The sequence below is a fragment of the Nitrosomonas sp. Nm166 genome (genome assembly GCF_900112825.1).
Lineage (GTDB): Bacteria > Pseudomonadota > Gammaproteobacteria > Burkholderiales > Nitrosomonadaceae > Nitrosomonas.
Window position 1 is genome coordinate 1 of the sequence record NZ_FONE01000002.1, and the last position, 115,343, is coordinate 115,343.

Below are 115,343 nucleotides of genomic sequence, written 5' to 3' on the forward strand. Positions count from 1 at the left end.
TTGTAACTCACCAACCCTGGAAAATAAGGTCGCTCATGCCTCAATACCTGATTCAGGTAATAGTACTTAAACGTCCGGTAGCCCGACAGATGAAACCCTACCACGATCGTCATGATTTCACCAAGACACAGCTCCCCTCGCCGCCGACGCAGCTTCAGCGAGGATTCCAGCAAGTGCTGCTCCCCACATGACTCAAATCCTTTACAAAAGTCGTCAATTGCACAAAAAATCGCTATAGTATCCATCGGAATCTGACTCCTCCAGTGATGAAGCTCTTTCTCATAATCGTTTCATCATAAGGAATCCGGATTCCTTTTACAGCTTTTCTTATGTCGAACTCACGTTACAATAATGAAAGAACTCATCAGGGCAAAATCTGAAAAGGGAAAACTCTGATGGAAACTTTGCTCAGTGAGAAAAAGATTTGGAAGAGCAAAAACTTGAACCAAATCTAGTCTGACAGATACCCAGTCAATTCGTAACTGTACAATCTGATCTGAGCTAGTACTGTTCAATCCATCGTTATATGGCCTTGGATTATAAATTTACTTAAGAAATAGAAATGGAATAACTCCAGCCGTGGCATCATAGAACTATGATCCGCTATTAACTACCCTTTCGACGATGTAAATTATCAATAATAATATGATCAATAAGAAAAACATTAATTCCCCTAACGAGGAATTAATGTTATTGCAAGAAGAAAGAGTTTTTCTATTAATGGATAATTGTTAAAGCGAGACTTTTATTTTTTGTCATCAGTATCTTTTTCGGTTGCGCCGGCTCCTTCTTTTGCTTCACTTTTATCAAAAGTAGGCTCGGAATCTCTCGGTGCATAAGCTGATGGAGGTGGTTTATCCATCGGGTAACCATCTAAGCTTTTCTTTCCTTCACAACCGATTAATAATAATACTGCAAATGCAGTAGCTAGAACTGAAAATTTAATCATTTAATCTCCTATAGTATTCTTCTGTTCATTGAGCTTAACAGCACAATATCGAAGTAATTCGATTATACAAATTTAAGTTAGATAGTCAAATAGCTGGCTATCATGCCAAATTTCTGATCGGCGGCGGGATTTTTAATTTAGAAGCAACCGTCCCATAAAAGAAGAGACGGTTGGTAGTTTTTAACGATAAGAATAAGCCGATACCTCATTGCTTAGGTGATTCATTTTCACGCTCATCATAAAAACTTGGAGGATATTGACCTGGTTTTGGTTCACTACATCCAACTAAAAAAGATGTCAAAAGAGCAGCGATCAATAGAGCGTATTTCATTTCTTTATCTCCTATATTCAAAAAAACTTTTTGACGAAAAATAAATCATGTAAAAACAACTCATCAGCCCCTCCATAGCCAAGAAAGACTATATCTTTAATACCAGAATATCAGAATGCTGTCTAGATAAATTCGATTAAATTTATAAAATATTCAGGTAGTCTACTCTTTACTTTGAATATAACCATTAACATACCATTGATAAAGAATTTTTTCAGTTTCTTTATCAATGTAAGAATGGGATAAAAATTCATAATTGTCAGCAAGCTTAATAAGTATTTTGTAAGTATGTGGACTTACTTTATAAACCTCACCATTGACAAAAAACTTGTTATTGCCACTTAATATTTTACTTTTTAAGCTAAGCTGCACACCAGTTTTCTTAATCTGCTGCAAAAATAAACGGAGGGTCAAAGGTTTGAGAGGCTGCTCAAAGAAAATATGTGATTTAGGTTCTGAGAGATAAACTCCAAGAAAATTTTCAATATCCTCACGATTCCATTTGATTTTTTTTAGTATCGAACTCACCTGGGATTGCATTGATGCTCCAATCTTTGATGGATGAGGTTGCAATTGCAGGTCAGGATCAGAATACCTTTCTTTATCAGTAAGAGAAAGGGATTCTTCCATTTCTATTTTATCTTGCAGATAAACGAGGAACTGCGTTATCAATTCGTGATGACTGGGTGCACGGAAACCTATGGAATAGGTCATGCAATTATCTTCGGCAATACCGTTATGCGCATAGTTAGGCGGCAAATAAAGCATGTCGCCCGCTTGGAGTACCCATTCTTGTTCTGGTTGAAAATTTTTCAGAATTCTGAGTGGAGCATCAGCGATAAGCTGATTATCCAACTGCGCAGATATTTGCCATCGCCGGGATCCTGTTCCTTGTAATAAGAAAACATCGTAGGAATCAAAATGAGGTCCAATACCACCCCCTTTGGGGGCATAGCTCACCATTAAGTCATCTAGGCGAGGATGTGGTATAAAGCGAAATTTTGATAACAAATCACGAGCCGATGGAAGAAAATGATTCACATCCTGTACCAGCAAAGTCCATTGTTTTTTAGGAAGCTTTGCCAAATCATGGCTGCTGAAAGGACCATGCTTAAGGCGCCATTTACCATCACTCTGGATGACCAGACGGGCTTGAGCATCTTCATAACACGATAGCTTCATCAGTTCATTACATGTTAACAAGCCACTAAAACCAGGCAGGGCATTTCTTACTAATAAAGGCTGTTTTTGCCAGTAATCGCGTAAAAATTCTTTGGGTGTCATTCCTCCTAAAGAGATAGCTTTATTAATGTTGAATCCCCCACAGCTCTTCTAGACGTTTGTCACGTCCGCAATTTTTTCGATAATACGCATACCGCAATGGATTTTTGAGGTAATAATCCTGATGATATTCTTCCGCACGATAAAATTCCGTGGCTGGCAAAATTTCTGTCATAATGGGTTGAGTAAATCGCCCGGAAGCTTCTAACGTTTTTTTAGAAATCTCTGCCAGATTTCTTTGATCAGAATTATGGTAAAAAATCACACTGCGGTATTGGGAACCAATGTCACAAAACTGTTGGTTGGCAGTCAATGGATCAATCGTTAACCAGTAAGTAGTCAATAATTTTGAAAAATCAGTTTTCGTATTATCAAAATGAATTCTTACTGCTTCAACATGCCCTGTTTTACCGGTAGATACCTGATGATAAGTTGGATTCGCAACTGTGCCGCCGATATACCCTGATGTGGTTGAAACCACGCCCGGGATTTTGTCAAAATCTGATTCGGTGCACCAGAAGCAACCACCAGCAAAGGTTGCTGTTTCTAGATTTTTGTTCGGTATTTGCGCAGCTGTTGATTCTACTGTAGGCGCACTAACTTGCTGGCAAGCGCTTAATATCAATATGGGCAGCCACACAAGCATAAGATGTCTATTTGAAGTCAATGTTTGCATATAGTCTATCCTCTGAGCGATGGTAGCCGGTCAGTTTTCGGTATAAACTTTAGCGCGAGTCCGTTGTTACACCAGCGCTCACCTCTTGGCGGCGGACCATCTTTAAAAACATGTCCCTGATGTCCGCTACATCGTGCACAATGGTATTCAGTTCGCGGAAAAATCAGCTTAAAGTCACGCCGAGTACCAACATGTCCTGCGATGGGCTGCGTGAAGCTCGGCCATCCCGTTCCGCTCTCATACTTATATTGACTTTCAAATAATGGCAAATAACATGCAGCACAGATAAAAATTCCTTCTCGGTGCTCATGATTGAGTTCACTGCTGTGTGGTTCCTCGGTATGTTCCTCAAACAAAACCCGATAGGCCTCTGGCGATACTAATTCGCGCCAAGCTTCGGGCGGTTTGTTGAGCGGCGCGATCGTAGTCTGGTGGCTATTATTTGCAACTGCCGGTATCGATAATGAAAAGACAGGCAATGCAGTAATTACACTGATTCTTTGGAGAAAGGTGCGTCGTTTCATAAGAAATTCCTCGCTGAATGGATAAAGCCTGAAGTTGCATTCCACTCAAAATTAAGATTAACTAATTAATAAGTTTTACCTAAACTTAGGACATTACTGAATGAATATTGATTTGATTCACTCTGCCATGCAGATTTGTTTATAAATCCTGTATCATCGCAATTTTAAGATTATATCTTGCCTACATGAAGATTACTTTTCTGGAATTTGAGCAAAATATTGCAGAATTTGAATCAAAAATAGAAGAATTACGCTTTGCACAGGACGATTCTGCGTTAGATATTTCATCTGAAATTTCTCGTCTGCAGGCAAAAAGCCAATCACTTACCAAGAATGTTTATGCAAAACTGACCCCCTGGCAGATCTCACAAGTTGCAAGGCATCCACAACGTCCTTATGCACTTGATTATATTGAGCACTTGTTTACAGATTTTGAAGAATTGCATGGTGACCGAAATTTCGCTGATGATCATGCAATTGTAGGTGGTTTAGCACGATTTAACGGTCAAACCATTATGGTGATTGGTCACCAGAAAGGCCGCGACACTCGGGAAAAGATTCACCGCAATTTTGGTATGCCCAAACCGGAAGGCTATCGCAAAGCGTTGCGCTTAATGCGCTTAGCCGAGAAATTCTCTATTCCACTCATTACTTTTATTGATACACCGGGTGCCTATCCGGGCATTGATGCAGAAGAACGGGGGCAATCTGAAGCGATTGGCAAGAATCTTTATGTTCTCGCGGAATTAAGAGTTCCTATCGTATGTGTAATTATTGGTGAAGGCGGTTCTGGTGGCGCCTTGGCAGTGGCTGTCGGTGATATGGTACATATGCTGCAATATGCCACCTATTCTGTAATATCGCCGGAAGGTTGCGCATCTATTTTGTGGAAAAGTGCAGACAAAGCACCAGAAGCTGCGGAAATTATGGGTATTACCGCCGAGCGACTGAAAGCGATTAATTTGATCGATAGTATTATTACTGAGCCGATTGGAGGGGCCCACCGTGATTATCCAGCAATCATGCAATCAGTAAAAATTGTTTTACAGGAGTCACTGCGCAAACTTCAAGAGCATTCAATCGAAATCCTTCTGGAAAAGCGTCTTGAACGGCTCATGACATATGGCTCATTCAAGGAAGTCAAAGAATAGCCTTTTGGGTGATACTAAAAAAGTATTACTTGCACATATTGAGCCGGGAAGCCATCTAACCATTGCTTTGAGTGGCGGTATAGATTCGGTTGTGTTGCTGCATATGCTGGCTATGCTGTCTAAGCAAATACATTTTACGCTTTCTGCCGTGCATGTTAATCACGGCATCAGCCGTAACGCAACACTCTGGAGCAGGTTTTGCTGTAATCTCTGCCATGCTTATGGCATTTCTATCTACGTTGCGTATTTACAGATTAAAAAAGAATTCGGTGTAAGTCTTGAGGCTAGCGCCCGGGAAGAGCGTTATCGCATATTCAACCGGATACAGGCTGACTATGTGGTATTGGCGCAGCACCTGGATGATCAGGCCGAGACATTATTATTACAATTATTGCGTGGTGCAGGAATTAAAGGATTAAGTGCAATGCCTATAGTAAGAAAGCAAGTTTCTGATACTGCACCGCAAATATTACGGCCACTGCTAGAAGTTTCTCGCAGCAGGATCGAAACTTATGCGCGACAAAATAAATTAAATTGGATTAATGATGAGAGTAATGACGACACTACTTTCAATAGAAATTTCCTGCGTCATGAAATTCTACCTTTATTAAAAAAACGCTACCCTAGTTATCCTATAACGCTGTTACGTACCAGCCGTCACTTATCCGAAGCATCATTAATGCTGGATGAGTTGGCGGTAACAGATAGTGAAAGCTGCTTGGTTTCCGGTAAGCTTCAAGTTGATAATCTTCGTAAACTCAGCTTCCCGCGCGCCAAGAATCTTTTACGCTATATGTTATTACAGGAAGGTGCAAACCTTCCTAGCGCAGTAAAATTAGAAGAAATCCTAAATCAGCTTTTATCGGTGTCCTCGGATAATCAATTCCATATCAGCTTTGCGAATACTGAAGTTCGCTGTTATAAAGGCGCTGTCTACATACTCCACAAAAAAATACTTCCGCAAGAATCTGAGCAATATTCATATGTATGGCGTGGCGAAGCCTATTTAATACTTCCATATTTAAATGGTACCCTTTATTTTACTCAAGCAGAAAATCAAGGGATCAATCAGCAGAAAATATTAAATGAACCGATTACCGTGCGTTCGCGCAAGGGAGGTGAGCGTTTCAAGCCAGCTTGTAACCGTCCGCGGAAAAGTTTAAAAAACTTGCTGCAGGAGGCATCTATTCCGCCGTGGGAACGCAGTACGCTACCATTGTTATTTTGTAGTGAGAAGCTCATATGGGTACCGGGAATCGGCATCGATTGTGAATTTCAAGTAAAATCCGGTGAGTTGGGTATTCTACCCATCTGGTGTCCCAAATAAAAAAAGAGATGCTTTTTAAAGCGACTGAAATTCCAAAGATTGTTAATCAATTTATTCTTTAAGAGGAAACTTGATGATTCTGGTCACGGGTGGCGCGGGATTTATTGGAAGTAATTTTGTTTTAGATTGGCTAGCGCAATCTGATGAAAAAATTTTAAATCTTGACAAGTTGACGTATGCCGGAAATTTAAAAAATCTATCCTCCTTAGAGAAAGATTCAAGGCATGTTTTTGTACTGGGAGATATTGGGGATATCAAGTTGGTTTCACGATTGCTGGTGCAGTATCAACCCCGGGCAATTATCAATTTCGCTGCCGAAAGTCATGTGGATCGCTCAATTCACGGTCCAGAAGATTTCATTCAAACCAATATTCTCGGCACATTTCGCTTATTGGAAGCTGCACGCGCTTATTGGAACAAGTTAGAAGTTCATGAAAAACAAAATTTTCGCTTTCTTCATATTTCAACCGATGAGGTTTACGGTTCATTAACTCAAATTGAACCTGCGTTTACCGAAGAACATCGTTATGAGCCTAATAGCCCTTATTCAGCCAGCAAAGCTTCCAGTGATCATTTGGTTCGCGCTTATCATCACACTTACGGCTTACCGGTATTGACTACAAACTGTTCCAATAATTATGGCCCTTTTCAATTCCCCGAGAAACTGATTCCTTTAATGATTGTTAATGCTCTGGCAGGAAAACCTCTACCGGTTTATGGCGATGGCTTGCAAATTCGCGACTGGCTATATGTGGTTGATCATTGCAGCGCAATCCGCCGTGTTTTAGAAGCGGGTAAGCCGGGAGAAACTTATAACGTTGGTGGATGGAATGAAAAGCCCAATATTGAAATTGTTCAAACAATTTGTAATTTATTGGAAGAATTATATCCAGGTTCGACCTTTCATCACCTGATTACCTATGTCAAAGATCGCCCTGGACACGATCGCCGCTATGCAATAAACGCTATGAAAATTGAACGTGAATTAAACTGGAAACCAGCGGAAACATTTGAAACAGGCATCCGTAAAACGATTCAATGGTATTTAAATAACCAGCAATGGATAGCTGATGTTCAAACCGGCACTTACCGGGAATGGATAGAAAAAAATTATGCCGGGTTACAGTAAGTAATGAAAATTTTGCTATTAGGTAGAAATGGCCAGGTAGGGTGGGAGTTGCAGCGGAGCTTGGCTCCATTGGGCGAATTAATTGCATTGAGTTCGACAAGTAAGGCGCTATGTGGCGACTTAACCAATCTTACTGGTATCAAACACACAATCAGAAAAATTGCACCCGATATTATTGTCAATGCAGCAGCATACACTGCCGTCGATAAAGCAGAGAGCGAGACAGAATCGGCTCACCTCTTGAATGCCGAGGCCCCTGGTATTCTTGCACAAGAAGCCAAGCAACTGAATGCTCGGTTGGTTCATTATTCAACAGATTATGTTTTTAACGGGAATGGTGATCAGCCACATTTTGAAACTGATGCCACCGATCCGCTCAATGTCTATGGAAGAACTAAGCTGGAGGGTGAAAAGAATATTATTGCATCAGGATGCTCGCATTTAATATTTCGTACCAGTTGGGTCTATGCAGCTCATGGAAATAATTTTATTAAAACGATACTTCGTTTAGCACAGCAGAGAGATAAGTTAACCATTGTCAATGATCAGATTGGTTCGCCTACCGGGGCAGAGTTAATAGCTGATATTACTGCTTATGCATTACTTGCACTCAAGCATCAGCCTGAGGTTTCAGGTTTATATCATTTGGTAGCTAAGGGGTATACCTCGTGGTATGAATTTGCCAGATTCATCTTGAAGCATGCAAGTCATGCAAATTTTCCATTAAAAATACAACTAGATGCTTTGTTACCGATAGCAAGTAGGGATTTCCCCCTACCTGCTGAACGTCCACTTAATTCACGCTTAAATACTGGTAAGTTAGAAAAGCAATTTGATCTAAATTTACCTGCTTGGCAAGCAGGTGTATCCCGTACTTTGACTGAGATATTGAGTAAAGAATTTTAGAGAATTAGGTTTCTTACCACTTCCCAGTGAGCGTGCTAACTACTTGGGGAATCTCTGGTAATTTTACTTTCTAAGACTCTATATTTTAATTGATTAAGCATGTCAATCATGATTTCCGAGACTTGTTTTTTTATATTGAGACTACGTTTTCTGTATTCTATATTCCGGAAGCAAAAAAACGGCTGGCTATATAAATCCAAAAACTAGCTTGAATGATTAGTTGAGTTCAGTATATACTTCCTTTCTTAATTAGTAATAAGAACTTTTATAGGAAATAATACAATGAAATATACTCTTCTGGCTGCGTCTTTACTTTTACTGGCTCTAACATTATCTGCATGTGGTCGTCCTAGCCAAGCTTTACCTGAAACTGAAAAAGAAAATTATGAAAAGATGATGCGTGGTGAACAAATAGAATGTCCACACGGAATTGATGCCAACGGTAATTGCCTGAAAGAAGGTGCTGATCCTCGTCCATATGGTGGAACAAGCAAACCTGGACACTAATCAGCAGGTAAAAAACAAACTCCTCTTGCTGAGGAACAGAAACCAAAAGCCGCTTTATCAGGCGGCTTTTGGTTTTTCATAATCAGAATTTCTAAAAATAAAGCTGGCTTACCTTTATTTAAGTTGTTCGTGTAGCAGGTTAAGAATACGACTTGCAGTGGTGGAGTTGACAGTTGTTCCGTCATCATGAAGGAGGCTGATTTTGCTGGTATTAGTTCCAGTATTATCAACCTGAATGCGATATTTCGCAGCTTTTGCATCTGCTTTATCATTATTACGCCAAAACATAATCCCTGACAGGATGCCATCATCATCACCCGCTTTCTTACTGTCTTTCTCGGGATTAAGGTAACGGACAAAGTAAATCCCTTCCGCTCGATTGCGATCTTCAACGGTAAAACCGATACGGTCAAGGGCCAAACCGACGCGTCGCCATGCTCTGTCAAACGCTTCATTAACCACGAGAGTACTTCCTGTTTCCCGATCAATATAGGCGCGCTCCTGGGCGATACTTCTACTGGTGGTGAGCTCCTGCCTGGCTTTTTCTTCTGCTACGCCAAAGCGCATCATCAAGCGAGACAGCATCTCAGCTTCCAGGTCAGGGTCTGCTGGTCGAGGTTGCCAAATGGTACGATTGAGATTACCCCCTTCCAGCACCTCAGTCATGCCGCGATGACTGATATACACTTCGGTACTACCTGACTCATTCCGTTCCAGACGAGTACGGAATTTATCACGCTCAGCAGTTGAATAGATACTGTCCAGGAAAGTAGAGAGAAGAGTGCGTACGACATCTTGTGGGATCTTAGCTCGGTTTTCAGCCCAGTCAGTTTCCATGATGCCCGCTTCCGGAACTTCTACTTTGATCAGGAAACCCAATTCTTGCCAGAATTCCTTTACGATAGGCCAGATAGCCTCAGGTGATTGAGGTATTACTAACCAGCGCTGTGTTCCAGCACGCTCAATATGGATGTTTTGAATAGATGATGCTACAAAGGGAGATGTACCAGCCTTGGGTTGTCCGTTGCGTTCACTATAATAAGAAGAAAACGTTGTACTGCCGGATGAGCCTATCTCAGGTATTGAATAACGTTCATCAACAGCAGGTTTGATGAGATCGGGCGGTATATCTAAAGGGGGTAGCTTTCCTGCTGATTTATAGTCAATAGTTTTGGTTTCAGGAAACAGTTCGAGCATTTTGCAACTCGTATTTGTCAATGAAAGCGCCAGTACCAGATACGGCATGGTTACTTTTCGCCATTTCATTTTTGAAATTACTCCTTCAAATTATCGATATTTGCAAACTGCATTGCTTCTCGAATGAGCTGATGATATTTATCGGATAGTGGTGTAAGCGGTAAGCGAATTCCTGAATCTATTAAACCCATTTGGGCAATAGCCCATTTCACAGGAATTGGATTAGCTTCTACAAACAGATTCACATGCAAGTGCAGGAGTTTGTTATTCAAAGTACGCGCAGTATCTAAATCACCAGCGAATGCAGCGATGCACATTTCATGCATCATTTTAGGGGCGACATTTGCCGTGACTGAAATGACACCGCGCCCCCCCAGCAGCAGAAATGCTAATGCACTAACATCATCTCCGCTATATACGGAAAAATCAGATGGTGCACGAAGCAATAAATCAGAACCCCGTCCAATATCACCTGTTGCGTCTTTAATACCAGCAATATTAGGAATCTCTGCTAGACGCAGTGCTGTATCGTTATGGATATCCACACCTGTTCTACCTGGGACGTTATATAGAATATGTGGAATCTCAACGGCTTCTGCAATCGCTTTGAAATGCTGGTATAGCCCTTCCTGTGTAGGTTTATTGTAATAAGGGGCGACTGAAAGGCAGGCATCTACGCCTGCATTTTTTGCATAAATTGATAAGTCGATGGCTTCACGTGTGGAATTGGCGCCAGTACCTGCAATTACCGGTATTCGTCCAGCGACATGATCAACGGCAGTACGCATCAGTAAATGATGCTCATCAAAATCTACCGTTGGGGATTCGCCCGTAGTGCCCACTACCACAACGCCATCGGTACCCTGCGCGATATGGAAGTCAAGAAGAGAACGGAATCGTTCTAAGTCTAATCCGCCGTCTTCATGCATGGGAGTGACGATGGCAACTAAGCTCCCTTTATACATGGCAATCTATCCAGTAAAAAAATATATTTTACCCGAATCTCATCATGTTTAAGTATATTCACCCATGAATTCCGGCATATTTTATTTTACCAGTTCAGACACGTTCTGATGAATTAGTATCAGAACCACTTATTCAATTTTAGAAAAACTGATTCTATCATCGTTATAGTCCACTTTAATCGTATCTTTTGCAATAAATTTTCCTTCCAGAATTTCTTTGGCTAACGGATTCTCAATTTGAGCCTGAATAGCACGTTTCAACGGACGTGCACCGAATACTGGATCAAAGCCAACTTGAGAAATTGCTGTTAGCGCCGCTTCGCTGACCTCAAGCTGTATTCCCAACTTGGCCAGTCGTGTTTCCAGATAGTGCAACTGTATCTTAGCAATCGATTTGATATGTTTCTCATCCAATGAGTGAAACACCACAACTTCATCAATACGATTAATAAATTCAGGACGAAAATAGGTTTTTACTTCACCCATCACTGCCTGCTTGATCACCTGATATTCACTGCCAGCCATTTCCTGAATCATTTGCGATCCTAGGTTGGATGTCATAACGATAACGGTATTCTTAAAGTCAACCGTGCGTCCTTGACCATCAGTCATACGTCCATCATCTAAAACTTGTAGCAATACATTGAATACATCCGGATGCGCTTTTTCCACTTCATCCAGCAAAATGACCGCATAGGGTTTTCTGCGAACAGTTTCGGTGAGATAGCCGCCTTCTTCATAACCTACATAGCCCGGTGGAGCGCCAATCAAGCGAGCTACTGAATGTTTTTCCATAAATTCGGACATATCGATACGTATTAAATGCTCTTCTGAATCAAACAGAAAACCTGCCAAAGCTTTACATAGCTCAGTTTTTCCTACGCCGGTAGGCCCAAGAAACAAGAAGGATCCATAAGGTCGGTTAGGATCGGCCAATCCAGCACGGGAACGCCGAATAGCATCGGATACCAACCGTACCGCTTCATCCTGACCTATTACTCGCTCATGTAATCTTTGTTCCATCAGTAGCAATTTTTCGCGCTCACCTTGCATCATTTTAGATACAGGAATACCGGTAGCACGCGATACCACTTCGGCAATTTCTTCTGCACCAACTTGGGTGCGTAACAGCTTGGGTATGGCAGTTTCTGGTTGAGTACTGCCAGTACCGCCGGCTTGCTGCTTTTGGTCGCCAAGCTGGGACTGCAGTTGCGCTTCCAGTTGTGGCAGACGGCCATATTGCAATTCCGAAACTTTTTGCCAATCTCCTTTACGGGTAGCCGCTTCTATTTCCAGCTTGATTTTCTCCATTTCCTCTTTGATTTGCTGGGAACCTTGTACCTGGAATTTTTCAGTTTTCCAGATTTCAGCCAAGTCAGCATATTCACGCTCTTTTTGTTTTATTTCATCCTCAAGCAATTGAAGACGTTTTTGCGAAGCTTCATCTTTTTCCTTTTTGATGGCTTCACGTTCAATCTTGAGTTGTATCAGGCGCCGATCCAGTTTATCCAGTACTTCCGGCTTGGAGTCAATTTCCATACGAATGCGCGCAGCCGCTTCATCAATCAAATCAATTGCTTTGTCGGGGAGAAAACGATCAGTAATATAGCGATGCGATAACTCTGCGGCAGCGACAATAGCGGGGTCAGTGATGTCAACGCCATGATGCACTTCATATTTTTCCTGCAGGCCGCGCAGTATAGCAATGGTGGCTTCTACGCTAGGTTCCTCCACTAATACTTTCTGAAAACGCCGTTCTAGCGCAGCATCTTTTTCAACATATTTACGGTATTCATCCAGTGTGGTTGCACCGATACAGTGCAATTCCCCACGCGCCAGCGCAGGTTTTAGCATATTACCTGCATCCATTGCACCTTCAGCCTTACCTGCCCCAACCATGGTATGTAGCTCATCAATGAATACGATGGTTTTTCCTTCTTCCTGTGCGAGTTCTTTCAGCACTGATTTGAGACGCTCTTCAAATTCGCCCCGGTATTTGGCACCTGCTAGCAGTGCGGCCATATCCAAAACAAGAACACGTTTATCTTTCAGGCTTTCGGGTACTTCACCATTGATAATGCGCTGTGCCAAGCCTTCAACAATTGCAGTTTTACCAACACCTGGTTCACCAATCAGCACGGGGTTGTTTTTAGTGCGCCGTTGCAGAACTTGTATTGCACGGCGAATTTCGTCGTCACGCCCGATGACTGGATCCAGTTTACCCTGGCGTGCACGTTCAGTTAGATCCAACGTATATTTTTTTAAGGCTTCACGGCCACTTTCAGCTTCAGCACTGCTGACCTGTTCGCCACCGCGTATATCGTTAATGGCGCGTTCCAGTGCGGCTTGATTAGCACCGTGTTGCTTAAGCAATGTACCGATCTCGCCTTTATCCTGCAAGGCTGCCAGCAGAAGCATTTCCGAAGCAATGAACTGGTCGTTGCGTTTTTGCGCTTCTTTATCTGCCACATTAAGCAGGTTATTCAGATTACGGGAAATATTGATTTCTCCACTTGAACTATCCGTTTTAGGTAAACGCTGAATATTTTGCTTGAGGCTTGCCAGCAAGGGAGCGGTGTTTACTCCAGAACGTTGCAGTAAGGAAAGGGTGCTGCCATCTTCCTGCTGCAGTAGTGCCAATAACAGATGTTGTGGCTCAATGGTTGGATTATCTTGTCCAATAGCGATACTCTGAGCATCGGCAAAAGCTTGTTGGAATTTAGTAGTGAGTTTATCAAAGCGCATGAAATTCTCCCTTTATAGGTTATTGATTGCTACGTGGGGGATGAATGTCGAAATTTCAAGAGCGATTATTTTGCTAAGCGAATTGTGCGTATTTTGGCTACAGGTGGTATGGTTTTTTTTAAGATATTTTCAATTTCAGAAACGGGTACTGGTTTGCTGAAATAATAGCCTTGATAGTGATTGCATTTTTGCGCTATCAATAGACGCAGCTGCTCTTCTGTTTCAATTCCTTCTGCGATAACATCTATCTCTAAACTGTGCGCCATCGCAATAATCGCTGCAACGATGGTATGGTCATTCTTGTCGGTTACAATGTCGCGCACAAATGAGCGATCTATTTTAAGCGTATTGATTGGGAAGCGTTTCAGATAACTGAGACTGGAATAGCCAGTGCCAAAGTCATCAATTGAAATATGAATGCCCATTTCATTTAAACACCTTAATGTTTCCACGACTTTCTCGATGTTATCGATCAACATGCTTTCAGTGATTTCCAAGGTGATATATTTCGCTGCAACCTTAGTTTCACTCAATATGCAGGAGATATTTTTTATGAGTTCCTTATCTCGAAATTGTCTACCAGATAGATTAATAGCTACTTTTGGAACATCATAACCCTGATCTTGCCAAATTCTGATTTGCCTGCAGACTGTTCTTAGAACCCACTCGCCAATTGGAATAATCAGCCCAGTTTCTTCCGCCAAGCTGATAAATTTATCTGGCGCAATCAATTTATGTTCAGGATGCCGCCAGCGCAGCAGTGCTTCCACACTATAAAGTTGATTATCGGGCATATCCATGACTGGCTGATAATATAAAACCAATTCATTACGCTCTAACGCATAACGTAAATCGAGGCCTAAGGTATGCCGTTCGTGCGCTGACTTATTGAGCTCTTTGGTAAAGAACTGGTAATTATTGCGTCCATTTTCTTTCGCATAGTACATGGCTACATCACTGTTCTTTAATAACGCTTCTGCATTGGTTCCGTCCTTTGGGAACACTGCAATTCCAATGCTGCCCCCGATATGTAGCTCATTTTTATGGATATGATAGGGCTGAGCCAACGAATCCAGAATTTTTTGCGCTACTTTTGCGGCATCCAGCGATTCCGCAATAGAATTTAAAACGACAATAAATTCATCACCGCCTTGGCGTGCAACCGTATCTTCGTTGCGAACACAGGTTAATAATCGCTCAGCTACTGCTTTTAGCAAGAAGTCACCGATATCATGACCTAAGGAATCATTGATCGTTTTGAAATGGTCCAGATCGATAAATAGCACCGCCATTCGCTTTTGATGACGAGCATCCTGTACCAGTGCTTGTTCAATACGGTCTTGGAGCAAAAGCCGATTGGGCAAGCCTGTTAACGCATCATGCGTGGCCATTTGGACGATGCGTTGTTTAGCTTCTTTGCGTTCATACCATCGGCCCAGGTCACGCGCAATAGTATCAATAAGATTTTGTTCGTAAGGTAATATAAATGGAAGGTCCTGTAGGTAAGAGACTTGTAACCGCCCACATAATTCTCCATTAGATATAATTTTTGCGCTGATTTTGTTGTGAAGCTTTTCTTTATACTCCGCGGTGGCAAATTGTTTGTTTCCAAGCTCTATCATGGCGATAGCCATTTCAGGATATTGTAAAGCCGAAACGAGAGATTTTAATATGCTCTGGCATATTTGCTCGGTGCTCAGATCCTGGTCCATATAATCCCATATTATATCTAAGCAATTGTTTTCTTTAATTCTTTCTTTAAGATTGAGGTCTTTTTGTTTATGTGCAGTAATGTCGACACTGACAGAAAGGTAACGATCTATTTTTCCAGGCGTGCTTGCAATCGGTATAACTGCTGAATCTATCCAATAGAGCGCTCCTAATTTATTACGGCTACAGATTTCCTGGTGCCAGATATCTCCCTGGGAAAGAGTTGTCCACATATCCATAGCAAATAATTCGGAATGAACATATGAGATTAATAAGTGACAGTCTTGCCCTACCAGTTCTTCTTCAGTGTAGCCACTGATTTCACACCACCTCTCATTGACTTGTAAAATTTTTCCTTCATGATCGGTAAAGAAAATCAAAGCAATTTTGCCGATAGCGTTGATATAGGCGGTTAGCTCAAAATAGATTTTCTCGGCATGGTTTCTAGATTGTAGTAACTTTTCATGCGTTTCTATTAATTCATTCCGGGACTTAATTGATTTTTGAATGAGCGGTAAAGTTTGCCAATGTAAAACTGCTATACCAAATGATACCAACATACCCAAATATAATAATATTGTTGGGGTGTTATCCATCAGCTGACTGTATAATTCTTCTTTATCAATTTTAAGTACAGCACCTAATCCATAAGCGATAGGGGAATGTGCTGCAACAACATCAACTTGCCGATAATCATTGATGAATTTGATACCACTTTGCTTTGCCAATGCATAATGTATCGGCAATGATTGATTATTGATGATACGTTTTATGCGGATAAACTGATTACCTGCGGAACCGCGCATGAAGCAGTCCGTTTCAAGATTACTTTCTTTCACGGGAGCACAAAGCAAGAATTCGCCTGTTGTGCCCATCAGGGTAATTTCTGTAAAAATTCTGGTGAGCGCAGGCGCAGGTTCTTCCGTTACAATCTGGCCAATGAGTTTATTTTCATTGTTTAGAAGAGGAATGGAGGTACGAAGGATAAATTGTTCATTCCACAATAAATCGCTGTGAATGTCTGAATCGGTATCTAATTTAATAATAAAATCTGGGGAACTAGAGTTAAAACCTGAACTGAGTATCAAGTTATCCCTCTCATCATAGATGCTGATACCTGAAAAGTTTTTGTTCAGCATTTTTTCTGAAGATTGAATTAAACCGGCAATACCTTCATCTCTGAGTTCATACGAATTGGCTTTTTCTAAGTCTTGAACCAGTAGAGAACGTGTAGACGCTGCTTTTGTGCTCGATATGGAATAGGTAATATTATTTTCGATCACCTTAACCATGTTGTCTAATGCTACTTGAAGACCTGAAGTAGCTATAGCTTCAGTTTGTGGTTGCATAATCCTATAAACAGAAAAACCCGCTAGCAAGATGAGAATTACCAGTGTTAATCCACTGATTGTGATAATTCTGCGATCTTCTTGATTAATAAAAAAAAGGGGCATTTCTGTTATGTTAGAAGCTGAAATTTACAAAGACTCGCTGATTGGGATAGTTATTCAGGAACGGCACTAACTATTATCGGTAAGCTGCTTCTCTACTTAAGCTATAATTAGGGGTATTTTTGCCCCTTATTCTGAATATGCTAACAATAGCTTGTCATAAATTTATGAGTCTGGCAAAGATCACATACTATTTGCTCAACGAGTAAGTGAGTATTTTGAATTGCATCGGCAATCCATCGAAATACTGTCGGATCAATCCATAATTTGCTCATCATTGAGAATTCGAGTAAGAAATTGAAAAATTTATACGAAGAAATTCACGACAATGTGAAGCGTGCCTTGGCCGAAGATATTGACACGGGCGACCTGACAGCATTATTGATTCCAGAGGATAAAGCGTTAAGCGCATCAGTAATCAGTAGAGAAGGCGCAGTTTTGTGCGGAGTACGATGGTTTGAAGCTTGTTTTCTGGCGCTCGCACCAGAAATGAAGTTTGACTGGTTTGCCAAGGATGGGGATTTGGTGCAAGCAGGGCAAAGGCTTTGTGAAATCGAAGGGCATGCGCGAGCTTTATTATCCGCCGAACGCACCGCACTGAATTTTCTGCAAATGCTTTCTGCCGTAGCGACGCAAACCAGGCGTTTTGTGGATGCCATGGCAGGCACAAAAGCCGTTATCGTGGATACTCGCAAAACATTGCCAGGCTTGCGGCTGGCGCAAAAATATGCAGTGAAATGCGGCGGCGGCATTAATCATCGTTTTGGCCTGCATGACGGGATTTTGATCAAGGAAAATCATATTATCGCTGCAGGCGGCATTAAACGGGCATTGAAAAAAGCACAGGAAATCGCTCCACCCGGCGTTTTTATCCAAATTGAAGTGGAATCGTTGCAGGAATTACAGGAAGCGCTGACTGCCGGTGCTCAGATGGTGCTGCTGGATAATTTCACGTTAAGCGAGTTATCCGATGCTGTGGCACTAACCCGCCAGCACGCCGGTGAACGGGTTGTGCTGGAAGCATCCGGCAACATCACACTGGATAACGTGCGTAAGGTGGCTGAAACGGGTGTTGATCGAATTTCGATCGGTAGTTTAACCAAAAATATTCAAGCGATTGATTTGTCGATGCGATTTGCGTAAGCAAGTATGAGGTAGTACACGCTAATTACTTTTTTCCATCGTATTAATAAACGCATTCGCTTCATCGATCGAATGTTCCATCGAAGCAATCAGCGCCGATACATCCGATTTGATCGTGCCCAGCTCGTCTTTGAGTGAAGCGATAGCGCGTGCATTGAGATTATGTTTCAGAAACATGACCTGATCCCGGAAAACTCTGAGAATGGGTGCAATTTTGGTTTCCGCTTGCTTCATGGAGGCAATCAACTGACGGTAATGCGCCTGCGTGGTATCAAGCTTCCGTTGGCTGCTTTGTCTGAGCGAAGCATTGCTGTATTGCGTGATTTCCTGTTTCCATTCGGTAAATAAAGCTTCAGACACGCTTTCGATGTCCTCGATCCGGCTTCTGACTTCTTCGGCTTTGTTGACACTGGCTTCATAAGTTTCGTGCAGCCGTTTATAGGTGGCTTCAAGATCACCACCGCTGAAATGGGTGGCGGCGGTAAATTGCTCCAGCGCGGATTTGAATTGTTCTTTGGTTTCTTCCTGCGTGTCGCGCGCTTTCTCAACCCGGGATACCATCACATCGCGCTTCGGAATACCAATCTTCTCCAGCCCTTCAAGATACATCGTGGACATCGTGGCGCAAGCCGATAACATCAGAAGTATGGGAAGCGCGAGTAAGCGAGTTAGATGTTTCATGCGTGTATCTCCAATGATTGTTTTATTGCTAATCCAGTGTTATGACATTTGCTAGCGTAGCATACCGCGCTGTAATAACTGCCTGGCTACTTTTAAACCCCACAGGATCGGGTAGCGGCGCAACCTTGGTGTGATTTCTACGCTTACACCGGTATGCCGTTCTATTTTCCAGGCAGCGTATTCAACGCTGTTATTGAAGGTAAGGGTCGCTTTGGTTAATCGCAGGATCGACAGGATTTTTCCCTGCCAGCGGCGCAAACGCCAGCGCCAGAGTACTTGCTGTTGAGTCTCTGGGTTAATGAGGCAGCGATATTTTCCATTTTCTTGTTTTTCCAATAATCCTTCTAGCATCGGACAGGCTACTTCTGTCAAACGGATGAGCGCGCTGAGGTTGGCTTGTGCCAGATGGCGTGCGCGTGTATTTCGCTCGGCACGTAATTCAGCCGCATAAGTAAGCGTCAGGCAGCGTGTCCAGATTTCTTCAACATCGAATATACCGGCCTCGAGCGCTGCAACGCCTGATCTCAGAAAAGTGACGATAGAGTGTGCCAGTGCCGCATAAATACGTTCCCGCACGGCATCATCTCGGGCATAAAGCAGCCGTGAGGGTTGTGCAAAGCGCGCCCAGATATACGGATGAAACCAGTATTGCGCACCTCGCTCAAAATCCCGGGCAGAAATGACGGCGTATTTGGCACGTAGCGTTCTGTTCTGATGCGGTACTTCCAGATAGAAGACATTGGGTGACAACCAAGTGTTTAAATTGGCCAAATAGCGTTCGGAATAAGCTTTGTAGTAGCTATCAACAATCACGTACAGGTCGACAACGCCTTCATCCAGGCTGACATTCGAATGCAGGCAGGAGCCGTAAAGAATGACAGCATCCAGTGAGTCGCCGAAGCGCATCATAAGTGAATCTACCAAGGGAGCGAGATCAGGCGATACCGCCTTTTTGCTTTCCCAAGCAACTTCGTTAAGCAAGCGAATGGGTAACTGTTGTTTGGGGAATATGGGCTTGGGGTTATACATAATAAAAAAACAAGGTCCTATAATACTAAGAATGTGACGGGATCCGTTGCGGTAATCCGCAACGGATCCTGTGGGCGGGTCGATCGATACAATTCACCGTCGACAATATATTCATCATCCATCTGTAAAGTTAAAGAATGCGTGTTATGGCTATAGTAGCCGTCTTTTTCCTGCAATATCTGGCCGCCGCCAGATAGTAACGGCCACAGTGAGCGCCATAAGCGCTGATGGTGTTGATCGACCGCAGTGACATGTAACGGTGCGGGTTCCTTTCCCCAGTACGGGCGGATGTTGAGCAGCAGACAATCCAATGCACTGACCAGCGCAAACAAATAGGTGCCTTGATGAATCCGGCCATTGGCTTCCGTCATCGTCATTGTGACCGGCGCCCATTCACTTTGGCGGCGGCCAAAAACCATGCCGATGAGCGATCTCAGCATGATCAAAGCAGTAAAAATGCCGCCGGTGATGCCAATTTGCTTGACCGGGCTGCGCGAAAATTTTACGCCGCGCGCAACCAGTCCGACGGCAAAAAACATGCCGTAAATCGGTTTCATGCCATTTTGTTCGATACAAAGCACCGGGCGTTGCACCAGCTTAGGTGTTGATGGTTGTAACAGATAAGCACGTAAACGCCGCAAGGTTTGCTCAGGCTTGTCATGTACACCGAGATCCAGCGGCGTCATGTTGGTGGTGCCGCCCGGGATGGTCATCAGTACCGGCCATCCATCGAGCGCTAATGAAGTGAACAAATGGCCGAGTATCGCGTGCGTTGTGCCGTCACCCGCGACAATGACCAGTAAGTCAATGTCTGCTTGTATCAACCGGTCAATTGCAGTTTTGAAAGTAATGGCATCAGTGGCTTCACAGACAAGAATACCGGGTATTTCATCCAGTGCCTGCCAGATAGCTTGCTTGCGTTTACGCACCTGACCGCCCATGGGGTTGAGCAGACAGCCGACTCTGGCTGCCCCGGTTGTCAGGCGTTCAATTCGTGTTTGCAGCGTCATGAGTGGTGCGGTTTCAACGAGATAATAGGGGATAGGGTTTTCTGAGATTGATTGGGGGACGCGTAAATATTTTGACTGCCCATATCTTCCGGTCGCGCGCTGGATCAATATCCTGTAACCAGGATTTCAGTGATCCCTCTTTTTGCTTGGTTCTCCAGCCGATTATCAGGCGCCATATTAATATGGCCGTCGAGATCAAGTGCCAGAGAACGACTAGCAGCAGTCCGAAATCAGGCTGATCGGTTAACCATCCATAGCTAAGTAAAATAAGATTCGGATTGCGACGAGCGGTAATCAATCGGTTAAACGAGTCCAGCTTGTGCCAAATGAACATATCAAAGGGCGCCAGCCAAAGCTGGAATGCGCCTTCACACAGGCGCCCGCCGATATAGCCTAGTAACATCAGCCACATCAGCATATCCAGACTGGCAAGAGGGATTGATGTGCCTGCCAATCCAACTCCCCAAGCCAGATACCATAGGGGAGGATGGATAATATCCAGGCCGTGATCCAGTACATCTCCCAGTCGGCTTGAAGTCACCGTGACACGCGCCAGTTTTCCATCCACTGTGTCGAGAAAAGTCATTAACCAGCCCATTAACAGGCCGATGCCAAAAAGTCCAAACCAGAATGCGACCCCCGCCAGCACGGCAAAAACGACGCTGAGATAAGTGACGTGATTGGGCTGCCAGCCTCGGCGCACGCAATAATGGGTAGCCCAGAATGCTGGCACTGGCCAGAGCCATTTAGTGACTAGGTCGGTTACTCCTTTGTATGAGCCGGAAAACAATTCTTTTTCCAGCAGCCGACGATTAGCTTCGCTGATCGGCAGAAGGTAAGGCGGATCTTTCTTTTTCAGATTCTGCTGAACATCTATTTTCAGGTCTTTCAGGCCGATACGCGGAGTGGTCAATAATACGAATTTATAATTCTGGCTTTTATTATTATTAAGATTGCGAAGCAATCGCGATGCCTGATTACCATCAGTGCGTATGGCAGCGGGGCAATTTTCATTACTGTACAAAGCTATTTTTTTATCGATAGCAAGTAAGGCGCTGAGTACCCGTGCATCGAATAAAAAGTTAGCATTTAGAAATAACACAGCAGCACTGATAGGGATTTTTTCAACATCCTCGGTGAGCGTAATTTGCTTTTTAGCTTTGAGCATGCGCTGTAAGCGTTCGCGCCCTGTTAATCCCCAGATTCTGGTTTCACTTTCACCGAAAATATAAATATAGGTTGAAGTTGACATGTAGCAGTTATAATAGTTATTTGATTTTATGTCTGTAAATATTTTTCAGTTGAATGCAGTAGATCATAAATCACACTTAATCAGGAAAATTAGCCTACCTGTATGTCCGCATTGGCATATTTAATATGCTTTTTCTTTGGAGTAGCTAGAAAATAAGCAAAAGTTAGTGGTCCTACACGGCCAACGATCATCATAAATATAATGACAATCTCGCCTCCTACGCTCAATTGACCAGTCAATCCTCTGGACAAGCCAACAGTGCTGAGTGCTGATACTACTTCGAAAGCGATATCAATAAATGGTGCTTTCTCAATTATAGTCAGAATAAATATTCCAAGAAATATCATGATAATAGATACAGTAGTTAATGCCAACGCTTTCATGACTTGTGATTGCGGTATAGTGCGCTGCAGCACAACTACGTCATCTCTGCGACGAAGAAAGGCATAGGTAGTCATGATGAGAACCACAAAAGTACCTATTTTGAGACCACTGGCCGTACTTAACGAGCCTCCGCCGATGAACATCAACAAGATCATCAATGTTGTTGTGGCATTAGTCAACTCTTCTATGGCCAAAGTGTTAAAACCCGCTGTCCGAGGCGTTATCGCTTGGAACCATGCTGCTATTGCCTGATCAGCATGGGATAACAAGCCTAATGTTGCCGGATTTTGAGCCTCGAGAATCCATATCAAAACAAATGCGCAAAAATTTATGATCAGCGTGCTGATTAATACGAGCTTGGTATTAACGCTCAGCTTATGCCATCTTTTTTGTTTTCTTAGATCAATCAATACCAGAAAACCAATACCACCAATAATAATGAATGTTGTGATTATTAAATTAAGTGACAAATTGCCAGAATAGGGCATCAGGCTATTGCTATTTAACGCAAAGCCGGCATTATTAAATGCGGAGATTGTATAGAAAAAGGCATGGTAAGTAGCTTCACCAAAACTTAAGTCATCTAGCCAGGTTAAGGTAAGTAATACAAATCCAGCTAATTCGATCAACAGAGAATAAATCAGTACGTATTTTGCTGTATGCGTGACCTTTTCCAAACTGGTCTGATTAAATGCTTCTTGCGCAATTACTTGCTGGCCAATTCCCAATCTTGTACCCAGGCTTAATGCCGCAACAATCGCAAAAGTCATAAAACTCAATCCGCCTGTTTGAATGAGTAGCGCAATGACGATCTGGCCAAACAGGGTAAAGTGAGTGCCGGTGTCGAGAACGACCAAACCCGTAACCGTTACCGCTGAAGTTGCGGTAAATATGGACTGTAGCCAGCTGGTTTCCGCATGCGTAGCAAATGGCAGCTTTAATAACAGAGAGCCAATTGCAATAAGCAAAATAAATCCCAGGAATAATACCGCTGGCGGGCTGATATTAAATGTATTCTTTTTTGCTGTCCTTACTACTTTATAAGGTAAAACGTGGGGATCCCATAGCTTCATGATTACACTAGCCTGGGTGCAATTGTTTTAAGCGCGCTTAATGACCCTGCTAATACCAGAGAGTCACCTGCTTCCAAAACAAAGTTCAGCTTGATCAGCTTAAAAATGTCTTTTTTTCGTCTTACCAATAAAGGATCTATAGAATCTTTGGCTTCTCTTAACAATTCTTCAATTGAAATACTCTGACATTTCTCAGTTATTTTAATTTCAACTATATATAAACTTTGACCAATCGACATATATTGATTGACCATAGGGTAATTAAGCGATTGTGCTACCCTCATACCCATTTCTTCTTCAGGATGAATAATTCTGGAAACTCCAATCCTGGAGAGAATGGTGTGATGTGGTTTTGAAGTAGCCTTGGCCCAGATCTCTTTGACATTCATGTTCTTGAGCAGCAGTACACACAATATGCTGGCTTCCAGGCTTTCACCAATCGCTACTAAAGCGGCGTCGCAGGTTGTTATATTCAAATCCTTAAGCGCGTGCTCATCCGTTGCATCCGCTATTGCGGCAAGGGTCAGTTGATCCGCCATTTGGTTCACAATTTTTGCATTAATATCCACGCCAATTACAGAATGACCGAGACGCATCAATTCCAGCGATGCTGCTGAACCAAACCGACCTAAGCCTATTACTGCAAATTGTCCCATTTTTTCCTCGTATTGACTCAGCTTCAAGATTGCGTCTTCGTATATTGCCTTTAATGGAAGTCTGGATTAAACAGTTCTGCGTAACCATAAATTTGCCAGCAGGATCATGAGTAAACCTGGTACCAGGGCAATGAGTGCGGGGTTAAAGCGTAATATCAAGCCGGCATTTGCAATGATCTGATCCAGTAAGTAAACAGCGATACCGATCAGCGTGGCAAATACCAGCTTACTGCTTAAGCCGGTGCGAATCGATCCAAACACAAAGGGAATGGATAACAGCAGCATAGCAATTGTCATCAATGCACTGCCAATCTTTCTCCATAGCGCGAGTGCATACGAGTCTGCATCCTGACCAGTGCTGCGCAGGAATTCTACATGTCTTACCAATTCAAGCGGTGAAAGGCTTTCAGGTGGTTTGGTGAGGGTTAAAATATCTTCCGGATTAAGAAATGAAGACCAGTTCAACGAATTTACATGGGTTGCTGAAATCTGATCATCTTTAAATGTTCTGATGATGACATTGCTTAATGCCCAGATGTCGTCATCGATAATATCCGCAAATTGCGCCAGGATATGGGTGAGTAGGTAGCCTTCTTCATCTAATTGCAGGATTTCGATATCGGCTGCTTTTTTAGGATGTAGCATATGGCCAATACGCAGAATATTTTGTTCGTTACGGGTCCAGATTCCAAGATTCTTGCCTAATTCGGCACTTTGCTCCAGTGCGACGGCCCGGTGAGTAATGGCTTTTTGTTGCAGCTGGGGAGCTACAGATTGCTCTAAAACTGCAATGCTGAGCAGCAGTAAAATACCAACACTTAGAGGCGCTAAACTGATGCGCAAGGGAGAGATCCCGGCAACTCGCAAGGCGATTAATTCTGAATTGACTGCCAATTTTCCAAGTGCAATAACAGTGCCGAGCAGGGCAACAAAGGGTGCGATCTGAATAAATCTGCGCGGCAATAACATTGCTGTGTACAGGAAAGCATCTTTGACTCGATAGGTGCCTCTGCCGACATCGTCCAATTGATCCAATAAATCAAAAAAGCTGAATAAAGGAAGCAGAACCGCAGTGGCAATTATGAAGCCGATGAAAACTTGATAAGCGATATAGCGATAAATGATCATCATGAGATTCGCTTTCGCCCGGATAACAGAGCATAGAAAACAAGGGCTAGCATCATAAATAGATCCAGCCACCAGACGCCCGGTATGCTACCTACGACACCTTGCTCGACCCAGGTTTTAGCCAGTCCAGCCAAATTATAATAAGCAGCAAAGACTAAAGCTGCGATAAGATACATACGCTCTGTCTTGTCTTGGCGCGGCGTGATGCGAATAAATGTCACAGCGATTAAAGCCAGCAGGATGGTAGCGAGCGGACGCGAAATTCGCCATTGCAATTCTGCAATATCCCGCGGCTGATCAGATTCCCAAAGCGTTCTTGTGGCAGCTGCCTTGCGCCGGTAGTTAAGTACAAAATCATTATCAATAAAATAAGTCATATTCTTGAATGCGATGACATCATCGATACTGGCTGTACTACTGAGTCGATATATTACGCCGTCGGATAACTGAATGCTCGGTCTTGGTTCTGTTGTTGTTGGCTGAATCTGGCGAGCTTGTTTGGCGATGACAATTTCGCTGCCTTCCGGTTTCCGGATATAGTGAAAAATATTCTGCATTTGCTTGTCAACATCATTTTTGCTGCGCATATAGACAATCCTGCCGCTCTTTTCGCTACCGTAAAAACGCCCGGCCTGAAAGCGGTTGGTATTTAGTTCAGCTTCCGCCTGCGCATCCAGAATATAACTTTCCGCGTAGGCCCAGGGGCGTACATAGGATGACAGCATGCCGCTGACGATACCCACGGGTACTGCCACGGTCAGTACCGTGAACACAATGCGCGAGCTGCTCACGCCGCTAGCGCGAAGCACATTCAGTTCCTGATCTTTGTTGAGTCTGCCGAGGCCCATGATGACTGAAATATACAGCGCGATAGGGATTAATACTTCTAGTGCAATCAGGGTCTTCAGAAGCACGAGTTTGAGCAGACCGGCAACTCCCAATGATTCAGTGACAGCCCCGGCCAAAAGACGGGCGCTGCTGAAGCTGGCAAACAGACCAACCAGAATAAGGATTACTACCGTGAAAGGCAGTAATATTTCGCGTGCGATATACCGTTCAACTAATTTCATATGACTACTCGATCAGCATGAGGCTGAGAAGAGCGAATATCAGTGATAAGAGCAGGCGAGAATCATAATCGCTATAAATAGTTAGCTACTTTCTATTGAGTATCGATTCAGCAAGCACTAAATCCTCAATTTTATCGACATCTAAACCAGCGCATGGATCATCAAGCATAATCACCTGTATGTTTATCCCTGATTTTTCCGATATAGATGCCAGAGCTCTTTGTAGCGTTAAAAACCCGCATAAATACGAAAATACTGCTCTGAATCCAAGCACTTGTGCAACTAGTCTCCAAGGTCGTTTGCGCAAATCCTCGGCTTGCCGCCAGAATCTAACCAATGCCCGCCCTTGAGGATTAAAAGTGAACAAATTACAACCGCGAAATCCGCCATCGCGCAAATGGATGATAGTGCGCCTGGCACCAGGGAATGTAGCAGCGATAGCTTGCTCCCTGACCGCACCGACAGTGGCATCACACTGAGCTGCCAAGGAATCACGCAAAAAACTTTGCACCATAGCGGGTGTCAGCAACGCATGATCGGCAGTGGTTAATAGCACCGGCATATCATCAGGTATGTGATTAAGGGCGCTTTCAGCACTACGGCTGGGAGAGTCCAGATTCGGCAACCAACTGACCTCTCCTGAGGCAATGCGCTGCTTTAATTCCGGGCAATGAGTGAGCAGAGCTTCGGGCGGCCCGCAAAGTATAATGGTGGTAATCAGATCACAGTCGGCTAGCGTATCCAGAACCCGAATCACCATCGGAATGCCGCCAACAGGCGCAAAGGCTTTGCAAGCAGCGCCAGTATGCTGTGTGATAGGATCTTTGCTAGTACGGTCAGCAGCGAGAACTAGTGCTGCAAATCGTTTTGGTGTTGGATCGTTCACAATGTTTTTCCATAAATACGATAGCGCTTGTACTGTTCACTACCTATGCTGTCGAGAATGCTGCGCATGGCAACGTTATCTTCCAGTATCCATGACATCTCGACTTCCTGTATGCCGTGAGCGATTCCCGTTTGCCGTGGTGCATTGATGACTAGGCACGCCAATGCCAAACCCAATGGTGTATTATGAAATTGTTTGCGTACACCCATCAAGGGTATGCGTGCTGTCCGTATTTGATGATTTCTGATTCTTCTAGTCAGTTTGAGCCAACCAAACGGAAACAAGCTGCCATTTAATTCAGTTAACACTTCGTTGAGATTAGGCAGTCCCACCATAAATGCCGCGGGCTTACCATCGACTTCGGCAATTTGAATGAATTCATCAGGTAGCAACAGGCGTAGGCTAGCGCCCAATTCGGCAAATTCTTCTCGCGTAAACGGAATGAATCCCCAGTTTTTAGACCAGGCATCGTTAAAAATATCCCGCAGAGTTTCCATCTCTTCATCGAATTGATGACGTCGCAGGGTGCGTAATTTTATTTTGGAAGAAAACCGATTGATCAGCATTTGCATGACACGGGGTATTTCAAAATCGACCTTGATCTTATAAGCTAGTAAATCCTTGATGGGATGATATCCTTGTTCTTCTAACAAGCGGCCATACCAGCGTGGCGAATGTGGCATCATAATGGCTGGCGGTGTGTCAAAGCCGTCGACCAGGATACCGCATTCCTGATTGATAGAAAGATTAAACGGACCGCTGACATGACGAATCTGCCGGGAGGCGAGCCATGCTTCCGCATGCAACATTAGCGCAGCGCATACTTCCGCATCATCAATACATTCGAACAGACCAAAATGGCCACGCTCTATACCGTAGCGTTCCTGATGCAGCGAATCGATCTGCGCACTGATTCGTCCGACCGCTTGACCGTTTTGGTAAGCTACCCAGGCTTGCCATTCACCATGCTTAAAAAAAGGATTAAAGCGGGAGAAATGGAAACGCCGTTCCAGACGCAAAGGCGGTACCCACATCGGATCATTGGCATACACATGCCAAGGCACATCGATAAATTTTCCCATATCGCGATAAGACATCACCGGGCGTACAACTACGGCTTTGGAACCGGTCAGCTTATCTTGTTTGTTCATGGCAGGTGATAAGTGGATTGGCAGTGCATGATAACGATTATAGAATATCTCTTAACTCTGCTTAAGAGAAATGGAATCGAAGTATATTATGTCAGAAATGTTGATCCAATTAGTTAAGAAAGACCCGCTACAGGTTATATCTAGTGGGCCTTGATATGCTAGCAGTCAAACAAAACTTATAGGCGAGTATGTTTTAATAGATTATCTACAAGTGTATGGAAAACTTCTTTGGGATCTGGTTCTTTATGGAAGGACCCATCGGATGCTGACGACTGTTCTGCAACTGCACATTTTTCATCCGTGATTGTACGGCAGAAATCACAAAAATTATTCCAGTCGGTGTTGTAGCTGAGCAGACGATCTTGCGGAATAAAGACACGTAAGACTTCAAAATTATGCTGCATTTCGGGTAAGCGAGAGCAGAGGTACGAGTTGATATTTCTGGGCCAGCCTTTATGTTTCGGGTATAAAGCAGCCAGTTCTGTTTCAATCGTATAGCGAAAGTTATCAATCGCATTGGCGCGGCGTTTGCGATTAAGAATTTCAACAAATACAGCTATCAGACCTAGCAGACCAAACAAAACAAATGGCCATAAAGGCACGGTTTCGAAATATCTAGCGATTTGATCAATATTTTCGTTCAAGGTCGCCTCAATTTAAGTGCAATAGTAAATAAGAATAAATCCTTGGATCAGAAATGCCAGAAGCCTTACCTGAGTAAGACTTACTCTGAAGCAAAGAAATAGGCATTTTCTTCAGATCTCTTTTTGCTAATTGAAAAACTTAGTTAGTAATACAACATCAGCAAAAGCGCATATCTTGCCATAGTAAAACCTGGGTATCAATATTACCGAGCTTGTCGATTCAAGCATGCCAAGGACTCAGCGTGTAGGAAGAGATTAAAAATCTGGATTCCCAATTTGGGTTATTTTATTTATTGATTTTTGTGCTGATTGGGCTGGAATAGTTTTGAAAATCGCTTATTAGGCAATTTTAACGAAACAAGCGTTTATTTTTTTATACGCCGATAAGAGAATTGATCATGGATAAGAGAAACCTCTGCATGTCGAAGTGTTCTTGTCTGGTCTCAGCGGTGGCGGCGCGCAGCTTCGTGGAATGCGGTTATGCAGTCGATATCGTTGCTGTGCGTGGTCAGGGTTCGTTTCGTTCGGCGGTTCCATCTGGTGCAAGATTGTTCACGTTCGAGCCCTTTTTGGCTCGCCAAAACAGGCAAATCTGGTAACTGGATAATTAAGATCTCAGTTTAATTGTTACTTGCGAATCAATCAGGATATTTATACAATTTCAATTAGCCATCAGAGGCATTACTTTCTCCATAGTAAATTTTCCTATGGGCATAATGCAGTATGTGATACCGGTTATCTCACGCTAATTACCTGACCGGTTAGGCAAACTATTTAGTGCCAAGGGGAATCTGAACCCCGATATTTACACCATGAATACCATTGTTAACATTTACTCCGCCGCTGAATTTGAATTTCGTTCTATTATTTATGTGTGTGTAGTTTATTGTTCCGCCGCTTCCTGTTGTATTAACTATTGCACTGACACCATGTCCACTTGTACCTGAAAAACCACCACCGATCGAGTTCATCTGAGGTACTGTTCGGTCACTCGAAATATTGGTATCAAATGTTATAGTTCCATTCGAAATTTTGTGTGTGTAATTTATTATTCCATCACCTTTTATTAGGTTAATTGCTGCATTTGCACGATGTCCACTTACACTTGAAAAACCACTACCGATCGAGTTCATCTGAGTTGCTGTTCCGACACTCAAAATATTGGTATCAAATGTTATAGTTCCATTCGAATTCTTGTGTGTGTAATTTATTGTTCCATCAGATTTTATTAGGTTAATTGCTGCATTTGCACGATGTCCACTTACACTTGAAAAACTACTACCGATCGAGTTCATCTGAGAACCTGTTCCATCATTCGAAATATTGGTATCAACTGTTACAGTTCCACCTGGCCCAGATTCAATTGGAATGCGTATAATTTCGGCTTTTAAAGTATTAAAAATCAACAACAAACTTAAACCCAAAATTTTCATAGAGGTATTCATTTTTTAAACTTCCACCTAAAAACCAGACTTTAGATTTTCGACTCCATATAAAAAAATTACCTCAAAACAATAAACCAAGGCAATAAAAAGTTACAAGAAAACTTGACAGGATAGTAAATTGTTGCAACTTTACTAAATGCCTTTGTTCTTAAAAAATATTTATAAATTCTTACGAAGGTGATCTTTAGAAAGAGATTTTTATTTCACTTCTGGAGGACGTAACGAACACAAAAGAATATGCTAGTATTTCCAAGCAAATTATTAAGATAACATTTTTAGCTAAAGCGCAACCTCTAAAATAAATTGGCACATTTATTAAGTGACTGTTATCCACCGCATGAACAGATCGTTCATTATGGCTATCCAGCAACTAACCAAGATTTGAGATAAAAAAATGGATACTAGGTGGAAGCAGAAATCGAAGTCTCTCTAACCCGTTATCCTTTACAGGGATTCTTTCACCGAAGAACAAATGTCGTATTGAAAGTAGGGAAAGTACACACCCTAATAAAGTAATAATATAGGTCAGATTCTCATTCATATTGAATTACCAATAGCCTTACCATTCCCATTAAAATACCTCCGTTTTTACACGGGGGCTACAAATACATGCCATTGAAAACTAAAGGACAACTATAAAGGTTCTTTGCTTTTTCAACAATCAGCTAAATCCAATAAGCCACTTCCTTTATGAGCGCTACCGACGCAAGAACGGTATAGAGATGTGAGGCGTACTAGATGCCGCCAGATCAATCGCTACTTACATGGAAGATTATCGATGTATTGTGGATAAATCCACTGTTCCGGTTGGAACTGCTGACAAAGTAACCATGGTGTACGTGAAGGATTGACAAACCGGAATGTTCAGCATGAATTTGCTGTGGTATCTAATCCTGAGTTTCTGAAGGAGGGAGCTGCTGTCCATGACTGCGAGCGACCTGATCGCATTATCATCGGTACCCGGCAACGCCGGGCAGAGCAGCTGTTAAGAGAAGTATTTGCGCCCTTTAATCGTAATCGCGATAAGATTATGGTGATGGATGTGCGCAGTGCAGAATTGACGAAATATGTCGCTAACTGCTGGCACCAAAATCAGTTACATGAATGAGATGGCGAATCTGGCTGAGGAGCTAGGGGGATATCGAAGAGGTACGCAAGGGGGGCTACAGTGATCCTCGAATTGGTTATCATTACATTTATCCAGGCGCTGATTATGACGGAAACTGTTTCTCAAAAGATGTACAAGCTTTAATACATATTGCTGAAAACATCGGTTTTTATCCGAAGATTCTCAAAGCGGTGAAAGCACGCAATGACGAGCAAAAGAACGTGTTGTATCATAAGCTTTACCAATTTCTCGATGGAGATCTCAAAGGAGAACATTACCTTACGGGGATTAGCATTTAAACATAATACGGATGACGTGCGCGAAGCGCCGAGTTGTGTGCTGATGGAAGCTTTGTGAGCGGCTGGTGCAAAGGTGCAGGCATTTAACCTGAAGGCGATGTGCAAGGCTGAGTCTCTGTATGGTCAACGCAAAGATTTGCAATTAACTAAAACCCAGGAATCTGCGCTGATAAGTGTGGATGTACTCATGATCATTACTGAATGGCAAGAATTTCGCGTTCCTAATTTTGACAAGATTGCAGATATATTGAAATATCCTGTAATTTTTGATGGCAGGAATCTGTATAACCCTAACACTGTTGCAGCACATGGAATCGACTATTTTCCTATTGGAAGAGAATTGCCCAAATTCCACAATTGATTTTGCCCCATTACGGAGGAAACTCCGCCATTCTCTTTTCTTGAAAGCGAAGCGTGGCATAGATGACTATTTTTAAAGAATTCTTCATTACTGTTAGCAGTAATTTGTGAAGTTTTTAAGATATTCGCCACTCAGTTTCGGAAAGTGATAGCAACAGCTATTACTAAATTTGAATTGACCAGATACTGCTTATTGCGTTATTTTTATCTATTTTTTTGAATAGAATCACTTATATTTATATTGGTTACCAGTTTTATGACAAAATCATCTAAACACGCTGCTTTGCCTCAACCGGAAAGTTTTGAAGCGGCATCGGCTGAACTGGAAAAAATAGTGGCAGCGATGGAATCGGGTCAAATGTCATTGGAGGCTTCTCTCGCAGCGTATCAGCGCGGGGCCGAGTTATTGCAATATTGTCAAAATAAACTGCAAGGCGCACAACAACAGGTAAAAATACTTGAAGCAGATATGTTAAAAAATTTCACAAGACCTGATATTGATGAGTGTTGATTTCCAGAGCTGGGCCAGTAACTGTCAAGCGCGTATCGAAGCATTCCTTGATTCTCGACTACCGGCTAATGATTGTGTTCCCATGCGACTGCATAAAGCCATGCGCTATTCGGTGCTGGGCGGAGGAAAGCGGGTGCGCCCGCTGCTGTCTTTTGCCGCTGGAGAGCTTGCGTTTGTCGACATTGAGCGCGTGACGGTTGTAGCTGCGGCGGTGGAACTCATTCATGCCTATTCTTTGGTGCACGATGATTTACCATGTATGGATGATGATATCCTGCGACGCGGCAAGCCTACTTGTCATATAGAATTTGATGAAGCCACTGCATTGTTGACTGGGGATAGTTTGCAGACGTTAGCTTTTGAATTGTTGGCAGAAAAGCGTTTGGCTGACACACCAGAGACACAATTAGAGATGATCGCGCAACTGGCGCAGGCTTCCGGTTCGCGTGGTATGGCAGGGGGACAGGCATTTGATCTGGATAGTGTGGGCAAGACCTTAAGCCTGCCGGAGTTGGAGTTTATGCATGTTCATAAAACCGGTGCATTGATTCGTGCTGCGACCATGCTGGGAGCTCGCTGCAGTAGCCGCTTGGATGTTGATCAACTGGATAAATTAGATCATTTTGCTAAATGTGTCGGTTTGGCATTCCAGGTGGTCGATGATCTACTGGATATCGAAGCAACCACGGCCACGCTGGGAAAAACGGCTGGTAAAGATGCTGAAAACAATAAACCTACTTATGTCAGTATCCTAGGAATTAGTCAGGCACGCGAGTTGGCGGAGAAATTGCAACATGATGCCTATCAGGCCTTGGATGGTTTTGGTGATGACGCATTAAGATTACGCCAAGTAACTGATTTCATAATTAAACGTAAATTCTAAGTTTTTTCTCTATTATTTTTATTTCAGGCTCTGAATGTATCCACTGTTAGATACCATTAATTTACCCTCTCAGCTACGTAAACTGGATCAAAAGAAATTACCTCAGTTTGCCAGGGAATTACGTAATTTTCTTATTGAGTCGGTAGCAAAAACCGGTGGGCATTTGTCTTCCAATTTAGGTACGGTCGAATTAACTATCGCCCTGCATTATGTTTTTAATACACCGTATGATCAACTTGTTTGGGACGTGGGTCATCAAACTTATGCGCATAAAATTCTGACAGGGCGGCGAAATGGCATGAGTAAGCTACGCATGCAGGGTGGCATCGCCGGGTTTCCCCGTCGTGATGAAAGTGAATATGATGCATTTGGCACTGCACATTCGAGCACTTCAATCAGTGCTGCGTTGGGAATGGCAGTCGCTGCGCGATTAAACGGGAGTGACCGGCGTGCCATTGCTGTTATTGGTGATGGCGCCATGAGTGCGGGTATGGCGTTTGAGGCACTGAACAATGCAGGCGTAATGGACGCTAATTTGCTGGTTATTCTGAATGACAACGACATGTCGATATCACGCCCGGTTGGAGCGCTGAACAATTATTTAGCCAAGCTGATGTCGGGACGGTTTTATGCCACAGCACGACGTGCTGGCGAGAAAGTGCTGGGTGTGGTGCCACCCATGCTGGAACTCGCCAAACGGGCGGAAGAGCATGTGAAGGGGATGGTAACGCCAGGTACTTTGTTTGAAGAATTTGGATTTAACTATATTGGCCCAATTGATGGTCATGATCTGGATGTTCTCATTACAACGCTGAACAATATTAAATTCCTGGATGGTCCGCAGTTTCTGCATATAGTTACCCGTAAAGGGGCCGGTTACAAGGTAGCTGAGGAGGATCCCATTCTATATCATGGCGTTGGGAAGTTTGATCCACAAAAAGGTATTGTTGCTAATCTAAACACAAAACCTGCCTATACACAGGTATTCGGTGAATGGTTGTGTGATATGGCTGCGCAAGATTCTCGTTTAGTAGGCATCACCCCGGCAATGCGCGAAGGATCAGGATTGGTGCGATTTTCACAGGAATACCCTGAACGTTATTTTGATGTAGGTATTGCTGAGCAACATGCGGTTACATTTGCAGCAGGTGCGGCATGTGATGGATTAAAGCCGGTAGTGGCCATTTATTCAACCTTTTTGCAGCGTGCTTATGATCAATTGATTCATGATGTTGCTATTCAGAATCTGCCGGTTGTATTTGCCATTGATCGGGCTGGTTTGGTGGGAGCGGATGGACCAACGCATGCAGGGAGCTTTGATCTGTCTTATTTGCGCTGTATTCCCAATATGACCGTCATGGCACCGGCCGATGAAAATGAGTGTCGGCAGATGTTATATACCGCCTTTCAATTGGATACGCCATCAGCAGTGCGTTATCCAAGAGGAACCGGGCCGGGCGTGCAGGTACAAAAAGAGATGCAAGCGCTGCCCATCGGTCGAGGTGAAATCCGGCGCCAGGGGGAAAAGATTGCTTTACTGGCTTTTGGCAGTATGTTGGCGCCGTGCCTGGAAGCAGCAGAAGCGCTGAATGCAACAGTGGTGAATATGCGCTTTATTAAACCGCTAGATGATGATCTGGTGGCATCTCTGGCTGGCAGCCATGATTTGTTGGTGACTGTGGAAGAAAATACCGTGATCGGTGGGGCGGGCAGTGCTGTAATGGAATCACTCAACAGCCAGAGAATTGACGTCAGAGTGTTACAACTAGGGTTGCCTGACGTTTTTATAGATCAAGGTGATCATGCGCAAATGATTGCAGATTGCGGATTAGATAAAAATGGTATCGTTCAATCAGTGCAATCAATATTTTTCGAGTAATTTTGATGGGTCCTTCTGAGAATCCGGATTTGGAACATTTCACTTTAAAGAATATTTCCGATACCCCATCTCATCAAAATGTTTGATGATTCAGAATAAATTTTCTTTTATATCGCATAAGTATGCTGATTACCTTTTTGTTCGTGCTTCGCTTTGTTTAAAATTTTGAATTTTTAGAGATACTCTTATGTCTATTCTGATTAAAGGTTGGTTGTTATCCTACTATTGTCAGAAAGTTCTTGGTGGTATTACACAGGAGAGAGAAATATGAATAAGCAAGTAGATTTGCCCATTGCCGATGTGCAGAGTTCGCCTGATACCCGGCGTATTGCAATCGACAGGGTAGGAATCAAAGCAATCCGTCATCCGGTGGTTGTGGCTGACAAAGATGATGGTGTGCAGCATACCATTGCAGTTTTTAACATGTATGTGAACTTGCCACATAATTTTAAAGGCACGCATATGTCTCGTTTTGTCGAGATACTCAATAGTCATGAACGGGAAATCTCTGTTGAGTCATTTCAAATTATGCTGCAGGAAATGATAGAAAAGCTGGGAGCGGATTCGGGCCATATTGAGATGACCTTCCCTTATTTCATCAATAAATCCGCACCTATCTCCCAAGTAAAAAGTTTATTGGACTATGAAGTGACATTCACGGGTGAGATTAAAGATAATGAATATTTCTTCACCATGAAAGTCGTCGTTCCCGTCACAAGCTTATGTCCTTGTTCCAAGAAAATATCTAACTATGGTGCACATAATCAACGTTCGCATGTGACTATTTCTGTGCGCACCAACAGTTTTGTATGGATCGAAGATATTACTAGGATTGCTGAGATGAATGCTTCCTGCGAGCTTTACGGCCTGCTAAAACGACCTGATGAAAAATATGTGACTGAGAGGGCGTACGATAACCCTAAATTTGTTGAGGATATCGTAAGAGATATTGCGGAAGTGCTAAACCATGATGCACGTATTGATGCGTATATTGTCGAATCGGAGAATTTTGAGTCCATCCATAATCACTCAGCCTATGCGCTGATTGAGAATGACAAGCAACGCCGCGAATAAACTAATACCCTAAATAGTGCAGTATTTTTTATATTGCTTGCTGCTTGGTAAAGTCCTTTATGCGGAATCCTAATAACCATAACGCGCCAAAATAGCTGGAGGCCCCGATTATGATTACCCAGCACAGCCGAATGGCACGCGTCATTGCCGAATCAGCCAGCCAGGATACATTACTTCCCATAGCAAACCATAAAACAATTCCCATAATGGTTAATGCTATCAGTATCTTCAAAAAGAAAATGCCCCATCCAGGCTGTGGCTGATAAATTTTATGGCTGCGCAGTTTGTAATACAGTAGTCCTGCGTTAAGACAAGCGCCTAAACCGATCGCCAATGCCAATCCGGCGTGTTGAAAAGGAATAATAAAGGCGAGATTCATCAGTTGTGTTGCAATTAGCGTAATGACTGCAATTTTTACGGGTGTTTTAATGTTCTGGCGCGCATAAAACCCCGGCGCAAGAACCTTGACCAGAATCAACCCAAGCAACCCCGCGCTGTAGGCGATGAGTGCTTCGCGTGTCATCCACACATCATGATCAGTAAATGCGCCGTGATGAAAAAGCGTTGTGACTAAGGGTATTGCCAATAATGCCAATGCCAACGCTGCCGGCAAGGTGAGCAATATCGTCATCCGCATGCCCCAGTCGAGCAGGCGGGAATATTCTTCGTTACTGCTACTGTTATAATGCCGGGCCAGCGATGGTAACAGGATGGTACCTAATGCGACCCCCAGCAGACCTGCCGGAAATTCCATTAACCGATCGGCATAATAAAGCCAGGACACACTACCAGTCATGAGAAGAGAGGCGAAGATGGTATTGATCAGCAAGCTGATTTGACTCACCGATACGCCAAAAACGGCCGGGCCCATGAGTTTAATTACACGCCAGGCACCGGTATCCGGATTTCTGAAGCGGATGCGTGGCAATAATTGAAGGCGTAGCAGAAATGGGACCTGCAAAGCGAGTTGCAATGCGCCGCCAATAAAAACTGCCCAGGCCAATGCCAGAATCGGTGGGTCTATCAATGGCGTGAGCCATAATGCACAACCAATAAACGCTAAATTTAATAGCGCTGGCGTGATCGCAGGGATATTAAATTTGCCATACGTGTTGAGTATACTTCCTGCTAAAGCAACTAGCGAAATAAATAAAATATAAGGGAACGTAATCTGCAAGAGTTCAACGGTTAAGCTGAATTTCTCCGGATCGGCAGAAAAACCAGGTGCGCTGGCATAGATAATCAATGGCGCTGCGATGATGCCAATGATCGTGACAATAATAAGTGCGATGCCTAGAAGCAGGGTAATATGATCAATCAAGCTGCGGGTTTCTTCTAGGGTACGAGTATTTTTGTACTCAGCAAGTATGGGAACAAATGCTTGTGAAAATGCCCCTTCAGCAAATAAGCGCCGCAGCAGATTGGGAATGCGGAAAGCGACAAAGAAAGCGTCGGTTGCCATCCCTGCCCCAAAAATCCGTGCGATCAAGATGTCACGCAAAAACCCCAGAATACGCGATATGAAGGTCATGCTGCTAACAGCTGCGAGGACTTTGAGTAAATTCAACGGTATTTAATTTTCTGTGTTAGCAGCAGGAAATGAAAAAAGAAATTGCTGTACTCATTCGCAAGTCAAGCCAATAGAAATTCTCCATTACGAAGTTTAGAAAAGGCGGCTCAGTTTTTTTATGAAACCTTCTTCAGGCCAAGTCCATTGCAAGCAGTATTCTGCGCCAAGTTTCGGGTTTTTTATATCAGCTTCTAATTTTGTTTGTCCGCTGACAACAGGTGGTAGTAACACTTCTTCTTTGCCATCATGCTTGCAGAAAAGCCTGGCTGATGAAATAGGGCGACCTTGGGGTAATTCGACGGTCAAATGCAATTGTTTCGTATCATGATCAACAACATGAGATAGCATCCCTTCCGTTTGTGTGAAAGCTCCTTCATATTCGTATGATAAAGTCAGATCAGAACCATTGATTATTTTTAATTCAGGCGGAAGCTTTGCACAGACATGGTAGTAGCCATTTTCTTTAATTTGTTCAGCCGGCTCCCTATCATTGATTTTGAAGCTGCTAATACTTCCAATAGCGCGAATATTTCTGAACCAGTATTCCGAGTTATCAATATGGCAAGCAGTTGTCATTTGTGTTTGGTTCAGAGTTGCTTTGTTACCACCCGTATCATGAACAGTCAGTATTTTTTTTAAATCTGCAATGGTAAATGCAGATTTATTTTGTCTGATTTGCGCATAAATCAGTATTGATGCACTGATAGCAAATATTAGCCCAATCACAATGTAATCAGTCAGTAACACTACCAGAACACCAAAGACGATCAGTATTACATTGATATAAAAAATAAGTTGGTTGGGTTTGTCAAACATCCGGGAGCTCCTCAATTAGCTGATATATTTTCGTTATATTATCAAAGCGCTGAGTTTATCAGAGAGAAGCATGCAAAAAAAGCAATCTAGATAGCAGATGAGGACTTATTCCAAAAAATTTGTCTGGCTATTAAAGTTATGAATTACCTTCAACGAGAAAAGGCTTTATTTGTTACCGGCTGCTAATTAAAGCAACACCCATACAGGAAATCTGGGTACTAAAGTTTAATTTATTGAAGTCGTTAGAATCAAAACAAGGTATGTGTTTAAAAATTAATTAATTCTTAAATAAATTAGAGGCATGAAATAGGGTTATGAAAATTCTTGTTAATTTTGAATCTGGACTTAAACAAATATTTATTGTTCCCAAGTCTATGCTAGCGATTGAGTTCAGAAATATGGCTAAAAAAATTGGTGGTAACATAGAAAGTATTGAATTTTCATTACCTCCGCGTCGTCAATCAAATCTCTCTAGATCAGAATTGCAGGAAGGAATACTCCGGTTGCCTGATAGACGGTAATGCTCAACTACCTTAATCTCATCGTTCGATTAGAAGGGTATGTCATCATCCATATCATCAAATCCACTGGTGCTCTTGGTTGAAGAGGGTAGCCGACTGGAAGCAGAATTGTCTTCATCATGATCAGGCGATTCAAAACTGCCGCTTCCCGATCGGCTGCCCAGCATTTTCATATCGCTTGCAATAATATCTGTTGTATAACGTTCTACACCGTTCTTATCAGTCCATTTTCTGGTTTCCAGTCTGCCCTCGATATAAACAGAGCGGCCCTTCTTTAAATATTCTCCTGCAATTTCTGCCAGTTTTCGGTAAAAGGTTACTCGATGCCATTCAGTCCTCTCCTGTTTTTCGCCATTCTTGTCTTTCCAGGTATCTGTTGTGGCCAATGTAATATTGGTTACTGCATCACCATTGGACATGTAACGAGTTTCCGGGTCTTTGCCCAAGTTACCGATGAGTATAACTTTATTGACTGATGCCATTATGTTTCCTCCCCAAGCAGTCTAATTACTTCTTCTTCATCAAAGCCTCGCATGTCAACTTTCAGATATGCTACTCCTTCATTAACCAGTACCAGAGCTTCATATACACCGGGTATGGCTGCAAGCTGACGCGATAATTCTCTAGATTTATTCAAATCCATTTCCTGTACATGATACATTTTAGAGCGGACTGCAGCAGGTGCTTTCATCGTTAAAGCCAGTATCAGCCATATGAGTACCAGCGACCCACAAAATGCATATAGCGCATCACTTCCAAAAGCGCTAAATAAATAGCCACCCACAGCAGCGCCTGCAAAAGCACCCATAAACTGAGTGCTACTGTAAATACCAATCGCTGTTCCTTTTGCACCGACCGGTGCTATCTTAGAAATCAGGGATGGCAAGCTGGCTTCCAGCAAATTGAATGCGGTAAAGAAAACTAATAATGCACCGGCTGTACCCCATACAGAATCAGAGGTAATGGCCAGTAATACCTGGCCTGCTGCTAAAATAGCGATAGCTGCAATAAATACGAATTTTAACTTGGCTTTTTTTTCAGAATAAATAATTGCCGGAATGATCAGCACTATTGATAAAAATAAAACCGGAAAATAAATCTGCCAATGATCATTTGCTGCCATTCCTGCCTGACGCAAAGTGAGCGGTACTACCAGCCAAAGCGCCATCAGCGTAGCATGTAAAGCAAAAATACCGTAATTTAAACGCAACAATTGCGTATCTCGCAGTACGCTTGCAAAGCTCGCAACTGATGCTTCGGTGTCAGAATGAAAGCGGCTAATTTGCGGATCGGGAACAATTTTCTTTACTACAACCATTGCCAGAAGTGCTAAAACGCCGGTCATAGCAAAAATCCCTGGTACGCCAATCCACTGATTGAGAATTGGAGCGGCAATCAGGGAAATGGCGAAAACAGTGCCGATGGTCATGCCGATGGTTGCCATTGCTTTGGTGCGGTGTTCTTCACGCGTGAGATCTGCAGCAAGCGCCATCACAGCAGCTGAAATTGCGCCAGCACCTTGGATAATGCGTCCCCATATCACCCAGTAAATATCGATTGCGACAGCAGCAATCAGACTACCGATGGCAAACAAAATCAAACCCAAATAAATGACAGGCTTACGTCCGATACGATCGGATAACCAGCCGAAGGGAATTTGCAAGATGGCCTGTGTTAAGCCATATGCACCCAATGCGATGCCGATCAATGTATAGTTATTGCCGCCGGGCAGATCCTCAGCATAAAAAGCGAATACCGGTAAAATGATAAACAACCCAAGCATTCGCAAGCCATAAACACCGGCCAGACCGATGGTTGCACGCAGTTCTACTGGAGACATTTTCTCAGATGAAGATGGAACAGACATGAATCAGGTTGTGATATTCCTAAAAAGTTGGGTATATTAACAGGTTGACTCATACATAGATAGCTAATGGAATCCATAAAAATACGTGGTGCGCGCACTCACAATCTGAAAAATATCCATCTCGACCTGCCACGCAACAAGCTTGTTGTCATCACTGGGCTGTCTGGATCAGGTAAATCCTCGCTGGCATTTGATACCCTCTATGCTGAAGGCCAGCGTCGCTATGTGGAATCGCTTTCGGCCTATGCGCGGCAGTTTCTGCAGCTGATGGAAAAACCGGACGTCGATTTGATCGAAGGCCTTTCTCCTGCAATTGCCATTGAGCAAAAAGCAACCTCGCACAATCCACGCTCAACGGTTGGGACAGTTACTGAGATCCATGATTATTTGCGCCTGCTATTTGCCCGTGTTGGTGATCCGTATTGCCCTGAACACAATATTATTCTAACTGCGCAAAGTGTTTCGCAAATGGTTGACCATGTATTGCAGCTCCCGCTTGACACGCGCTTGATGGTTCTTTCACCGTTGATCGTTGAGCGCAAAGGTGAACAGGTTGAATTATTCGATGAGCTGCGTGCACAGGGGTTTATTCGCTTGCGGATTGATGGGGAAGTTTATGAAATCGACGCGTTACCCAAGTTGCAAAAAACCAAAAAACATACGATTGAAGTAGTAATTGACCGCTTAAAAGTTTCTCCAGATGCTAAGCAGCGTCTCGCTGAATCATTTGAAGTGGCATTACGCCATTCTGACGGGCGTGCCTTAGCGGTTGAAATAGATACAGACCATGAACACCTCTTTTCCGCCAAATTTAGCTGTCCAGTGTGCAGCTATTCTCTGCCTGAATTAGAGCCCAGATTATTTTCATTCAATAATCCCTTGGGTGCGTGTAATAAATGCGATGGTCTGGGACAGATCACTTTTTTTGATCCGGCGCGCGTAGTGGCTTTCCCGCATCTCTCATTAGCCGCCGGGGCGGTAAAAAACTGGGATCGGCGCAATCAATTTTACTTTCAGCTATTAACAAGCCTTGCAGAATATTATCAGTTTGACCTGGAAACACCCTTTGAGAAATTAGAGGAACCTATACGTAATATTATTTTGTATGGTTCTGGTAAAGAAAAAATCCATTTCTCGTATTTCACAGAAGGTGGTCGTAAGCATCAGGAGACACATCCTTTTGAAGGAATTATTCCCAATCTGACACGGCGCTATAAGGAAACGGAATCACAGGTCGTGCGTGAGGAGCTGGCAAAATACCTCAATGCACAAACTTGTCCGGAATGCCATGGTACACGCTTATGTCGGGCCGCACGCCATGTGCAGGTTGCGGGGCAGGCGATTTATGAGATTAGTGCTTTCCCTTTGAAAAAGGCCAAGCTATTTTTTGACCAAATTGAATTATCGGGTCACAAGCAATCCATTGCCGAGAGGATCATCAAAGAAATCTCCAGCCGCCTACAATTTCTCAACAATGTCGGGTTGGATTATCTATCTCTGGATCGCTCTGCTGACACGTTATCTGGCGGTGAATCCCAGCGCATACGCCTTGCCAGTCAAATCGGCTCTGGTTTGACGGGGGTTATGTATGTCCTGGATGAACCTTCGATTGGCTTGCATCAACGTGATAATGGACGTCTACTGGATACACTCAAAAATCTGCGTGATTTGGGTAATAGCGTTATTGTGGTTGAGCACGATCAGGATGCTATACAAATTGCGGATTATGTGGTTGACATGGGGCCTGGTGCCGGAGAGCATGGCGGCTTCGTTGTCGCTCAGGGTAGCCCACAAGTTATTCAGGGAAATAATGATTCTCTGACCGGTAAATACTTGGCCGGCAAATTATCGATCAAAATACCGGAGAAACGCCACGAACCCAATAATAATCGCATACTTCGGATTGACGGTGCTTCCGGTAATAATCTAAAAAATGTCACGCTTAATCTGCCGGTAGGATTATTTGTCTGTGTGACAGGAGTCTCGGGATCCGGCAAATCTACACTCATCAATGAAACATTGCATCGCGCAGTAGCTCGGCATCTTTACGCCAGCAATGTCGAGCCTGCGTCCTATCAGCACATTGAGGGTTTGGCTTTTTTCGATAAAGTGATCAATATGGATCAAAGCCCTATCGGGCGAACGCCGCGTTCCAATCCAGCTACTTACACCGGTGTGTTTACACCCATCCGGGAATTATTTGCCGGCGTACCACAGGCGCGCGAGCGCGGTTATGCGCCTGGCCGGTTTTCTTTCAATGTCAAAGGCGGGCGGTGCGAGGCTTGCCAAGGCGATGGTGTGATTAAGGTGGAAATGCATTTTTTGCCAGATATCTATGTCACTTGTGATGTATGCCATGGCCGGCGATATAATCGAGAAACCCTGGAAATTCAGTATAAAGGTAAAAATATCAATGAAGTGTTGCAGATGACCGTGGAAAATGCATTTGAATTTTTCACACCGGTACCGGTCATTGCACGCAAGTTACAAACACTTCTGGAAGTAGGTTTAGGCTATATTACTTTAGGGCAATCAGCCACTACACTTTCCGGCGGTGAAGCGCAACGGGTAAAGCTCTCGTTAGAGCTTTCCAAACGTGAGACAGGGCGCACGCTCTATATTCTTGATGAGCCTACCACTGGTCTGCATTTTCAGGATATTGACTTGCTGTTGAAGGTCCTGCACAGACTGCGCGATCAGGGTAATACTGTGGTGGTTATCGAGCACAATCTGGATGTCATCAAAACGGCCGACTGGATTATTGATTTGGGGCCGGAAGGCGGTGATGGCGGGGGATGTATTGTTGCGGAAGGGACACCGGAAGCGATCGCAGTCAATCAAAACAGCTATACCGGTCATTATCTGCAACCGATGCTTACCAAATGAATCCGCGCGATTTGTTGCTGGAAAGCTTTTCAATTGCCGTTAAGGCGGCTGATCCGATTCATGTGGTACCGCAACATCTTCCCAGTTCTCCCAGAGGCCGTACGCTTGTAGTCGGTGCTGGCAAAGCTGCTGCTGCCATGGCGCTGGCCGTTGAAAATTCCTGGCCTGCTGATGCGCGACTAGATGGCTTAGTGATCACTCGTTACGGGCATAAATTACCTACTCATAAAATTGAAGTGATTGAAGCCGGGCATCCGATTCCAGACAAAAATGGGGAACAAGCATCACGACAGATTTTGTCCGCGGTCAAGGCGTTAAAATCTGAAGATCTATTACTCTGCTTGTTCAGTGGAGGTGGGTCCAGTCTGCTTTCTCTGCCGATTGATGGAATTTCATTACAGGACCTTAAAGAAGTTACTCATCAGTTATTACGGTGTGGAGCCAGCATCCAGGAAATCAACACTGTGCGCAAACACTTATCGGCCGTTCAGGGTGGAAAGCTTGCTGCCGCTTGCAAAGCGCCAGTAGTGGCGTTAATTATCTCCGATGTAACCGGTGATGAGGCAACGCATATCGCTTCTGGCCCCTGCGCGCCTGATCCGACTACCTACTCTGATGCGCTGGCTGTGCTTGATCACTATAATTTGGAAGTTTCATCCACGGTCAGAAGAATTTTGTTTGCAGGGAAAGAACAGGCAGTTAATGAAACACCTAAACCTGGTTCTTCCATTTTTTTCCGTGTTGAAAACAGAATCATTGCAAATGCTCATCAGTCACTGATTGCAGCGTCGAATTATTTTCAGGGCCTTAATATCACTCCTTTCATATTGGGAGATACGGTAACCGGAGAATCGCGGGAAATTGCCAAAAGCTACGCAGCATTAGCCAGAGAAATTCACTTATATCCACAACTGTTAAGGGCACCTGCTGTGCTTTTATCAGGTGGTGAAACCACAGTTACTCTCAAAGGCAATGGACGTGGTGGCCGTAATTCAGAATTTTTGTTATCGCTATTGATTGGGCTGGCTGGTCAAGAGAGAACTTATGCTCTTGCCTGTGATACGGATGGATTGGATGGTAGTGAAAATAATGCCGGAGCGCTCATTACTCCTGATTCACTCATTCGCGCCCAAGAAATTGGATTGAATGCCGCCTCATTACTGGACAATAATGATGCCTATACTTTTTTTGAGCAATTAAACGATTTAGTGATAACGGGACCAACTTATACCAATGTGAATGATTACCGTGCCGTCCTAGTGCTTTAATAAGGGGATGCTATTTAGCGAAGCCAATTATCGGGGGTCGGTCAATTTGTATGGATGATAACACCAGTCCCTGCTGAAACCATCTTTCAATTACATATTCATAGAATTGCTGGTTTCTTGAGCCCTTAAAAGCCACAGCTAGCTTTTTACCCCGCTCTGTAAGAAGTACATGCCCCAAGTCCAGATAGTTATTTCGATCATTCTGAAAGCCTATTTTTGTTGGTTTGCCACCATAAAACAGTCGCGTATGCTTACCGAATCCTTTTTTAATAAAGCCATTGATTTCAAAATTAATTAAATCCAGGGATTTGAGATGTTTTAATGATGCTCGTGTAATTCCCTGCTTCGTATACACTTCATTTTCCACATCAAAGATGAGAGGCAATGGATCGCCCTGAATCCATAAGAATTGACATAAAGCTTCAAAAAGTTGACTGTCTTGTGGATTTAAATGATCAGATTTAATATTTGCGCTAGCGTTTGGGAGAATATTTTCTGAGCGAGTGATGCTGGAAGTAATGAATTGCACAAATGTTGTCAATAAATTACTCATTTTTTTATACTTAAACTAATCCTTCAATTTTTCTTATCACTTTTGGAATTCATTTCTGTAGCTTGAGGCTTTGCGGCTGATGAATCTTTTTGTATAGTCACTTGATCCGGCTTATCTTCCAATTTTGAAGTATCTTTTATTTTTCGGGATTTTATTTCTTTATTAATCTCGGCAAGAAGCGCAATGTTGTCTCTACGCTGTTTATCACTTTTATACCAAGATGCGCAGGTAACAGTACCCATAATTATCAATACAACGTTCATTATATCGACACCATCGAAAAAGATGAACGCAATCCCGGTTGAAATGGCAAACGCGCCTAAAAAAGCTGTCAATAGCCATAATTTTGAACCAGTTCCTGAGCTGTTACTTCGGCTGTTCCACGCTTCAAGCTTATCGCGCGTAGTAATCAATTCTTCATCAGTCCATTTTCTCATGCTCATAGCTACAGTACTCCATTAAAGTGGATTGGTATTTTTTAGAAGTATAAATTTATAATCAGACAAAAAACAATATTACTTATTTTTTCTTTTTAAAATAAAAAAGGCACCTGCTGGTGCCTTTTTTATTAAATCAACTTTGTTTAGAAATTGTGACGCATACCCACTGTGTAGGTATTGCTGTCTCTGAATACCGCATTTCTGTCATCAACCATTCCACGTTGGTAACCACCGAAGAGGCTGGATCGCTTGCTGAGATTATGGATCAAGCCGACAGTAAACTGACTTACTTCACGTTTTGCCGCAAAAGCAGTTGCATTGGCATCTGCCATACCGCCTTGAGCAACAATGCTGGTATTGCCCCAATCATATTGAGCACCTGCAAACCACAGATGGCCATCGCCACCCAAATTCATTGCTGAATTACACTGCCCACGAGTATCCGTTGGTTGGCCCAAGCCAGTCGCCGGATTACCTAACGCAGCAGCATTGGTACAGGTTGCTGCACCTATTGCATTGCTAATCCTTTCATATTGACCGCCAAACTTGAAGTTTTGGAAGCCCCACATTACACCACCGCGCCAGACATGTTCATTGCTGCTCACACCTAAAGTTCTCTGGCGAGTGCTGACGTTATCGCGAGAGTACCCACCGAACGCACCTAGATTATGTCCTGCTATATTTGCTTCATATTTGCCTGCGACTTGGAAGTCCCATTCACCGTCTTCACCACCGGAATTAGATTGGCTTCCCTGAAAAGTACTTGATGGAGAGATAAAATTTCCTGGATCCAATCTGTTGGCATCCCCCGGCATTAAGATACCTGCAAAGCTGAAACCTTCAACTTTGGGGGAATCATAACGCACAGCACTGTTTACAAAACTCTGAGCACCTGATCCCAAACCATTGGCTGAAGCTGTCATGGTACCACCACTACCTGCAGCTTGGAGAGTGGTGTATGCAAATGGATCAATGGTCATACCACCGGCAAAATCTTTAAATGGAGATTGAACACGACCAAATTTCACTTCGCCCCAATTATCGTTAGCCAGCGCAACCCAACGTTCCCGCGCAACACCTAATGCACCACTACCTGTATTGAAACCATATTCCACATGTGCCTTTGCTTTTAAACCGCCACCCAGGTTTTCAGTTATATGCGCACCCCAACGTGAGCGACCTGTGTCATCACCGATAAGAGCTTGACTGCTTTGCAAGTCTCTATTAACTGTAGCGTATTCAGCTTGGACACTACCAAAAAGCGTTACATTTGTTCCTTGCGCTGACACAGCCATTGGGGTTGCAAGTGCACCGGCTACTGCCAACGAAATAAGTTTCTTCTTCATACGGAAGTTCTCCTTTAATGTTAAAACGACTGGGGTCGCCATATTTTTGCCTGCTACATTCCTTATGGAATGCTCCCCGTTTGTTCGGACCTTCCAGCTGGAAGGTTTGATTGGATTGTGCCCAACGCAGAACTGTACTGCAAGAAAAACAAGCAGATTTTGTAAATTTAATAACAACTATGTTGTATATAGACAACACGCTTGTTGCTTTTCTGACAACATAATTTATATTCATATTTATTTCAATAAGATATAATAATTTTATCTTTTATTTCCAAAGTTAACTATAAATTTAATACATCAGTATCATTTTTATTAGATGCAAAAAATTTTATTAGAATAATATTAATTACTTGATTGGCTCTAGAAGTTGAGGCGCTTAGAGCACAGAGATTATCTGACAATAATTAATTAAAACGAAAAACCAGTTTCTTGGATGTGAGATAAAAGATGCTCAGGCATATTGTTTGAACTTAGCCGAATAGCGAGACCCAAAATTTGGGATTGCTCAAACCTGTAAATTTGGCGTTATCGTGATGTACTTCCTGAAGCTGTACCTCCTGAAGTGCTTTTATCAAAGTCGATGTAATGATGAAAATAGCCATGAGCTAATAGCTAATTTTCACTGATTTGTGGTTGTTTTACTGTTTCTGAAGATTTCAGTTATTATTTCATCCCTTGTAGTTATTCTATTTTGTTTATACTGACTGCGACATGACTTATGCATAAATTTTTTCTATTTATTTTTACTATGACCAATCTTGTTACTGTCTCTTCACTTTGTGCTGAGACATGGATACTTCCACCGCAAGATATTGATATTTTTGGTAAAATAAGAACTGCCCATGCAAGTCGTGAAGAGACACTGTTAGACATAGCACGTAGATATGATATCGGTCAGATCGAGATTTTGTTAGCTAATCCCACTGTTGATAGATGGCTGCCTGAGGATGGTGCAAAGGTTATTTTGCCTAGCCGTTATATTATTCCTCATGCTGATCGCAAGGGACTGGTAATTAATTTACCTGAAATGAGAATCTACTACTTTCCTGAGCCTGCTAAAGGAAGCAAGCCCATGATTGTTACGCATCCGGTAGGAATCGGCAGGATGGACTGGGTAACGCCCTTGGGAGTATCAAAAATAATTGAAAAGAAGAAAGATCCTACTTGGATACCTCCTAAATCACTTCAAATGGATAGGATAGCGAATGGGGAGCAGCCCTATCCCAGTATAGTGCCCCCTGGCCCAACCAATCCTTTAGGCCGGCATGCCATGCGCTTAAGCATCGGAAGTGGCAGCTATCTGATACATGGTACTATTAAGCCATTTGGTGTTGGAATGCGAGTTTCAGCGGGGTGTGTACGTATGTATCCCGAAGACATTGAGGCACTGTTTGATAAAGTTTCAATTGGAACTCAAGTGCAAATAGTCAATCAACCGATTAAACTTGGCTGGTTGCTAGATTCGCTTTTTATTGAGTTGCATCCACCATTGGAAGAGGATGAAGAAAAGTACACCGACTATAAACAAATGGTATTTATTGCTATCAATGACTTTCTTGCGTTAAATAGCAGCAAGAAAAATATTACTGAAGATTTTGAGATAGATCAGGAAGCTTTAAGAAACGCAATTATGGAAAAAAGCGGGATACCAGTTCTAATTTCACGGTCACGCAATCAGATGCAAGATAATTAATAGTATTTTCATCTTTTCTTTTTAAGGAAGCTAATTAGAAACTTCACTCATAAAAAACCCCTCAAATGAGGGGTTTTTTAATTTTATTTACATTACTTATACATGGATTTTTTAAACATATTATCAAGTCTTGATTTTGTTTCTGATTCTGTTTTCTCTGAACGTCTGTTTGCTTCATCTGCGATACGAACTGCATCATTTGCCTTAGCATTAGCAGCGGCTGCCTCTGCTTTAGCCGCTGCTGCATCGGCTGCAACAGCATTAATTTTGTTTTGTAATTCTTCAAACTGACCTGTCGTTGCACAACCTGTTAATCCAATACAAGTGCCTGCCACTACTACCAGTGTTAACATGCGAACTGGATGCTTGTTTTTTTCTTTCATTCCGATCTCCTCACTGTTTATTCTATTTAATGCGCATAAACATCCGCCACTTCTTTTTGTTAGCCACTGATAGTTAATATCAGCAACCTCTTAAAATCTTATCCGATTTTTTTTGTAAAATAAATGGATTAATATGATAAATTTAAGCGACCCCAATGTTGGGAAATAAATCATAAGATATGTCGATGATATACAACATATTTATTTTCATAATTCCATTTGTATATTTAGCAACACATCTATATTAGGACAGACTATCGATTTTTAACTACTACCGAATATTAACCAGGATACCAGGTCTTATCCACTTACCGAGCTGGTCGATTTGTTCATTAGTCAAGGCAATGCAACCATTGGTCCAATTGTATTCTTGATGAATTTTTTGATCTCCTCTACCAATTCCGTGTATGCCAATATGACCCCCCAGCGGTGTATCCTGAGGAGGTGTCTTTCCCATAATTTTTGCTTCCAATATCGATAGCCAGGTTTCTTCAGAAATCCTGTTTTCATCCAGTGCGCGTTTTGCTGTATCAAGATTTGGATAGTCCAAGCCAAAAAACCGATAATAACGGCTTTTTTCATTGATCCAGCTAATCCTGAATCTACCCAAGGGGGTTTTGTCGTCTTTTGTCATTTTGGACCAGGTAGTACCATAGCGTCCAATAGCTACATTCTTAAAAATCACCTGGATAGTATCGCCTTGCATCACTGCTAAAGTATGCGCGGTCGTATCTATATCAATCCATATGCCATTGTCGGCTAGAACAATACGAGGCATCATTACCAGACTAAACAATCCAATCAATAAATAATAAATAAAAGAATTTTGCTGAATCACTTTTTGGACTAAAGATTACAAATTAAGACAATTAATTATGTCATAATTATTGAGTGCTGAAAGTTCATTTAAATTTTATGCTTTACTATTTGCATATGGCACAAGTTGATTGTTGAAAATTATGCACTATGCAATTTAGGTAAGAAAATTTATCGATATCAAGTAGAAAGAATATTGTTATTGTTTTGAAGGATCATACGATTGCACAGGCTGATGCTCTACAGCAATCGAATCTGACTGAAGCAGATGTATATTACTAATAGCTTTCTTATTAAGAAGTTATCGGCATGCTTCAACTTATGATCTGCGACCGATCCTATGAAGAATATTTTGCTGAGGGATATAATAACTGTGGTGATAAAGGTTTTGAGCTTTCATACAGGTCATACAGATGCTGAACTAGGTTAGTATAAGCAGCTTAAAAAGCAGTGGTAACATGCTGATCAATTGATATCCGAAATAGCTCCTTTGTCCTTTGGATCGTATAATCTAAAAGAATGAATAAACACTTTAGTATTTTTATATTCGAACTGCTTTCCAATAGCTAGATTTCCAATAAACATTTTCTAATCGGGATATGGTAACTCCTTTCTTTTGAGATACATGTAGAAATTTATTTTGTTCTAAGTAAATTCCTACATGGTTTGAAGCTACACCGACCTTGAAGAATATCAGATCACCTGCCTTCAAATCATCTTTTTTAATTTCTTTTCCAATTCTTGCTTGCATCCAGGTTGTTCTGGGTAAATGCAATCCAAATTTTGATCTGAACGTTAGATGTACAAATCCTGAACAATCAATTCCCTTTTGACTAAGTCCACCTTGTTGATAACGCACACCTTGCCAATCATTAAATTGAGAGTAGAGCGCTTTTCTGACGTGATTAGAATCGGTTAGTTTATTAGCATCAGGATTTGATGTAAGCCTTACCGAATTTCTTTCCTGCAGAGATCCACAACTTACTAAAAAGCTGATACTAATCAATATAATAAATTGCGAAAAATTTCTTTTCATTGATGATGTATTTTTGCTTTAATCAAAATCAAGAAGCGAAAGTTTGTGTTTGTGTAAATTAGATACGATTACTACGTGCTCCCATACTTGATGCCTTTGATAAAACACATCTAGCCATATCTCTCAGTGTGACAACCTCGTCTACGCCACCTGCTGAGATTGCTTCTTTAGGCATTCCAAAAACAATACAGCTTGCCTCATCCTGAGCAAAATTATAAGCCCCTGCCTTGTGCATTTCCAACATACCTGCAGCACCATCTTTGCCCATACCTGTCAGGATTACACCAATTGCATTCTTGCCAGCATAATTGGCCGCTGAGCGAAATAATACATCAACCGATGGTCGATGTCGACTGACCGGATCGCCTTGATTTAATTCAGTCATATAGTTAGCGCCGCTGCGTTTAAGTAATAAATGCGAGTGCCCCGGCGCAATAAATGCATGTCCTGGTAGTACTCTTTCACCACCTTGGGCTTCTACAACAGATATTTTGCAAAGGCTATCCAGACGATTGGCAAATGACTTGGTAAATGTTTCCGGCATATGTTGTGTGACAAGAATTCCTGGTGCATCGGGCGGCATATGCATGAGAAATTCTTTTATAGCTTCTGTGCCGCCGGTAGAGGCACCGATAATAATTAATTTTTCTGTTGAAGCAACACGATTGGAAATTGCTGGCAAAATTGCATCAGCAGTTGCGCTCTTGGTAGCGAGCACCGGCATATAGCGCCTAAGTCTTGCTGATTTTGCGGTGCGAATTTTATTCGCAATTTCATTGCCATATTCTTTTAAACCTGACGCGATATCAATCTTTGGCTTAGCCACAAAATCAACTGCGCCCAATTCAAGAGCACGGAATGTGACATCAGAGCCTTTTTCAGTTAAAGTTGAAACCATGACTACTGGCATCGGCCTCAAGCGCATCAATTTTTCCAGAAAATCAAGTCCATCCATTTTTGGCATTTCAACGTCTAATGTCAGTACATCAGGGTTCATCTCACGAATCATTTCCCGTGCCACAAGCGGATTAGCGGCAGTGCCGATGACTTCCATATCAGATTGGCTGTTAATAATCTCGGTTAATAATTTACGAATCAAAGCTGAATCATCAATGACTAGAACTGTAATTTTTTTCATGGTAAAACCCACTAACTCAAGAAGTAGCCCGCTTTAAGAAAATAACTCTACCTCGCCACCGCTATTCACTTTATCTAAACGTTGCCTATAATCTTTCTCACGCTGAGAGATTGTCGTGCCATGCAAATTACGCAATTTCTTCACTAGCACTTTATTGTTTTTAGGAAAAAAATAGACTTTGCGTGGAAAAATATCGATCAGATCTTGTGCAACGACTCGTATTTTTTCTGTTTGTAAGAATTTCAGGACAAAATCAGCATTGCGCTGACCAATATTCGCAATCGTCAGCCCATCCAGAACATTTCCACCACCAAACACTTTGGCTTCAAGGTTGCCTCGGCGAGCTCCCAGTTTTAATAGTTGATTGATCAATATCTCCATCGCATAAGTGCCGTAACGAGCTGAGGCATTCAATGGATTACTTACATCCCCTCCGCCATCCGGAAGCATAAAATGATTCATACCCCCGATGCCACTATAACAATCACGAATACAAGCAGCTACACATGAACCGAGCACTGTTACCAGTAATATATCTTTATCTGTGACATAGTATTCGCCCGGTAATAACTTAACTGCTTGGCTATTGAAATTTTTATCAAAATATAGATTCGTTGCAACTTGCTCGTCAATGATCATAGCCATACAATTATTACCCCGGTCTATTCGTTAGCTCATAAACAGTTTTTTCCCGTAGCTTAAATAAATCAACCGCATGCTGGAAACTCTCAGAATGGCCGGCAAACAATAACCCATCCGGGGCCAATAACGGTACAAATTTCTTCAGAATTTTGTATTGTGTTGGCTTGTCAAAATAAATCATCACGTTACGACAAAATATTGCATCGAATGGACCGCGGATGGGCCAACTCTCATCTAGTAGATTTAATTGACGAAACGTAATCATATTACGTAATTCCGGTCGTACTTTTGCCGATCCGGCATAATGTCCTTTGCCTTTCAGGAAAAATTTCTTAAGTTTCTCTTTAGGTATTTTTTCTAACTTATCCAATGAATAAATACCTAGTTGTGCTTTTGCAAGTACGTTGGTGTCGAGATCTGTCGCTAAAATATGTACAGGGGGTGTAAATGTTTTAAATGCCTGTACCATTGCCATAGCCATTGAATAAGGCTCTTCTCCGGTAGATGATGCACTACACCAAAGCTGGATTTTGTTCTGATTTTTACGTTGCTCTACGTGTTTCTCTAGAATAGGAAAATGATGTTGTTCGCGAAAGAAAGCTGTTAGATTTGTCGTTAAGGCATTAGTAAATGCCTCCCATTCTTCAGGATTTCCACGCTCCAGGAAATCCAAATACTCATGGAAGCTATTCAGACTATTGACACGCACACGCCGGGCAAGTCTGCTATACACCATGTTCTGCTTGCCCGAAGAAAGGGAAATGCCAGCATGCTTGTATATTAATTTTTTAATGCGTTCAAAATCAGCCTGAGTAAAGGCATATTCACGCGTTTTATTATCAGCAATTTCTTCGAAACCACTTGAAATTATCTTCATGTTAAACCCATTCGAACCAAATAATTATTCTTTGTAACATTTCTCCGGGCTGTTTATTAACTATATCAGGTACTTATGAAAAATACATGAGTGGCAATGATCTAACTAAAACCGGTGAGCTTCAATAATTACTGATGATATGAAGTGAAATCTTTAGAGGGTCGTTTTGTTTATAAAAGTTAAATACTTATTTAATATTAATTGTATAGTTCAGAAATTAAATCTGTTTTCACTCTCGTAACGCAAGTACTGCATATCATGCCCATCACATTTAATATGAAATTTATAATGCTTCTTGCTGCGATGACATTACTAGGGCCGCGGTATCAAGAATAAGCGCCACCTTACCATCTCCCATGATTGTGGCACCTGAGACACCTTGCACTCTCCGATAGTTACTTTCAAGGCTCTTAATGACAACCTGATGCTGCCCGATTAAATCATCCACAAACAGTGCCGCTTTATGACCTTCAGCTTCCAAAATAACAAGAATGCCTTCATGCACTGCAGTTACTTTGGGCCGTAATCTGAAGATTTCGTGTAAGGCAATTACCGGCAAATATTCACCACGCACTTGCACTACTCGTCCCTGGCCACTAATTGTTTTTATATCAGTAGCTACCGGTTGCAGCGACTCGGTAATATAATTGAGCGGCACGATAAACATCTGATCTCCGACTGCTACCGACAATCCATCGAGAATAGCTAGTGTCAATGGCAGACGAATGGATATGCGTGTGCCCACTCCAAATGCCGATTCGATGTCAATGCGTCCGCCCATGCTTTGTATATTACGTTTTACAACATCCATACCCACACCTCGTCCAGAAACATCGGTGACGGTTTCGGCTGTAGAAAAACCTGCTTCGAATATTAATAGCCAGACTTCCTGATCGGTCATCCCGTCATGTACTGGTAAATCACGTTCCCGCGCTTTTGCAAGAATTTTTCTCCGGTTTAATCCGGCCCCATCATCGCTGACTTCAATGACGATGCTGCCTCCCTGGTGGAAGGCGCGCAGCGTAATCGTGCCATGTGCTGGTTTACCAGCAGAAATTCGTTTTTCAGGTACTTCTATACCGTGATCCAAGCTGTTCCTAACCAAGTGCGTCAACGGATCGGCGATCTTTTCAATTAAACCTTTGTCGAGTTCCGTGTTTTCACCGACAGTCTTCAGTTCAACACGCTTATTCAGTTTTACTGCCAAATCACGCACAACACGTGGATATCGACTAAATATAAAACTAATCGGCATCATTCGAATTGACATGACAGATTCTTGCAAATCACGAGTATTTCTCTCCAATTGATTCATGCCGCTATGAAGTTTTTCAAAAACTACCGGATCAAATTGGGAAGCAGTCTGAGCAAGCATCGCTTGTGTAATTACTAATTCGCCAACTAAATTAATCATTTGGTCTACTTTCTCAATGCTTACTCGTATTGATGAGGTTTCATTGACGGAAGCTACTGCAGTAGTTTTATTTGAAGATTTATGAAACCCATGCGCTTCGTTGATATGATTTTTTTGCTGTGGCGAGTTCAAATTGGATTCCAGATCATCGATATCTCTTGGCGCAGCCGGTGCCCCTGGGAAAAAGCCATATCCTGGTGCAGGCGGCATCTTGGCCATTGAAAGCTCATCTTCAATGGCTAGCGGTTCAGCAATAACACTCCTAGTATCTACTTCGATTTTCAGGTTTGCCGGATCAACGACGAACGCTAGCGCTTCCCAAACATCTTCTTCGCTATTACTTGTAGTAAGTTTTAATTGACGCACATTTTCAATAGCTGATGCAATGTTTTCCAGAGTACCCAACTCCCTTAAATTGGTATATAAATCTTCCAACACGGCATTACTTAAACCTCTATTGGAAAATTCGATACAGTATGTAATTCTCGGTAAATCATCTATTGATGGGATTTTGACTGGAGTAATTTTAGCTTCTTCTTCTGACACTGTTTCAGTGTTAATATCGGAATCTATTGTCTCTTTGACCGGCACGGGTGCTAATGCCTGTGTTTCATCACTCAGCCTTTGCAGTTCCTCACAAACTGCTGTGGCAACAACAGGATCAGCCTGACCTTCTCCACGGTGTGCTGCCAATTGTTCTTTAATGACATCGCCAGCCTTCAAAAAGGCATCCACCATCTCACTGCGTACCTCGAGTTCTCCTTTGCGTAATTTATCCAGCAGTGTTTCCAACATATGCGTCATCTCCGTCATATCTGTAAAACCAAATGTACCAGCTCCACCCTTAATAGAATGCGCAGCACGAAATATAGCGTTTAAATCTTCCAAATCCGGTGAACTTACATCAAGCCTTAGCAGACATGTTTCCATATCCGCAAGTAATTCTGAAGACTCCTCAAAGAATATTTCATAGAACTGTTCGAGATCTGTACTCATAGGTGTAACCCTGTTTCAAGTTGAGTTATTAGCCTAGCACCTTAGCTAAGCAAATAAATTAAAAAACAGAGGAATAAAAATTACTTAATATTTGTGATTTGCTAATATTGGCTTTTAGCCGATAACCTTACCGATGACTTCCAGTAACCGCTTAGGATCAAATGGCTTAACCAGCCAGCCTGTTGCGCCAGCTGCCCTGCCTTTTGCTTTTATTTCATCACTTGATTCGGTCGTTAGCATCAAGATTGGAACCGTCTTGTAATGAGTCAATTTGCGCAGTAACTCAAGAAGCTTCAATCCATCTATACGTGGCATATTGATATCGGTCAATACCAGATTGACTTTATGGATATTCGCTTTATCGAGCGCATCCTGGCCGTCAACTGCTTCAATGACTTCATAACCGGCACCTTTAAGCGTAAAAGTTACCATTTGCCGGATTGATGCAGAATCATCGACTGCGAGTATCGTCTTAGCCATTTTTTACTCCTCTTCTAATAGTTAATTTGCTGATAAGTATGTGCGCCAACAACTTTGATTAAAAAAGCTCAATGTCACCCATTTGCATACCTTGCTGTACGACCGGTTTTCTTATATTTTTAGTGCTTGCCATATTAACTGCCTTTGAGATTCCTTCATGTACGGCATGCAAGGATTTTTCCCCAGTTTTCTCCTTCCAGGTGCTTTGCCGATCAATTCTTTGCAATTCAATATTTAACATTTCAACTTGACGTGTAGTATGTGCGAGCAATTGTGTTACGAGATCACCAAACTGTAGTGAAGTAACTGCCATTTCTAATTCTTGCTCAATTTTGTCGGCGATAATCATCTGTTTTTCCAATAGCTCAAGGATAGGCTTGCTTTCCTCAGGAACGGCCATTTTCTCGATGGTCAGAACCATGTCATGATGTGATTTGGTTAACTTGCTGATATATTTGAAATTAATAACCAAGTTATTGACTGCATCACTGACTAACCGGTCAATCTGACTTAATTCACTCTTAATATTGAGAAAGTATTCATCAGCCTCAGCATTGCACAACATCCCATCCTGATCTAGCGGCATTAATTTATCCATAGTCTGATTATCAATTTTGTCACTTACTGATTGTATTTCTGACATAATTTTCCCTCTTTGCCAGTCTAAAACTGTTAAATGCAAATGCCTGGCCTATACTCTGCCGTTTATGGCACTCTGATCATTAACCCCTATAGACTAAAAGCAAGTGAAATTGATGTTGAAGATACTTATCATGCTTTCTAATGAAAGCTTTTTTGCTCGGTATTTAACGACATAACCTAAAATAACTTTAATTCTATGACTTTCAAATACTTACAGGGGCAGAGTAATAACCGTGAAATTCTTAGGTGGATTCGCATCTTTTTAAACAACACTCAAGTACTTAGCTTCACCTTGGAGGCTAACTGAACCAATTTCTACTCAACCTAACTGTCTTAAAGCAATAGAAAGGTGTGCAGCCTATAAAGGTAAAGGAAGCATATGACCATCAAAATTCGGGTAGAATTAAAAGCTAGCCATAAGTGGTCGAGCCTGCGCCGAACGCTTGAGAAACTGGCAGGTTAAATCAAGTTTTATCAAGATCTTAAGGAGAGAGATTTTATAATGAATTCCAAGTATATTATATTCATACTAGGCTTTAGTGCCGCTTTGATCAGTTGTGGCGGGGCTCCCGAACCAAATTCGATAAATTGTTCACCTTCTGGAATGGAGAAGGTGCTTCCGACTTTCAGCAGCGAAGCTGAACGGCAAGCATTCATTGATAAATGCAAATCTGGGGAAGAGAAATAGAAAGTTAATTAATTTAAATGCAAGTCTAGTCCCATCTAAGGTATTAGAGCTATTATCATGAATAAGGAACATTTTGGTACTTCATTATCCAAAACCGGATGAGTGATAGGAAGCTTAAAACAAGCCGGAGAGTTAAACGTAATTGCTGTCAAAGACTATTACGATAAGTTTTTTAGACGATGCCACTCTAATGTCGAGTGGCATCAGGATAAACTCAGAAATCTGTCGCACTCGGCTGGGATATCTTAGGATCAGTATGCTAACTAATCTCACTCTTAAAATCATCCAGAGTTAACATAGCAGCTATCACATCGCTTGCTGGAGCGTAGTTTGACCAGTAATTTTCTTTCTGTACAGTCCGAGTTAGTGGCAGCGAATCAGGATCGGAGTTAAAAAGTTGCTTTTGCGAGTAGGCAACAGGAAATTAAAAACTGCAGAGCCTTTTAACTCGATTTGTTTTCCATTATTAATTGAACCTTGGCAGATTATTCTTCACTGTGCCAAGACCATAGCAGAAGTGTTCAGTAACAACCTCCGTAATGGAGAATATAAGAAACGCGAACTATAGGTATACAATCGATTTGTTAATTGCTATTCTTAAATTATGGATGACTGAGCATCAGCTCGAATGATTCCAAATCTGAATAGCAGCATTTTTAGGATCTCTAACAAGTAAAAAGTAAGGCAAAGCGTAAACTTAGAAGATTTAACTGACTGAGATAGAGCGAAAGGCATAAGATAATTATTATGCAAGGAAACATATCCTTATATATCTTTATCAGTTATAACTAACTAGTGAGATGAGAAATAAAATTTTACTCATCTTATTTAGTAGTAGTGTTAATACACAATTTTAAGGAGATTATCATGCGACGAATTTATTTTCTTGTTCCTGACATCACTGTTACCAAACGCATCGTAGACGACTTACTGGCGGCAAGAATCGAGGAAAGGCATATCCATGTGATTGCGAAACGCGGTACGCCGCTTGAAGAGTTGCCAGAGGCCAGCTTATTACAGAGAACTGACTTTATTCCGGCAGTAGAACAGGGCTTGGCGGTCGGGGGAACAACCGGTATGCTCGCCGGTTTGATTGCAATTATCCTCCCTCCCGCATCAACGGTTGTAGCTGGAGGTGTTTTGCTGGCGACCACACTTGCAGGCGCGGGTATTGGAGCATGGGCAAGCGCTCTGATAGGTGTGAGTACGGGTAGCAGACGAATTAAAGAGTTTGAGGATGCAATTGAAGCTGGTCATTTCTTAGTTCTGGTTGATGTATCAGCAGATCGAGTGCATGAAATCGAGGAGCGTATAAAACAACATTTACCTGAAGTGGAAGTTGAAAGCACAGAGCCTAGAGTGCCTGCGTTTCCCTAAAGAAAGGCTCTCCTGTTAATTTGATTAACTGTTATTTATGGAGCTTATGCTGATGCAAATATCCAGAAAATAGCATGTTCATGGCTGTGTGCCATTAGGAAGTTCAATGTATTTAGTCTTGGTCGGACCAGGTTTGGCTACTTTTATTAACCAAACCTGGGTTTTGCTGTGAATCAATATCAGTATTTGCTTGAGAAACCCTTCATTGTTCAATTGAATTGAACTGACTGTACGAGGTGATAAAGCTTTTATCGCCGTGTCGGCGCCTACATAATCGGACCAGAGATCTCAACGGTGTTTTGCTTAAGCTGTAAAAGAAATCTCTAAGATTTATCCGGTCCTGATAAACCTTGCGTGCTACGAATTTATCTGCAACATATGGATAAAAGAGTCAGAATAATTTAGCATTCATTCCCTGGAAAACTAAACATCCAATGCATGCTTTACGCTAGCACTGGCATAATTCCGAAACAATTAAATAAACGAACAACAATATATGGTTGAACATGAATGTCTTATACTCCCGATACCTTAGCTTTTCATTTTTATGATGCTATATCAGAAACTTAAACCTAACATTTGGCTATATCCAGTCTTGCTTTCCTCAGTCAAGAGAGAGTCAGGCTTATGGATCATATAAGTCTATGAAAGTTCACAGGTTCTGGTTTTAGACTGGCGACAGTTGCAAGCGGTTCAATAACTTTGGCGGATGTTGCCCATTTAACAACGGATCCCCTTATCGTCACTCAAAGATGAAATATTCAAAATGGATGTTATTTGCCATAATAGGCAGTACGCTTTTTTTTACTATTTATCCAGTCAATCTTCATGCGAATACTTTAAAAAAACTTGTTAAAGACAATCGAATAGAATTCGGTGGCTGGATTCATGGCGGTGCAACTTTTAACCCTAGTCAGACGAACGGATTCAATGGTCCGGTTGCTTTTGCTGATCAGGCTAACCGTTTTCAATTAAATCAATTTAATTTGTTTCTGCAACGTTCGGTTATATCTGAAACCAGTAAATGGGATTTAGGTGGGCGCTTCGATTTTTTGTTTGGCACAGATGCTATTTTCACTCAAGCATTTGGTGTTCCGACTTTCGATGTGAATTCCGGAGAACCATTAAAAAGAAATAACTGGGATCTTGACTTATGTTGCGCTTCCACGAAAACCTATGGTATCGCGCTTCCGCAAGCCTATCTGGAAGCACATGTGCCGATTGGTAAAAATGGACTTAATCTCAAGGCGGGACATTTTTATTCTCCGACCGGTTTTGAAACAATTCCCGCGCCAGATAATTTTTTTTACACGCGCGCTTATTCTTTTAATGCTGGTGAACCCTTTACACATACTGGTTTACAGGCAAACTATACCATTAATAATAATTGGTCGGTTCTTGGTAGCGCTGTTACCGGCAGTGCTACTGGCGGCTGGGATGGGGGATGGAATAGACAGTTGGGTAATTGGGGTGGAGTTTTCGGCATTACCTGGACCAGCGATAGCCATGCCACTTCATTGAACATTACTGGCACATATGGCGAAACTTCTGTACGAAGCAATGAGCCGTGGGGAATGTATAACATCGTGTTTCAGCAAAGAATCAATCCTAGAACCCAGTTAGTTTTACACTATGTCCATGGTTTTGCTGATAATGTTTTATTGAATAATCTAAAATACACCAATGAGGTAAAGGATGCGCAATGGATTGGTTTCGTTACGCATTTATACTACGATCTTACAGAGAATGTATCGTTAGGGGCGAGGGGAGAGTGGTTTCGTGACCGAGAAGGTTTTCGTAATCCGTCCCCTTTCCGAATTGCAGCGGCTACTAATATTGTGAATGGTATCCCGGACAGTTATGCAGGCAGTCTTAGTAGTGTCACTATTACACCGGCCGACTATTATGTAGCGACTGTCGGCATAAACTGGAAAGCAGCCAAGACACTGAAACTTAAATGGGATGCCATAAAAAAACTCAATATTCGTTCAAATATCCGTTATGACAGAGTCGATGCCTATCATGCCGCTGCCTATCGGCCATTTGCCGGCAACAAGGATCAGATTTTATTCTCGCTTGATTTTGTGCTGCCTTTTTGAAAGATGAAGTGAGCAATTGAAAAGTGGCAACCACCAATTTCAGTTTGGCGGTTGCTCAGCTCTTTTCAAAGCCCCTTGTTGCCAGAATGCTCTGGTTTTTCCATAGTGAAGTCGGAATCCAGGCTGGCTTCTGCTTGACTGAGTTGACTATTTTTTTGTTCAAGTGCCATCCTTCTATGAAGATCAGCATATTTCAGGCTCTGTCTCACAGTTTTTTCATAGGCACGGATATTCGCCGAAGTATGTGATGGCAGATCCAGGCCTTGTCTACCATAGTAATAAGGACGCGCTTCGTATGCCTCCAGTATTTTTTTGTTCGCTTGCAGTCTTATTTTTGCTTCCTTAGCTAAGTTTTCGTAGTAATTCACCAAAGCTTCGTGATCATTATCAGCAATTCCAATCGGTGCAATTACAGATGAACTCATTTGTGCGCAGGAGGTTAATACGGTGAATACAAGCAACAATAATAAAAATTTTATTGCTTTCATGATGAGTACCTCCATCATCCTAAAATAAAACGAATGGCATCATCTTAATTCGGTCAGCACAACGTGTATATTGGGAAAACCATTGTTTTTTATTAATGGAAACCATTAACCATTATGCATGTAATATTAAGATAACTCAGCTGTTTTTTAATGAACATGGTCTTGCAGAGGGTACTGATTTTGGTGAAGTAGCCAAGCAACTGAGCTATCTGAGTGATAAGTTGTGATTTAGCGGTACTGAAGATTCTTACTGTCTAGATGAAGCACGTCGATGGGAATGTTTCGTTAAAGCATTTATAATCACGAGCTTCCTCTATAAAACACTTTAGTTACACAGCATGAAGAATCAAACAAACAAGAACCAATGTTGACATAGCATCCACTTCTTTTCTTCAAAATAATCCCGAAATGCAAGGTATCGTGAAACTTACAAGGTGGCTATTATTTGCCATTACAAGCAGTGTAATAATTTTTACAATAGATTCAGACAATATTTACGCTAATAATCTTAGAAGATTATTTAGCAATAGTAGACTAGAGTTCGGTGGCTGGATTCATGGCGGTGCTACTCTTAATCCCAGTCAGTCTAATGGGTTTAATGGTCCGGTTATTTTTGCTGATCAGGCTAACCGGTTTCAATTGAACCAATTGAATTTATTTATGCGACGTCCGGTCGTTTCAGAAGGTAGGGTATGGGATTTTGGTGGGCGCTTCGATTTCATGTTTGGAACTGATGCGATATTTACACAAGCTTTTGGTGTGCCAGCCTTTGACGTGAATACGGGAGAACCGCTGAAAAGGAGTAACTGGGATCTCGATTTATGTTGTGCTTCCACAAAAACTTACGGAATTGCTCTTCCACAGGCTTATCTGGAAACGTATGTGCCAGTTGGCAATGGGCTCAACGTCAAGTTAGGCCACTTCTATACTCCAACAGGTTTTGAAACTGTTCCAGCACCTGATAATTTTTTCTACACACGCGCTTATACATTAAATGTCGGTGAACCTTTTACGCATACTGGTATGCTGGCAAACTATAAAATTAACCAGAACTGGCTAATCTTAGGAGGGCCTCTTACGGGCAGTGCCAATGGTGGCTGGGACGGAGGTTGGGATAAACAACTCGGAAACTGGAGCGGGCTGGCTGGTTTTACCTGGACAAGTGATAGTCAGGCTACCTCATTTCACTTTTCTGGCACCTATGGTGAAATTTCCACTCGAAGTAGCGAAATATGGGGATTTTATAACGCTGTGTTGCAACACAGGATTACGCCTAAAACTCTATTAGTTTTACACCATGTGTATGGGCACGCAGGTGGAGTTTTACTAAACAACCTGAAATACACGAATGTAACGAAAGATGCGGAATGGTTTAGCGCTATCGTACATTTGTACCATGATTTGACGGATAATTTATCAGCAGGTGTCCGGGGGGAGTGGTATCGTGATGAAGCAGGTTTTCGTAATCCATCCCCGTTTCGAGTAGCCGCTGCTACCAATCATGTGAACGGTACAGCCGTAAGTTATGCAGGTGATCTCAGTAGCGTCACGATTACGCCGGCAGACTATTATGCCGCAACGATAGGATTAAACTGGAAAGCGGCCAAGACACTGAAACTTAAATGGGACTTTTTAAAGAAGCTCAATATTCGCCCAAATATTCGTTATGATAGAGTCGATGCCTACCGCGCACCTGCTTACAGGCCATTTGGTGGCAATAAAGATCAGATTCTGTTTTCTCTTGATTTTATACTGCCTTTTTGATGATTCTATTCTAAAATTCAGGTAAGCAAATTTACAAGCTTTGTTTTATCCAATATAACCTAAGGTTTTGTTCCATTCTGATCCAGGTGGTACAACCATGCTAATAACTCAGCAACTGCAACATAAAGTTGTGGTGGAATACGATCATCGAGATTGATCTGCATCAGTAATGAAACTAATTCATTTGATGCATGAACATAAATTCCGGCTTCTTTTGCACGTTTAATAATTTCCTGAGCAATAAGACCACGGCCTTTTGCAACCACTTTGGGCGCTACCTGACCTTCCCGATAAGCAAGTGCAACTGCAACTGCGCTGAGGTAAGATTCATTTTCCACTATCGTGTTGAACCTCTATGGATTGAATAGTTAACCCGGCTGATTGCATATCAGTTGCGAGGGGAAGTTGATTATTCCTCAATAAACTTGCAGTTTCTAGCTGTGAGGCATCTAATTTAATATGAATACCCTGAGCATTCAAGGTAATTCTGGCTGTGATATCACCGAGTTTGGGCATGGATAGACGTATCTGTGTATGCCATTGAATGACTGAATCAGGCACATTCTCTCGGCTGCCATGGAATCGCTCATAAATATCCCATTGCATCGACTGGTTCTGCCAGACTTCTCCATGCCAGAACAGATGGCCGGTTTCTAGAATATTTAATTGCTGCAGTACCAAAGGAATATTTTGAGCATTGATCGGCATGTCAGGGCCGGGCAAAGCGGGCAAATTTGCTTTTGCAGCAGTAGAATCAACTGTTACCGACATTAATTTATTCTGAGGTTCCTGGTGCAAATTCTCAAGTGTCTTTTTTCCATTAATCCATTGGGCCTGATGCGATTCATAAAATAAACCACTTTGAACAATCGCTTTTTGCAATAAACCAGATAATTCACTGCTATTTATTAGCATTCCAGTCAGAATTGGAGAAGAGCTTGTAAGCGATTGGGTTGTGCTTGTCGATGCATGCTTTAAAGCATCCTGCAGCAAAACACCTAAAAAACGTCCGGTAGCGCTGATTGATGCATTATTTTCTTTGATTTTCTCAAATGGGGCTTCACCTAGGATAAGAAACTTTAGCTTCGGTTCGCTGGATAGAAAGACGAGCTCCAGTTTGTTGCCGGGTTGGAATTTTTCTGGAAGATGCATTTGCAAGAACTGATCTGCAACTAAAACCCTGGCGCTACCGTTAACTAATCGCGCTTCAACAGATGCTTGATATTTATTGCCTTGTTCAAATTCAACTAAAGAATTCTGCGAATCTAAAATTGCTGTTACTGGTATACCAGAATTTATTTGAGTTAGAGATGTAATTAAGTCAGTTCTGGCTATAGCTGAGATCACGACAATTCAATTATCTTTTGTTATACTTCCCAGATCAACATATCATGACTCTATGTATTGCCAATGAGTTGATATGTTTGTTGAAGATTACGTGTGCGCTCACTGGTGCTTAGCAAATCCTGTAATCGCATCATCCAGGGTTCGGTAATTGCTCTAATTTGAGCATCATCATTTAATATTTGATGAATTATTTTTACTTTCTTTTGTAATAGCTCTTTATCTAATATAGGTTCTGGATCTTCCTTTGTGAGAATTTCGGCCAGCCGCCTACATTCTTGTTCTAAAGATATCAATTCATCCCATTCATTATTCTGTGCAGCTATTAACATCTTACCGGTAGTTGTTAGAATAGCTTTATAAGTCATAATCGTTTGTATATCATCCATTCTTATACATGCTCTTGTTAATATTAATTTGGATTGCGGTTACAGTTTGAGTTTATTATCTTTCCCAATACTCTTCCAGGCATCATATAATTCGGATAAAATTTTATTAACTTCATTAACTATCTCAAGGTTATTTTGGATATTGGCTATCAATAATCGATGTGTCATATAATCGTAGAGTGCTTGGAGTTTTACTGCTAAATCACCGCCTGCATTCATATCCAAACTTGCTTTTAAGCCGTGATCAATGATCATGATCGCTTTTGAAATCATCTGTCCTTTTTCAGCAATTTCATGATGTTGCATATGCATTTTGGCTTTTGCTAAAGCTTCTTGTGCACCTTCGAACAGCATCAGAATAAGCTGATGTGGGTCAGCTGTTTCAACACCTGTTTCAACACCTATTTTCTGATAAGCAGAAATCGCGTTATTCATGGCAGCATACATTTTATATTCCTATTTTATCTATTGAAGAGCTTGGTTCATAGGCTAGTTATTTGTACCAGGAAGTCTGGATAATTGTTGTTGCAAGAAGTTGCTGGTTTGAGTCATGCCGGCAATCATTGAATCAAGCGCGGTAAATTGCGCACGAATACGTCTTTCTACATCTACAAGGCGACGGTTCAGAGTTTCACGTTGAGCATCAATATCTTTAATTGAAGAATTAATGCCGTCAATACGACTATCAATTAAACGATCATCCAGTATCTCTTCCAATAACTGATCTAATTTTGCTGCAAAGCCATGTGCAAAATCGATATCTCCCCTAGCACCTGTGCTACCGCCAGTGATCTTCAGGACTAATCCGCTACTATCGGCAGCGCCAGTTAAAGTTTGACCAGAGCCAGTAGCAGTTACGCCATTCATCGAACCTGCTACATCCACACCGCTCGTTTCAACCGGTGTGCCAAATAAATCCAACTTACCATTTCCTCCCGTAATCGATACAGTGGATGCAGAACCGTATTGATTGGAAGTAATGGTTAACTTACCAGCAGCTTCACTCACGGTAACCTTGATACCAGCTGAGGAGATTGTTGGCTCACCATTAATCTTTGACTGAATTTCAGCTGCTAATGAGGTCGCCGTATAAGTTCCTGCTGTAAGTGTTATGCTGGCACTTACACCGTCGATAGTAAGATCTAGGGTATCATTGATGCCGGAATTGATGGTAAGTGCAGCCGAAGTGTTACCAACTGCAGTACCTTGTGTCGCAATTTGGCTGATATTCAGTGAATATTTGCCATCAACCGTTTCGGGACTTGCACTGACAAAAGAGACTTGGTTGTCAGTGGTTTTTCCAATGGAAGCAAATAGTGCTGAAATATCCTTTGCTGGGTCATTCAGTACGCTGGCAAGTTTGGTTGAGTCAAATTTAAGTGTTCCATCTGTTTGGAAAGAGACACCTATTTCCGATAAAGTACTTGGGTCACCGCTTGCGGTAGCCAACGGATCAGAGATTGCACTGCGTATTTTTGTTTGAATGGATCGAACTGTTGAATCACCTGTTAAAATAGATGCTTGTCTTGTGGTTGCGTCGTATTTTGAAAGATCGATGATAGTTTTGTTCAGATCATTGAAAGCTTTCACAAACGATGAAACTGCACCTTGAATACTTGCTGTGTCTCGAGACAAATTTAAAGTTGTGGTACTGCCCGAATTTGTTTTTAGCAAATCTAACGTGACGCCCTCAAGGGCATCTGTGATTTTATTGGACGCTTTGCTGATTGGAATGCCATCGATGACTAAGGTGGCATTGCTGGCAGCTACAGTCTCAGTAAGGTTAGTTGTGCCACCTGTCGATGCATCATAAGCAAGCTGAGATAATCCTGAGTTATCAATATGATTGGAATCAGCGTCGGTTATAGTTATTTTTAAAGCGTTACTTAAACCGGTATCGCTTGAAGTAATCACTAAACGATTGCCCGTACCATCGTTCACAATACTGGCAGTGACTCCAGCATTGGCCAGATTGATTGCATCGCGGATGCCGGCCAGTGATGAATTATTAGAAGAAATGGTGATTGATTGAGCAGCTTTATCTGGATTAAGGGTAAATGTACCACCACTGTAAGTACCAAATTGTATGGTTATGGTGCCACTACCAATGGTAGTACTGGTAGTGGTAAAGTTAGCAGATTTTAATTTCTGAGATTGTGCGAGGGTCTGAATCTCCACCGAATGACTTCCTGTGACCGCAGCTGATGTTGCATTCACATTCGCCAGGGTGGTATCTCCCAGACTGGCTGTTATAGCGGTATATTTTGCCGGACTGGTTAGTGCAGCAAGACTATTTTGAAATGAAGATAGTGCTCCTTTCAGGCTACCAAAAGCAGTTAATTGAGCTTGCTGTTTAGCCTCTTTACTATCGAGAGATGTTAGAGGGCGACGTTCTAAGGTCATTAATTGACTAACAATACCATTAACATCTAAACCTGATCCAATTCCTGGTGATGAAAGCATTTCTAAGTCCTGCCTTTGTTAGATTAGCATTTGATTATGCTTTATCGCTGAATAGCAGCCCTTGAACTTTATCTAAAGTGCGAGCTATTTCAATCGCTTCTTCTGTCGGAATCTGTCGGATGACTTCTTCAGTGTGAGCATCCATTACTTTAATGACCGTTCTGCCGGTATCTTCATCAATTGAGAAATGCAGATTATGTGCCAAATTGTTCACCGCTTCTTGAATTCTCTGAACAGCCTGTTTGATTTGTTCTTCTGATTCTGGTTTATTGCCAATCTTGGGTCGTATAGTTGAAGCAGGTGTTGAGATGACATCTGTATCAGGCATAGATGTTTTTTGAGTTCCTGATACTGTTGCTGAAGGCATTAAAAATGCGTCAGTTCCATTTAACTGATTGATACTCATTAAGACTCCTTAGTTGAGGAATGCGGAAAAATTTTTATGATCCCGCATTCATCAGCTTTATTTAATGCTTGATTATTTGATACGAATTGCCTAACGCAACAGTGAGAGAACATTATTGGGTAATGAGTTTGCTTGTGCAAGAATCGCTACACCTGCTTGCTGTAGAATTTGCCCGCGTGTCATGTTGGCTGTTTCAGCCGCAAAGTCTGCGTCCTGAATGCGACTGCGCGAAGCTGAAAGATTTTCAGCGGAACTTTGCAGATTTGCAATGGTTGAGCTGAAACGATTTTGAATTGCACCCAGATCACCACGTGCACTGTTGATTTGACTCAAGGCAGCATCCAACACTTCAATAGCATTTTGTGCCCCGGCTGCAGTAGAAACATCTTGCAGGGCAACCGACTGGAAAGAGCTTATATTAGTCCCTGCAACAGCAAAAACATCAGCATTTGCGGTGGTTGTGATAATTTGCCCTTGAGAACTCGTGAGGTTTACCGAGCCCGTTACTGTAGCAGAATCAGTACCGCCTTCTGTTACTGTTGAACCACCGATTGATACAGTTGCGCCGGCAGCACCGGTATTAGCATAAGTATCCAGGACAATATCCCGGCCATCAGTAGTACTCAGAGTAAGTGATGACTTATCACCTACGGTCGTAAACGACGCAGTAACTCCTGTACTGGATTGCGATCCATTGATAGCTGCTGCTAAGGCGCTCAAATCATTAGTGGCTGTAATAGTGGCAGAAATCGCTGTACCGTTTAAGTTAAATGTAATGTCTCCTGCTGCGCTGACTGTATCCAATGTGGTACTGTTGGATGCAGTGGCGGTAATGCCGATACCAGAAGCTGCTGTATTGATGGCGCTAGCGATATCAGCCGCATCTGAGTCTGCAGCATATGAGATATTGCTTACCGTGCCCTTATCGGTAGTTAATGCAAGATCAGCTTCAACAGTAACACCATTACCATTTGCAGTAGTATTGGCTGCTGTATCGACAACGACGGTATTCATGGCTGTACCGGCAGTTGCTAAGGTATGACTACCTAAGGCGCTCGCACGTGCATCTCTAATGGATGTAATATCGATGGTCTGATTGGCATTGGCACCAACCTGAAAACTCTGATTTTGAAAAGAACCATCTAGTAGATTTAAGCCGTTGAATTGGGTTTGACTGGCAACTCGAGTGATTTCGGAAGACAATTGTGCAACTTCCGCTTGTAGTGAAGCACGATCACTGGTGCTGTTAGATGCATTGGCGGATTGTACAGCCAATTCACGGATGCGCTGCAAGTTATTACCGATTTCGCCTAGCGCACCCTCAGCGGTTTGCGCTAGTGAGATACCGTCATTAGCGTTGCGGGCAGCTTGATTTAAACCGCGAATTTGCGCAGTCATTCTTTCTGAAATCGCCAGACCAGCAGCGTCATCTTTGGCACTGTTAATACGCAAACCAGATGACAAGCGAGTCAGAGATGTATTTAATGATGATTGAGAGGTATTTAAATTACGTTGTGCATTTAATGAAGCTACATTAGAGTTAATAATTTGTGGCATTTGGGTTCTCCTTTAATAACAATGTGCTTGGCCTGATTGCCGATTCCGTTGGTTTTCCCTGCAATCCAAGAAGGTTTATAACCGCCGTTGCTTGCAGTTATCGGACATCGATTTGGAAAGTTTAGGATTTTTATGTTTCATGATTTTTGTCAAATTTATGAGCTTGTGTCATCTGTAGGTGCTGGAAATTCTTTCTTTCTCATAGAATTATCTTGTAAAATGAGATAAAAATTCAGTCAGTTAGTGGGAATAATTCTAGAGGTTTATTGGCTTCGCGCAGGGTGCTGAGATGGTCAATGAAGAGAAATTGAAAGTATTGATGGTTGAATGTTCTGAAGAAGATGGTGATCGGATATTGCAGATACTGACTCGAGGCGGATTCCAGCCCGATTGCTTGTGTGTTTCAACGATTAGTGCCCTGCGTGATGCACTCTTAACTCGAGATTGGGATGTAGTCTTGTCGGACGATTTACCACAACTCACTGCGCAGGATGTTTTGAATGCCCTAAAAGACCAGGAACTGGATATCCCTCTGATAATCGTATCCAGTCAGATAGGCGAAGAAGCGGCGGGGCATATCATGGCCTCAGGTGCCTATGATTTTATGATGAAAAAAAATCTCGCCAGATTGGTGCCAGCCATACGACGTAGCCAGCATGAAGCAGGAAATTATCAGCAATTTAGGATTACGCAAAGCGCGCTACAAAAAAGCGAAACACTTTTTCAGGCAATAACGTCTAACCTTCCCGGTGTTGTTTTTCAATTTGTGTTAACAACTGCTGATAATCAGACGAGTTTCCCTTATGTGAGTGATGCCAGTGAAACACTGTTGGGGTTGATTCCCCGTAGACTTATGGATAATCCAAGCTTATTCCCCGAATTGATTCTGGCAGATGACAGGGAGTCTTATTATCAATTAATGATGATATCCGCTGAACAGCTTTCAACCTGGAACTGGGAAGGTTGCATTCAAGTAAAAGGTGATAGTGATATCAAATGGATTAGCTTACGTGCAACTCCCAGGAGGGTATCGAATAGTGTGACAATATGGGATGGTATCATGATTAATATTACGCGAAATAAGTTAGCCGAGCGTGAGATTGCGCGTTCACGTGAGCAATTAGCCGAGTTATCTTCTTATTTGCAAAAAATTAAGGAGCAAGAGCGCGCTCGAATTGCACGAGAGATTCATGATGATATTGGAGGAACATTAACTGCGATTAAATACGAGTTATTTCCTTGTATGGATACAATGCCAAGAAAACCTGAATTTTATCAACAAAAAATGAAATCTATAGAATCTCTGGTGGATCGAGTAATTGATAGCACGCGACGAATTTCACTCGATTTACGACCGGGTATTCTGGATTGCGGTATCGTTGCGGCTGTGCAATGGCAGGCGAAAGAGTTTAGTGATCGCACAGGTATTACGTGCAAAGTATCATGTGAAAATGATGAAATATCTTTAGATTCGGATTTAGCTATAGCAATTTTTCGCATTTTCCAGGAAACACTGACGAATATTTCTAAACATGCTCATGCCTCTCGAGTTCAAGTAAAACTTTTGGAATTGGATAAGCTAATTCTTCTCGAAGTAATCGATAATGGATGTGGAATTACCCATACCGATATGGAGAAGCGAGATTCTTTTGGAATTCGGGGTATGCGCGAACGTTGCCAACAATTGAGAGGAAATTTTTATATTTCTGGAGATCCAGAAAAGGGCACTAAAGTAACTATTCTTATTCCTACTGGAGATCTGGAGCAACAGACTGGGCAGGTGGTCAGTTTAAAAAATAAATTTAAAACTCCATCCTATGATAAAAAGAGTGTTTCGCGTTCTGAATAGCTGGAGAGATGTACATGATAAATGTAATGATTGCTGATGATCATGCAATTGTTCGTCAAGGTTTGAAACAGATACTCAGCGAAACAGATGATATTCAGGTAACAGGCGAAGCAGAGACGGGATTTCAAGCTATCAAAGTTGCACGGCAGCACCACTTCAATGTGATGTTATTAGATATTTCTTTACCGGATAGGAATGGTATCGAGATACTGAAGCAGATAAAGAAGGACAAGCCAAATCTCGCAGTTTTAATGCTCAGTATGCACGATGAGCACGAATTTGCAATTCGTGCGTTAAAGGCAGGGGCAGCTGGTTATTTAAATAAGCAAAGCGCGCCATCACAGCTTGTTGTGGCTATTCGCCAAGTTGCAGGGGGTGATAAGTATGTTAGCTCAGCTGTTGCTCAGGAACTTGCTAACACTCTTAGCATTGATGCCGATAAACCACTTTATACCACACTATCTGATCGGGAATATCAAACGTTATGTTTTATTGCCGCAGGTAGAACCTTGTCCGAAATATCAGCCGAGATGTTTCTAAGCCCGAAGACTGTCAGTGTTTATCGTGCACGTTTGTTAGAAAAGCTGAAGCTAACAAATAATTCAGAATTAATCCGTTACGCTATAAAAAATAAATTAGTTGATTAAGTTTGGTGCTGAATTTGTTCCAATTGACAAGATTTTTTATTTTTTATAGGAGATGATCTATTTCAATTACGTCCATGAGTCAAGATAGGAACCTTACTCCTTTAATGCTTGCTCGCGAAACATTGCAGCAGCTTTCGTTACTTAAGATTCCTCCCACACCTGAAAACTATCACAGAGTCTACAATCAAATTGCGGGTAAATCAGAAAATACCATTTCTGAAAGCACTGCAAAAGTTTTGGAGGAATTAATATCCGTATTTCCACGACATACACCCAATTTATCCAAATATGCTAGCGCCTTAGAGCAAGCGTTAGAGGCTAAGAATTGGTATAACTATAAAGCTGTGTTCATTAATTTTATAGAAACTGAATTTACTCCAGAAAATAAGCTTATAGCGCCTGGCAATATAGTTCCTGAAGCTATCGCTCCGTGGGGAAGCTTGATAGAAGCCTTATTAAAACAATTGGAGAACAACCACGGTACTTTAACGATTGCAAAAAAGCGAGTAGCTCTTAATCACGTCCTTAAAAAATTTTCTCAAGATCCAAAGCAGTTATATATCAAGTTAGAAACTTTAATTGACTCATGGAGAAAGTCATCAGAATCTTCTCGAATACAGATTGATCATTTAGAAGAAATCTCATCATTCACTGATCAGAATAATCAATCAGTTCAGAATTGGTATGTAGATAAAGCTGAATCGGGGAAATATCATGCGACCATTCGTTTTATTAATCAATTACTGGAGCTGCAGGTGTACGTGCTAGAAAAATTTGCTGATTCTCAAATGGATAATATTGTTTTGGCCGAAGAAGCCAAAGCACTGACACAGCAATTAAAAAAAATTCAAGATGAACAAGGAATTAAGCAATGGATTTCTAATTTTAAAGAGTTTTGCCTTAAATTTGATTTACTGGGTGAGAATGATGTCAAGTTGCAACAAGGTTTGTTGAGGTTGCTGAATTTGCTGATAAATAATGCTAATTATTTACTCTCAGAAGATCAGTGGCTTAAAAGTAAGATCCTTATGCTAAAGGAAGAAATAGCTCAACCATTGAGTCTGCGAAACATAGCGCAAGCTGAGCATTATCTCGAAGAAATCATCCAACGGCAGAAGATCATAAAACGGCGCTTGGATGAAGCTAAGTTGATGACGAAACAAATGGTAGCTTCCCTAATTAGTAATATTGAAGAACTGTATAATTCAACAGGAAAGTATCATGCCAGACTTGGGTATTACTCCGAAAAGATTAATCAAATTGATGATATAGAGGTACTCAACCAATTTCTCGTAGAAATTATGGAAGAAACCAAGCAGATGCAGAAAAGCGCATTAAATTATCGTAATGACTTTCTGACAGCTCGCGCAGAAGTTTACATGGCACAGAATAAAATAAGTCAGCTTGAAACCGAGTTGTTGGAAATGGGTGAGAAAGTGCACGAAGATCACCTGACTGGGATTCTGAATCGACGTGGTTTTGATAATGCTTTTGAACGCGAAAGTTCCCATGCGGCTCGCCATCAGACTCCTTTATCTTTTGCATTATTAGATATTGATAATTTTAAACAGCTGAATGACACCCATGGCCATAAAGTTGGTGATGATGCACTGGTGTACTTAGTTAAATCAGTAAAAGAGACGACTCGACCTGAAGATATTATGTCGCGTTATGGTGGTGAGGAATTTATCATTTTACTGCCAAATACAAAACTTGAAGAGGCTGTGCATATTTTATCCAGAATACGGCGTAATTTGACCAGGAAGTTCTTTATGCATGAGAATAAGCGCTTGTTAATCACTTTTAGCGCTGGAGTGGCTCAACTTCGACCAGGAGAAGCACAAGTAAGTATTTTTAAGCGCGCTGATAATGCTTTGTATCGCGCCAAGAAGGGCGGTAAAAATCAAATACTCACAGCTGAGTAGTTTTATAACTGATTGTTAATTATAAATAATATCATATTCTTCAGTAAATAGTACCAATTCCCCTTTTTATTCATTCAATCTGTTCCTGATTTGCTTTGCTAACTTTGCTACGTGGCAGCCTGCACCGGAATGGGTTCTCCTTCGCAATCCAACGATCATACCACCTGGCATGGCTGGCACTTTGATGTAAAGCTGGGGGCAAAGCTATTAAGCAAAAACAAACAAGAATGCTAAGACTGGTTAAATCATCACCAGATGTCATTAAAATTGAGCAGGAACCCATGATTGATTCTGGAAACTATTATAAGCAGGTAGAGCGTTATGCTGAACAGATTCGCAAAACAAGTAGTGCGGATGAGATTATTAGAATTCTTGACATTGTGTTATCCATGACTAAAGGGTTGAAACTTAGTGATGAGATATTCACTGCACAGGAACAGGTAAAATGTGCCGAGCAGAAAATTAAGTCATTGAAAAATGAATTGGAGCAGTTAAGAGAGCTTGTACAAATTGACCAGATGACCGGTGCGTTCAATCGTCGTGGATTAGATGACATTTTTAAACGAGAAGCAGCTCGTGCTGACCGAAATGCGCAGTCATTGGGAGTCGTTTTGATTGATCTAGATAACTTTAAACAGATCAATGATACATTGGGTCATTCCTATGGAGATAATATATTAATTAATTTAGTAACTATTGCTAAGAAAACATTACGTCCTTCTGATACTGTGGCGCGCTTTGGTGGGGAAGAGTTTGTGATTTTATTGCCTGATGTTGAGTTAGAAGATGCATTAACGATTGTTCATCGATTACAGAATAACCTAATAAAAAATAGTTTACTTCAAATAGATGAACGATCAATATCGATAACATTTAGTGCAGGAGTTGCGCTGCGTTCATTTGGCGAGCATCAACATTCAGTGATAAACCGCGCTGATCGGGCGCTCTATCAAGCAAAACGTACAGGGAAGAATCGCATAATTCCCGCATTAATATAAGCAGGGGGATGCGCTAATCATTCCATATTTCTCAGATAAATTTATTATGGGCTATTGCTGATTGGTTGCCCTATCTGATCTAAGTTCTTCCACCAAGTTGGGATCAAATTCAGGAGGTTTATCGAGGGGTGGAATTACTCCAGGGCATTTTTTGGCGGCCGCCCATTGCTGGATCGCATCATATTCATTTTTCAATTGAGCATATTCGGCTTCTTGTTCTTTAGTTCCGCCCAAAGCAGACAATGCAGCCCAGGAAAGTGATAGATCTGAGCCGAGAATCCATTTATCATTAGTTGGGGTTTTGGTGTTTGATTTACTTGTCAATTGACTAACTCTGGTCTGAATTCGCTCGATTTCTGCCAATAATTCATTACAATTATAAGCTTGAAATTGTATAGGGGAAATATAAGGCGCTTGATGATTTCCTGAAGATGCTGCACAACCCAGTAGCATGGCAACAATAATCAGCAATATAATCTTAATTAATATTTTCATGACATGCTTTCCCTTTCGAATTTCTTCGGTTGCGATATTACTTGCAAGCAATTTTCCTGATTCCAATTTAAATTGTATCGTTATTTGAGCTTTTCAGCTTTATTTGTTGGAACAATCGATATCATGATCAAGGAAGCATTGGGATATTGATGGATGATCAAAATCATTAGACAATAAATTAAATTCCGAACAAATCATGTGAAATAGAAGGAAGAGCACAATTGTATTTAATGGGCTGATTATGAAAGAAATTTAATAAGATAAAATCGCCTGCTTTATTAAAACACAGGTTGAGTTTTAACTATGGAAGTTGCACGTAGTTTCTATAATCGTTGAAGTATAGGGGGTATAATCATTCATTCTTCTGCGAGGGAATTTCGCATTTTCTAAGTACCTGGTGCGTATATTAAAAAGCAATAAATAAAAACCACAGAGTGATTTTTACTCTGTGGCTCATAGTAGAGGTCAAGTTAAGCTATCTTGCGGCGGCGTATCGAAAAGCCTACTAAGCCTAAGCCAGCCAGCAACATGGCATATGTTTCAGGTTCTGGCACAGGTAAAGCTTGCAGTGCAACTGAATATTGTCCGATATGAGCAGAACTTCCTAAGTTACCGCTGATATCGAGATGGTATTGACCTGCAGCTAGATCACCAATAAGATTGGTTGCATTATTACCTGAAAGGGTTGCAAACAAAGTACTTCCACTGGGGTGCGTGTCATCCCATACTTCAACGGTTAGTCCTGTAATTTCAGCAACGTTGATACCTCCAATATTCAGTGAATAGGTATTAGCAGAGCCGGAGGTTGTTGATAGTGTTGGAATGGTAAAATTTGCAAATTCTTCGAAGAATGAAGTTGGGCTACCAGTCACAGTTGCAGCAAGCACAGAGGGTGATGCGCCTATTACACCCATTAGATAGGGATTTGCTACTGATCCATCGCCGGGTACATTAGCGATACCTGCATGAGCAACACCGCTTGCCATCAGAACAGCAGCAGCTACTAATTTTAGTTTAAAACTGTTTTTCATTTTAAAATCTCCAAAGTGAGTTTACAAAACCTAGATTAATCACAAACACGTGCATGAATAGCGCGCTCAAATTAAGCGGTAGCCAGTGATTATTAGCCACATACGTATTTTAGGTTGTTCTATTTCGGGAGCCATAGGAAACTCTTCCTGTTTTATTGGGACATAACTACACCCTTGGGTAGTACATTTGTATTACTCTAGAGCCTGTTAAATATAAAAATAAAAATCACTAGTCATTTTACTCTGTGGCTCATGGTAAAGGTCAAGGTCAAGTAGGATAGTGAATGATTATTAATTAGCTACATGCTATTTAGGTTTGTTCTATTTCTGGGCTATAGGAGGAAGCTCTTCCTTTTTTATGGATACATGAGTGTGTGTCTAACAGACATATCTGTATCAGATATTAATGTATAGGTAACCAGTCGAATTTCGTTTTAGTCATCGGCATGATAACCTTGCTTTGCGATTTTAAGTTATTGTGTACACATTCACTTCAATTCTTAAAACTCTTAAATACAAGCAAATGAATAAATTAAAAGAATGCAGCGTTGAATTCTCGAGAGAAAACGATGTGCAAACTGAGCCTCTCGAAATCGTTAAAGTGAATAACTGTAGTATTACCCTACTGGGAACTGCTCACGTTTCAAAAGCCAGTGCGGATAAGGTCCAAGAGTTGATTACTACAGGAAGATATGATGCTGTCGCTGTAGAATTATGTCCGAGCCGTCATAGAGCGATCGTTAATCCTGATGCGATGGCCAAAATGGATTTGTTCCAGGTGATCAAGAACGGCCAAGCCAGTATGGTGGCCGCTAGTCTTGCGTTAGGCGCTTTCCAGCAACGCATGGCGGAGCAGTCTGGTATTGAACCAGGTGCCGAAATGCGGACTGCAATCAAAGAAGCCCAGGCAGCCAAATTACCTGTTTTGTTGATTGATCGCGAGATTGGTATAACTCTGAAACGAATTTATCATAATGTATCCTGGTGGAAGCGTTTTATTTTATTTGCCGGCTTGATCGAAAGCGTAATCAGTAAAGAAAAAATCAGCCCGGATGAGATTGAGAAATTAAAAGAAGGCGATGTGCTGGAAAGTTCTTTTTCACAATTTGCTGAGGATGAGAAAGACTTATTCCGGCCGCTCATCAGCGAGCGTGATGAATATATGTCAGCCCGTATCATTAAAGAATGCAAAGAAAATAATTATCAGCATATGCTGGCTGTGATTGGTGCCGGGCACTTGAATGGTATAGCGCAACAACTAAGAACACAAAGTATTGCTAACCCGGAAGATAAAATTGCACAATTGGATACTATCCCAGCACCCTCCAGATGGCTCAAGTTTATCCCGTGGATGATTGTTATTTTCATTTTGGGAGGTTTCGCTATCGGCTTTATGCGCAGCTCTGAAATAGGTATCAGTATGGTGATGGATTGGATACTCATCACGGGCGGACTTTCTGCGGCGGGAACAGCGATTGCTTTTGCTCATCCGCTCTCAATTCTGAGTGCTTTTCTGGCGGCTCCCATCACTACATTACATCCGGCAATTGGTGCTGGTATGGTTGTTGCTGCAGTTGAGGCTTATGTACGTAAACCCAGGGTCAGTGACTTTAATCAACTCAGAACGGACACAACTAGCCTGAAGGGTTGGTGGAATAATCAAGTGACGCGAATTCTGCTGATTTTTATACTCTCTACATTGGGTGCCGCTCTCGGCACTTATGTAGCCGGATTCAGGATATTTGAACAACTGAGCAGCAGTTAACGAATATGTTCGGCTTCTTTGAGCGTTTGATAGATCCTTATCCACCGGAACATCCCGTCGAGCCGCCGAAAGGACTGTATCGGTTTTGCCGCCACTATATCCGTGGAATTGAGTTTTATCTGGTTTTATTGGCATTATTGACCACCTGTCTGGCCATCAGTGAAGCCATGTTATATGGTGTGCTTGGTCAAGTTGTTGATTGGTTGGCGGAAAAAGAGACGGAGCATTTTCTGGAAGATGAATGGCCAACTTTATTGGCCATGTCTGTGTTTATTCTGATACTGATCCCGGTTTTGGTGCTGCTACACTCAGCAGTCATTCATCAGACACTCATGGGTAATTTCCCGATGCGTGTTCGTTGGTTATCACATCGCTACTTGCTCAACCAAAGTTACACTTTTTTTCAGCATGAATTCAGTGGTCGTATTGCCACTAAAGTAATGCAGACCGCAATCTCGGTGCGAGAAACGGTAATGAAGTTACTGGATGTTATACTTTTTGTAACCGTTTATCTCACTACTACTTTAATACTAGTCATTAATGCAGATCCACGCTTGTGTCTGCCATTACTGGTTTGGCTATTTTTGTACATTGGCATTCTGTCTCATTTTGTTCCGCAATTAAAACGCATTTCCACCTTGCAGGCCGATGCCCGCTCTTTGATGACTGGACGTATCGTCGATAGCTACACCAATATCCTTACACTTAAGCTCTTTTCCAAGAGTCAGCGGGAATCTGCCTATGCCAAGGCGGGTATGGAAGAATTTATGTCCACAGTACACCCACAAATGCGCTTGTCGACTTTGCTCAATTTTTGTGTGTGGATTATCAATATGCTACTGGTATTTGTGACGGGAGCACTAGGAATTCATTTATGGTTGCACGGTGCCATCGGTCCTGGAGCCATTGCGATCGTTATGAGCTTGGCCATCCGGCTAACCGGTATGTCGCACTGGGTCATGTGGGAAGTCAATGCCCTGTTTGAAAATATCGGTACGGTACAGGATGGTATCAATACCTTATCCAAACCGCAGCTTGTTACTGACGCGCCAAACGCAACAGAGCTGCAGATTTGTCGGGGTGGTGAAATTCATTTCAATCATGTTTATTTTTCCTATCACCCAGATCAGCAGAAATCATCGTGTATTTTTGACGATCTCAATTTGCTTATTGCACCGGGTGAGAAAGTTGGAATTGTCGGCCGTTCGGGCGCAGGCAAATCGACATTCGTGAACTTATTATTGCGTTTTTACGATGTTCAACAAGGAAGTATCGCCATTGACGGGCAGGATATTCGCGAAATAACTCAGGATAGCTTGCGAGCCAGTATTGCCATGGTGACACAAGACACTTCGCTATTACATCGCTCAGTCCGTGACAACATTCTGTTTGGCAAACCAGATGCCACCCATGAGCAAATGATTGCCGTTGCCAAACAAGCGCAAGCGCATGAGTTTATTCAGAAACTCAGAGATATCAAGGGTCGAACAGGCTATGATGCCCATGTAGGCGAGCGGGGTGTCACGCTCTCTGGCGGACAACGGCAGCGCATTGCCATTGCCCGTGTGCTATTAAAAAATGCGCCTATTCTGGTACTGGATGAAGCAACATCGGCACTGGATTCAGAAGTAGAAGCCAGTATCCAGCAAAGTTTGTATCAGCTGATGGAGGGTAAAACAGTAATAGCCATCGCGCATCGCCTATCGACGATTGCAGCAATGGACCGACTCATCGTATTTGATAAGGGCCAAATTGTTGAACAAGGCAGCCATGCCAAACTCATTGCCAATAATCAACTTTATGCGCAATTGTGGAGTCATCAATCAGGGGGATTTCTGGGATTGTAGAAAACAAGCCGGTATCATGTCCACCACTCGGTGTGCGGTTAGGTACAGGTTCTGAAAACTATTTTTCGTTTTCTCAGACTATCCAATATCTCCATACCGCCTTGGATAACGATATTGGCTTCAGGATGGTTAAGTTCTTCAGCAATTTGTATTAGCAAGGCTCGTCCGGTTTGACTGGTATTGCTTGAGATCAGTTGTATCAGTCGGGCTGTTACCGGATTGATTTCCATAAAATGCACATCAAAATTGTTATCACGATAAACCATCAGGTGAGTCTGAGTTTTGCTGGCTTCCTTGGGTTGAAAGGCCGGGCTTATTTTGTGAACCGGGAAGTGATAACTGAGTGGCCAGGCCAAGGGAGAAATCGCAGGGATTCCATCCCACAAATCGCCTTCTGAATTTATTTTTGTTTCATCCACCTTCTCATCCAGTAATGAAAGTGCTAATTCAACCCATTCGTAATGAGCGAGTTCCAGCATGAAAGGCGGATCATCCGGGTGCGGTTTACGTTCATGTTCCAGGTATTTCAGGAATTCGCGCGGCATTTCTGGAAACAGCGGGGTATGCGATCGATGGTTAGCGAAATAATCACGGATCATCGAATGCCAGCGTTCATCCGGTGTAATCTGGCGTAACACTGGATAAGTGTCAGCGATAAATTCTTCCACATTGTTATAAAACAGTTCGCGGTAGATTTTCATGCGCCGCTCTTCTATAGCTTCTGGAAGCGGGTTTTTATCCGGATTACGGATATGGGCTGTAAAAGCGTACTGGTGCCGCACAAAATCAGGACGATCGGCCGTATTGTAGGTGATCACTGTTTTGGCTCTGCCACTTGGATTGTAATGAATGGATGATATTGACCTCTTCCAACAGTTCTGAAAGTGGTGGAAAGTTAGAATCACGCTCCAGTAGCGTAGGTATAACACCAAATTGTTGATAAGTCTGATCTAACAGTTGCCAGACGGGATCGATGACATTTGCACCATGAGTATCCACAATCAAATCATCTGCTTCCTGGTAATGTCCAGCGATATGAATATAGCGGATACGTTCTGCTGGAAGCTGCTTGAGAAAAGCTTCAGCATCATAGTGATGATTGATGCTGTTGACGTAAATATTGTTGACGTCCAGTAATAAATCGCAGTCCGATTCCTGCAATACTGCGTTGAGAAAATCGATTTCTTCCATTTTCTTGCCAAGTGCCGCATAGTAGGAGATATTTTCCATCGCAATGCGTTGTTCCAGCATATCTTGTACTCGCTTAATACGCTGAGCAATGTAATGAACTGCTTCTTCAGTAAAAGGGATGGGCATCAGATCATACAGGTGACCATCATCACTACAGTAACTCAAATGTTCACTGTAACAGCGAATATGATGTTCGTTCAGGAAACGCTTCAGTCGCTGCAGAAAAGCCTCATCTAATGGTGCTGGTCCACCGATAGAAAGGGATAAGCCGTGACAAAGAAAGGGAAATTTCTCAGCGAGTTCACGAAATTTTTTGCCATAATAGCCACCCACTCCAAGCCAGTTTTCTGGCGCTATTTCCCAGAAATTTACCGTATTAGCGGGTTGATCCGGGAGTGAACGCATGAGCGTTCTCCGCAGACCAAGACCTGCACCATGAACAGGATAATGCTGACTGTGCATGGCTAAATGCTGTGTGAATTACTGTTTAGGGTCGCCACTGCCTTCTTTTTCGGATTTTTTCTCACCGCTTTTATCTTCCATACTCTTTTTCATAGCACCACCGCACTTGCCTTCCCCGCACTTGCCTTCTTTTTCAGATTTTTTGTCGCCATATTTATTATCTTGCTCTGACTTGGTGGTGCTACCTGCATCAGCAAGCTGCATGTAACCACCTGCTAATTCATTCATGGCAAAAGGATTGGTATGGGTATCTGCCGATACATTACTGGCAGCGATACCGGTAACAAAAGCAGTACCTAGGGCAAGTGAAACAGGTTTGATTGATTTTTTCGACATACAGTTTCTCCCATAAAAGATTGATAAATTAGTAACAGGGAATAATAACTCCAAATTAAAATGAAGTCTTTATTTCTGTTACATCTTATAATTTTTTCGACATGAATGATTAAGTAAAAGATGTATTAATGATTTCTAAAAGTAATTGTAAAGACAGGTATATTTATTTCTTGCTATTAATAACTTGCCATCGAGTAGACATTCCCGCAGTCATGTGGTCATCGACATGACAATGAAATAACCAATCTCCTACTGAGCGGGGAATCATATCAACCGATGTCATGCTGGCAGGCAATACTTCAACGACATCAGTGCGGCGGCCATGGTCGAGCACGGTTTGCCCATGCCAATGGATAGTATGATTATCCGTTTCATTACCCAATGCAACGAGATGCCAGCGGACACGTTCTCCAATACGGGTTTCATAACCAGAGAGATTGCCAAAGATTCGACCATTGATCGTGTGCTTCATTCCGCTTTCCTCACCGTTTTCTTCGTTAAAGATCATGTATAAAGCGGTAAATTCCTGGTCAATATCCTGCGGCATGGGGTTAGAGGGGGAACGTGCCTTACCCTCACGAGTAACCACAATCGTACCGATCAAACCGAGATTCGTTTCATCTTCTGACATGACATGAGAATGATAAAGCCAGACGATGGATGATGGGTCAGTTGGTCCAGGCCCGGCGTCTTCGTCCACTATCCAGGTATAGGTGTAGCTTTTTCCAGGCAGAATGCTGGCACCTTTACCTCCATCCGCGCCTTCGCTATCTTTATCGTACATTACACCATGCGGATGAATGGAAAGCGGCCGGTCTGTCCTATTTAAGAAATGAATTTTTAATGTATCTCCCACCGCGGCACGCAATTGAGGTCCCAAAATTCCCATCCATTCAGGTTGCGGCAGTGGTGTAGAGTAATTACCATCTGTATAGCCAATATAGCGGTACTTGGTATATGTTAGAGACTGCCCCCAAACACCCAATCCATCGTCCGGGTTAATCAAATTCTTCCCAGAAGGTGCGTAGTTCCAGGATGCTTTTTCCGCGGCTATCCAGTACTCTCTCACAGCCGCATGTACTGATAATGAAGATACGAGACTTAGAAAAAAAAGTATCATTAGCGGAATTTTCCTAATATACTGAAAAATCATATTTATCCTTTTAAATCAAGGCACAATAAAATAAAATTCTAGATTTGCTTAATCAGAGGCTTTATCTATTCTGTCAAAATGGCTAGTCGACTAATTCCTTTACGGAAAGTATTTGTTTCTGAGCGATCGAGTAATACGCAAGGTTTACCCGAATACTGGCAGTAATATTTGACGATAAAGAAAGCTTCATGATTAACACAATCAATCGGGCAAATGATCATGTCAGCCTCTTCCAAGAGTTGGGGCAAACGATGCAAATGATCATTTGGATCGCCATGAAATGTTACTAATTTACCGCCAGAGCATTCAATCAATTGATGATATTCTGGATAAAGTTTTGCGCGACCGCCTACACATAGCACTGATCGTCCTACTAAATGAAGGTTATCACTGTCACTAATATGATCGCTATTATTATAGTTCTTGCGAGAGTTGGCTTTGATCAGTAACGCCCAGTCATTGGCATGAGAATTTTTAAGCGGAACTGACGAAACGTTCAGAATATTCTGACGAGAATGACTAAATTTCCATTCCAATGAATTGGCTTTTTTACGGATGAGTAGATATTGATTGATTCGATTGGCTAACTTCTCTAAACTGCGCAGACAAAAGGATAAAAAAATATCCGTGTATGCAAGATTAGAGGAATAATGATAAGAAATAGTGCCTGATGAAGCCATGTTGGCTAATGCCAATTTCTTAAGAATTTTCATAATCGAATCTCCTACAAATCATCAGCTAAAAAAATCGGCTGGCTGACCTGGAAGGAGCAGGTTGGCTGGCTAAAGGTGCCGCTGAAGAAGGAGGATAACTCCAGCGGCAAGGAAAAAACTTATACCTGGCTTTGTAACCAGTTTTGTATACCGATTTTTTTCATGACCTCAAGCTGAGTTTCCAGCCAGTCAATATGTTCTTCGGTATCTTCCAGAATATGCTTAAAAATTTCCCGCGATGCGTAATCGTGCGTTGATTCACAGGCTTCTATAGCAGCAAGCAGAGATTCACGCGCGATGAACTCAAGCTTTAGATCACACTCGATACATTCTTCGGCAGTTTCCCCGATCATCAGTTTGCCAAGATCTTGCAAATTGGGTAAACCGTCTAAGAACAGAATTCGCTCAATGAGCTTATCTGCATGCTTCATTTCTTCACAAGACTCTTCGAATTCGTGTTTCCCAAGACTACTAAATCCCCAGTTTTTAAACATGCGTGCATGGAGAAAATATTGATTAATGGCCGTTAATTCATGCTGTAACTGCTGATTCAGACAGCGAATAATATCTACATTACCTTTCATGCTCGTCTCCTAAGATAGGTATTGCCTGTAAGAAATTGAATTCAAAACAAAAGATATCGTCTAGTATTTCGTACGTACCCGATCAACTCTACAACTCATAAACAGTTTCACGAATAGCATTGCCAGAATGATAGCTTACAGGTGTAAATATACATGATATACGGCTTTAATCCACTATTTGTTCAGAATTAACTTGCCATTGCGCGTACGTCGTAAAGAATATTGCTCGCCGTTATGCAGGATGAATATGACATCACTATCCTTAAATAGAGTATCGCTATCAATAGGTTTTTTTACATCAGATATTTTAGACTGATGCAAGCTTCTTATGCTTGTTTGAGAGAAAAATGCAGTATCCATAATTGAGTCCGTGTTTTAGATGAGAATGATTCTCATTATATTTAATTCCTTGAGAAAGTACAAGACCTCAGCAAGAAATTAATGATTAAATTTGAGCTTTTTAATGAAGACTGCTGTGGAATGTAGACGGTTTGTTTGCTTAAGCAATGGTAGAATGATGCCTCCTCAAATACTTATCAGCTGTATTGATAAGAATTCTAAGTTCTTACTTATATGATCGAGCGACGAAATTTTTATCGAATTCTTTATGTTCAACCCGATGCTTCGATGGCGGTGATTAGAGAAAATTACCGTGTTCTGATGCAAAAACTAAAAATACATCCAGACCTGGGCGATTCGAATTGGAATGAGAATTTGCTTGATATGGCTTATGACACTTTGCGGGATCCCCTTAAGCGAGCAGCTTATGATCATGAGTTATTGAAACGCTACCATATTAAAACGCTCAGCCAGGGCGGATTTTGTTCGAATGCTAATTTTAGGGTAAAGAACGAGAGAAACTTTCGATTCACGCAGCAACAGAATCAACGTAACTATTACCGAATACTTCAAGTTCAGCCTGATGCGCCTATTATGATTATTGCAGCTAGCTATCAAGCGTTAAAAAAAAGCTTACCACAGGATATTGCGTTACTGGATGAAGCCTATCAAACACTGTCAAATCCTGTAATGCGTGAACAATATGATGTGCTATTGGTTGCCAATAATTTTTCATATGATGCTGAGGAATCTGTTTCCACAGCTGCTGATTCAGTCAGTAATATCTCTCAATCAGCAATGAACGCTTACCAGGCAGTAATTACTCATTACTGTTCTTTCTGTAAGACGCCGTATCTACCGCAAGCGACTGTGTATCAAGGAGAGAGCTGCCTGGAGTGCGCAAGCCCGCTATTTGTTATGCCTTATGAAGGTCTCAAACCATCATACAGGACAATGATGCGAATGAATCTGAGGGGAAAGCTCATGCTCTATTTATTTTGGCCAGGCGGGCCTTATCAGGGATTATTGCAAGACTTGTCGCCCACAGGGATACGTTTTCTAACTGAACAATCATTTGATTTGCACGGCATTATAAAAATCGATGCACCTAACCTTCAGGCAGTCATTGAAGTGGCTCATCAACGTAAGGAAGGTAAAGAGATTTCGGTTGGAGGCCGCTTTATTACGGTAAAATTTGATCAACAGCGGGGAAACTTTATTACCGCTCATGCCTAGCCCTGACTATAAAAAGCATTTACTTACTACTGATTGGATTGACGTTCAGAATTAATCAGATCCAGTTAATCGGTATTTTGAAATACGCAATTCCATTTTGCTCCGCTGGCGGTAATTTTCCGGCTCGAATGTTGACCTGTAGCGAAGGCAGCAACAAAGTGGGCATTTCTAGGGTAGCATCTCGTTTATTACGCATTATTACAAACTCGTCTTCACTGATACCATCATGCACATGGATGTTATGAGCGCGTTGTTGCGCAACTGTGCTTTCCCACGCTGCTGAGCGATTGGCAGGCGGATAATCATGACACATCAGTAATTTTGTTTCAGGTGAGAAGGTCAGTAGCTTCTGAATAGATCTGAATAGCTGATGCGCATTGCCCCCTGGAAAATCAGCACGGGCAGTACCAAGATCCGGCATGAAAAGCGTGTCGCCTACAAAAATGACATTATCAAATTGATAAGCCATATCAGCAGGTGTGTGCCCTGACAGAGAAATGGCTTTGGCTGTTAATTTACCTACCTGAAATAACTCATTGTCAGTAAGCAAATGATCAAACTGATGGCCATCTGGAATGAAATCTTCATCAAAATTGAAGATTTCTTTGAAAGTCTGCTGCACAACCGGAATGCGATGCCCAATCGCAGTTTTCCCACCTGATTGATTTTTAAGATAATCTAGCGATGATAGGTGATCTGCATGCGGATGTGTTTCAAGTATCCATTCAACTGATAGTTGTTGCTGGTGAATAAATTCGATCAGCTTATTGGCTGAGTGAGTGCTTGTTCTGCTCGATTTTGGCTCATAGTCCAGAACTGGATCAATAATGGCGCAACTTCCGTTCGGGGCATCAAAAACAATATAGCTGATAGTACAGGTTGCCGGATCAAAAAATGCTTTAACATGGGGCACCATTTATTTCCTCGCTATCTGACGAAGGTTTTTGCATGTATTTCCCAAAGCGAACTTGATCAAGTCATTTGAACTGGAGGGGACCGAGACCATCCCCGATTGCTATGTCAGCGATATATGAGCATTAATGCTGAAATGTCATTCCCTATCATCTTATCTTTTTAATCATCTGGTAGTATGCAGCAGAAACCAGGGATATGATAAAAATTTATTTTACAAAAGCAGCTCTGACTTTCTCTTCCATGGGCGGGCGCATACCTGCTTTACGACCAGCCTCAAGCGCTACTTCCGGATCAACGCCTTTCCTGATTTGATAACTGGCCCACATGGCACCGGCGCGATTGCCTGATCCGCAATGAATGAGGACGGGCATCCGGGCTGCTTCGAAGGCTGCCGTAAAGGCAGCCAGTTGTTCTTCGCTGATACCGGCAACAGTCATCGGGATATTGATATAACTCATGCCGTTGCGCTCAATCAATGCTTTCTCATCAGCCGTGCCTTCATTTGCAGTACGTAAATCAATGATCGTTTTGAAACCATGCGAAGCCAATGCTTCAGCGCCACCATCACCGATAAGACCCGAGATCGCGATTTGTTCCGTAGCGCGGCTATAGTTTTGAACAGGAACAAGCTGATGTCCAAAGGGTATCCGGCCGGAAGCTTGTGCTGCATTTGCAAACAGAATGGTCACTAATGTCATCAGAGTGATAAAGTATTTCATATAAACTCCATTTGATGTGCCAAGTGAAAAAGAATGCTATCCATTGTAGCTGTAATGAATAATTGAATTCAAATTATTCAGATTGATTCCGATCTGTTGGATAAAAGGCACTTAATGGATAGAAAGGAAATTCTGATTACTGACTATATACAGACATACTGGATATGTTCCGGGCAGGGTTGCTATAAAATGATTGCAGTGCTGCATCAGCATTATGGATCAATATGGTGACGACTCCGCTTTCGTTTGAACAACTGGAAAGCAGTATGATGTTACGCTCCTCCCCATAATCTAAATATCTCAATATTGCATGGTTTCTGGGAGTAGCGCATTATTTTTTATTTGATTTTTTTTATTTGATTGTTAAGGATCGGCAGCAACGGCTGCTAAATCTGGAGCGGAGTCATCATGAAAATAAAATGACCGTGAAGCTACCGAACGCAAAATGGGCCCTTTAAAGCAGCTAATATCTTTCTATTTACCTGTAATCAATACACGCATTTTTACTCTGCGATACCTTTTGTTTTGTGTTTACTTTCAGGTTAAATGTCCTGTTAAATAAGGCATACTGTACTATTTTCTAACTTTTTTTTTGAATTAAAATATTGAAATTAACGACATGTTAATTTTTGTTTTAATTTTGAATTCAATCGTCTGATCTTTAGGGAAATTGATTGAAAATAAGTAGGGGGTGCACAAATAATACTTCAGTTTAGGGCAATTAGTAAAAATGTTTTGCAAGCTGATAGCTTTAAAAAAATTCAATCAAAATTAGCTATAGAGTAACTATAAGGTGGCATAGATTTATCAATGTATGAAATTTTATAAACTCTCTGATTGGATTTTCTTAATAACAACAATATAAAAAGAGGGAAGAATCGTGAAAAAATTATTTAAAATTTTAGTTCTATTATCATTGGCATTAAGCATTAATATAGTAATGGCCAGTACTACCTATACTTTCACTAGTGCTCCAGCATCGGACTTAATAAGTGAGGATAGCGGTACTTATAGCAGCTCAATAAGCTATACACCTTTGTGGAATCCTGGCACTGTTTCATCAGCCACGCTGACTTTGTTTTTATCTGATGATGTCTCAACAACACTTAAAGGGTTTAATGCAATTGATATTCCCAGAGAGTGGGCTCAAGTTACTAATATCAGTGATGGCTCTTCAAGTTTAGGATCGCAAGCAGCAGTTGAGGTAGAGCAAACTAATCCATTGTTTGATCCTGCAAATACTTTCCCATTTAATACTACATTTACTGGTAGTGATGGTTTTGAGAGTCCTTTAACGGCTAATCCCATAACTGTTCCCGCATTAGTTGGCGCAGCTGCCGGTATTGGACTTATACAGCCTAGCGTAGCGGGATATAATTTCGATGTAACTTCTCTGATAAATGTTTCAGCACCAAGTGGTAATGTATTCTTTGATTTAGTAGCACTTAATTTGTATGATCCGGCTTCCTTACCTCTTGCATTTACAAGCGCAGCAGCAATATTTGGTTTCAACACTGCCTTAACACAAAGCACTTATGAGGATTTTTTATTTACGGGGGCACAGTTAACAATTTCTGCTGTTCCTGAACCGTCAATGTATATGTTGTTAGTTTTAGGCTTGTTTGGAATGTTCGTGATGAGAAAATGGCTTTACTATAATAAATAATTTTGTTTAAGCTATCTGTGAATCATCAGCCTAATTGGTAAATACTATTTTTACCTAAGCTGCGCTGGTATAAATTAAGAGAATATCTTTATCAGGTACTTAATATCAAATAGCGTTTCTTTAAAAGAAACGCTATTTTTTTGAGGAGAATCAGCGTTTCCTTAGCTAATTTGCCGATTTTGTGTGACACCTATGTAGCGAGCGACTCTATTTTTAAACAGATCAAAATTCGGGGGACTATGAGACTGAAACAATTGAAGGTAACTATTTGAAGGAATCATTTTGCTAAAAAATATACTCATTGTCTGTGTCGGAAATATATGTAGAAGCCCCATGGCTGAAGGATTATTCAAACAAGCTCTCGCTGAAGCTAATAAGCCGAGTTATTCCGTCAATTCTGCTGGGCTTGGTGCATTAATAGGGCGCTCCCCAGATCCAAAAGCTTGCCAGCTAATGATGCAAAAAGGCATTGATATTTCAAGCTATCGTGCTTGCCAATTAAATCAAGAGATGATTCGAAAATCGGAACTCATTTTAGTAATGGAATTAAATCAGAAGAATGCGCTTGAAGAAAATGAACCGAGTGCAAGAGGGAAAATCTTTCGATTAGGTGAGTGGGGAAAATTTGACATCGCAGACCCATATCAAAAAGAACTCTCTGCCTTTGAAAGATCGTTTGTCTTGATCGAACAAGGCATATCACAATGGATTAAAAAGTTGTAATTTATTTTGAGTAAACAGTTTGAGAAGTTAGTAATAAGCTGGCTTAAATTCTAAGATGCAGTTTCAGATGCAATATTCGTTAATGAATATCTAAACCTTTGCTGCTTATTTTTCCTTTTATAATTTACTGATAACGATTAGGAAATGCGATATTTGCTTTCTTATAGAGAATATGCATCAAAGGACATTTGCCCTATAGATTTAAAAAGAAATATAACTATAATGCGAGCACTTCATAAGTTTCAGTAAATGTAAATATAGCGAATAGGCTTTTAAGATAAGCAATTAATAAAAATAAAAAATAGCGAGCATATCTTTTCCCATAGTAAATAATATCTTTGAGTTTAATTTAGAGGCTCCATTCATCCTAATGTTAGAGAGATAAGTATTATTTCAAGTATCCATAATTAATGGATAAAAGAGAATCTTATTTAGGATAAGGGGGCTTGCAGTTTTTTAGGAAGTTTTTTTGAGTTTGCTGAACTTGGACGATCCTATTTCCATACAAAATGGTGAGGGTCGTATTTTTTATTGCATATTGTCCTATGCAATAAAGCAATAAGAAAATGGGGAAAAATACATCTTTTTTTCTATATGGAATAGATCAGTTTCATGTAGGGTAAGCCCTTTGGATTATAAATTCCTGGCATCGGAATAATGGTTTTCTCGCAAGAGTTTTACATGGTTTTGTTTAGGCAAACTCGAAGCAGTGAGTATGGTAATAAATAACGTATTGTTTATACAAGAAATAAAATTTATTTCGGCGAATATTTTTCTTATTCTGATGATACTGAGTCAATTAACAGGTTGTACAGTGATTCCAGGGCAGCATATGCGAGCATTTTCCACTCAATCTAGTGTAGAAATGCCGACTCAGGAAGATAACGAGACAATTCTGAAAAGGCTTAACATTCAGACAATTAATGCTCAATTAATTGTTAATATGGAAAAAGATATCAATAATCGTAGCTTAGGCCCTGACAATGTCGCTAATCATTATTTTGATTATCGCATTGGTTCGAAAACCATAAAAGGTACCCCTGAGAAAGAACCCTATGATCAATATCGTGTGGGTCCGAGAGATATTCTTAATATTACTGTTTGGGGACATCCGGAGTTAACAATTCCTGCTGGTGAATTTCGTAGTGCTGAAACGGCAGGTAATGTCGTTGGAGAAGACGGTACATTTTTTTATCCTTATGCCGGTGTGATTCAGGCTGCTGGTAGAACAGTTGAGGAAATTCGCGCAGAGTTAACTCGAAAACTTTCTAAATATATTGAAAATGTTCAGCTTGATGTGCGCGTAGCTGGATATCGTAGTCAACGGGTTTATGTTGTGGGTGAAGTTGCACAACCGGGGATTCATCTGGTCAAGGATATACCGTTGACTGTACTGGAAGCGATTAATAGTGCGGGCGGGGTAAAACCTGAAGCGGATCTACGTAACATTACGTTAACACGTGACAACAAGACATACAGTATTAACCTGTTGAGTCTTTACGAAGGCGGTGATATCAAACAAAACGTATTGCTCAGACATGGAGATGTTCTCAACGTGCCTGATAATGTCCTTAATAAAGTTTTTGTTTTGGGTGAGACCACGTTAGGACGTGGTTTTGGTGTCAGGCCACGAAGTGTCATTATGAATAAAGCACGCATGACATTGACCGAAGCGTTGGCTGAAGGAGGAGGTTTTGATCAGGAAACTTCTGATGCTGCCAGAATCTTTGTATTCAGAAGCGCACTGGGACGATCAGCAATCTTTCATTTGGATGCTAAATCTCCAGATGCGCTCATCTTGGCAGATCGCTTCCCTTTGCAACCGCGCGATGTGGTTTTTGTTGATCGGGCTGAAGGTATTCGCTGGAACCAGATTATTGCGCAAATACAACCGACCGTTGATTTGCTGAATTTATTTGACGGATCCTTAAGAGTTCAACCGTTTAGAACATTACCTTGATCTTTAATTATTCAAACTCCGTATATGTTCAACTCTTCAACTGACGCCCCTAAAGATCCAGTTAATTACTACTTGGCGAATCCAGAAAACGATGAAATCGATTTAGGTGAATTGCTGGGTATATTAATAGATGGTAAATGGCTTGTTATTGTGGTTACCGTCATTGTATTTTCGATAGGTATAGCAAAAGCATTTCTCGATACACCGATCTACAAAGTGGATGCTTTGTTACAAGTCAATGAGAAGCCTAAAACGATGGCAGGATTGGAGCCATTGAACGATATATTAAAAAGTAATATGCCAGTAATGGCGGAAATTGAGCTTATTAAATCCAGGATGGTATTAGGAGAAGCCGTTAAAAATCTGGGTTTAGAGATTATTGCCAGACCGCGATATTTTCCGCTTGTAGGTGAGACCATTGTCCGAAGGTTTGATCAAAAAAATCAAGATAACGCGATTTCCAGTCCTTTATTTGGCCAACCACATTTTGCCTGGGGTGGTGAAGCGATACAGGTCAGCACTTTTACCGTACCGGATAATTTAAAGGATAAAGAATTAACTTTGCTGACTGAAAACGAAGGGCAATTCCAAATCCTGCATAATGACGAGACTATCTTAACAGGTAAAGTTGGCAAGTTGATCAGTGAACAAATTTCTGATAACCAACCACCCGTAACGATTTTTGTGTCGCAATTAAAAGCGCGCCCAGACACTCAATTTATTCTCATCCGGCAGTCAGAAACAAGGGCCATTCGGCAATTGAAAGAGAGTCTGACTGTATCTGAGAAAGGGAAAAATACAGGCATACTCGAGCTGACAATGGAATCACCGGATCCAGGTCATGCTGCGCGGGTATTGAATGAAATAGCCAGCATTTATGTAAAACAAAATGTTGAGCATAAATCTGCTGAATCACAAAAAACCTTGGAATTTTTGGATAAGCAGTTACCTGCCCTTAAAGATCAAATGGAATCAGCCATGCTTACCCTGAATGAATATCGAAATAAAAAAGGCTCTGTTGATCTGGATATTGAGACACAAAATATTTTGAAGGGTGTGGTGGAAATCAAAACTCAAATTACGCTATTACAACAGAAACGTGATGAATTAAGACAGAGATTTACTGAATCCCATCCTAATGTTATTGCTGTAGACAAGCAGATTTCCCGTTTGCAGGAACAGATGAGTGCACATGAAAAAATGGTTAAGGTGCTACCAGAAACACAGCAAGTCATTTTGGGGTTGTCTGGAGACGTAAAAGTGACGACCAGTCTCTACAACGCGTTGCTTAACAATGCGCAAGCTTTACGCGTAGCAAAAGCAGGAACAGTAGGGGATGTACGAGTCATCGATTATGCGGTATTGCCCATAGAAGCGATTAAACCTAATAAAAAACTCATTATTGGCGTAGCGTTTGTTTTAGGATTATTTTTAGGTATTGTCGCAGTGTTTATTCGTAGATTGTTATATCGTGGCATTGAAGATCCTGATTTAATTGAAAAATATCTGAGTGTTCCGGTTTATGCGACGGTCTCTCATAGCAGAAGCCAACGAAAAATTGATAAAGAAATTAGTAAGCCCGTCAAGCTAGATCAAAAGATGCCAAATCTTTTGGCTTTGCAAAATAAAGAAGATCTGGCGATTGAAAGTTTACGCAGTTTGCGTACAACAATGCATTTTTCTTTATTAGAAGCACAAAACAATGTCATCTTGATTACTGGGCCAAGGCCAGGCGTCGGCAAGACTTTTATATCATCTAACCTTGCTGCAGTCATGGCTGATGCCGGTAAGAGAATATTATTGATAGATGCTGATATGCGTAAAGGCACTATTAATAAATTGCTTGGCGTAAGGAGAGAAAACGGCTTATCTGAAATGATCTTAAATTCGATTACTGTTCAGGATGCGACGCATAAACTGCCGCTGACCAGCATCGATTTTATTCCTACAGGGACAATTCCGCCCAACCCTTCTGAGCTATTGTTACACGAACGCTTTGGTGCCCTTCTGGAAGGGTTTACCAAACAATATGATCTCATCATTATTGACTCGCCACCTATCCTGGCTGTTACAGATGCCGCCATTATTAGCCGAATGGTTGGTGCGACCTTTATGGTTATCAAAGCAGGATTACATACCAAGCGAGAATTGGAGCAAAGCATGAAGAAATTTTCTCAATCGGGGACCTCCATTAAAGGATTTATATTCAATGATATGCCTGAATTATCATCTCGTTATGGGTATGGCTACAACTATGGCAGATATGTTTATCAATACAGCTACAAGAAATCAAATTAATAATCTTTAATTCGATGAATATTATTTCATTTTCGCTGAGTATTCTTTGTTCAATTTTGATTATTCGGCTCAGTATCTTTTTAATGTCAAATCTTAGCATTGCCGATAAACCAGATGGTGGGCATAAGCTGCATGATATCAGTACGCCTTTTGTGGGTGGTGTAGGGGTATTGGCAGCCTTCTTTGTCGCATTCGGCATATTGACTAACTTTTATACTGAGCATTCCCAGGAATGTTTTATTCTGGGAATTTGCTCAATTATCATTTTTGTTACCGGTTTTGTAGATGATGCTATCAAGCTTAGCTACAAGCTACGTTTTATGGTTCAAGCGATGGTTGCCCTTATCATGGCACTCATTGGTGGAATGATAGTAAGTGATCTCGGTAATTTACTTTTTGGTCTTCCTTTGCAACTGGGAATTTTTGCTGTTGCCTTTACCGTTTTTGCAACCATTGGTGGAATCAATGCATTGAATATGATCGATGGCGTTGATGGTCTTTCAGGATCGATTTCTCTGGCGACGCTTTTGTTAATCGGTGTTGTTGCGTTCCTGGCTGAAGATCAGCACAACTTAATACTCATCACCGCGCTTGCTGGTGGCGTGGTGGGTTTTTTATATTTTAACCTTCGTTATTCTACTAAGCGCTATGCGCGGGTTTTTCTGGGGGATAACGGCAGCATGCTGCTCGGCTTTTTATTAGCCTGGTTATTCGTTGATCTTTCTCAAGGTCAGAATCCGGCAATGACGCCGGTAACGGCAATTTGGCTATTTTCCATTCCACTCATGGATACTATCAGCGTAATGTTACGCCGGATATGTATCGGTCAGTCTCCATTTATGCCTGATTGTCTTCATTTACATCACTTATTACTAAAAGCTGGTTTTTTTGTAAATGAAACCACTTGCTTGATTACATTTTTACATATTTTACTTGGAACAATAGGATTAGCCGGTCTATACCTGGGCATTTCAGAATTCACAATGCTGATTGCATTTCTCCTGGTATTTTTCGGTTATTTTGCATTGACGTTACGTCCTGGACGGTTTGTAACAATGGTACGAAACTTCCGTATATTGTTTAGAACCCGGTTAGGATTTGCTCCAACAGCAAATAAAGGAACTCTCTCTGGTAAATACAGCGCCCAAGAAACCGAAGAGATAGCAAAGATAATTAACGAAGAACTCGGACCCGACATGAATTTTTCGATCAGAGTTTTTGAGCAGGCACCATCTCCTAATAAATTTCCCAATAATTCAGGCAAATGCTTTGCGTTTATTTTAAACATCTGGCTGAATAAAAACATATGCACCACAGAAGAGAAATTAGAACCCTATATTGCATCGCTACAGCAGCAATTGAAAGAGTAGCAGGACATAGAGCTACGCCGTTTTTTTAGACGTAAGGAAGATCTGAATCCTTATAATTCTGAAAGTCCCTACGATGAGTCGAGAATACGCCGCTGGCGTGGCTTGGGTCATCAAACGATTGCATTTGAAGTTACCCGCGAAAATAAGGAAATATAATGCCATGAATAAGAAAGCCTTAATTACAGGTGTGACCGGTCAGGATGGCGCATACCTGGCTGAGTTCTTGCTGAAGAAAGGTTATGAAGTGCATGGCATTAAGCGCCGTACCTCGTTATTCAACACCGACCGTATTGATCACCTTTATCGGGATCCACACGAAAAGGATGTGCGTTTCTTTTTGCATCACGGTGACATGACAGATTCATCTAGCTTGGTTCGTATCATTCAACAGGTGCAACCCGATGAGATATACAATCTGGCAGCACAATCGCATGTGGCGGTGTCCTTTGAGGAACCTGAATATACTGCTGATTCCGATGCTATTGGCACACTCCGTCTACTGGAAGCGATTCGCATACTGGGAATGGAGAAGAAAACGCGCTTTTATCAGGCTTCAACTTCTGAGTTATATGGAAAGGTACAGGAAATACCGCAATCAGAAACTACGCCTTTTTATCCACGCTCTCCCTATGCAGTAGCCAAACTATATGCTTACTGGATTACAGTAAATTATCGGGAATCGTATGGCATCTATGCTTGTAACGGCATTTTGTTTAACCATGAATCTCCTAATCGGGGTGAGACTTTTGTTACCCGAAAAATTACTCGTGCTTTGGCACGCATCAAACTAGGTCTGCAGAATTGCTTGTATCTTGGGAATTTGAATGCCAAGCGTGACTGGGGGCATGCCAGGGATTATGTGCGCATGCAGTGGATGATGTTACAGCAAGATGAGCCTGAAGATTTTGTGATTGCCACCGGGGTGCAATACTCAGTACGTGATTTTGTCAACATTGCCGCCAAAGAAGTGGGAATAGAAATAAACTGGCAGGGTGAAGGCGTGCACGAAACCGGAAGCGATCAGAAAGGCAATGTCATTGTATGCGTTGATCCACGTTATTTCCGCCCGGCTGAAGTCGAAACGCTGCTGGGCAATCCCGCCAAGGCCAAAAATAAGTTGGGCTGGACGCCTGAAATCAGTTTTGAAGAATTAGTTGCGGAAATGATGCGTGAGGATTTGAAGTTAGCCGAGGTAGATACGCTGATCAAGCGTCAAGGTTATAAGGTATATGACTACAAAGAATAGATTGGCATATCGCAATTTTCGTGCAGTCGGCATTCGGTATACTGTTCAGTAGTGTGGATCAAAAGCGGATGACAGTATGATTGCAACAGATCAAGGGATACCGATGTTATCGTACGGGATAAATAGGCGTATTTTTTAACTTACTTAATTTCCAAGAGAGCCTGAATACTTATGCGACTGAATTCGCGGCAAATTAATGTCATCCAGCAAGCTGTTTCTGAATTGGCAGGAAAAGATGCAACAGTGCGCTTGTTTGGTTCCCGTACAGATGACAATGCGCGCGGCGGTGATATTGATCTGCTTGTAGAGATCCCGCACTCAGTGGAAAGCCCTGCCTGGTTGAGTGCAAGAATATCGGGGCGGATAAGTTACCTGCTAGGAGGTCAAAAGATTGATGTCATCTTGCTTGCCCCTAATTTGGAGCACTTCCCAATTCATGACGTGGCGCAAAAAGAGGGCTTGATACTATGAATATTTCCCCACAGAAAAAGCTTCGGCTCCAATTTCTGGCAAGGGTGGTAAGCAAGGAAATACATTATTTACAACTAACAGATCGGCGCCTCTTTGATGTTCCTTTTACTCGTGAAAAGGCGGAGCGGCTAGAGAAGGATGTGGATCTTGCTGAGCGCGTGGATGCATTTGTGAGTCGCTTTGGGCGATTGCAGGATACAGTAGGAGATAAACTACTGCCAACTTATCTGAACGCGGTGGGTGAAACAACCGGCCCTGCTGTGGATAATTTAAATCGGGCAGAAAAACTTGGCTTGGTAGAGTCTACGGAGATATGGATGGCATTACGTGATTTGCGCAATCAGATGGTACATGAATATATGGAGGATCTGGATAAACTGGCAGAAGCGCTAAACAGAGGGCATGAGCATGTATCTACGCTCACAGCGGATGCTACTAGAATATTGGTTGATTTGGAGACAAGAGGCTGGATAACTTCCCGAAAGTAGATTAACCGAAACTTCAATGCCATTGCGGTCAGAGATAAAACAATAGAGGGATAGACTACGCTACTTGTTATTGAAGTAATGTGAAGTACAAACGAGTATAAAGTATGAAATTTTTTTGTGAAGAAATTTTAAGAATGAAGAATGCATTAAGGTAATACTTGATTCGCCATCCTATGACACCACACCCAGTAGTATCTCATCAATAATGTAAATGTATGAGTAGCGCACTCAAATCACAGTTTGACAGCCTAAAACGTAATGGTGGTGCTTTTGCATTAAGTGGTTCGAGCCAAATAATCAGTAGCCTTACTAACTTTGGAATTGTGTTGTATTTGGTTCGGATTTTGGAAAAGGATGATTTTGGTCTTTATTCACTCGGTTTTGCCTCCTATCTTATTATTTCAGCATTATTGGCAGCAATATTTGCTGTACAGTACGTAGTAAATAACCCAGATCGCGCAGAGCATGAGCGGCGTTCGTATGCCATGCATCATGTGGTAGCCATGATCATTATCAGCATCTTAATCGTGTTGTTAGCAGCGATGCTTAAAGTAGCACTCTCTATAGATTCAGAGCTTATTTACATAGTGCAAGACTTGGCCTTGCCTGTGGCCATGGCTACACTTGGTTTCGCTACCCGAGACATGGTGGTACGCATTGCCTTTGTGGAGCGCAGGGAATGGCTGGTGTTGGGTAGTGCTATGAGTGTAGCAACGAGCACCGCGATTGCATTTTTTATAATCCACATTCTTTCAATCAATCAAAGCGCATCTATGGGGCTTGGAATCGTTGCTTTTAGTCAATTGATAGGCGCTGTCTTTACCCTATATATGCTTCGTTTGCCCTGGTGCCAATTGAGTTTCGGTGAGTTACGAAAGGCTTTTGTAGAATCGTGGCAGGGCGGACGCTGGTACGCTATGACCAGCATTGTCTACAGCGTGCGTACTCAGGCACATAACTTCGTCATCCTACCCATTCTTGGACTGGCTGCATTGGCTGAGGTGAATGCCACGCGCATCCTGCTGACCCCGGCAGTGATGGCGATTCCACCTCTTTATCAGGTCGTTATGCCGCGCCTGGCCGAAATGCGCGGCCGTAATCCTGTGGTCGTGCAGCGTCACATCTGGATAACCGTTGCAGGATTGGTCGGTTTTGCCTTGATCTATTCTGCAGCTTTGCTGTCAGTGCTGGATATTGCTTTGCCTCTGGCTTTGGGACCGAGCTATGCTGCTCTCGAACCAGTAGTGTTGGCTTGGTGTGCAGTTACGGTATTCATGGCTGCGCGAAACGGCTTAACCATGGGGCTGGAGATACGCAAAGAATTTAAAGACATGCTGATCGTAAACTCCTCGGCTGCCTTGGTTGCGATAATATTGGCTGCAGGTTTTTCATTTTTTTGGGGCGGCATGGGTGCGGTATGGGCATTTGCGATGGCTGAGCTGATTCTTTGCTTACTGCTGTATCGGGTACTAATGCGCGCGCTTACCAAAGAAAAATTAGCCGATGAAGGCAAAACTGAATCACATGGCGCTGTCGCCAGCGTAGGGAAATCCCAAAACCAGGATTCGTTGCAACGTGGCGATATGGTGCCGCCAATGGTTCCCAAGCGGTAACAATCATGCAGATCCCCGTAAGTGCCATTCTCACCATTCTGGCTATTGGCAGCGTGTTACTGATGCCATTGCTCTTCCTGCCAACCCTGAGGCACGGTGTGTCCGTTGCAATTCACAAACGCTGGTTTGCTTGGCCCGTTCTATTGTTGTTTGCTTTGTTGTTTTGGCCCAATGATTCTGTCCAGACTTACACTGCAGATGTTGATCTGGGTACTCAACGGCTGCTCCGCATCGTGATTACTTGCGGACTTTTTCTAGTTCTGCTGCCAAGATTCTTGAAGGAACCAATCTGGCTGAAACGTTCAATCTTGAATTGGTATCTACTGTATATTTTAGCTTGCTTAGTTTCTGTGATCTATTCCCTTGACTGGCGCGAGGCGTTATGGAAATCCTTCGAGTTGGTGGTGATCTTAATGATTGCCTCAGTCGTTCGAATCGACATTCGACGTGGCTTGCTTACGCTGAATGAGATTCTTTCCATCTATATGTTGCTGTTGTTTGTAACCGTGCTGTTCGCATTCATTGGTTGGTTAACCTTTCCTCAATACGGCTATGATCAATGGAGTTTCCTCGGGAGCGAGAGCCTATCGCGATCACTGGGGGGCATCGTGCCACGAATTTCTCCCAATTCACTCGGACAGTTCGCCGCCATGGTGCTGTTTGCTGGCGTGGCGAGTTGGGTTTTATCTGGAAAACTTGGCAAAGAGAATCTGATTTTTATTGTGACTGGTGGCATTGTTCTTGTTCTGGCCCATGCCAGAAGCTCCATCGCAGCGGTTGCTTTGCTGATTATGATTTTGTTGCTTGCAAGCAAGCAAGCTGCAGGAAAGTTATTGCTTCTGCCTATCCTGGTGTTTAGCGCACTAGGTGCTGAGCCGCTGATTGGATATTATATGCGGGGACAAGATATTGACCAGTTTCAGAGCTTGTCCGGGCGTACTCACATGTGGGAAATCGCCTGGCAGTCGATTCTGGAAAATCCTTGGTTTGGTATCGGATTTGCAGGCCATAAAACGCTCAACATCTCGATAGGCATGGAATATTCGACACTCGACAGCACTTATATCGAAGCTTTTGTAAACGTCGGAGTATTCGGTGCTTCATTTCTTCTTTTGTTTATTCTGCTTGTGATGATACGAATGACGATGCTATTCATTCAATCGGTGCGTACAGGCACAGCGTTTAACATACCATTAGTCGTCGCGGCAGGTTTTATCTTTCTGATGTTCGTGCGTTCCTTGTCAGGTGCCTCGTTTCAGGTGCTGCATTGGAACCTTCTGATGTTGCTGACCTTGGTCGTTGCCACTCTGGAATCCATTCCTTCGGTATTTATGCAAGCACAAAGTGTGCAGTCAAAAAAACGGTGATAGTGAAATGAATAGACAGTATGCGGCTCTAGGCACTGATGAATCAAATAAATTTCAAGTTGGAGAAGGAAAATTTCTTCAGGATTTATTCTCTGGATTGAACAAGACTGGTATTCATTACGCCGTTATGCGCAATCACGAACCGCTGCCCTACAGCACAGGTGGTAGTGATTTGGATATATTTGTAAACCCCGTTGATGTTAAGGCAGCTAAGAATCTATTAATTGATGTTGTGCAGCGTGTAAATGGTGAGATTATAGGGGTGGTTCAGACTTGGAATTTCTTTGAAGCCTATGTTTTAGGTTGTCTTGATGGACAATGGTGGGGAGTTTGTGTCGAATTTTACAGTAGTATTGCATTCAAGAGCGCAGTTCCCTTAGTTAACCAGGAAGCTCTCTCGCGGCACTTGGAATTACATAATAACATCGCGATTGTTCCTCATGAAATCGGAAATACAATTGGCTACATTAAAGAAATTCTTGTTCACAATGACTTTAGAAAAGACAAACCACAGTATCAGGAGAGTGCCGCATTCCTTGTCAATCAAAGACCGAATTTGTTTGATGAGATATTTTTTCCTTTGGGTGCGTGTGGCCGTAATTTGCTTTCGGGTGTGCTGGATGGCAAACCTCCTTTCGAAACTGCATCAAGGATCATGAAGTTTCGTTATTCCATGCTGGCTCTGGCATTTATTCGAAACCCATTCTTGTTCACATATAGAAGATTTGGGCATGAGTTCTTTAGATTGAGTCGATTTGTTAGGCCATCTGGTACTGTTATTGCTATTTTGGGTGTAGACGGTGCCGGAAAATCCACTGTGATCAATGCAATTTTGTCTGCCCTGAATGCAGCGACACATAATGCGGTGGTTGTACAGCATTTGCGCCCCACCTTACTGCCGCCATTGGCCCGTTTGAAAGGGAAGCAGCACGTACATACCGGCCCGGTGCTGGAGCCCCATGGTTCAAAGCCATCCGGCAAATTGGGCTCCTTATTCCGCTTGGCCTACCTGACTCTTGATTACCTTATCGGCTACTGGTTATGGACGCGCCCGAAAATTGCCAAGCAGCCTACTGTGGTAATTTTTGATCGCTATGCATACGACATGGCGCTAGACCCGCGCCGCTTTCGTATTGGCCTATCGAGCCGGGTGGCGGGGTGGTTTGCTGCGCTTGCACCCAAGCCGGATCTTATTATTTGCCTGCACGGCAACCCTGAGGTGATCGTGGCGCGGAAGCAGGAATTGCCGCTGGAAGAAACCCGGCGACAGGTCGATGCGCTGCGGGATTTTGCAAGCCGTGAACCACGTGCGGTGCTGATTTCCACGGACAGCAGTATTGAGGAGACGCGAGATCGAATATTGCAATCTCTGTGTGAGTTTTTGCGGGCCAAGGCTAGGAAGAATCTATAAATAATGGATACAACACTGGATTTTCGGTTTGGCTGGCGCTGGCTGTTACCCCTACAGGCAGGTCGTGATATCCGATTGTTTGGATTTGTAGCCGAGGAAGAACTGTTCTGGCGAGAGGCTATGCAATGCAAGGAAGATGCTCGTTACCCTGAAATACTACTGGTGAATGGCACTCATTGTCCCGAGCACTCTGGTCCTTCGGATGCGGAAATCGATGCTGCCCATTTGGTTTGTGTGATAGCCAACAGAACACAAGGCTGGCATTGGCGTAAGAGACTGAAAGTAGCTTTTCCGCAATTGAGGGAATATGGATTGTTACCGGCGGGAGTTCCGCGTGTAGTAATACCGCTAACCACCTCGCAGATGGCAGTAACAGCCTTAGGTTTGCATCGTCCCGGTCGCTTGATTGCGCGGCTGGGTCTGTGCTTGGCAGGCGTACTGGCCAGTGTGGGGAATTTTGCGTTGCTGCGCAGCCGTGTTTTACTGATTGCATCACGGGAATCCACCGACATCGCCAAAGATGCGGTGCAAGCAACAGGTTGCGCACGTTATGACAAGCAGGTTATGGATTATGCTCTGTACCTTGGCACGCCTGATGATAACCGAAAGACAGTGGTTTTGCCGTTGGGGTCATCGTCACCTACTGCAATTCTCAAGGTAGCTGCAACATCAAGAGCACATGCTTCTCTTAAAAATGAAGCTGATGCTTTGCATATACTAAGCAAGTCTTCTCTTGCAGCTCGCGTTCCCAAATTATATGAAACGATAGAATCCAATAGCACTTTAACCCTTTATCTAGAATATCAGCCTCGTAAATTAGTCAACCGGCAACGGATGAACGAGGCCGTGGTTGCGTTTCTTGCCGAGCTATCGCAGTTGAGTGCTGTGAGAGTACCACTTGCAGATTTAATGCCAACATTACCTGCGATTGTCAGTGAGGAATTGCATGAAGAGACTGTCGTAGCCTATCGTAAATTGTGTATTCAATTACAACAGCTCGCTGAATCTGGTGCATTAATCTCAATGCATCGCTGCCATGGAGATTTTGCGCCGTGGAACTGTGCCTGGACAGAGCAGGGATTATTTGTTTTTGACTGGGAAGCGAGTAAGCAACGGGATTTAACCTTTGGAGATGCATTTTATTATGTTACTGCTCCGGCACTACTGGTGCAACACAATGCAAATGCGCAGGCAGTACTGACTGCGACCTTGCAAATGTCTGGGAAGATAGCAGTCGCTGTGAATATCGACGAAACGGAAGTGGAAATATATTTGGCGCTTTGGCTTCTAAGCCGATTGCATCAAGGTGACCTATACGAGAAGATGCTCGTGTTGATAGCGAGAAGCTGGCCATGACTGAGCGTTTAAGGATACTCATTTCCGCCTATGCATGCAGTCCTTATAAGGGGTCTGAACCGGGTGTGGGTTGGGGCTTTGTTTCAGAATTAGCAAAATTCCATGATCTATGGGTAATCGTCGAAGAAGAGAAATTTCGCGCTGATATTGAGCAATATCTAAATGAGAATCCCGAACTGGGGAAGCATGTGCGATTTTACTTTATACAAAAACTGCGTAATCGCTGGTTACGTAAATTGTGGCCGCCTTCGTATTATTGGTATTACCGCCGCTGGCACCAGGATGCTTACCGCTTGGCGCAGCAATTGCACACGAGAGTGAGGTTCGATTTAACGCATCAGTTGACCATGGTCGGCTTTCGCGAACCCGGATATTTGTGGAAACTAGGCATTCCTTTTGTTTGGGGACCGATTGGGGGTATGGGGTTGTTTCCATGGAAATTTCTTCCGGTGATGGGTATGTATGGGGCATGCTACTATCTGGGCTATAATCTTTTAAACTGGCTACACACGCACTTCCTCGAACGTCCCCGGCAAGCTGCCAGTAGTGCTGCATCCGGCTTTGCTAATGGGTTGATTACGGCAACGCCAGAGAATCGAGATGGCGCAGTTAAATACTGGGGTTGTGCTAGCACAGTAGTGACTGAAGTAGGTTTGCCTCGTGAGCCATTGCTGCAGATTCGCGAGCGGATGTCGGGTGAGCCTTTGCGTTTGGTTTGGACTGGATCCCATACTCCAGGCAAAGCATTGAATATTGCATTGCTGGCGCTCAGCCGTGTATCGGTTAATGTGAATTGGGAATTGCACATTTTGGGTACGGGTCAACAGACTTCGGCATGGAAAAAATATGCTCATAAGCTGGGTGTCAGCGCACGATGTTATTTTTATGGTTGGATGCCGAGAGAGCAAGCGCTAGATGTAATGCAAAATGCACATGGAATGCTGATTACCAGCTTACGCGATTTGACTTCGAGTGTAACCGTGGAGGCGCTTGCCTTGGGTTTGCCCATAGTATGCCTTGATCATTGTGGTTTTGCTGAAGTGGTGGATGAGACTTGCGGAGTAAAAATTCCGGTAACTACGCCGAGCGAAGTGGTTGTAGCAATCGCACGAGCAATAGAGCAATTGGCGCAAGATGAGGGCAAGCGACAAGAATTAGCACGCGGTGCATTGCAACGGGCGCGCCATTTTTCCTGGGAAGAGAAAGCGCGATTAGTTGATCAAATTTACCGAGCCAAGGTAGGAGACCCTCCACTTTCTAGACAGATGAATCATGAAAGTGCTGCTCGCGCATAATTATTATGGTTCTTCTGCACCTTCTGGTGAAAATCAAGTTTTTGAAGCGGAAGGTAATTTACTGCGGCAGCGGGGTCATGAGGTGAGCGAATTTCTTCGTCACAGTGACACCATTCGTGCTAAGGGTGCATGGGGTGCGGTTCAGGGGGCATGCTCGACACCATGGAATCCTTTTGCCGCTAAGATGATCCGGCAAACCGTTGAGACCTGCCGCCCTGAAGTGGTGCATGTGCATAACACTTTTCCATTACTTTCACCCGCTATATTTCACGCCATTGGACAGCGTGCGGCACGTGTGCTGACATTGCATAACTACCGCCTGTTCTGTCCTGCAGCGATTCCGATGCGAAACGGTAAGGTCTGTACTGATTGTATGGACCGTCATTCTGTCCTACCTGCTTTGCGCCATGGCTGTTATCGGGGCAGCCGTCTGGCCACATTACCATTGGCTGCTAATGTAACTTTGCATCGATACTTAGGTATCTGGACAAAGCAGGTCGATGCTTTTATCGCGCTGACTGATTTTCAACGTGAAAAAATGATTGAAGCCGGATTACCCGCTGATCGAGTACACGTCAAGCCGAACTTTTATCCCGGCAATCCAATCGTTGTGCCTTGGGCAAATCGTCGGCAGAGCGTGGTTTTTGCGGGGCGCTTGACGGCTGAAAAGGGTGTGCTGGTGCTGGTACAAGCGTGGTTGATGTGGGGTGCGGCGGCGCCGGAATTGCGTATCGTAGGTAATGGCGAGTTGCGTGCAGAACTCGAGCAGTTAGCTGCAACTGTACCTGAAGTGCCGATTCGTTTTCTTGGTCAGCTGACAGGTGATGCGGCGCAAAAGGAAATTGCCCGTGCTCGCCTACTGGTGCTGCCTTCTGAATGCTTTGAAGGCTTCCCCATGGTGATTCGAGAAGCTTTTGCTTTTGGTACGCCAACAGCAGTGTCAAGTATTGGTCCATTACCCTCAATCGTGCGACAAGGAGAAAATGGCGTGACCTTCGCGCCAGGTAACCCACAATCACTACTGAGTGTAGTACGTACTACATGGGAAAAGGCTGGAGAACTGGATCAGCTGGCAGTGGGCGCACGTCGTTCTTATGAAACATTGTATAACGAGGAGGTAAATTACCGCATGCTAATGACGATTTATCAGCAGGCGATGGAAGCTCTCTCATCAAGGAAAGGCAGCATACAAGTTTAATTCGGAGGAAGTAAGGGAATGGAGTCGGCTGGCCAACCCCCGTGAGGTCAAAATTTGGATCAAAATATCAGCAGATTTAAATGAAAAATCGGATTAATACTCCGAATTTTCAAATATAATGCTGTTATGATTTTACGAATTCATCATCTTGAGTTGCTTAAACAACAGCTTGCGAATTTTCCTATCGTTGCTGTTTTGGGTGCCCGGCAGGTGGGCAAAACAACGCTTGCCCGTCAATTAGAAGATGGTTGGGATGGGCCCAAGCGGTATTTCGATTTGGAAGATCCGGATGATCAGGCACGGCTTGCAGACCCAGCTTTTGTTTTGCGTGAGCTTAAAGGGTTGGTGGTGCTAGACGAGATTCAGCTACGCCCGGATATTTTTTCATTGCTGAGAGTGTTGGCTGATCGACCCCATGCGCCTGCACGATTCTTGATTCTGGGGAGTGCGGCTCCCGAGTTACTCAAACACACTGCCGAGAGTTTGGCTGGAAGAGTAGTTTTTCATGAGCTGGATGGGTTGGCGCTGCATGAGATTGCGCAAGGAATTTCTTCTTCTGACTGGTTGGATACGCGTTGGCTGCGCGGTGGTTTTCCGCGCGCCTTATTGGCTGACAATGCGCAGCTTAGTCGTGAATGGCGTGATGCGTTTATCCGCACGTATCTTGAACGTGATTTGCCGCAATTGGGTATCAATCTTCCCGCGTTGACGCTGCGCCGATTTTGGACGATGCTGGCGCATTATCACGGGCAAACATGGAATGGGAGTGAGTTAGCGCGGTCACTGGGGGTGAGCGATAAAACGGTGTCACGTTATTTGGATATTTTGGAAGGCACGTTCATGACTTACAGGCTGATGCCTTGGCATGCGAACGTGGGCAAACGGGAAATAAAATCTCCTAAGGTTTATGTGGCGGATACGGGTTTGCTGCATAGCTTGCTGAGTATCAGTGATCAGGATGCTCTGTTGGCGCATCCAAAATGTGGTGCTTCGTGGGAGGGATTTATTCTGCACGAAGTTATCCGTCGCACTGATGCAAAACAGGGTGAGGTTTTTTTTTGGAGCGTGCATGCAGGGGCTGAGTTGGATTTGCTGATTCTTCAGGATGGCCGACGCTTGGGTTTTGAAATTAAGTTAACCAGGTCACCAAAAGTCACCGCCTCAATGCGTTCTTCAAAAGAAACGTTAAAGTTGGATCACTTGTATGTGATGTGTTACGGTACCGGCGAACCTTGGCCAATGTCGGAAGGCGTGACGGCAGTTCCTGCTTCTTGCTTGGCTGCGGAGCAGTGGTTGCCGATAAGATGACTTGCCGGATGTAAATGACAATTAGTGAATCGTCAATGGAAGTAGGTCAACAAAGAAGAGAGATGCACAATGATTGGGCCAGTTGAGAACATAGCAGGATATAAGGTGGGCGCCCAGAGCGTGCGAGCATGTGTGACGGATATCGTGTCATGGATAAAAAACAGGAAACAAGTAAGAAAAAAAGATGAAAATTGCCGCTGGCTTGCTTGTATAAATCCGCATTCGTATGCGGTTGCCCTGAATGATGTTGTGTTCTCGCGAGCGCTGCACGCTGCTGATTGGCTTATTCCTGATGGGGCCGGTGTAGTTTTTGCCTCGAAATTGCTAAATGGTCATATTCGTGAACGAGTAACTGGAAGCGATATTTTTCAAGGGGTGCTCGAGGAATTGAATCGGACAAATGGCTATAGCGTGTTTTTTCTGGGCTCAACGGATGAAACGCTGGCTGCCATTCGAGCGCGTATGGTGGTGGATTATCCAAATATTCGATTAGCAGGAACGTATTCACCACCTTTCAAGCCGGTCTATTCCAAGGAAGAATTAGATGCGATGGTGACAGCGATCAATGACGCTGCACCGGATGTATTATGGGTAGGTATGACAGCACCCAAACAGGAGAAGTGGATTTACGAGAATCGCACACGATTGAATGTGAAGTTTGCAGGCGCGATTGGAGCAGTATTTGATTTTTATACCGGCCAGGTGAAACGTTCGCATCCGTTCTTTCAGCGTATAGGTTTGGAATGGTTACCCAGACTGATTCAGCAACCGCGGCGGCTTTGGCGAAGAATGTTTGTGTCGGCGCCGATCTTTGTTTTGCATGTGTTACGGCAAAGGCTGGGTATAGTGCAACGATAGAAGAATTCTGAATTAAATGATCGCATACAGGTTGTGAGGATTGTTGATGCAGCCTCTGTACTTTTAAATTCTTTTAAAAGGTAGATTAATGACAAAAATTTATGTGGCAGGACATAGGGGAATGGTGGGCTCGGCAATTGTTCGCAGTTTGCAGGCAAAGCAAGAGGAAGGCGAAGCAATCGAATTGATTATCCGCACGCACGCTGAATTGGATCTAACCGATCAAGCTTGCGTCAAAAGTTTCTTTTCAGATGCACGGCCAGATGTGGTGATATTGGCAGCGGCAAAAGTGGGAGGGATACACGCCAATAACACTTATCCTGCCGAATTTATTTACCACAACATGATGATGGAATGCAATGTGGTGCATCAGGCCTGGGCGGCGGGTGTGAAACGTTTGCTGTTTCTGGGCAGTTCATGTATTTATCCCAAGTTTGCGCCACAGCCGATGCGTGAGGATAGTTTGCTGACAGGAACGTTGGAGCCGACTAATGAGCCGTATGCAATCGCAAAGATTGCCGGCATCAAGCTATGCGAAAGTTATAATAGACAGTACGGGGCGTCGCATGGCGTCGATTACCGAAGTGTAATGCCAACCAATTTATATGGACCGAACGATAATTTTCATCCAGAAAACAGTCACGTGGTACCAGCCTTGATGCGACGTTTTCATGAAGCTGTGGCGGCAGATGCATCGGAAGTTGTGATCTGGGGTAGTGGTAAGCCTTACCGTGAATTTCTGCATGTGGATGACATGGCCGAGGCAGCGCTTTTCGTACTAAATTTGCCGCAGGCAATCTATGAGGCGAATACGTTGCCGATGCTGTCGCATATTAATGTAGGTACAGGGCAGGAAGTATCGATTGCTGAACTTGCTGAGTTAATTGCGAAAATAACGGATTTTTCCGGGAAGATTGTGTTTGATTCGAGCAAGCCTGATGGCACACCTCGGAAACTGATGGATGTGTCGCGGTTGAAGAATATGGGATGGTCCGCAAAGATAGGTCTTCGTGAAGGTTTGGAAAATACGTATCGTTGGTACCAACAGGCATCGATGGTGCGATCAGTATAAATTTCGATATTGCTATAGCGCAGAAAAGATTTGTAGTGCGAAATGTTATTTACTCTCCATGTAAATAAAACACATAAGTGTTGAGCAGATAGAGCGTGAACAGGCCGAGGCTAATCCAGCCGACATTGATGAACAAGCGGGTTTGGGGTCGATAAACCAGGCCAACGATGACGATTCCGCTCATGATGACAGCAGACATGGCGGAAAAAGCGTGCAGTGATGAGGTATGTGTCAGTAGTGGACCGGTGAAAAAAATTATATCTTGAAAAGCCAGAATAAAAATATTAAACAGATTGCTGCCTAGTAGATTGGCAATGGCCATATCCAGCGCACCGATACGGAATGCGGCAATGCTTACAGCCAGTTCAGGAAACGAAGTGGTCGCAGCAATAAACAGCGTACCTACAAAAGTATTGTGCCACCCCATCACTTCAGCCAGCCGTGTACCTACAAACGGTAAATATATGCCGACAGCAATAACAGCGATGGCGGACAGCATATAGTATATATATGCCTGATTCTTAGTTATTTCCGGATAGCGGTCTGCCACTTGCTCAGCAAACTCCTTTATCTGCGCGCGTTCATGGACAAATATTGCCCGCATGGCAACGATATAGAACAATATGATGGCGGGGGTATAAGCTCCTATGTGAGCAATGTTGAGAGTCGCTTTATCCGCCAGTAGCACATTCAAACCTACGAAACCGATCAGTATCACACCAAATCCTGCGGACAGAATATGACTTGGGCTGGCGCAACGGTACATGGGTTCGCCACGTACCAGGAAATCCAGTATCACCAGAATGACCAGATTAAATACACAACTGCCCAGTATGCTGCCGACTGCAATATTAGGTACATTTGCTAATGTCAGTGCGCTGACGCCCGTGGCCAACTCTGGCAGTGAAGTGACAGTGGCCAGCAAAATAAGCCCGATCCAGCTACCAGACAGGCCGGTCTTGTCTGCAATGACATCGGCGTAGCGGCATAGCTTGGCACCAGCAAAGCCAATCAACACGGCACAAGTGCCGAATTCAAACCAGATCAGTAAGGCATTCATTATGTAATTTGTATTTCTGACGCTGGCAACAGCAGCATTGGATTGATGTAGTGGTTACTTGCATTATCGCCTCCCATCGTACCAAATGGGTAATTTTTTCTTATCCTGCAGGGCGCGGCGTGGGCTGAGAAAAACGTTTAACATTTGACTGGCGAGTTCCCGGCCGGTATAGAGCTGCACTTTACGGGGTGAGGTAACCAAAGGATGGCGAGTTAGAATGGTGAATTTCAGGCCGTGCTTGCGCCCCCATTTTTTCAGCAAGCGGCTTAAATCAATTTCATCCGCCGCAAACAGATCCTGATTGAATCCACCTACTTCACGGAAGGCATCGGCGCGGCACACAACCAATGCACCAGATGCCCAGCGACACAAAACTGAAGTAATTGTCCATAAATGCATGACGGCTGCTCCCCACCACGGCAAATTCGGCATATGCATGACGCTGCCGCAACCTACGTATTTGCGGGTTTCAATCATTTTCAGAATGTCAGCTACCATACCGGGATTGAGTAAGCTATCTGCATCCACAAACAATAGCCAGTCACCTGTCGCCACTGCCGCCCCAGCATTGCGCGCGCGGCCGATCTGATTAATCGGTTCGAACACGACTTTTGCGCCGGCCCGCTTGGCCAGCTTTGCTGTTTTATCCGTTGAATTATTGTCAACAACGATGACTTCGGCAGTAAACCCCGGTTTCTGATTAGCAGCCAATGACTCAGCAATGGAATCCAGACAGTGCGTGATCAAGCGCTCTTCATTAAAGGCGGGGACAATAATGGAAAGATGCATATGCAAACAATATAGATTTTAGGTAAGAATATTATCCCGTAAAACTGGATAAAAGTGAGAAACAACATCATACGCAATAATAATCAAGCAAAATAGCCATGCTGCTGGTTGCTGATTAGATGCAGAAAAATTCTATCCCAGCCGCTTCGTATTTCGCAACGCAAAATCAGCCATTTATGTTCTTGCAGAACACTGCATTCTTATTCGGTTATACTGCTTCAGTCAGAAACATTGATGAAAAGAGAGAATATCATGAAATTACTCACGTTATTGATTACTGGCTTGATCGCGGGCGGATTATCTGCTTGTTCCAGCACAAAACCTATCTTATATCCGAATACGTATTTTCAATCCGTAGGAAAAGAAGTGGCAGAGCAGGATATCGAATCTTGCAAGCAACTGGCAGAATCATCGGGTGCTAAGGAAGGGCATGGCAAGGTAGGGAATGTGGCAACCAGTACCGCGATGGGAGCGGGCGTTGGTGCAGCAGGCGGTGCTGTCGGCGGAGCGATTTACGGCTCGGCTGGGCAAGGCTCTCTGGTAGGCGCTGCAAGTGGCGCTGCAATAGGTTTGCTTAGAGGGATCCTGTACTCGGCAAGACCGGCGCAGCCTAGTCAAGCTTATGTGAATTTCGTATCCCGATGCTTGCAAGAGAGGGGCTATGAGGTTACCGGCTGGCAGTAACACGCGCAGGCGCCGTAGCGCTTAAATTCTGTAGTGCAACATGAGCCAGGCTTAGAGACCGCCAGCTCTTTCAGTAACCAACAAGGCCAGTATGCCCAATAATAGAATAATGACCCATTTGAGATGATGAGCGATGTTGCGTAATAGTATTTTTGTTTCTTCGTCCATGCTGTTATCCGCCTGTTCTTGATTGGGCTATAGTATCACTAATATAAATCAAAATATGGTTTGAGTAATCGATAACTTCGGATTGTCCTGTTGTGCCGTTTAATAAACGATAAACCGTACCCTTTCTTGTTGATGATTTTATTTAGGAAAGCTCTGAACAAGTGTCATCTCGAGCAAGGCGAGAAATCTATAACATTGATTGTTAAAAATTCCTCACTGCGTTCGGAATGACAGATGCGAATCATTCAGAGTTTCCTTCGATTGTCGAATTGCCGGGAAAAATTGCAGGTAATCTTTAATTCTTGAGTAATTAGGTCGTAATATCAATAGATTCTCTTTAAATATATTGCATGGAGGGATGGGAATGAATAAAGAACTTTCTTTTGATGATGAGAATGGCATTTATCCTGCTGCTGATGAGAATAACGAAGATGGCACGCTCATGAATAGCAAGATTCCGATAGGACGGTTTGCAGGTTTCATTGATGAATTTGAGACATTCAGTGATTTTGATGATGGCGAAGAAGATGATGATGTCGATTTTGATTCGCAGGGATTGTTTTAGGAAAGCTCTGAACAAGTGTCATTTTGAACAAAGCGAGAAATCTATGACATTGATTGTTAAAGATTCCTCACTGCGTTCGGAATGACAGATGCGAATTATTCAGAGTTTCCTTAGATTATCAACGGACAGTTTCTTGTTCGATAGACCGCAGGGGTTAGCTTTCTTGACTCTGAGGAGCTGAATATGACGAATGCTGATGTGGAGATTCTAGAAAAAACAATTTGTTTTGAAGGTTTCTTCCGTCTGGAACGTTATCGCTTGCGGCATCGATTATTTAATGGTGACTGGAGCCGGCCGATGATGCGCGAGTTATTTGAGCGCGGTCATGCAGCGGCTGTCTTGCCGTATGATCCCATCCGGGATGAAGTGGTTCTGATTGAACAATTTCGCGCGGGCGCGCTGGCTGCACCAGGCGGGCCGTGGCTGCTGGAGATTGTGGCCGGCATGATTGAAGCTGGTGAAACAGCCGAAGCAGTGGTGAAGCGAGAAAGCGTGGAAGAAGCAGATTGTGTCATTACTGATCTTATTCCGCTGTATGACTATCTGGTCAGCCCGGGCGGCACGACAGAGCGTGTAGCGTTATTTTGCGGTCGGGTCGATGCGACGCATGCGGGAGGTGTGCATGGCGCAATTGACGAAGGTGAAGATATCAAGGTGCATGTCGTCAAACTGGAAAAGGCGCTGACATGGTTGAATTCAGGCAAACTAAACTCAGCCAGCGTGATCATTGCATTGCAGTGGCTGGCTTTAAACCGGCATACCGTGCTAAGGCAGTGGTCTTCTTCCTGATGCCTGAATCAATGATTGGATTGGTAACCCATAGCGCATTTCTGGTTCATTTCGCCTTCTTGCCCTGATTTTTCTTACGCCAGAACAATTCCGACTGCGCCAGTTCTTCCCACATGGAACTGGATAAATCGGTATGTTGCGTAATTTCGAATTCCAGCATACCGCTGATACGGCCGAGCTCAAAGCTGAGCGCGGGGGATTGCTTGGACAATCTTTGTAGCAATTGCATGCCGATCCGCAAATCATTGGCATATCCCAGCTCATCTTGCAAGTCTGACAGCGCAGTGATGAAGTGATGAGCAGGTTTTCCGTAGAGTGGTGCAAAGGCTTCCGCTATGTAACGCATTTTCTTGGCGGCAATGCGCGCCAAGTGGCGCTTGGCTGGGTCAAGTCTGGCAAAGCCGTGACAGCGTTTGCGCAGGCTATGCCAGCGCTTTTCAAGAACTGCTTCAGCCCATAGCGTGATGTTTTGCATGGGTGCATCAGTGAATGCAGGCAGCAGGCTGTAACCAATATCGAGCACGAGTTGGGTAAATGCGGGCTTGAGCAATAACGCCTGTGCCCGGTGGCGAGCATGCGCAGCCACTTCGTGCATTTGATTCAGGGTTGCACTTTCAATCGGCGTATTTTCCGCTGATTTCTCCAAGGTGGTGAGTAGCTTGGGCAGCGTCTCATACAGAAAAACATCCCAATCGCGTGCGGCATTGAGTGCCTGCATTGACTTGCGTAGTGACTGATCCCAATCAGGCGGAGCCTGATTCAACGATTTCGCCAGCAGTACGCCGGTGCGCAAGCGGCGCAATGCAACGCGAAGCTGATGCAGATATTCGATGTCGTGCGCATTTTCCAGAAAGCCTGGTATATTGGCGACCGTTTGGACCAATGCAGTCTGCACGATGGCATTCC

At 42.7% G+C, this 115,343-nt stretch carries 109 protein-coding genes and 1 pseudogene (1 of these 110 running past the window's edge); 50 read left to right on the top strand and 60 right to left on the bottom strand.

Features of this window, described 5'->3' with window-relative positions; all coding sequences use genetic code 11:
- From BM021_RS00755 to msrB, 6 genes and pseudogenes are all read right to left on the bottom strand, one after another.
- Positions 1-245: pseudogene (locus BM021_RS00755) on the bottom strand (IS982 family transposase); the annotation flags it as partial.
- 500 nt (positions 246-745) lie between these two features.
- On the bottom strand, positions 746-949 hold the full coding sequence (locus BM021_RS00760) for a hypothetical protein (protein WP_090717569.1): 204 nt from the start codon (positions 947-949) through the stop codon (positions 746-748).
- Positions 950-1,154: 205 nt separating this feature from the next.
- Positions 1,155-1,280: a hypothetical protein gene (locus BM021_RS15890; protein WP_256207704.1), complete on the bottom strand. Its 126-nt coding sequence runs from the start codon at positions 1,278-1,280 to the stop codon at positions 1,155-1,157.
- Between the two features lie 162 nt (positions 1,281-1,442).
- On the bottom strand, positions 1,443-2,564 hold the full coding sequence (locus tag BM021_RS00765; RefSeq protein ID WP_090717572.1) for a cupin domain-containing protein: 1,122 nt from the start codon (positions 2,562-2,564) through the stop codon (positions 1,443-1,445).
- A 22-nt stretch (positions 2,565-2,586) separates the two neighbouring features.
- Complete coding sequence (msrA, locus tag BM021_RS00770; protein ID WP_090717574.1) at positions 2,587-3,237, bottom strand: peptide-methionine (S)-S-oxide reductase MsrA; 651 nt, start codon at positions 3,235-3,237, stop codon at positions 2,587-2,589.
- Positions 3,238-3,242: 5 nt separating this feature from the next.
- Positions 3,243-3,761 (bottom strand): peptide-methionine (R)-S-oxide reductase MsrB, encoded by a 519-nt coding sequence (gene msrB, locus BM021_RS00775; RefSeq protein WP_090717577.1) that lies wholly within the window; start codon positions 3,759-3,761, stop codon positions 3,243-3,245.
- A gap of 185 nt (positions 3,762-3,946) precedes the next feature.
- Here msrB and BM021_RS00780 point away from each other — a divergent pair, with 185 nt between their 5' ends.
- The 5 genes from BM021_RS00780 (at position 3,947) to BM021_RS00800 (ending at position 8,781) form a co-directional block, all read left to right on the top strand.
- Complete coding sequence (locus BM021_RS00780) at positions 3,947-4,912, top strand: acetyl-CoA carboxylase carboxyltransferase subunit alpha (RefSeq protein ID WP_090717580.1); 966 nt, start codon at positions 3,947-3,949, stop codon at positions 4,910-4,912.
- A 4-nt stretch (positions 4,913-4,916) separates the two neighbouring features.
- Positions 4,917-6,239 carry a tRNA lysidine(34) synthetase TilS gene (tilS, locus tag BM021_RS00785; RefSeq protein WP_256207705.1) on the top strand — a complete coding sequence of 441 codons (1,323 nt, stop codon included), beginning with the start codon at positions 4,917-4,919 and terminating at the stop codon, positions 6,237-6,239.
- A 73-nt stretch (positions 6,240-6,312) separates the two neighbouring features.
- A complete protein-coding gene (gene rfbB / locus BM021_RS00790; RefSeq protein WP_090717585.1) occupies positions 6,313-7,368 on the top strand; it encodes a dTDP-glucose 4,6-dehydratase in 1,056 nt (351 codons plus the stop codon).
- Between the two features lie 3 nt (positions 7,369-7,371).
- On the top strand, positions 7,372-8,274 hold the full coding sequence (gene rfbD, locus BM021_RS00795) for a dTDP-4-dehydrorhamnose reductase (protein ID WP_090717588.1): 903 nt from the start codon (positions 7,372-7,374) through the stop codon (positions 8,272-8,274).
- Positions 8,275-8,556: 282 nt separating this feature from the next.
- Entirely contained in the window at positions 8,557-8,781 is a 225-nt protein-coding gene (locus tag BM021_RS00800) for a hypothetical protein (RefSeq protein ID WP_090717591.1), read from the top strand.
- Between the two features lie 114 nt (positions 8,782-8,895).
- Here the strand turns inward: BM021_RS00800 and bamC are convergent, their stop codons facing one another.
- The 4 genes from bamC to BM021_RS00820 form a co-directional block, all read right to left on the bottom strand.
- Entirely contained in the window at positions 8,896-10,047 is a 1,152-nt protein-coding gene (gene bamC, locus BM021_RS00805; RefSeq protein ID WP_090717594.1) for an outer membrane protein assembly factor BamC, read from the bottom strand.
- Positions 10,048-10,055: 8 nt separating this feature from the next.
- Positions 10,056-10,943 (bottom strand): 4-hydroxy-tetrahydrodipicolinate synthase, encoded by an 888-nt coding sequence (gene dapA / locus BM021_RS00810; RefSeq protein ID WP_090717597.1) that lies wholly within the window; start codon positions 10,941-10,943, stop codon positions 10,056-10,058.
- Between the two features lie 129 nt (positions 10,944-11,072).
- The gene (gene clpB / locus BM021_RS00815) at positions 11,073-13,688 is read right to left on the bottom strand and encodes an ATP-dependent chaperone ClpB (RefSeq protein ID WP_090717599.1); all 2,616 of its coding nucleotides are present in this window, start codon (positions 13,686-13,688) and stop codon (positions 11,073-11,075) included.
- 65 nt (positions 13,689-13,753) lie between these two features.
- A complete protein-coding gene (locus BM021_RS00820) occupies positions 13,754-16,852 on the bottom strand; it encodes a sensor domain-containing protein (protein ID WP_090717601.1) in 3,099 nt (1,032 codons plus the stop codon).
- 294 nt (positions 16,853-17,146) lie between these two features.
- Between BM021_RS00820 and nadC the strand changes: the two genes are divergently transcribed.
- Entirely contained in the window at positions 17,147-17,992 is an 846-nt protein-coding gene (gene nadC / locus BM021_RS00825) for a carboxylating nicotinate-nucleotide diphosphorylase (RefSeq protein WP_090717851.1), read from the top strand.
- 21 nt (positions 17,993-18,013) lie between these two features.
- Here nadC and BM021_RS00830 read toward each other — a convergent pair whose 3' ends face one another.
- From BM021_RS00830 to BM021_RS00875, 11 genes are all read right to left on the bottom strand, one after another.
- The gene (locus tag BM021_RS00830; RefSeq protein WP_090717603.1) at positions 18,014-18,673 is read right to left on the bottom strand and encodes a DUF2959 domain-containing protein; all 660 of its coding nucleotides are present in this window, start codon (positions 18,671-18,673) and stop codon (positions 18,014-18,016) included.
- A gap of 51 nt (positions 18,674-18,724) precedes the next feature.
- Positions 18,725-19,702: a hypothetical protein gene (locus BM021_RS15895; protein ID WP_256207706.1), complete on the bottom strand. Its 978-nt coding sequence runs from the start codon at positions 19,700-19,702 to the stop codon at positions 18,725-18,727.
- 17 nt (positions 19,703-19,719) lie between these two features.
- A complete protein-coding gene (locus BM021_RS15900) occupies positions 19,720-20,712 on the bottom strand; it encodes an acylglycerol kinase family protein (protein WP_256207707.1) in 993 nt (330 codons plus the stop codon).
- A 13-nt stretch (positions 20,713-20,725) separates the two neighbouring features.
- Positions 20,726-21,964: a CDP-alcohol phosphatidyltransferase family protein gene (locus BM021_RS00840; RefSeq protein ID WP_090717606.1), complete on the bottom strand. Its 1,239-nt coding sequence runs from the start codon at positions 21,962-21,964 to the stop codon at positions 20,726-20,728.
- An 89-nt stretch (positions 21,965-22,053) separates the two neighbouring features.
- The gene (locus tag BM021_RS00845; protein WP_090717608.1) at positions 22,054-23,421 is read right to left on the bottom strand and encodes a TrkH family potassium uptake protein; all 1,368 of its coding nucleotides are present in this window, start codon (positions 23,419-23,421) and stop codon (positions 22,054-22,056) included.
- A 2-nt stretch (positions 23,422-23,423) separates the two neighbouring features.
- On the bottom strand, positions 23,424-24,077 hold the full coding sequence (locus tag BM021_RS00850; protein WP_090717611.1) for a potassium channel family protein: 654 nt from the start codon (positions 24,075-24,077) through the stop codon (positions 23,424-23,426).
- Positions 24,078-24,143: 66 nt separating this feature from the next.
- On the bottom strand, positions 24,144-25,208 hold the full coding sequence (gene lptG, locus BM021_RS00855; protein WP_177186264.1) for an LPS export ABC transporter permease LptG: 1,065 nt from the start codon (positions 25,206-25,208) through the stop codon (positions 24,144-24,146).
- The gene (gene lptF / locus BM021_RS00860) at positions 25,205-26,275 is read right to left on the bottom strand and encodes an LPS export ABC transporter permease LptF (protein WP_090717612.1); all 1,071 of its coding nucleotides are present in this window, start codon (positions 26,273-26,275) and stop codon (positions 25,205-25,207) included. The genes lptG and lptF overlap by 4 nt, the downstream gene beginning before the upstream one ends.
- An 85-nt stretch (positions 26,276-26,360) precedes the next feature.
- Positions 26,361-27,161 carry a nucleotidyltransferase family protein gene (locus tag BM021_RS00865; protein WP_256207708.1) on the bottom strand — a complete coding sequence of 267 codons (801 nt, stop codon included), beginning with the start codon at positions 27,159-27,161 and terminating at the stop codon, positions 26,361-26,363.
- Positions 27,158-28,312, bottom strand: coding sequence for a GNAT family protein (locus tag BM021_RS00870; protein ID WP_090717617.1), 1,155 nt, complete (start codon positions 28,310-28,312; stop codon positions 27,158-27,160). The genes BM021_RS00865 and BM021_RS00870 overlap by 4 nt, the downstream gene beginning before the upstream one ends.
- 176 nt (positions 28,313-28,488) lie before the next feature.
- Positions 28,489-28,956 (bottom strand): hypothetical protein, encoded by a 468-nt coding sequence (locus BM021_RS00875; RefSeq protein WP_090717621.1) that lies wholly within the window; start codon positions 28,954-28,956, stop codon positions 28,489-28,491.
- Between the two features lie 419 nt (positions 28,957-29,375).
- Between BM021_RS00875 and BM021_RS15100 the strand changes: the two genes are divergently transcribed.
- Positions 29,376-29,555 (top strand): hypothetical protein, encoded by a 180-nt coding sequence (locus BM021_RS15100; protein WP_143074268.1) that lies wholly within the window; start codon positions 29,376-29,378, stop codon positions 29,553-29,555.
- 171 nt (positions 29,556-29,726) lie between these two features.
- On the opposite strand, the gene BM021_RS00880 is transcribed toward BM021_RS15100, so the two are convergent.
- The gene (locus BM021_RS00880; protein WP_143074269.1) at positions 29,727-30,401 is read right to left on the bottom strand and encodes a hypothetical protein; all 675 of its coding nucleotides are present in this window, start codon (positions 30,399-30,401) and stop codon (positions 29,727-29,729) included.
- A 764-nt stretch (positions 30,402-31,165) separates the two neighbouring features.
- Between BM021_RS00880 and BM021_RS16525 the strand changes: the two genes are divergently transcribed.
- The 8 genes from BM021_RS16525 (at position 31,166) to folE2 (ending at position 36,515) form a co-directional block, all read left to right on the top strand.
- A complete protein-coding gene (locus BM021_RS16525; protein WP_218147789.1) occupies positions 31,166-31,252 on the top strand; it encodes a hypothetical protein in 87 nt (28 codons plus the stop codon).
- A complete protein-coding gene (locus BM021_RS15680; protein ID WP_218147786.1) occupies positions 31,249-31,509 on the top strand; it encodes a hypothetical protein in 261 nt (86 codons plus the stop codon). The genes BM021_RS16525 and BM021_RS15680 overlap by 4 nt, the downstream gene beginning before the upstream one ends.
- Positions 31,510-31,595: 86 nt before the next feature.
- Positions 31,596-31,808, top strand: a complete 213-nt coding sequence (locus BM021_RS16530; RefSeq protein ID WP_371115975.1) for a hypothetical protein — start codon at positions 31,596-31,598, stop codon at positions 31,806-31,808.
- 73 nt (positions 31,809-31,881) lie between these two features.
- Complete coding sequence (locus BM021_RS15690; RefSeq protein ID WP_218147787.1) at positions 31,882-32,169, top strand: UDP binding domain-containing protein; 288 nt, start codon at positions 31,882-31,884, stop codon at positions 32,167-32,169.
- A gap of 255 nt (positions 32,170-32,424) precedes the next feature.
- Positions 32,425-32,679 (top strand): exodeoxyribonuclease VII small subunit, encoded by a 255-nt coding sequence (locus tag BM021_RS00890; RefSeq protein WP_090717627.1) that lies wholly within the window; start codon positions 32,425-32,427, stop codon positions 32,677-32,679.
- Positions 32,669-33,562 (top strand): polyprenyl synthetase family protein, encoded by an 894-nt coding sequence (locus BM021_RS00895; RefSeq protein WP_090717630.1) that lies wholly within the window; start codon positions 32,669-32,671, stop codon positions 33,560-33,562. Before BM021_RS00890 ends, BM021_RS00895 begins: the two co-directional genes overlap by 11 nt.
- A gap of 34 nt (positions 33,563-33,596) precedes the next feature.
- Positions 33,597-35,441 (top strand): 1-deoxy-D-xylulose-5-phosphate synthase, encoded by a 1,845-nt coding sequence (gene dxs, locus BM021_RS00900; RefSeq protein ID WP_090717634.1) that lies wholly within the window; start codon positions 33,597-33,599, stop codon positions 35,439-35,441.
- A 267-nt stretch (positions 35,442-35,708) separates the two neighbouring features.
- A complete protein-coding gene (folE2, locus tag BM021_RS00905; protein WP_090717638.1) occupies positions 35,709-36,515 on the top strand; it encodes a GTP cyclohydrolase FolE2 in 807 nt (268 codons plus the stop codon).
- 28 nt (positions 36,516-36,543) lie between these two features.
- Here the strand turns inward: folE2 and murJ are convergent, their stop codons facing one another.
- Positions 36,544-38,082 (bottom strand): murein biosynthesis integral membrane protein MurJ, encoded by a 1,539-nt coding sequence (murJ, locus tag BM021_RS00910; RefSeq protein ID WP_090717640.1) that lies wholly within the window; start codon positions 38,080-38,082, stop codon positions 36,544-36,546.
- A gap of 96 nt (positions 38,083-38,178) precedes the next feature.
- The gene (locus BM021_RS00915; RefSeq protein WP_090717641.1) at positions 38,179-38,901 is read right to left on the bottom strand and encodes a hypothetical protein; all 723 of its coding nucleotides are present in this window, start codon (positions 38,899-38,901) and stop codon (positions 38,179-38,181) included.
- Between the two features lie 314 nt (positions 38,902-39,215).
- Here BM021_RS00915 and BM021_RS00920 point away from each other — a divergent pair, with 314 nt between their 5' ends.
- The gene (locus BM021_RS00920; protein ID WP_090717644.1) at positions 39,216-39,422 is read left to right on the top strand and encodes a hypothetical protein; all 207 of its coding nucleotides are present in this window, start codon (positions 39,216-39,218) and stop codon (positions 39,420-39,422) included.
- 29 nt (positions 39,423-39,451) lie between these two features.
- Here BM021_RS00920 and ssb read toward each other — a convergent pair whose 3' ends face one another.
- Together ssb and BM021_RS00930 are read right to left on the bottom strand one after the other, a co-directional pair.
- Positions 39,452-39,904 (bottom strand): single-stranded DNA-binding protein, encoded by a 453-nt coding sequence (ssb, locus tag BM021_RS00925; RefSeq protein ID WP_090717647.1) that lies wholly within the window; start codon positions 39,902-39,904, stop codon positions 39,452-39,454.
- Positions 39,904-41,262: an MFS transporter gene (locus BM021_RS00930; RefSeq protein WP_090717856.1), complete on the bottom strand. Its 1,359-nt coding sequence runs from the start codon at positions 41,260-41,262 to the stop codon at positions 39,904-39,906. The genes ssb and BM021_RS00930 overlap by 1 nt, the downstream gene beginning before the upstream one ends.
- 93 nt (positions 41,263-41,355) lie before the next feature.
- Between BM021_RS00930 and uvrA the strand changes: the two genes are divergently transcribed.
- Positions 41,356-44,175, top strand: a complete 2,820-nt coding sequence (gene uvrA, locus BM021_RS00935; protein WP_090717649.1) for an excinuclease ABC subunit UvrA — start codon at positions 41,356-41,358, stop codon at positions 44,173-44,175.
- A complete protein-coding gene (locus tag BM021_RS00940) occupies positions 44,172-45,443 on the top strand; it encodes a glycerate kinase type-2 family protein (RefSeq protein WP_090717652.1) in 1,272 nt (423 codons plus the stop codon). The genes uvrA and BM021_RS00940 overlap by 4 nt, the downstream gene beginning before the upstream one ends.
- A 10-nt stretch (positions 45,444-45,453) precedes the next feature.
- Here BM021_RS00940 and BM021_RS00945 read toward each other — a convergent pair whose 3' ends face one another.
- The 3 genes from BM021_RS00945 to BM021_RS00955 all read right to left on the bottom strand — a co-directional run bounded on the left by BM021_RS00945 (position 45,454) and on the right by BM021_RS00955 (position 47,782).
- Positions 45,454-45,996 carry a DUF2806 domain-containing protein gene (locus BM021_RS00945; RefSeq protein ID WP_256207709.1) on the bottom strand — a complete coding sequence of 181 codons (543 nt, stop codon included), beginning with the start codon at positions 45,994-45,996 and terminating at the stop codon, positions 45,454-45,456.
- Positions 45,997-46,019: 23 nt separating this feature from the next.
- Positions 46,020-46,439: a hypothetical protein gene (locus BM021_RS00950; RefSeq protein WP_090717655.1), complete on the bottom strand. Its 420-nt coding sequence runs from the start codon at positions 46,437-46,439 to the stop codon at positions 46,020-46,022.
- Positions 46,440-46,579: 140 nt separating this feature from the next.
- Entirely contained in the window at positions 46,580-47,782 is a 1,203-nt protein-coding gene (locus tag BM021_RS00955; RefSeq protein ID WP_090717658.1) for a porin, read from the bottom strand.
- 721 nt (positions 47,783-48,503) lie between these two features.
- On the opposite strand from BM021_RS00955, the gene BM021_RS00960 reads away from it, so the two are divergent.
- Complete coding sequence (locus BM021_RS00960; protein WP_090717661.1) at positions 48,504-49,478, top strand: L,D-transpeptidase family protein; 975 nt, start codon at positions 48,504-48,506, stop codon at positions 49,476-49,478.
- Between the two features lie 92 nt (positions 49,479-49,570).
- Here BM021_RS00960 and BM021_RS00965 read toward each other — a convergent pair whose 3' ends face one another.
- From BM021_RS00965 to BM021_RS01005, 9 genes are all read right to left on the bottom strand, one after another.
- On the bottom strand, positions 49,571-49,861 hold the full coding sequence (locus BM021_RS00965; protein ID WP_090717664.1) for an Lpp/OprI family alanine-zipper lipoprotein: 291 nt from the start codon (positions 49,859-49,861) through the stop codon (positions 49,571-49,573).
- Positions 49,862-50,132: 271 nt separating this feature from the next.
- Positions 50,133-50,699 carry a L,D-transpeptidase family protein gene (locus BM021_RS00970; RefSeq protein WP_256207710.1) on the bottom strand — a complete coding sequence of 189 codons (567 nt, stop codon included), beginning with the start codon at positions 50,697-50,699 and terminating at the stop codon, positions 50,133-50,135.
- Positions 50,700-51,218: 519 nt separating this feature from the next.
- Positions 51,219-51,713 carry an NlpC/P60 family protein gene (locus BM021_RS00975; RefSeq protein WP_090717666.1) on the bottom strand — a complete coding sequence of 165 codons (495 nt, stop codon included), beginning with the start codon at positions 51,711-51,713 and terminating at the stop codon, positions 51,219-51,221.
- Positions 51,714-51,771: 58 nt separating this feature from the next.
- Positions 51,772-52,851, bottom strand: coding sequence for a protein-glutamate methylesterase/protein-glutamine glutaminase (locus BM021_RS00980; RefSeq protein WP_090717669.1), 1,080 nt, complete (start codon positions 52,849-52,851; stop codon positions 51,772-51,774).
- A gap of 33 nt (positions 52,852-52,884) precedes the next feature.
- Positions 52,885-53,496, bottom strand: a complete 612-nt coding sequence (gene cheD / locus BM021_RS00985) for a chemoreceptor glutamine deamidase CheD (protein WP_090717672.1) — start codon at positions 53,494-53,496, stop codon at positions 52,885-52,887.
- A 7-nt stretch (positions 53,497-53,503) separates the two neighbouring features.
- Complete coding sequence (locus BM021_RS00990; RefSeq protein WP_090717675.1) at positions 53,504-54,370, bottom strand: CheR family methyltransferase; 867 nt, start codon at positions 54,368-54,370, stop codon at positions 53,504-53,506.
- A gap of 283 nt (positions 54,371-54,653) precedes the next feature.
- Entirely contained in the window at positions 54,654-56,780 is a 2,127-nt protein-coding gene (cheA, locus tag BM021_RS00995; protein ID WP_090717678.1) for a chemotaxis protein CheA, read from the bottom strand.
- A gap of 114 nt (positions 56,781-56,894) precedes the next feature.
- Positions 56,895-57,260 carry a response regulator gene (locus BM021_RS01000; RefSeq protein WP_090717681.1) on the bottom strand — a complete coding sequence of 122 codons (366 nt, stop codon included), beginning with the start codon at positions 57,258-57,260 and terminating at the stop codon, positions 56,895-56,897.
- Positions 57,261-57,318: 58 nt separating this feature from the next.
- Positions 57,319-57,903 carry a hypothetical protein gene (locus BM021_RS01005; RefSeq protein WP_090717684.1) on the bottom strand — a complete coding sequence of 195 codons (585 nt, stop codon included), beginning with the start codon at positions 57,901-57,903 and terminating at the stop codon, positions 57,319-57,321.
- Between the two features lie 501 nt (positions 57,904-58,404).
- On the opposite strand from BM021_RS01005, the gene trbK reads away from it, so the two are divergent.
- From trbK to BM021_RS01020, 3 genes are all read left to right on the top strand, one after another.
- Entirely contained in the window at positions 58,405-58,590 is a 186-nt protein-coding gene (trbK, locus tag BM021_RS01010; RefSeq protein WP_090717686.1) for an entry exclusion lipoprotein TrbK, read from the top strand.
- Positions 58,591-59,457: 867 nt separating this feature from the next.
- Positions 59,458-59,967: a DUF1269 domain-containing protein gene (locus tag BM021_RS01015; RefSeq protein WP_090717689.1), complete on the top strand. Its 510-nt coding sequence runs from the start codon at positions 59,458-59,460 to the stop codon at positions 59,965-59,967.
- A 770-nt stretch (positions 59,968-60,737) separates the two neighbouring features.
- Positions 60,738-62,066, top strand: coding sequence for a porin (locus BM021_RS01020; RefSeq protein ID WP_256207711.1), 1,329 nt, complete (start codon positions 60,738-60,740; stop codon positions 62,064-62,066).
- Positions 62,067-62,131: 65 nt separating this feature from the next.
- On the opposite strand, the gene BM021_RS01025 is transcribed toward BM021_RS01020, so the two are convergent.
- Complete coding sequence (locus BM021_RS01025; protein ID WP_090717693.1) at positions 62,132-62,554, bottom strand: hypothetical protein; 423 nt, start codon at positions 62,552-62,554, stop codon at positions 62,132-62,134.
- Positions 62,555-62,962: 408 nt separating this feature from the next.
- Here BM021_RS01025 and BM021_RS01030 point away from each other — a divergent pair, with 408 nt between their 5' ends.
- On the top strand, positions 62,963-64,318 hold the full coding sequence (locus BM021_RS01030) for a porin (RefSeq protein WP_090717695.1): 1,356 nt from the start codon (positions 62,963-62,965) through the stop codon (positions 64,316-64,318).
- A 59-nt stretch (positions 64,319-64,377) separates the two neighbouring features.
- Here BM021_RS01030 and BM021_RS01035 read toward each other — a convergent pair whose 3' ends face one another.
- The 7 genes from BM021_RS01035 to BM021_RS16445 form a co-directional block, all read right to left on the bottom strand.
- Positions 64,378-64,659, bottom strand: coding sequence for an EscU/YscU/HrcU family type III secretion system export apparatus switch protein (locus BM021_RS01035; RefSeq protein ID WP_090717698.1), 282 nt, complete (start codon positions 64,657-64,659; stop codon positions 64,378-64,380).
- Positions 64,646-65,470 carry a flagellar hook-length control protein FliK gene (locus BM021_RS01040; RefSeq protein WP_256207716.1) on the bottom strand — a complete coding sequence of 275 codons (825 nt, stop codon included), beginning with the start codon at positions 65,468-65,470 and terminating at the stop codon, positions 64,646-64,648. The genes BM021_RS01035 and BM021_RS01040 overlap by 14 nt, the downstream gene beginning before the upstream one ends.
- Positions 65,471-65,715: 245 nt before the next feature.
- Positions 65,716-66,051 (bottom strand): flagellar protein FliT, encoded by a 336-nt coding sequence (locus BM021_RS01045; protein ID WP_090717702.1) that lies wholly within the window; start codon positions 66,049-66,051, stop codon positions 65,716-65,718.
- Between the two features lie 39 nt (positions 66,052-66,090).
- Positions 66,091-66,498 (bottom strand): flagellar export chaperone FliS, encoded by a 408-nt coding sequence (gene fliS, locus BM021_RS01050; RefSeq protein WP_090717705.1) that lies wholly within the window; start codon positions 66,496-66,498, stop codon positions 66,091-66,093.
- A 42-nt stretch (positions 66,499-66,540) separates the two neighbouring features.
- Positions 66,541-68,514 carry a flagellar filament capping protein FliD gene (gene fliD / locus BM021_RS01055; protein WP_090717708.1) on the bottom strand — a complete coding sequence of 658 codons (1,974 nt, stop codon included), beginning with the start codon at positions 68,512-68,514 and terminating at the stop codon, positions 66,541-66,543.
- Positions 68,515-68,548: 34 nt separating this feature from the next.
- A complete protein-coding gene (locus tag BM021_RS01060; RefSeq protein ID WP_090717711.1) occupies positions 68,549-68,920 on the bottom strand; it encodes a flagellar protein FlaG in 372 nt (123 codons plus the stop codon).
- Positions 68,921-69,010: 90 nt separating this feature from the next.
- On the bottom strand, positions 69,011-70,477 hold the full coding sequence (locus BM021_RS16445; protein ID WP_090717713.1) for a flagellin N-terminal helical domain-containing protein: 1,467 nt from the start codon (positions 70,475-70,477) through the stop codon (positions 69,011-69,013).
- 289 nt (positions 70,478-70,766) lie between these two features.
- Here BM021_RS16445 and BM021_RS01070 point away from each other — a divergent pair, with 289 nt between their 5' ends.
- The 4 genes from BM021_RS01070 to BM021_RS01085 all read left to right on the top strand — a co-directional run bounded on the left by BM021_RS01070 (position 70,767) and on the right by BM021_RS01085 (position 75,896).
- Entirely contained in the window at positions 70,767-72,326 is a 1,560-nt protein-coding gene (locus BM021_RS01070) for a hybrid sensor histidine kinase/response regulator (RefSeq protein WP_090717716.1), read from the top strand.
- A 14-nt stretch (positions 72,327-72,340) separates the two neighbouring features.
- Positions 72,341-72,973, top strand: a complete 633-nt coding sequence (locus tag BM021_RS01075; RefSeq protein ID WP_090717719.1) for a response regulator — start codon at positions 72,341-72,343, stop codon at positions 72,971-72,973.
- Between the two features lie 74 nt (positions 72,974-73,047).
- Positions 73,048-74,898, top strand: coding sequence for a GGDEF domain-containing protein (locus BM021_RS01080; RefSeq protein WP_090717721.1), 1,851 nt, complete (start codon positions 73,048-73,050; stop codon positions 74,896-74,898).
- Positions 74,899-75,179: 281 nt separating this feature from the next.
- On the top strand, positions 75,180-75,896 hold the full coding sequence (locus BM021_RS01085) for a GGDEF domain-containing protein (RefSeq protein WP_256207712.1): 717 nt from the start codon (positions 75,180-75,182) through the stop codon (positions 75,894-75,896).
- 51 nt (positions 75,897-75,947) lie between these two features.
- Here BM021_RS01085 and BM021_RS01090 read toward each other — a convergent pair whose 3' ends face one another.
- Together BM021_RS01090 and BM021_RS01095 are read right to left on the bottom strand one after the other, a co-directional pair.
- Positions 75,948-76,391 carry a hypothetical protein gene (locus BM021_RS01090; protein ID WP_143074270.1) on the bottom strand — a complete coding sequence of 148 codons (444 nt, stop codon included), beginning with the start codon at positions 76,389-76,391 and terminating at the stop codon, positions 75,948-75,950.
- Between the two features lie 470 nt (positions 76,392-76,861).
- Positions 76,862-77,422: an FxDxF family PEP-CTERM protein gene (locus BM021_RS01095; protein WP_090717729.1), complete on the bottom strand. Its 561-nt coding sequence runs from the start codon at positions 77,420-77,422 to the stop codon at positions 76,862-76,864.
- Positions 77,423-77,993: 571 nt separating this feature from the next.
- On the opposite strand from BM021_RS01095, the gene BM021_RS01100 reads away from it, so the two are divergent.
- Together BM021_RS01100 and BM021_RS01105 are read left to right on the top strand one after the other, a co-directional pair.
- On the top strand, positions 77,994-79,187 hold the full coding sequence (locus tag BM021_RS01100; RefSeq protein ID WP_256207713.1) for a TraB/GumN family protein: 1,194 nt from the start codon (positions 77,994-77,996) through the stop codon (positions 79,185-79,187).
- A 5-nt stretch (positions 79,188-79,192) separates the two neighbouring features.
- Positions 79,193-81,034 (top strand): ABC transporter ATP-binding protein, encoded by a 1,842-nt coding sequence (locus tag BM021_RS01105; protein WP_090717735.1) that lies wholly within the window; start codon positions 79,193-79,195, stop codon positions 81,032-81,034.
- Positions 81,035-81,072: 38 nt separating this feature from the next.
- Here the strand turns inward: BM021_RS01105 and BM021_RS01110 are convergent, their stop codons facing one another.
- From BM021_RS01110 to hemP, 7 genes are all read right to left on the bottom strand, one after another.
- Positions 81,073-81,852 carry an HvfC family RiPP maturation protein gene (locus BM021_RS01110; RefSeq protein ID WP_090717737.1) on the bottom strand — a complete coding sequence of 260 codons (780 nt, stop codon included), beginning with the start codon at positions 81,850-81,852 and terminating at the stop codon, positions 81,073-81,075.
- Entirely contained in the window at positions 81,821-82,687 is an 867-nt protein-coding gene (locus BM021_RS01115) for an HvfB family MNIO-type RiPP peptide maturase (RefSeq protein ID WP_090717739.1), read from the bottom strand. The genes BM021_RS01110 and BM021_RS01115 overlap by 32 nt, the downstream gene beginning before the upstream one ends.
- Positions 82,688-82,705: 18 nt before the next feature.
- Entirely contained in the window at positions 82,706-83,023 is a 318-nt protein-coding gene (locus BM021_RS01120; protein ID WP_090717741.1) for a hypothetical protein, read from the bottom strand.
- A 163-nt stretch (positions 83,024-83,186) separates the two neighbouring features.
- A complete protein-coding gene (locus BM021_RS01125; protein WP_256207714.1) occupies positions 83,187-84,143 on the bottom strand; it encodes a multicopper oxidase domain-containing protein in 957 nt (318 codons plus the stop codon).
- A 98-nt stretch (positions 84,144-84,241) separates the two neighbouring features.
- Entirely contained in the window at positions 84,242-84,889 is a 648-nt protein-coding gene (locus BM021_RS01130) for a DUF2325 domain-containing protein (RefSeq protein WP_090717746.1), read from the bottom strand.
- Positions 84,890-85,008: 119 nt separating this feature from the next.
- On the bottom strand, positions 85,009-85,473 hold the full coding sequence (bfr, locus tag BM021_RS01135; RefSeq protein WP_090717749.1) for a bacterioferritin: 465 nt from the start codon (positions 85,471-85,473) through the stop codon (positions 85,009-85,011).
- A gap of 174 nt (positions 85,474-85,647) precedes the next feature.
- A complete protein-coding gene (gene hemP / locus BM021_RS01140) occupies positions 85,648-85,833 on the bottom strand; it encodes a hemin uptake protein HemP (protein ID WP_090717752.1) in 186 nt (61 codons plus the stop codon).
- 213 nt (positions 85,834-86,046) lie between these two features.
- Here hemP and BM021_RS01145 point away from each other — a divergent pair, with 213 nt between their 5' ends.
- The gene (locus BM021_RS01145) at positions 86,047-87,048 is read left to right on the top strand and encodes a DnaJ domain-containing protein (RefSeq protein ID WP_090717755.1); all 1,002 of its coding nucleotides are present in this window, start codon (positions 86,047-86,049) and stop codon (positions 87,046-87,048) included.
- Positions 87,049-87,103: 55 nt separating this feature from the next.
- Here the strand turns inward: BM021_RS01145 and BM021_RS01150 are convergent, their stop codons facing one another.
- Positions 87,104-87,964, bottom strand: a complete 861-nt coding sequence (locus BM021_RS01150; protein ID WP_090717760.1) for an MBL fold metallo-hydrolase — start codon at positions 87,962-87,964, stop codon at positions 87,104-87,106.
- Positions 87,965-88,169: 205 nt separating this feature from the next.
- On the bottom strand, positions 88,170-88,682 hold the full coding sequence (locus tag BM021_RS01155; RefSeq protein ID WP_090717762.1) for a protein tyrosine phosphatase family protein: 513 nt from the start codon (positions 88,680-88,682) through the stop codon (positions 88,170-88,172).
- Positions 88,683-89,562: 880 nt separating this feature from the next.
- Between BM021_RS01155 and BM021_RS01160 the strand changes: the two genes are divergently transcribed.
- From BM021_RS01160 to BM021_RS01240, 17 genes are all read left to right on the top strand, one after another.
- Positions 89,563-90,348, top strand: a complete 786-nt coding sequence (locus BM021_RS01160; protein ID WP_090717765.1) for a PEP-CTERM sorting domain-containing protein — start codon at positions 89,563-89,565, stop codon at positions 90,346-90,348.
- A 282-nt stretch (positions 90,349-90,630) separates the two neighbouring features.
- Entirely contained in the window at positions 90,631-91,071 is a 441-nt protein-coding gene (locus BM021_RS01165) for a low molecular weight protein-tyrosine-phosphatase (RefSeq protein ID WP_090717769.1), read from the top strand.
- A 715-nt stretch (positions 91,072-91,786) separates the two neighbouring features.
- Positions 91,787-93,031 (top strand): polysaccharide export protein, encoded by a 1,245-nt coding sequence (locus BM021_RS01170; RefSeq protein WP_090717771.1) that lies wholly within the window; start codon positions 91,787-91,789, stop codon positions 93,029-93,031.
- Between the two features lie 24 nt (positions 93,032-93,055).
- Complete coding sequence (locus tag BM021_RS01175; protein ID WP_090717773.1) at positions 93,056-95,329, top strand: polysaccharide biosynthesis tyrosine autokinase; 2,274 nt, start codon at positions 93,056-93,058, stop codon at positions 95,327-95,329.
- A gap of 83 nt (positions 95,330-95,412) precedes the next feature.
- On the top strand, positions 95,413-96,699 hold the full coding sequence (locus BM021_RS01180; RefSeq protein WP_177186265.1) for an MraY family glycosyltransferase: 1,287 nt from the start codon (positions 95,413-95,415) through the stop codon (positions 96,697-96,699).
- Between the two features lie 160 nt (positions 96,700-96,859).
- Positions 96,860-97,945, top strand: coding sequence for a GDP-mannose 4,6-dehydratase (gene gmd, locus BM021_RS01185; protein ID WP_090717865.1), 1,086 nt, complete (start codon positions 96,860-96,862; stop codon positions 97,943-97,945).
- 171 nt (positions 97,946-98,116) lie between these two features.
- Positions 98,117-98,416, top strand: a complete 300-nt coding sequence (locus BM021_RS01190) for a nucleotidyltransferase domain-containing protein (protein ID WP_090717776.1) — start codon at positions 98,117-98,119, stop codon at positions 98,414-98,416.
- A complete protein-coding gene (locus BM021_RS01195) occupies positions 98,413-98,904 on the top strand; it encodes a hypothetical protein (RefSeq protein WP_090717778.1) in 492 nt (163 codons plus the stop codon). The genes BM021_RS01190 and BM021_RS01195 overlap by 4 nt, the downstream gene beginning before the upstream one ends.
- 215 nt (positions 98,905-99,119) lie before the next feature.
- Complete coding sequence (locus BM021_RS01200; protein WP_090717780.1) at positions 99,120-100,517, top strand: lipopolysaccharide biosynthesis protein; 1,398 nt, start codon at positions 99,120-99,122, stop codon at positions 100,515-100,517.
- Positions 100,518-100,522: 5 nt separating this feature from the next.
- On the top strand, positions 100,523-101,884 hold the full coding sequence (locus BM021_RS01205) for an O-antigen ligase family protein (protein ID WP_090717781.1): 1,362 nt from the start codon (positions 100,523-100,525) through the stop codon (positions 101,882-101,884).
- A 7-nt stretch (positions 101,885-101,891) separates the two neighbouring features.
- Positions 101,892-103,295 (top strand): hypothetical protein, encoded by a 1,404-nt coding sequence (locus BM021_RS01210; protein ID WP_143074271.1) that lies wholly within the window; start codon positions 101,892-101,894, stop codon positions 103,293-103,295.
- A 3-nt stretch (positions 103,296-103,298) separates the two neighbouring features.
- On the top strand, positions 103,299-104,651 hold the full coding sequence (locus BM021_RS01215) for a phosphotransferase (protein WP_090717787.1): 1,353 nt from the start codon (positions 103,299-103,301) through the stop codon (positions 104,649-104,651).
- Positions 104,648-105,946: a glycosyltransferase family 4 protein gene (locus BM021_RS01220; RefSeq protein WP_090717791.1), complete on the top strand. Its 1,299-nt coding sequence runs from the start codon at positions 104,648-104,650 to the stop codon at positions 105,944-105,946. Before BM021_RS01215 ends, BM021_RS01220 begins: the two co-directional genes overlap by 4 nt.
- On the top strand, positions 105,924-107,144 hold the full coding sequence (locus BM021_RS01225) for a glycosyltransferase family 4 protein (RefSeq protein WP_090717795.1): 1,221 nt from the start codon (positions 105,924-105,926) through the stop codon (positions 107,142-107,144). Before BM021_RS01220 ends, BM021_RS01225 begins: the two co-directional genes overlap by 23 nt.
- Positions 107,145-107,270: 126 nt before the next feature.
- Positions 107,271-108,452 carry an ATP-binding protein gene (locus tag BM021_RS01230; protein WP_090717799.1) on the top strand — a complete coding sequence of 394 codons (1,182 nt, stop codon included), beginning with the start codon at positions 107,271-107,273 and terminating at the stop codon, positions 108,450-108,452.
- Between the two features lie 69 nt (positions 108,453-108,521).
- Positions 108,522-109,310, top strand: a complete 789-nt coding sequence (locus tag BM021_RS01235) for a WecB/TagA/CpsF family glycosyltransferase (RefSeq protein WP_090717803.1) — start codon at positions 108,522-108,524, stop codon at positions 109,308-109,310.
- Between the two features lie 88 nt (positions 109,311-109,398).
- Complete coding sequence (locus BM021_RS01240) at positions 109,399-110,382, top strand: GDP-L-fucose synthase (RefSeq protein ID WP_090717806.1); 984 nt, start codon at positions 109,399-109,401, stop codon at positions 110,380-110,382.
- Between the two features lie 49 nt (positions 110,383-110,431).
- Here the strand turns inward: BM021_RS01240 and BM021_RS01245 are convergent, their stop codons facing one another.
- A complete protein-coding gene (locus BM021_RS01245; RefSeq protein WP_090717809.1) occupies positions 110,432-111,442 on the bottom strand; it encodes a sodium:calcium antiporter in 1,011 nt (336 codons plus the stop codon).
- A gap of 63 nt (positions 111,443-111,505) precedes the next feature.
- Entirely contained in the window at positions 111,506-112,231 is a 726-nt protein-coding gene (locus BM021_RS01250; RefSeq protein WP_090717812.1) for a glycosyltransferase, read from the bottom strand.
- Positions 112,232-112,483: 252 nt separating this feature from the next.
- Between BM021_RS01250 and BM021_RS01255 the strand changes: the two genes are divergently transcribed.
- The 3 genes from BM021_RS01255 to nudF all read left to right on the top strand — a co-directional run bounded on the left by BM021_RS01255 (position 112,484) and on the right by nudF (position 114,437).
- Positions 112,484-112,915: a glycine zipper family protein gene (locus BM021_RS01255; RefSeq protein WP_090717816.1), complete on the top strand. Its 432-nt coding sequence runs from the start codon at positions 112,484-112,486 to the stop codon at positions 112,913-112,915.
- A gap of 532 nt (positions 112,916-113,447) precedes the next feature.
- Positions 113,448-113,648 carry a hypothetical protein gene (locus tag BM021_RS01260; RefSeq protein WP_090717819.1) on the top strand — a complete coding sequence of 67 codons (201 nt, stop codon included), beginning with the start codon at positions 113,448-113,450 and terminating at the stop codon, positions 113,646-113,648.
- A 183-nt stretch (positions 113,649-113,831) separates the two neighbouring features.
- The gene (gene nudF, locus BM021_RS01265) at positions 113,832-114,437 is read left to right on the top strand and encodes an ADP-ribose diphosphatase (protein WP_090717822.1); all 606 of its coding nucleotides are present in this window, start codon (positions 113,832-113,834) and stop codon (positions 114,435-114,437) included.
- 46 nt (positions 114,438-114,483) lie between these two features.
- On the opposite strand, the gene BM021_RS01270 is transcribed toward nudF, so the two are convergent.
- Positions 114,484-115,343 carry the 3' portion of a CYTH and CHAD domain-containing protein gene (locus tag BM021_RS01270; RefSeq protein WP_090717825.1) on the bottom strand. It continues 658 nt past the right edge of the window, so only the last 860 of its 1,518 coding nucleotides appear in the window; the start codon falls outside the window, past its right edge — the gene reads right to left on this strand; the stop codon is at positions 114,484-114,486.

Excerpts from the sequence above, each read along its gene's own strand:
- BM021_RS00760 (WP_090717569.1), bottom strand. The coding sequence starts at position 949 with ATGATTAAATTTTCAGTTCTAGCTACTGCATTTGCAGTATTATTATTA.
- BM021_RS15890 (WP_256207704.1), bottom strand. The coding sequence starts at position 1,280 with ATGAAATACGCTCTATTGATCGCTGCTCTTTTGACATCTTTTTTAGTT.
- BM021_RS00765 (WP_090717572.1), bottom strand. The coding sequence starts at position 2,564 with ATGACACCCAAAGAATTTTTACGCGATTACTGGCAAAAACAGCCTTTA.
- msrA (WP_090717574.1), bottom strand. The coding sequence starts at position 3,237 with ATGCAAACATTGACTTCAAATAGACATCTTATGCTTGTGTGGCTGCCC.
- msrB (WP_090717577.1), bottom strand. The coding sequence starts at position 3,761 with ATGAAACGACGCACCTTTCTCCAAAGAATCAGTGTAATTACTGCATTG.
- BM021_RS00780 (WP_090717580.1), top strand. The coding sequence starts at position 3,947 with ATGAAGATTACTTTTCTGGAATTTGAGCAAAATATTGCAGAATTTGAA.
- rfbB (WP_090717585.1), top strand. The coding sequence starts at position 6,313 with ATGATTCTGGTCACGGGTGGCGCGGGATTTATTGGAAGTAATTTTGTT.
- rfbD (WP_090717588.1), top strand. The coding sequence starts at position 7,372 with ATGAAAATTTTGCTATTAGGTAGAAATGGCCAGGTAGGGTGGGAGTTG.
- BM021_RS00800 (WP_090717591.1), top strand. The coding sequence starts at position 8,557 with ATGAAATATACTCTTCTGGCTGCGTCTTTACTTTTACTGGCTCTAACA.
- bamC (WP_090717594.1), bottom strand. The coding sequence starts at position 10,047 with ATGAAATGGCGAAAAGTAACCATGCCGTATCTGGTACTGGCGCTTTCA.
- dapA (WP_090717597.1), bottom strand. The coding sequence starts at position 10,943 with ATGTATAAAGGGAGCTTAGTTGCCATCGTCACTCCCATGCATGAAGAC.
- clpB (WP_090717599.1), bottom strand. The coding sequence starts at position 13,688 with ATGCGCTTTGATAAACTCACTACTAAATTCCAACAAGCTTTTGCCGAT.
- BM021_RS00820 (WP_090717601.1), bottom strand. The coding sequence starts at position 16,852 with ATGCCCCTTTTTTTTATTAATCAAGAAGATCGCAGAATTATCACAATC.
- BM021_RS00830 (WP_090717603.1), bottom strand. The coding sequence starts at position 18,673 with ATGAAACATCTAACTCGCTTACTCGCGCTTCCCATACTTCTGATGTTA.
- BM021_RS15895 (WP_256207706.1), bottom strand. The coding sequence starts at position 19,702 with ATGTATAACCCCAAGCCCATATTCCCCAAACAACAGTTACCCATTCGC.
- BM021_RS15900 (WP_256207707.1), bottom strand. The coding sequence starts at position 20,712 with ATGACGCTGCAAACACGAATTGAACGCCTGACAACCGGGGCAGCCAGA.
- BM021_RS00840 (WP_090717606.1), bottom strand. The coding sequence starts at position 21,964 with ATGTCAACTTCAACCTATATTTATATTTTCGGTGAAAGTGAAACCAGA.
- BM021_RS00845 (WP_090717608.1), bottom strand. The coding sequence starts at position 23,421 with ATGAAGCTATGGGATCCCCACGTTTTACCTTATAAAGTAGTAAGGACA.
- BM021_RS00850 (WP_090717611.1), bottom strand. The coding sequence starts at position 24,077 with ATGGGACAATTTGCAGTAATAGGCTTAGGTCGGTTTGGTTCAGCAGCA.
- lptG (WP_177186264.1), bottom strand. The coding sequence starts at position 25,208 with ATGATGATCATTTATCGCTATATCGCTTATCAAGTTTTCATCGGCTTC.
- lptF (WP_090717612.1), bottom strand. The coding sequence starts at position 26,275 with ATGAAATTAGTTGAACGGTATATCGCACGCGAAATATTACTGCCTTTC.
- BM021_RS00870 (WP_090717617.1), bottom strand. The coding sequence starts at position 28,312 with ATGAACAAACAAGATAAGCTGACCGGTTCCAAAGCCGTAGTTGTACGC.
- BM021_RS15100 (WP_143074268.1), top strand. The coding sequence starts at position 29,376 with ATGTCGAAGTGTTCTTGTCTGGTCTCAGCGGTGGCGGCGCGCAGCTTC.
- BM021_RS00880 (WP_143074269.1), bottom strand. The coding sequence starts at position 30,401 with ATGAATACCTCTATGAAAATTTTGGGTTTAAGTTTGTTGTTGATTTTT.
- BM021_RS16525 (WP_218147789.1), top strand. The coding sequence starts at position 31,166 with ATGGAAGATTATCGATGTATTGTGGATAAATCCACTGTTCCGGTTGGA.
- BM021_RS00890 (WP_090717627.1), top strand. The coding sequence starts at position 32,425 with ATGACAAAATCATCTAAACACGCTGCTTTGCCTCAACCGGAAAGTTTT.
- BM021_RS00895 (WP_090717630.1), top strand. The coding sequence starts at position 32,669 with ATGAGTGTTGATTTCCAGAGCTGGGCCAGTAACTGTCAAGCGCGTATC.
- dxs (WP_090717634.1), top strand. The coding sequence starts at position 33,597 with ATGTATCCACTGTTAGATACCATTAATTTACCCTCTCAGCTACGTAAA.
- folE2 (WP_090717638.1), top strand. The coding sequence starts at position 35,709 with ATGAATAAGCAAGTAGATTTGCCCATTGCCGATGTGCAGAGTTCGCCT.
- BM021_RS00915 (WP_090717641.1), bottom strand. The coding sequence starts at position 38,901 with ATGTTTGACAAACCCAACCAACTTATTTTTTATATCAATGTAATACTG.
- BM021_RS00920 (WP_090717644.1), top strand. The coding sequence starts at position 39,216 with ATGAAAATTCTTGTTAATTTTGAATCTGGACTTAAACAAATATTTATT.
- ssb (WP_090717647.1), bottom strand. The coding sequence starts at position 39,904 with ATGGCATCAGTCAATAAAGTTATACTCATCGGTAACTTGGGCAAAGAC.
- BM021_RS00930 (WP_090717856.1), bottom strand. The coding sequence starts at position 41,262 with ATGTCTCCAGTAGAACTGCGTGCAACCATCGGTCTGGCCGGTGTTTAT.
- uvrA (WP_090717649.1), top strand. The coding sequence starts at position 41,356 with ATGGAATCCATAAAAATACGTGGTGCGCGCACTCACAATCTGAAAAAT.
- BM021_RS00940 (WP_090717652.1), top strand. The coding sequence starts at position 44,172 with ATGAATCCGCGCGATTTGTTGCTGGAAAGCTTTTCAATTGCCGTTAAG.
- BM021_RS00945 (WP_256207709.1), bottom strand. The coding sequence starts at position 45,996 with ATGAGTAATTTATTGACAACATTTGTGCAATTCATTACTTCCAGCATC.
- BM021_RS00950 (WP_090717655.1), bottom strand. The coding sequence starts at position 46,439 with ATGAGCATGAGAAAATGGACTGATGAAGAATTGATTACTACGCGCGAT.
- BM021_RS00955 (WP_090717658.1), bottom strand. The coding sequence starts at position 47,782 with ATGAAGAAGAAACTTATTTCGTTGGCAGTAGCCGGTGCACTTGCAACC.
- BM021_RS00960 (WP_090717661.1), top strand. The coding sequence starts at position 48,504 with ATGCATAAATTTTTTCTATTTATTTTTACTATGACCAATCTTGTTACT.
- BM021_RS00965 (WP_090717664.1), bottom strand. The coding sequence starts at position 49,861 with ATGAAAGAAAAAAACAAGCATCCAGTTCGCATGTTAACACTGGTAGTA.
- BM021_RS00975 (WP_090717666.1), bottom strand. The coding sequence starts at position 51,713 with ATGAAAAGAAATTTTTCGCAATTTATTATATTGATTAGTATCAGCTTT.
- BM021_RS00980 (WP_090717669.1), bottom strand. The coding sequence starts at position 52,851 with ATGAAAAAAATTACAGTTCTAGTCATTGATGATTCAGCTTTGATTCGT.
- cheD (WP_090717672.1), bottom strand. The coding sequence starts at position 53,496 with ATGGCTATGATCATTGACGAGCAAGTTGCAACGAATCTATATTTTGAT.
- BM021_RS00990 (WP_090717675.1), bottom strand. The coding sequence starts at position 54,370 with ATGAAGATAATTTCAAGTGGTTTCGAAGAAATTGCTGATAATAAAACG.
- cheA (WP_090717678.1), bottom strand. The coding sequence starts at position 56,780 with ATGAGTACAGATCTCGAACAGTTCTATGAAATATTCTTTGAGGAGTCT.
- BM021_RS01000 (WP_090717681.1), bottom strand. The coding sequence starts at position 57,260 with ATGGCTAAGACGATACTCGCAGTCGATGATTCTGCATCAATCCGGCAA.
- BM021_RS01005 (WP_090717684.1), bottom strand. The coding sequence starts at position 57,903 with ATGTCAGAAATACAATCAGTAAGTGACAAAATTGATAATCAGACTATG.
- trbK (WP_090717686.1), top strand. The coding sequence starts at position 58,405 with ATGAATTCCAAGTATATTATATTCATACTAGGCTTTAGTGCCGCTTTG.
- BM021_RS01015 (WP_090717689.1), top strand. The coding sequence starts at position 59,458 with ATGCGACGAATTTATTTTCTTGTTCCTGACATCACTGTTACCAAACGC.
- BM021_RS01020 (WP_256207711.1), top strand. The coding sequence starts at position 60,738 with ATGTTATTTGCCATAATAGGCAGTACGCTTTTTTTTACTATTTATCCA.
- BM021_RS01025 (WP_090717693.1), bottom strand. The coding sequence starts at position 62,554 with ATGAAAGCAATAAAATTTTTATTATTGTTGCTTGTATTCACCGTATTA.
- BM021_RS01030 (WP_090717695.1), top strand. The coding sequence starts at position 62,963 with ATGCAAGGTATCGTGAAACTTACAAGGTGGCTATTATTTGCCATTACA.
- BM021_RS01040 (WP_256207716.1), bottom strand. The coding sequence starts at position 65,470 with ATGCATCTTCCAGAAAAATTCCAACCCGGCAACAAACTGGAGCTCGTC.
- BM021_RS01045 (WP_090717702.1), bottom strand. The coding sequence starts at position 66,051 with ATGGATGATATACAAACGATTATGACTTATAAAGCTATTCTAACAACT.
- fliS (WP_090717705.1), bottom strand. The coding sequence starts at position 66,498 with ATGTATGCTGCCATGAATAACGCGATTTCTGCTTATCAGAAAATAGGT.
- fliD (WP_090717708.1), bottom strand. The coding sequence starts at position 68,514 with ATGCTTTCATCACCAGGAATTGGATCAGGTTTAGATGTTAATGGTATT.
- BM021_RS01060 (WP_090717711.1), bottom strand. The coding sequence starts at position 68,920 with ATGAGTATCAATCAGTTAAATGGAACTGACGCATTTTTAATGCCTTCA.
- BM021_RS16445 (WP_090717713.1), bottom strand. The coding sequence starts at position 70,477 with ATGCCACAAATTATTAACTCTAATGTAGCTTCATTAAATGCACAACGT.
- BM021_RS01070 (WP_090717716.1), top strand. The coding sequence starts at position 70,767 with ATGGTCAATGAAGAGAAATTGAAAGTATTGATGGTTGAATGTTCTGAA.
- BM021_RS01075 (WP_090717719.1), top strand. The coding sequence starts at position 72,341 with ATGATAAATGTAATGATTGCTGATGATCATGCAATTGTTCGTCAAGGT.
- BM021_RS01080 (WP_090717721.1), top strand. The coding sequence starts at position 73,048 with ATGAGTCAAGATAGGAACCTTACTCCTTTAATGCTTGCTCGCGAAACA.
- BM021_RS01085 (WP_256207712.1), top strand. The coding sequence starts at position 75,180 with ATGATTGATTCTGGAAACTATTATAAGCAGGTAGAGCGTTATGCTGAA.
- BM021_RS01090 (WP_143074270.1), bottom strand. The coding sequence starts at position 76,391 with ATGAAAATATTAATTAAGATTATATTGCTGATTATTGTTGCCATGCTA.
- BM021_RS01095 (WP_090717729.1), bottom strand. The coding sequence starts at position 77,422 with ATGAAAAACAGTTTTAAACTAAAATTAGTAGCTGCTGCTGTTCTGATG.
- BM021_RS01105 (WP_090717735.1), top strand. The coding sequence starts at position 79,193 with ATGTTCGGCTTCTTTGAGCGTTTGATAGATCCTTATCCACCGGAACAT.
- BM021_RS01115 (WP_090717739.1), bottom strand. The coding sequence starts at position 82,687 with ATGCACAGTCAGCATTATCCTGTTCATGGTGCAGGTCTTGGTCTGCGG.
- BM021_RS01120 (WP_090717741.1), bottom strand. The coding sequence starts at position 83,023 with ATGTCGAAAAAATCAATCAAACCTGTTTCACTTGCCCTAGGTACTGCT.
- BM021_RS01125 (WP_256207714.1), bottom strand. The coding sequence starts at position 84,143 with ATGATACTTTTTTTTCTAAGTCTCGTATCTTCATTATCAGTACATGCG.
- BM021_RS01130 (WP_090717746.1), bottom strand. The coding sequence starts at position 84,889 with ATGAAAATTCTTAAGAAATTGGCATTAGCCAACATGGCTTCATCAGGC.
- bfr (WP_090717749.1), bottom strand. The coding sequence starts at position 85,473 with ATGAAAGGTAATGTAGATATTATTCGCTGTCTGAATCAGCAGTTACAG.
- hemP (WP_090717752.1), bottom strand. The coding sequence starts at position 85,833 with ATGGATACTGCATTTTTCTCTCAAACAAGCATAAGAAGCTTGCATCAG.
- BM021_RS01145 (WP_090717755.1), top strand. The coding sequence starts at position 86,047 with ATGATCGAGCGACGAAATTTTTATCGAATTCTTTATGTTCAACCCGAT.
- BM021_RS01150 (WP_090717760.1), bottom strand. The coding sequence starts at position 87,964 with ATGGTGCCCCATGTTAAAGCATTTTTTGATCCGGCAACCTGTACTATC.
- BM021_RS01155 (WP_090717762.1), bottom strand. The coding sequence starts at position 88,682 with ATGAAATACTTTATCACTCTGATGACATTAGTGACCATTCTGTTTGCA.
- BM021_RS01170 (WP_090717771.1), top strand. The coding sequence starts at position 91,787 with ATGGTAATAAATAACGTATTGTTTATACAAGAAATAAAATTTATTTCG.
- BM021_RS01175 (WP_090717773.1), top strand. The coding sequence starts at position 93,056 with ATGTTCAACTCTTCAACTGACGCCCCTAAAGATCCAGTTAATTACTAC.
- BM021_RS01180 (WP_177186265.1), top strand. The coding sequence starts at position 95,413 with ATGTCAAATCTTAGCATTGCCGATAAACCAGATGGTGGGCATAAGCTG.
- gmd (WP_090717865.1), top strand. The coding sequence starts at position 96,860 with ATGAATAAGAAAGCCTTAATTACAGGTGTGACCGGTCAGGATGGCGCA.
- BM021_RS01190 (WP_090717776.1), top strand. The coding sequence starts at position 98,117 with ATGCGACTGAATTCGCGGCAAATTAATGTCATCCAGCAAGCTGTTTCT.
- BM021_RS01195 (WP_090717778.1), top strand. The coding sequence starts at position 98,413 with ATGAATATTTCCCCACAGAAAAAGCTTCGGCTCCAATTTCTGGCAAGG.
- BM021_RS01200 (WP_090717780.1), top strand. The coding sequence starts at position 99,120 with ATGAGTAGCGCACTCAAATCACAGTTTGACAGCCTAAAACGTAATGGT.
- BM021_RS01205 (WP_090717781.1), top strand. The coding sequence starts at position 100,523 with ATGCAGATCCCCGTAAGTGCCATTCTCACCATTCTGGCTATTGGCAGC.
- BM021_RS01210 (WP_143074271.1), top strand. The coding sequence starts at position 101,892 with ATGAATAGACAGTATGCGGCTCTAGGCACTGATGAATCAAATAAATTT.
- BM021_RS01215 (WP_090717787.1), top strand. The coding sequence starts at position 103,299 with ATGGATACAACACTGGATTTTCGGTTTGGCTGGCGCTGGCTGTTACCC.
- BM021_RS01220 (WP_090717791.1), top strand. The coding sequence starts at position 104,648 with ATGACTGAGCGTTTAAGGATACTCATTTCCGCCTATGCATGCAGTCCT.
- BM021_RS01225 (WP_090717795.1), top strand. The coding sequence starts at position 105,924 with ATGAAAGTGCTGCTCGCGCATAATTATTATGGTTCTTCTGCACCTTCT.
- BM021_RS01230 (WP_090717799.1), top strand. The coding sequence starts at position 107,271 with ATGATTTTACGAATTCATCATCTTGAGTTGCTTAAACAACAGCTTGCG.
- BM021_RS01235 (WP_090717803.1), top strand. The coding sequence starts at position 108,522 with ATGATTGGGCCAGTTGAGAACATAGCAGGATATAAGGTGGGCGCCCAG.
- BM021_RS01240 (WP_090717806.1), top strand. The coding sequence starts at position 109,399 with ATGACAAAAATTTATGTGGCAGGACATAGGGGAATGGTGGGCTCGGCA.
- BM021_RS01245 (WP_090717809.1), bottom strand. The coding sequence starts at position 111,442 with ATGAATGCCTTACTGATCTGGTTTGAATTCGGCACTTGTGCCGTGTTG.
- BM021_RS01250 (WP_090717812.1), bottom strand. The coding sequence starts at position 112,231 with ATGCATCTTTCCATTATTGTCCCCGCCTTTAATGAAGAGCGCTTGATC.
- BM021_RS01255 (WP_090717816.1), top strand. The coding sequence starts at position 112,484 with ATGAAATTACTCACGTTATTGATTACTGGCTTGATCGCGGGCGGATTA.
- BM021_RS01260 (WP_090717819.1), top strand. The coding sequence starts at position 113,448 with ATGAATAAAGAACTTTCTTTTGATGATGAGAATGGCATTTATCCTGCT.
- nudF (WP_090717822.1), top strand. The coding sequence starts at position 113,832 with ATGACGAATGCTGATGTGGAGATTCTAGAAAAAACAATTTGTTTTGAA.